Raw genomic sequence first — 113,929 nt, 5'->3', positions numbered from 1 at the left:
CGTGGAAAACGACTAGGTGTGTTGGGGATTTCCTTCAAACCCCATACGAATGATATCCGTGATGCGCCATTTCTCACTTTGCTGCGATTATGTTACCTGTATGGGATTGAGGTGCAAACCTATGATCCTGTCGTCCAACCCGCCACAATAGAAGGAGTGTGCCAGATGGACACGGCTTATGAGGCAGCTGCAGGTGCCCATGCGATTATTATCATGACCGAATGGCCGCAATTCGCGGAATTGGACTGGGTTCTCATGGCCCAGCTTATGTATCAGCCGATCTTACTTGATGGCCGCAATGTCTTATCCGAAGAGGTTATTTCGAGGTTAATGGCAGTAGAAAATGTCATCTATATCCCTGTGGGAAGACCGATGGAACAAACAACTCTTACGCTGAAGCGCGATACCTCTACGCTTCGCCATATTTACGGAACGTAGATCCCTTACGCCGCACCATTGTCCCACTCGCAGTGTTCCTCATTGAAGAATTCAACTTACTCCGTCCTAATGGAGCGGTCAATCCGAGAAAAACCGGCACACAAGGACTTGAACGAAATCGTTGTGTGCCGGTTCTTTTTACTTCTTGGCACCAGGATAAATAAATCTGATTGCACGAGGGAAATTAGCATTAAAATAGCTATGTAAATGCAAGCCTTCGGGATCTGTTTCTAAACGAATACAATCCCTTCCGCCTGGGATTTTCTGAGATAATAGGTCGTACGCTTTCCTTGTATTGGGTACCGTGAATTGCTGAATTATCGTTCTTCCTACTCCTTCTTGTTCCCCTACATACATATAGATCCGCATATCGGATTGTGTGAAGGCGTGCTGTTCAACGAAATCCATGATATTTTCATACCATAGTGAGGAGGACATGAGAGCAAATCTGCCGAAAAATTCAGGCTTTTGAAATGCTGCGTATAGTGAAATTAATCCCCCGAAGGAAGCGCCAGTTATACCTGTTTGAGCTGCATATTCTATGATCCGATAGCGCGCTCTTACATAGGGCATGATTCCCTCCGTAACCATGTTCAAGTACACATCACCTTCACCATCATAAAAACCACCGTCATTCATAAGATTATCCGCTCTCCAAGGCGTGTATTCTCGATTGTGCTCCAGCGGTTCAATTCCAATAAAAATGACTTCTTCCGTCACACCACTAGCAAAATCAGCTTCAAGTGCAGACATCGAATCCACAAAAAGATAGTTTCCATCTTGTACAATGACAGAAGGAAATCGACTTGATTCTTCCTTGCTGTAGGATGGTGGTGTATAAACATAGATCGTGCGATTTGCGAATGCTAACGTGTCCAAAGCTCCTTGCAACTTGATCATCTCCAATGGTGATTCATCAACCTGTTTTATCATTGATAATCATTATCATTAGATGTATGGTAGCATAGGAATGCTTTTCTGTAAATCTTAGGAATCAAATGTATTAAGTTTCTCTTTCAAATATCGAAACAACTGTTTGCTCGCATAACTTAATGGAGCCGATTTGTAAATGAACCCCGTCAACATATCAATGGATGTCCCTCTCACTGGAAGTGCCTTTGTCCCACGAGGGATCGGGTTTAGTACAATCTCTGGTACTAGTGCAAAGCCAAATCCACTTTCCACATAGGTTTTCAATGCTGTCATGCTGCCAATCTCCATCGTATCGATCGCCACATGCCCTAACTCTTGAAGAATCATTTCCAGCTTTTTACGATATGGACATGTTGCTGACGTTATCAAAAGGCGATGTCCTAGAAATAGACTCGGTTCAAGTTCTTCATACTGGCTAAGCGGATGATCTTCAGGCAATAAAGCAACAAATTTCTCCGCAAACAGTGGTTGAAAAAAAAGATCAGTTCGGAGCCGAACAGCACGCGAAGTCGAGATTACCTTGCTGGATGGACTCAACCAAAGCTGTTGTGCTAGCAATTTCAAGCGAAACACGGATTCGCGGATACATCGTCATGAACTCTTTTAACAATTGCGGTAATCGATAACTAGCTGTTGGCTCGGTCAACCCAACTCGCACGTTCCCAACTTCACCTGATTGCAGATCCGTTACATTCGCATGCAACCTCTCCATCCGCTTAACAATTTCCAAACTTTCCTCGTAAAATAGTCGGCCTGCTTCCGTTAATCGAATTTTCTTCCCGCGTTCTATGAGTTGAATGCCTAAATCAACTTCTAACTTTTGAATTTGCATCGTCACCGTCGATTGGGCATAGTTCATTTCCACTGCCGCTTGATGAAAACTGCCGTGTTTCACGATCATATGTAAAGTTTTTAGTGTTTTAATATCCATGTTGATCCCCACTCCATTAGTTCAATATATTTGAATTCAACATTCAATAACTTCAATTATACAGAACATAAATCAACCTTTACAATGAACGTATAGGAATAATACAGCATTAAGGAGGAGATTTGCATGCAATTAACTAATAAAGTAGCACTCGTTACAGGGGGCGGTACTGGCATTGGAAGAGCGGTCAGCTTCGCATTAGCTAAGCGAGGGGCTGCGGTTGCAGTGAACTATTCACGCTCAAAAGAGGATGCTGAGGAAACAGCTCAAAGGATTATAGAAGAAGGTGGACGTGCGATTGCCATACAAGCTGATGTCTCCAATAACAACGAAGTCAGCGAGATGGTACGATCTATTGAACACCTTTTGGGATACGTAGAAGTATTGGTCAATAATGCGAGTATTACACATCATATTCCTCTTCCTGATCTTGACGCTGTAACCGAAGACATCTGGGATGTATTGTTCGACGTGAATGTGAAAGGGATGTTTTACTGTGCAAGAGCCGTTGCGCCTATGATGAAAACAAGCGGACAAGGGGCGATTGTCAATGTGGGAAGTATTGCGGGTTTAACGGGAATTGGCTCTTCTCTGCCCTATGCGATATCCAAGTCGGCTGTCCATGGGTTAACCAAATCACTAGCACGCGCGCTAGCACCACATATTAGAGTTAACTGCGTCGCACCGGGAGCAGTGGCCACTCGTTGGTGGGCTGGAAGAGAAGAACAGATGCAGAAGCTAGCCCCTAACTTGCTGCTGAAGCAAATTTCAATACCCGAAGACATCGCTCAGTTTATATGTGCGGCTCTAGAACAGGAAGCCATGACTGGACAAATCATCACCGTTGATAGTGGTCAGACGTTGTAAATACAGCAAAAAAAACGTTCTTCGTCACATTGACGAGAACGTTTTTTCCTGTATCAATTCAAATAGCTGTTAATGCCAAGTGGTCGATCTGTTTCTTGACCTCCAACCAATTCGCAGCTCGATATACATATTCATTTGCAATGCTCAGATTATACGGCTGATCGAATAAGATAACGGGCTTCTGAGACGATGCTAACTCCTCGGCATAATGTGGAGCATCATCAATCAGTATATCGATTCCATAGTTCATACATGCTTGAAGCTTATCTTCAACTAATAAAATATGATGATAATCAATCTGATACTTCTCAAGCCAAGCCATCGTGACATTCTGAAATTGTTGCGGCCTAGCCGTTACGATTGTAATCTGATGTTGGTTAAATAATTCTTGTAATATCTCTACTGCCATCGGAAAAGGTACGGAGTTCCAATGGATGTCATGTCCGAAGCTATAATAGACTTCATCCCGTTTGGCTTTATCCCAACCATATAATCGGTATAAATAAAAATCATTGACATCCTTATGGGTTAGTTCCAACCCGGAAACTTTATTATAACAATGTAAATAAGCTGAAGTAGCATCTAGTACGGTGTTATCCAAATCTATGCCAATGTGCATCGCGTTTCATATCCCCTCTTACAATAGTTACCAATGTTTTTCCAAAGCTTCTTCATTATTATCCAACTTTTGGATATTGGAGATACAATTGGGGAAAATAATAAAGAATACATCTGTCCTAAAAAGGAGTTACATGAATTGCATTACTTGAATGAAATACTTTGGGCAGCTTCGTGTTTTGTAGTCATTACATCACTGTTAATTTTCAGTTTACCAAAACATCGATCCCGTGAGGCTTGGCTTGTTTTCTTGTTATATCAAATGATACTGTGGGGAGTTGGAACCGTTTTATTCTATAACCGCGGTTTGATAACCAGTCCCGTTCATCCTTTTCCACACGCAATTCAAGCATATTTTCTAGATGCTTACCTTTATTATCCAGCCATTGCTGTTATTTATTACTTCTTATGTGAAAGAGTCCATGCACGAATTCCTGTACTCATCACGACAATTACGTTCGCGATTCTGTATACGACAGTGGATTACGCTGAAACTCAACTAACAAAATTTAAGCAATATGAGTCCTGGATGACATCGATATACGTTTTCGTTGTTTCCATGGTTTGTTTATTAATAACACGGTGGTTTACAAGACTTTTTTTCAACATTGCCCAAGAGGGAGACCCGAATATTGAAACTTAACATGAACTCATTCATTGAAACAGGGGCATGGTGTATAGCGATTTCATTACTAATTTTTGCTTGTTTTATAAACTGGAGAAAGGCAACCGTAAGTTTTATATTTATACAACTACTAACCTGGCCCTTAGGAATATTTGCCGTTGAGTACGGCGCCCTAATGTACCCAGTAAGATTCTTCTCGAAATTAATGAGCACGAGCTTTACTTACGAGTTCATAGCACTCCCTGCTATAGGAACTATTTATTGCATGTATTTCCCTCAGGAGCAAAGGATGTTGGTGAAAGCACTTTATATCGTTGCCTTCCCAACGGCTTTAACTCTAGCAGAGGTAATTCTTTTAAAATACACTGATTTAATTCGTTACATTCACTGGAGCTGGTACTTGTCTTGGCTTACAATAGGAATCACTCTTCATCTTAACTACTTGTTCTTTAGGTGGTTTTTCAAAAAAGAAAACGCACACAATAGCGGGGGCATTCATAATTGAGCTACCGAGAGATATCTTTAGTTCTTTCCACTTCTACAATCCAATTTTGATAACAGCAATCTCTGGCGAGCAAGCAATGCGAATCGGAATCCGTGAGGTTCCCAGACCTCGATTGATATAGAAATGCTTTCTCTTATCGATACGCTTGAGCCCAACGTGATAGTTTTTATAAGCTCCAATCGTACGACCAAACAGTCTAATTTGCCCCCCATGTGTATGTCCTACGAGCAATAAATCAAATGGAATGTTGTGCTGAAGCGAAGTTTCAATAATACTCGGAGAATGAGCTAACATGATAATCACATCGTAGCTTTGTAGTTCTTCAACACGCATAGTCAACCGCTCTTTGCCAGATATCGAATTATCAAATCCGTATACAAGCCATTTCTTGCCACCATGGTTAATCGGAAATGCACGATTGGATAACACAGTAATATGTGCATCCTCAATCGTTTTCAGAATCGCTTCATAGTCTTGATCCGAATTTAGTTGGAACCGGGATTGGACTCCCCCATAACGTTCATGATTACCTGGCACAAAAAATAAATGATCACACTTTATTAAACGAAGTTCTTTCAGAACTTTGTCCAATTGCTCTTTGGTTGACGCTAAATCACCTGTAACCATAACAAGATCAGGGTTAATGATATTCACCATTTTGCTCAAGGAGCCATTGATGAAATGGGTTTGATCATGTAGGTCAGAAATTTGCACAACGGTGACTTTCTTACTAGATGGATCACCTAGCTGTATATGTGAAACCTTCACCCAATAGGTGCTATATACGATACATAGGGCAACAAGTACTACAATAACAACAATTCCGATAATCACCATCACACCGCATTAGACTCCCTTCATGAAGGTTATTTCTGCAAATATACAACTTTTTCAAAGTAAATTCTACTTTCACAGGACAACAACAACTTTCATGTCCCGCTTGAATGAGAAAAACCGCGCGAAGCGCGGTACCCTGTGTGTATTTTTCAATCCTTGTCGTCTTCATCAACATTTGAAATGTATAGTTCACAATGCTGCGTGATCCCGTGGAGAGAAAAAGCCAGCTGCGGCAGCAACTGGCTTTCATTCAAGATTTTAAAAACACGGTTTTGATATCCGTGTAGAACTCAATAGCTGCTTGACCTTGCTCTCGTGAGCCCGAGCTCGACATTTTCATGCCACCGAAAGGAGCTTGCAGCTCCACTCCAGCGCTTTCAGCATTGATGCGCACAAGGCCAGCGTCGATATCCTGTATGAAGGAGAGCATCTTCGAGAAGTCTCTTGTAAAAATCGATGCGCTTAATCCGAATTTCACATCATTTGCAATTTGAATCGCTTCCTCGAAGGAATCCACTTTTATCAAGACAAGAACAGGTCCGAAAATCTCTTCCTGCGCGATGGTCATCGAACTTGTAATATGTTCAAATACTGTGGGAGCAATGTAGTAGCCTGCATCTAGAGTCTCATCTTGCACTTTACCACCGCCACAAAGTAAGGTCCCACCCTCTTCGATTCCTTTGGCAATATAGGTTAGTACCGTATGATATTGCTTTTCGCTTGCGCATGGCCCCATCCATGTTGCCGCCTCCATGCCAGGGCCAACACGGATTTCCTCAATTCGCTGAAGCAGCTTCATTTTGAACGACTCATAGACTTCGCTTTGTATAATCACTCGACTGGTAGCTGTGCATTTCTGCCCCGTTGAACGTAAGCCGCCACTTACCGTTGCCTCAACAGCGAGGTCTAGATCCGCATCGTTGACGACGATGATTGGGTTTTTACCGCCCATCTCAAGCTGATACTTCGCCCCCTTCGCCAGTGCGCTCTGACCCACTATTTTCCCAATACGATCCGATCCTGTAAAGGTAATCCCGTGGATGTCCGGATGATCTGCAATTGCTTGACCAATCACATCTCCTTGACCAGTCACCATATTTACTACACCTGCTGGAATTCCAGCTTCTTGGAAGCATTCCATGACTAAGGCTGCTGTTACTGCGGTTTCCTGAGCAGGTTTGAATACAATCGTATTCCCGAAAATTAATGCGGGAGCGATTTTCCAAATCGGAATAGCTACGGGGAAATTCCAAGGTGTAATCACACCAACAACGCCTAAGGGTACGCGGGTAGTAAACATTAAAGCTGTACTGTCCGTTGAAGGAATTACGTCACCTGTTTTCCGCATGCCCTCGCCAGCATAATAGCGTAGAATTGCGATGCCCCTTGCCGTTTCACCTTTGGCCTCAGGGAATGTTTTTCCCATTTCAAGCGTCATCATTTCGGCAATTTCATCTAATCGGCTCTCAAGCATATCCGCAACCTTATACAGATAATCACCACGAGCTGATCCCGATAATTTCCGCCAACCTAATTTTGCAGCTTTAGCTGCGGCAACGGCTTCATTCACATCTGCAAGTGACGATTTCTGCACATACCCCACGATCTCATGCCGGTTCGCTGGGTTGATACTTCCCTCCACCTCGCCACTAGAAGAGGCCAGCCACACCCCGTTGATATAATTCAAATATGTTTTAATTTTCCCCATATTAATCTCTCCCGCCTCTAAACTCCGTTAATGCCGCCAAAAGAGCTTTTACATACCCAATTGCATAGGCCCAGCCAACCCAATTCATCTTGGTTTCAGCGCTTCGATACGGTGCACGATCCATTTCGAGTGAAGTGATATGATCTGGGTTTATACAGCCGTTATACCCAACCTTATGAAGCTCAAGCAATATTTTCGCCATATTCATATGACCATCGTCCAGCATCGCCTCTTCGAACGCACCGGCCGTTGCTAGACTACCTCGCACATTGCGGAAATGAACAAGAAAGATTTTATCCTTGCGTCCATACTGATAAATTTCATCAAGAACAAGCGGTGTTCCGCCTGCTTCTCCACGTGTGCCGACACAATAGACGAGGCCAACGTTTCTGCTGGGGAAACTATCTAACACCCGATTCAAGCCAAGCCCACCGAACGGGGTATTATGGTAGGGAGTGTCGGAAGGATGTACAGCTAATTTCATCTCATACTCTTCCGCAAGTGGGACTAGTTTCCCGAAAACTAAATCAAAGCGCTTCCACCACGCATTCAATTGTTCCACGGTTGGGGGTTGTTTGTCCGGATTGCGTTTCAGAGACTCCCCGCGAACTAGTGCACCGCCTCGGTGTACAGCTGTATATTCCTCTGCCATATAAGGAAATACATCGCCTGCAAAACGCTGACGAACGAGTGTAATCCCTGCTTCGCCGAAGGTTTTGATCGCGTTGCTAACGTGCTCTAATTGGATCTCTGAGCCTGGCTCTTCCAACATAAAGTTAGTCGACATATCAGGCAGCGTCACCCGATTTATTTCCATCCCATGGGAGCGAACTCTACGTTTTAGTTGTAAAAGTTTATCAAGTTCCGGAAACCCCTGCTCACGAACACCTGGGAAGGAACCTCCTTGCGTAAAATCAATACAATCAACCCCGAGTTGACACATTTGTCTCAAATCGCTATCAGACAATTCACATGTGGGAACTTGAATGGATACCTTCATCATGCTTTTTTCCTCCTAACCGTTATTGGCAACCGCGACCAGGTCTAAACTTCGTTTAATAATGGATTCCAATCGTACATAATGCTCGCGTTCCACTTGAACTAGCGGAGTTCGAACTTCAAGACCAACCGGCAATCCTACAATGTTCATGCCCGCTTTAATCAATGAAACTGCATATCCTTTGCGCAATTGACGAATACGGTGGATCGGTAATATGACTTCTTGATAAATGGAACTGACCGTCGCCTGATCTCCAGCAAGCAAGCTAGTATAGAAAGCTCTTGATACCTGTGGTATGTAATTCGAAATAGCGGATGAGTAGGATAAATAGCCTAGTGCCGAGTAAGCTGGCATCGTTAATTCAGCAAGCGGCATCCCATTCATCCACTGTAACCTCGAACCGATCGATTGTACGAATTCAATGTTGAGCTCAAAATTGCCTAAACCGTCCTTGAAACCAATGACGTTAGGTATGTTAGCCAATTTTTCTAATGTGCTTAAGGTAAAAATAGCGTTATCACGTTGATAAATAATGACGGGTAAGTTGGTGCTCTGTGCCAACGTCCGATAGTAGTTAAACAAGCCCTCCTGCTCGGGAATAATCAAATAAGGCGGAAGCAACAATAAACCATCTGCACCATGCTTTTCTGCCAGCTGGACGCGTTCCACCGCTTCTCTAATATTACCTCCAGCCCCTGCGAATACAGGCACTTTGCCTGCAACAGTCGCAACGCCAACAGTAACGACTCGCTCATATTCTTTGATTTCCAAGGATTGATATTCGCCTGAACCCGCGCAAACAAAGACGGAATCCAAACCATTTTCCACTAAAAAGTTAACATTAGCTTGTAACGCCTTCTCATCTACTTGCTCCTGAAGATCAAATGGTGTTACCGGAAAGCCCATGATGCCTGCGAGTGAAATGTTCACATGATTACCCACTTCTAACAGCCCCTTTTCAACTTCATACGTGCCTATGAATGTAAGTATAGAAAATGGAGGCGTTTTCGTCTTTGTAAAAACATGCCGCTTTTTTTCAAAAAATCCATGCTATAATGATCTTCAGTCTACTTGAAAGGAGCCCTCATGCGTGTTGAATCCATCCATTTACTCGCGTAGTAACCTGTATCTCAACCAAAACCTGGTTCAGCTGCAAGGTGCCTCCGCCTCTATATTCGTTCATTACTGGGGTGCGAAACCGCAGCATAAGGGCAATCGTCCGCATACACATTCCTTTTTTGAAATCTGCTATGTCGTCGAGGGAGAAGGCCACTATTTTCACGATGGTATCACCTATCCGCTTAGGCCAGGAACCCTTTATTGCTCGAAGCCTGAGAGTCGTCATTCCATCCAGAGCGATGGGGGCATGTTGTTGTTATTTGTTGCTCTAGAGCCGGTCGCGTCCGAGTCTAGTGAAGCTTTTATGCAGGATTTTAGCCTGTTGTGCGCTTATCCGCATCTTTTTATTCCAAATGCTGAGGGGACATCTCCTATGCTCATATGGCAGGCACTGCTCATCCAAGCTTCGGAGACAGGGGATCGCTACAAGGAAACGATTGAACAACTCGCGTATACACTGGTCATCAGCTGTATTTCCTTGTTTCTGCAGCATTGCCGCTCAGGTGTTACGGCTTCGACAACGTATGACAGGGAGCTTCAAGGCACGCTTAAGAAGGTCAAAGCCTATATCCAGGACCATCTTTCTCATAAAATGGCACTTAGTGACGTGGCGCAAAGCCTCCACTTATCTGAACGGCAGCTCTCCCGACTCATCTCGGATGAATTAGGACAAACCTTCCCGTCCATCGTCAAGACGGAAAGAATCAAAAGAGCCGCCTATCTACTCGGCTACACAGACATCCCATTGAAACAAATCGCCGAGGATACCGGCTTTGAAAGCATTCATTACTTCACCCAGGTATTCACCCGAGAAATGGGAACGCCCCCCAGTCACTTCCGTAAAAACTGTCTGAATTCCGAGGCAGTCGACGCTTGGATTCATACCTATCTCGCGCAGGTTGCAACGCGATATCAGAAGAATAGAATAGTGCAGGCGAGCGAAGGTAGTAGTTTAGAGTAGCATTATGCTTGCGGGGGACGGATGAAAACTCCCCCACCTTCCCTTTGAATAACTGTCCGTCTTCGAACAGCTTCATTTCTTTCTCCAACAATTCTGCGTGGAAGTTAGCAGTGAAGAAAGACTCGTCCCGCACCATTTCCCAAGGTTCAAGAAATACACGATTGCGTCGAAAGTAAGCAACAACCAATTCACAGGATGATGAGTCTAATTGAACGAGGGACATGCGATTTGTATTTCGTATGACTTTCATTTAAATGTTCCTTACCATGTAAAGTTAGGAAATATGAGCGTAAGGAGCCTTGTCCGAAACAAGATTTAAGCGGATGCCATGTTCCAGATACGCTTTCAATCCGCATAATACGATCGTAAATCCTTCGGTTGAATTTAGGGCTTGTTTGACTTTTTCATCAGCACTTCCCGTGAAACCCGAGTCAGTAATTGTTACAAAGGTTTCGTTTTCTGCTTGCTCAGCGAAGGTCCACTCGACCAAGGTTCCCCAATCCAGCAAAATTCGCTTGTTAACCTCAATTTCTTTGACCTCAACATCAGCAGTTGCCCCATACACGGCCCAATGCCATTGCACATGTGATCCAACCTCTAACCTGCCACTGCCCTGGGTAAACCAAAATTTCGATGTAATTTCAGGATCGATAAATGCTTCAAACACCTCTTGTACTGGTTTTCGAATCAGCATTTCTACTTTAACCTTCGGTTCTTGTACCTGCTCCGTCATCTTCCATGCCTCCCTTACTTTCCTATTTACGACTATCATAGCATAGGGAGATGACCAACCAAAAATAAAAGCAGTTCCCACAGAATCATTCTCTGTGAGAAACTGCTTTAACTCCTTACCAATCCAACTAATTAAACAAAATGATGGCCACAGGACGAACAGAATTTGGTATCTGCCGCAACGGTTTTACCACAGGTACATTCTTTTTCATTCCGAACCTCGGCAATCTTCTGCTCAAGCTCGCTTATCTCTTGATTGATTTGAGCAATACCTTGGCAATATTCCGAAACATTAGCTTCTACTTGCGTGTAATCACCCGAAAGATAGGATGTGTAAACCGATTCACCGATAACTTTGTAAATTTTATCAATTTCTCTTTCTTTCAATGAAACTTGCGTCTTGAATTTCGTTATTTCCACGGTTTGTTGTGCTTTTTTCGCCGCTTCTGATGCCCCTTGCTTCACTTTATCAAAAAAAGACATGCGCCTTCCACTCCCCAGCCCTTAAGTTATTCACTTCTTAACGAATCATATGCGAAAATGTCGGAAAGTAATACTTGAATAACAGCGTATCTTAGGTTCAATTGTACTACTTTTTTCAAAATTTTACAGTCTGTCCTACGCCATGCGTCGGAGAAATGGTCGAATATTTCGACCATCTCCTTGTATTCCGCGACTTCTACCTGCTTAATTCAAATCTTTCGCTTTATGCGGTTTGCTATAATGACTTACTCCACCAGAGCCGACGAGCACCTTCCCGCCTCGATCAAAAGTGATCAGTTTTCTTAACCCCGTGGTTAGTAAAACGATTATCTTTGCGTTGTTCTTAGTAGCTGTATACACAACGTATCCACTGCTCGACACACTTGTCTTCCAATTGTTATCGAATTCTGATCGAGCAACGCGATTCGAGTAGACTTGATTCTCCAATTTGGCAGTTTGTACTTTTTTCATCTAACATTCCCCCTTTACTTATTCTAGTTTCCCTATTATTTTATTCCATAATGCTAATTTGGTTTGGATACTAATAAAACAAGCAGAAAAAACCGCTCAAGTTTACGTAACCTTGAACGGTTCTGTCCCCGCTATACTCTTCCCCTCACGGAACTCGGAAGGAGTCCGGTTCGTGATCGTTTTGAACACCCGATTAAAATGTCTAATATTCGTAAATCCGGTAGAATCCGAGATGACTTGAATCTTTTCATCGGAATATAGCAGAAGTGACTTAGCCTTCTCAATCCGTTTCTCCGTTAGGAAGTCTATGAAAGACTGCCCTTGTTTGCTTTTGAACAAGGAGCTGAGATAGGACGGGCTGAGATAAACAATATCGGCCATCGTATTTAACGTGATAGATTCGGCATAATGCTCCTCTACGTAACGAACAACAATTTCGACGGGGCTTGTCACGATCTTTTTCTGACGGTTCACAATACAAACAGTAAGATCACCAAGCAGCTTCTGACATCGCTCAATTAATTCTTTACTGGACGAATAGGAGTAAATATCCACCAATACCTGCTTCACATCCGTGTTCTGCAGCCATTGCTTTACTACGGCTAAATTCACGGCCAACTCGTAGAAATGCAGCAGCATTTTGCAAATTTGTTGATGAATAATCTCAGGATCCTTCCATTGCTGGCATAGTTTCATCACATAAAGACTTGCTTGCTGCTGTACATTTGCCAAGTCACCCTCCTGGACGAACTGATTCAAGGAATGCCAGTCAGCAGCGTGCCAATCGTGCTTTTCCATTTTCATCTCGGCAACAATCTCGTTTGACAGCAAGCGATCCCCGCCAATAACTAGTCGATAAAGCAGCGCTAAACCAGCCTCTTTATAAGATTTGGAAATATATTCCAAGTCTTTAGCCGGACTACCTAACCCGAAGGTAAGGGTAAAATTGGATTGCACCCGAATTTCCTTCCGTATCCGATTCGTCAGACGCTCTATGTCGGTGTTAATAGACGCAACATCCTCATGATTAATCAAGGCAACAACTTCTGTCTCATGATGAATGAACACATATCCTTGGAAGCTCACATCGAGGCTCTCTTGTATAAATTGCTGAATATATATCGAAAATAAAGATGGATTCAACTGATAATAACGCTCATCGGTCACCGAATCACGATCCAACTTGGCAATTAGACAGGATATATAAGCATGCGGGAATTGAATGCCCACATTTTCAAGGAGCTCCTCCTCACCATGGTGAACATTTCCCGTGAGTAGACCTGCTAACATATGCTGACGCATCCCATTTTGAACTTGTTGATCCAAGCCATTCGATTTATTGGTTTTTTTCTCCGTTAGCCATTCATCCTGCAACTTCGCAAGCAACGCATACAGCTCTTCCCGCTGAAAAGGTTTCATCAGGTAGTCCTTAGCGCCCAAACGCAAGGATTCACGCGCATACTGGAAATCGTTATAACCGCTCATCACCACACAAGAAATATGCGGATACCGCTCTTTCACAATATATTGAAGTTGAATTCCGTCAATCCTGGGCATTTTGATATCCGTAATGATTAAGTCGGGCTGAAGCTCTTCAATCTTATCTAAAGCTTCTGCCCCATCCGTTGCTTCATCGATGACGCTCCACTCACTTTGCATGTCTGTAATCATCAAACGTATCCCTTTGCGGAAAATCGTTTCATCATCCACGATCAAAATACTAGGCATCCATGTTCCTCCTCTCGTGATGACCTTCAATCAGTGGTAAAGTTAATGTAATCGTCGTTCCTTGCTTCAAATTGCTCTCGATTCTCACCCCATACTGATTCCCATAGCGCAGGGCAATTCTACGATGAACATTCATTAAGCCAGTACCGCCAGTGCCCTCATCCGTTGTTGTCATCTGGAACTTTCGATCAAGCAAGCTCTGTAAATGCACTGCACTCATGCCAGCGCCGTCATCTTGGATTTGGATCAACATTTGGTTATCTTGCCTCTTCCCAATCAGGCTGATCGTCCCATAGCCATTCCCTTTATCAATGCCATGTACAATAGCGTTCTCAACGATGGGCTGTAAAATAAAGCGAATAACCGAATAGCTCAGCAATTCTGGTTCAATGCGAACATGGAACTTTATTTTATCCTCAAAACGAATTTGTTGAATCGCCATATAGCCCGTCACATGCTCGATTTCCATATGGAGAGGAACTTGGCTCTGATGACTATTAATACTGTAGCGTAAAAGTTTACTAAGATGATTCGTCATTTTCACAACTTCTTTATTACCTTGAATTTCAGCATACATACTAATCGAACCTAAAGTGTTATATAAAAAATGGGGGTTAATTTGGCTCTGGAGTGCCGATATTTGGGCATTTTTCTCCCTGATCTCCGACTCGTATAGTCGATAACCCAGATCACTGAGCTTTGAAACCATGATATTAAAGGATTGACTTAACTGACCAATCTCATCACGACTATGAATCGGAATAGACACGGCTAAATCACCTATTACAACTTTTTTCATGAGATTCCGCAATTCACTGATCGGATTCGTTATCCGAAGGGCAAATAAAGTAAAGATAATGATGGCTAACAGCAAACACGCCGCTCCAATGCCAATAATATAATTTCTCACATAAATTGTATCTTGTAACAAAACTGCAAGCGGAACCATCTCAATCATCGTCCAACCCGTTAATGGTGACGTATAGTAGGACACTAGCTCTGAATCGTTATCTTGTTTATAGACGACAGTCCCCGCGCCTTTAAATTGCTTGATTTGCTCCGCATCCGGGCCGTTTACCATGCTTTTATAAATCATCGAGCCTTCATTATCCACGATCATAATATTCTTCTTATCATTAGAGATCGCTTCAATCTTATTTCGAATGATATTTTTGTCCACATCAAGCACGAGATAAGCTAGAACAGCACCGGTATCTACACTTCGAATTCTTCTGGCAAAAGAATATACTTGATTCGTAATACCCATCCCATTTTTATTAAATGTTCCGAGATAAACCATTTTACCTGTCTGTGAAACTTTGTCGTACCAGACTTCATTCTTCACTTCGCGTGGTAAGTAATTGGCTTGTTCTTCTGACATCGCGGTATATGTATTACCGCCTCTCGTACGAAAAAGCGTCAACCCAGAAATGTCCACACGTCCATTGGCAAAAACGCGTTTTGCAAAATCCTCAATTGTTACGCGATCATTAAACGAAAGAGAAGCACTCGTCTGCTCACCAACCTCCAAATACCTTATGATTTGTGGCGATTGATAAGGTAATAATGTCAACAAATTAAGCTCATTTAAGTACGTATCGATATTAGCGGTCAGTTCCTTCACCACGTCCATCTGATATTTCCCTGTATTATTCTGAATCGATTCCGAATAGCTCGTAAACGTTAAATAACTGGCAATACCCAGTGGTACCGCTATAAAAACAGCACTGAGCGCAATCAGCTTCATCGCGATTGGCCAATCTTTGATTAATTTCAGCTTATTTCGCAATCGCATTTTGCTGGATTTGAAGATTTGTATTAATGATCTTTTGCGCATTGTGCAGCACCTCTTGTGGCGTGATTTGGCCCGCCATCATCTTCTCAAACTCACGCACGATCTCATCGTTAATCGTTCCCTGCCGCGGTTGATTCGGGAAATATTTCACATCATCAGCTGCACTGGCATAGTCCGGACGGTATTTCAACTTTTGAAACTCTTCAGACGCGACAGCTTTCTTCACAGCCGGGATATGTCCTGCCTTCGCCCAGCTAGCCCCATGAGCAGCTACCCAATTCGCGAATTTAAGCGCAGCGAGCTGCTTTTGTTTATCGGGCTTTTCATGATAGGGAAGTGAAAAGGTATGAGAATCTCCCCACGCCGCAGGATGATCGTAGATTTGTGGTATTTTGGTTACACCGAAATGTAAATCTGTCGCTTGCTCGAACGTTCCTGTTCCCCAAACCCCAGAAATTAACGTCGCTGCTGAACCTTTCACAAAGGTTTGAATCTGATCATTAATATTAGGCAAAATGAGCTTCTTCGTATATAAAGAATTGACGAATTCCAATGATTTCAGAGCAGAAGGATTGTCTATCGCAGCTGCTTTGCCATCGTCGGTGTAGAATCGACCGCCATCCTCGTTCATTTGATGATAGAAAGAATACCAAATCCAGAAGGAGTCAATTCGCACATTGGGTTCAGCTAAAGGTGTCACATTCGACGGCACACTAGCTCGGATTTTCTCCAGGAACTCTAAGTACCCTGCTTCTCCGCTCGCCATAATTGGTTTGTCTTTCTCGTCTAGGAGGTCCGCGAGTCTCAGCCAATCCTTGTTGTAGTACATGACTTCCAAGTGCGTATCCAGCGGGATACCTAGATGCTTATTGTCAGCTACTGTGCTTTGTAGAATCGTCGGGTTAAAATCATCCCAATGGACGCCAGCTTCAATCGCTAACGTATTCAAATCCGTCAGGAAACCTGCAGGTGCGTACTGCGAATACTTGGCCGAGTGAACGATTGCAATATCCGGCGCCTCTTCAGTAACAATCGCCGTGGACAGCTTGGTGTAGTAATCACCCGAGTTGTTATTGATTTGCTCTATTTTCACATGATCCAGATTCTCATTATTGTATTGCTGAATGAGCTCGGCCATAAACTGCCCATCTCCACCGCTGAATGGCGTCCAAAAAGTAATCCTTAGCTTACTCGCCGTAGGCTCATCGAGCATCGGATCCGATTTCGAATCGCAACCTAATGCACACGTGCTCAACAGGAGAAGAATACATAAAGCTTTTGCTGCTTGCTTACCTAGTCGTTGTCTACCGCTCAAATGAATCCCCTCCCTGCCTTCGAACTATGCCTTCATTATACAAACTTAAGCAGAAGCAAGCCAATGACCTATTTCCGTTAGTCATGGACATATTTTTGGATTTCTAGATGAAAAGAAGCTGAAAATGCCCCGAAAGGGGATTTCAGCTTCTTTATCGTGTGGGGCTGCGGCAATTCTCGGCCGTGCGGCGACTTTAGCGCCCCAGAAGGGCGCTATCTCTTCGCTGGCGCGGCTATCCTTGGCCGCGCGACGACTTTAGCGCCCCAATAGGGCGCTATTCCTTCGCTGACGCGGCAATCCTTGGCCGCGTGGCTACTTTAGCGCCCCAGAAGGGCGCTATTCCTTCACTGGCGCGGCAATTCTCGGCCGCGCGGCGACTTTAGCGCCCCAAAAGGGCGCTATCTCTTCGCTGGCGCGGCAATTCTCGGCCGCGCGATGGCTTTAGCGCCCAAAAAGGGCGCTATTCCTTCGCTGGCGCGGCAATCCACGGCCGCGCGACCACTTTAGCGCCCAAAAAGGGCGCTATCTCTTCGCTGGCGCGGCAATTCTCGGCCGCGCGACCACTTTAGCGCCCAAAAAGGGCGCTATCTCTTCGCTGGCGCGGCAATTCTCGGCCGCGCGGTCACTTTAGCGCCCCAAAAGGGCGCTATCTCTTCGCTGGCGCGGCAATTCTCGGCCGCGCGACCACTTTAGCGCCCAAAAAGGGCGCTATTCCTTCGCTGGCGCGGCAATTCTCGGCCGCGCACGACTTTAGCGCCCCAATAGGGCGCTATTCCTTCGCTGGCGCGGCTATCCTTGGCCGCGCGACCACTTTAGCGCCCCAAAAGGGCGCTATCTCTTCGCTGCCGCGGCTATCCTTGGCCGCGCGACCACTTTAGCGCCCAAAAAGGGCGCTATCTCTTCGCTGTCGCGGCAATTCTCGGCCGCGCACGACTTTAGCGCCCCAATAGGGCGCTATTCCTTCGCTGGCGCGGCTATTCTCGGCCGCGCGACCACTTTAGCGCCCCAAAAGGGCGCTATCTCTTCGCTGCCGCGGCTATCTTTGGCCGCGCGACCTCTTTAGCGCCCCAAAAGGGCGCTATTCCTTCGCTGGCGCGGCAATTCTCGGCCGCGCACGACTTTAGCGCCCCAATAGGGCGCTATCCCTTCGCTGACGCGGCATTCCTCGGCCGCGTGGCCACTTTAGCGCCCCAGAAGGGCGCTATCTCTTCGCTGGCGCGGCTATTCTCGGCCGCGCGACCACTTTAGCGCCCAAAAAGGGCGCTATCTCTTCGCTGCCGCGGCAATCCACGGCCGCGCGACGGCTTTAGCGCCCCAAAAGGGCGCTATTCCCTCACCCCGCGGCTATTCCCCGCTAGGCACCGGAATCGGCACGCCCTCCGCAATCGGCGTACCAAAGTTCGGTGTCCCATCCTTATTCCACTGGAATGGCTGCATTCGCACGTTGCGATTCCAGCCGGAGCCTTGTGTTTTCGCAGCGTGATACACAATCCAGTCCTCTTTGCCATCCACCGACTTCGTGAAGGAATTATGACCAGGTCCATATACTTGATCCGTCTTAGAAAATACGGCCTTCTCACCCTTCTTCCATGCAGTCGGATTGAGCACATCACTACTCATCTCCGTACTCAGGATGCCAAGACAATAGTCGTCCGTCCAGCTGCCGCTAGCCGAATAAATCACATGAATGCGATCACCATGCAGCAAAACCTGCGGTCCCTCATTGATCGTTGGATTACCGACCAATTCCCAATCGTACGTTGGACGTGAAATTTCAACAGGCTTGCCACTAATCGTATACGGATTGCTCATTGGCGCGATGTAGAGATGCTGGCTTACATTGACAGCGCCTTCCCAACCCGACCAAATGAAATAGAGCGATCCATCCTTTTTCTGCAGCGTAGTCCCGTCAATCGCCCAACGGCCAGCTGTGTCCATCATTCCTTTATCAACGTAAGCCCCTAGCGGATCATCCGTCACGGATTCTAACGCGAACATACGATGATTCTCATTCTTACCGTCATCAGCGGCATAGTAGATGTACCATTTTCCACTAATAAAATGTAATTCAGGTGCCCAAATATTGGACGTATTCGGTCCGGAAACAGGTGGGAACCAGACGTCTTTATACTCAGCTTCCGCTAACCCCGTCAGCGTCTTAGACTTCCACACGCGAATTGAATTTCCCGTTGTGTGTGTGTAATAGTAGATCCCATCTTTGGTCGTGACCCAAGGATCTGCTCCATTATCCATAATCGGATTAGTGAATGTTTTTACTTCCTTGATTGGTGAACCGGCAATTTCTGTTTCTTTCACTTTGGTCTCCGTGGCTCCCTTCGTACACCCTGCTGCTAGCATCATACATATCATGATCATACATAATTTCCACATGAAAAGCTTCACCTCTACCTATTCCCTATTGCTTAACCCCTGTTGCGGTAATCGATTGAATGAACTGTCGTTGACCAATGAGGAAAATAATTAAAGTTGGTATCGTAGATAACGTTGCAAGTGCCATTAATTTCCCATAGGATTGCACGAAGCTTCCTGTCGCCATAACCGCCACACCAGCCGTTAGCGTACGCATTTCGAGATCAGTCACCGTAAAGAATGGCCATACATAGTCATTAAATACACCCATAAATGTGAAAATCGCTAATGTTGTTACAATAGAAATGGATGAAGGCATCAATACAGACGTAAATACTTGCCATTTATTGGCCCCGTCAATTCGTGCTGCTTCAATAATTTCATTTGGGAATGATTGGAAGAATTGAATTAACATAAACACGCCGAGCGCTCCACCTGAGTAAGGCAAAATAAGCACATAATACGTATTAATCAGATTAAAATTACTGAAATTCAAATATTGCGGAAGAAAGGAAATGATGCCTGGCACCATCATCGATCCAACGAATAGGGCGAATAGCGTTCTTTTAAAAGGAACATCTAACTTCGCTAACGCGTATGCAGCCATGGCATCCAGTATAATGACTAGGAATGTCGCAGCAAAACCTACGAAAAAGGAGTTGAACATCCAACGGAAAATGGGAACCTCCACAGCACCACCAACAAAAATGGTATGGAAATTGTCCCATGTAAATTCTTGTGGAAATAAATGAAATACCGGTGACATGACTTCTATATCGGTCTTGAAGGAATTGGAAAACATCCATAAGATCGGCAATATGAAAATGATTCCTAGTACGGAAGCAAGCAGCACATAAAAGATTTTCAGTGATTTCAACGTCCTCTACTCCTTCCTGCTCGTGACTTTGAATTGAATAATAGACACAATCATGATCGTTAAACCCATCAGAATCGCCATAGCTGAAGCAGAACCGATTTCTCTAGCCGTGTAGGCTGTTTGCAAAATCCCCATTAAAAGCACCTTCGTCTCATCCCCTGCATTACTCATCAGATTAGGCTGCGCGAAGATGTTGTAAGAAGCAATTGTCGAGGTGATCAGAACGAAAATAAGCACCGGTCTAATGAATGGAAGTGTAATACTCTTCAGTCTGTCCCAACCGTTGGCACCATCTATTTTGGCTGCTTCATAGAGATCTTCAGGTACGCCATTGAGTGCATTGACGAAAATAATCATGTTGAAGCCGATCGTCCACCATAGTGTTGCGATAACTAGAGCAAACCACACGAAAGGCGTATCCAACAACCAGGGGACGGGATCGAACTCTCGAATACCCACTTTTGCAAGGAGAAGATTGATGAATCCACCTGTAACGTCGAACATCCGCTTCCAAATAACAGCCATGACCGTAGCAGAAACGGCATATGGGATGAAATATATGGAACGGAATAAGGAACGTAATTTCGCTGGAAGTGCATTCAATAATAAGGCAAATCCGAGTCCTACAATGACTAAAAATGGAACTGAAAACACAACGAATTTCAAGGTGGCTTTCATTCCGATGAAGAATAAGTCGTTCTCCTGGGTTCCATTCGTAAATATGTTCCGGTAATTGTCAAAGCCCACGAACGGATGCACAGGATCTAGCAGGTTGTATTGCTTCAAGCTAATGATGAACCCATATATAATGGGAATCAGCGTAAAGGCTAAGAAAGCAATCAGATAAGGTAATATGAATAAGCTTGATGTCAGCTTTGATTTCCAATGTGATGGGGTAGGCAACTGATTTCCTCCTCTGCTTTAAAAGGGAAGACGGGTACTGGGTACCCGCCTTTCCATGATGATGTGCTATGATTACTTCTTCATGGCAGCTGTTGATTTGGCTGCAGCATCATCTAGTGCAGCTTTTGGATCTTTTTTGCCTTGAAGAGCGTTTGCAAGCTCGCTCCAAATACTGTCAGAAATCGGACCCCAATTTAATACTTTTGGTGCAAATTTCACATACTCAAATTCCTTCGCTACTTCAGTTTGTTGTTGCGTCATCGCTTGGAAAGCTGCGCTATCACGTACGACTTTGGAAGCTACAGCTTGACCGGACTCAGCCCAATCAATGGAATTCGCATTCACATATTTTAAGAAATCGCCTACACCAGCAAGGATATTCGCATCTGTTGTTCCTTTTGGAATTACGAAGTTATGTGACCCGCCGAACACAGCTTGTTTCACAGTACCCAATTGTGGAACAGGTGCTACACCATAATTAATTTTCGCTTTATCGAAGGCATCCTTCGACCATGGACCATTGAAGTGCATCGCGCTTTTTCCTTGTTGGAACAAGTTGAAATCGCCATCTGCTGCAACCGTAGGAGGTGAAACCTTCATCGTAGTCAGGCTTCTCATGAAGGTAACCGCTTCTACACCCGCAGGTGAGTTGTACGCAATGTTGCCTTTATCGTCTAAGAAATCGCCGCCATTTTGGAACAATACCGTCGGGAACAAGAAATTCTGGATCCAGAAGGTTGGCATTGCAGCTCCCCAAATACCTTTGGAAGCATCTGTTAACTTGACTGCTGCATCAACGAACTCTTGACGATTCGTAGGAACCTTCGTAATACCGGCAGCTTTAAACAAATCTTTATTGTAATACATAACTAATGGGTGGATATCAAGCGGAATGCTGTACCAGTTATTGTCCTTCGTCGAATATTCCACTGTTGCTGGAGGGAAGTTGCTTTTCTCAACGCCAACAGCTTTGGCAATGGCATCTAGTGGTTGCAGCTGATCCTTAGCAATGTACGTTGGTGTTTGGTCAAGATGCATAATCGCGACATCCGGTACACCTTTTTTCGTAGCAATCGCAGTATCGAGCAGCTTATAGTAGTCACCATTCGGTTGAATCGTCATTTTTACCGTATATTTATCTTGTGATTTATTATAGTTATCCACGATTTTCTTCATGAAAGGACCATCATTCCCCGAGAAAGGATTCCAGAAGTTAACGGTAACTTTCTCTCCACTCTTCGCTGGCTCAGGCGCTTTCGTTGCCGTTGCGGCTTGTGTTGCTGCTGGTGAAACCGCAGCCGGAGAAGTTTCTGCCGTTTTTGTAGACGAACATCCTGCCAGAACTAAAGCCATCGACAAACCTGCTGCACCCATCATCTGTAAGCTTTTCATTTTTCCCATCGTCGTTAACTCCCTTCAATTTTAAACACATCATTTGTGCTTGCTTATTCAACTGAATTTGTGTCAAAATTGTAGTGAGCTGTGAATTTCGGGCAGAAATTCATTCTCACTACCGAGAGCGATTCTAAGGAGTTCCCACGCCAATGGACCTTAGATCGCTCTTTCCTTTGCTTTCCATCCCCGTACCTTCATCTTTTGGTTTCTCCACTTGCCAATTCGGATAACTGCGCCCTCCTCCACTCGTCTAAGTTAACCACAATTTAACTATACTGATTTCTAGAAAACGTTACCATGACGATATTCATGAACCATTGGACATATTTTCAGGAATCCCATTTTCTGTCGTCTCTTAATTTGAATCCCTATATTGCACGTGAAATGACATCCGTTATAAAATGGCTATTAACTAAGGATGACAATGGACTTCGGAAAGAGGGGCGTGTGCACCAATGATTTTTATGAAGAAATATGTCAAGAAACACTGGAAACTTTTTCTAGTTGCTGTGTTTTTCGTCATGCTGGAAGCGCTTGCGGATTTACTACAACCAACGATTATGTCCCACATTTTGGACGTTGGCGTTGCGGAAAAACGACTTGATTATGTGCTTCGCATGGGCGGTTTGATGCTTATTATCACTGCATTTGGCGCCGTTTCAGCCTCTATTCGGAATATCGTAGCCAGCCATGTTTCGCAGAAATTCGGTACAGAGCTTCGAGCCGATTTATTTGAAAAGATACAATCACTTTCTTTCTCCAATATTGAGCGATTCGAACGTGCCTCATTAATTACACGCCTAACGAATGATGTGACACAGGTGCAGAATTTTGTGAATGGTCTCATGCGCATTTTTGTTAAAGCACCTCTCCTATGTATTGGTAGTCTAATTATGGCAGTCAGGCTCAACATGTATCTCTCCGTTGTGTTACTTATCGTGGTTCCGCTCGTTGGCGTGCTTGTGGCATTGAACTTGAAGGTCGGTTTTGCCAGGTACGTGAACGTGCAGAAAGCGCTGGACAACGTCAACCGGGTCATTCGGGAATATTTGTCCGGCATTCGTGTCGTGAAAGCTTTTAATCGGTTTGATCATGAAGCTGGGAAGTTTCAGAAAGCCAATACCGATTATCAGGACAAGTCGATCCAGGTAACAAGATTACTGGCGATCTTTAACCCTTCCATCCTGCTCACTGTCAATTTTGGGATTGTTGCCGTTCTTTGGCTAGGTGCTTGGCGGGTAAATCAGCATCAAATGCAAGTAGGTCATATTGTAGCGTTCGTCAATTATATGACACAAATTTTGTTTGCTCTACTGACGATTTCAATGGTATTTAATATGTTCGTTCGGGCCAAAGCCTCAGCCACTCGGATCGGTGAAGTTTTTAATCAGATCAATGAAATGACTTGGGATGATAGTGCTGCCCTACCTGTTCATCGTCCTGGAGGCCGCATTGACTTCAAGGATGTTACATTTGCCTATGATGGAGCTGTTGGTGATCCTATTTTGAAGCATATTAACTTGACATGCCTTCCAGGAGAAACAATCGGTATCATTGGCTCCACAGGGTCTGGGAAAAGCAGCCTTGTAAGTCTCGTTCCCCGCTTCTATGATCCGAGCTCCGGCTCGATCCGTGTGGATGGTGTAGATATTCGAGAGTTGGACCCTTCCAAATTACGGGATCGCATTGCCATCGTGCCTCAGAACACCATTCTGTTCAGCGGCACCATTGAAGAGAATTTGCGTTGGGGACATGAGCTAGCTACACGTGAAGAAATTGAACAAGCCGCTACTATGGCAGAAGCGGATAGCTTTATTGCTGCATTCCCCGAAGGCTATGAAACTAGGCTGGGTCAAAAAGGCGTGAACTTGTCCGGCGGACAGAAACAGCGGCTATCCATAGCTCGTGCACTTATTCGTAAACCTGACATTCTAATTCTCGATGATTGCACTAGCGCATTAGATACCGCGACGGAGACTAAAATCAAAAAATCACTCAAGGAATTTGCCACAGGAGTTACTTGTTTGATCATTGCACAGCGGATTACCTCCGTCATGGATGCGGATAAAATCGTCGTCATGGATGATGGTGAAATCGTGGGCATCGGAACACATGACATGTTAATGACGAATTGTCGTATTTATATGGAAATATGTCAATCTCAATTCGGAAAGGAGCTGCCGCATGTCAACGCCGAATGAAAGCTCGCGTCAACAAGCCCCTGACGTACCGATGATCACCGGACCATTGGGTCGCGGCGGGCGTGCACCTAAGGTAAAGCCCAGAAATTTTAAAAACACCTTACGCCGCCTATGGTCCTATATGGGTACAGAACGAAAGTGGTTGACCATCGTCTTTCTGTTTATTCTAGCTGACGCTGCCTTAACCTTAGCTGGCCCCTATCTCATTGGTGTCGCTGTTGATGCCATGGCTGGGGGACAAGTTGATTATAGGGTTCTCGATGTGGTGATGATTGTTCTGATTGCCTCTTACATTGCTGACGGCGGACTTACTTTTATGCAGAGCTGGGTCATGGCGGGACTCGCACAACGTGTCGTGAGGAGACTTCGACAAACGATGTTTGCGAAGCTGCAAAAGCTGCCCCTTGCTTATTTCGACGGACGCACCCATGGTGATGTCATGAGCCGACTGTCGAACGATATCGACAATGTAAGCAACTCGATTTCGCAAGCAACAACACAGCTAATGACAGGTTCAATAGCGATTGTCGGCTCCTTCATCATGATGCTCATTCTAAGTCCCACCTTAACGTTAGCTACCCTTATTACGGTTCCATTAGTGTTCTTGCTGGCCAAAACAATCACCAAACGTACCAGCGTGTTATTCAAAGAGCAACAGGCACAGCTTGGCAAGCTGAACGGTCATATTGAAGAAACGATATCCGGTCTACTTGTCGTTAAAGCCTTTAATCGTGAGCAGAAAGCGATCCATGAGTTCAACAGCGTAAATGGCCAATTGTATGAGGTTGGGTTAAAAGCGCAAATTTGGTCCGGTTTTCTAATGCCTATCCTTGGTGTCATCAACAATATCGGATTCTCATCCGTTGCAATCGTTGGCGGTGTGTTAGCTGTCAAAGGTCATATTACAGTCGGAGTTATTGCAAGCTTTCTGAGCTATTCGCGCCAGTTCGTTAGACCGCTTAATGAGATTGCGAACACCTATAATGTGCTGCAATCTGGTGTTGCAGGGGCAGAACGTGCTTTTGAAGTGCTAGATGAAAAGGAAGAAGCAGCGGATGAACCAGGAGCAGTTGATCTGGTGAAGCCTATTGGTCACGTTACCTTCCAAGACGTAACCTTCGGATATCGGCCGGATCGACCGATTATTAAACAGGTTAGCTTTGAGACAGCGGCGGGCAGCAGCTTAGCGCTGGTAGGACCTACTGGTGCAGGCAAGACGACAATCGTAAATCTCGTGACTCGGTTCTACGATGCGACAAGCGGTACGATCTTAATTGACGGTCGAGATATCAAAACGTATACTCGCAGTTCGCTTCGCCGCAGTTTTGGCATTGTGCTGCAGGATACTTATTTATTCTCCGGCACGATTAAGGAAAACATCAAATACGGCAACCCTGAAGCGACAGATGCCGAGGTGGTCGCAGCTGCCCAATTGGCGAATGCCGACACCTTCATTAGTCGTCTGCCCAAGCGCTACGATACGCCTCTCTCGGAGAATGGCGGTAATTTAAGTCAAGGCCAGCGGCAATTGCTTGCGATCGCTCGCGTTATTCTAGCCGACCCATCGATTCTCATCCTTGATGAGGCAACAAGCAGTATTGATACGCGGACAGAGCTTCATATTCAAGAAGCACTTCTCTCCATCATGAAGGGGCGCACAAGCTTCATCATTGCTCATCGTCTGAATACGATCCGGAATGCGGATACGATCATGGTCATCGATCAAGGTGAGATCGCCGAGCAAGGGAATCACCACACATTAATGGGCCAAAAAGGGACGTATTCTCGAATGTTTTCTAATCAATTCGTGCAATCTAGCCATACATCCGAATAATCAGCATGAAGAGGCTGTCTCGTTAGAGACAGCCTCTTTGTAGAAAGGGAATCAGGATACACTATTTACGGATAAATGTCGTTTTATTCCTTCTCATTCAATCTCCTCGCCATCAAATCCTCATCATAATACTGACCATTGAATTTCAAAGCGTTTCGCTCCACACCATAAACGATGAATCCAAGTGATTCATATAGTTTCTTCGCCGCTTCATTCGTTGACATGACAGCTAGATTAATTTGCTCAACACCGTCGATTTCAGCAGCTTTCCGAATAAGTTCACTCAGTAGCTTTTTCCCCAACCCTTGACCACGCCCATCCTGAGCAACATACATCGCATAAACATTGCCTTTATGAGCTGTCTTCAGACTGCTCTCCCTCACAAAAGAGACAGATCCAATCAGCGCACCACTTTCATCCACTGCTCCAAGTACAAACGTATCCTTCTTCGGTTTAATACGCTCAGCTACCATATCCAACGTAAATTGAACTTCCCGCTCATACGTCGATCCAAATGCTTCTGGATTATTCTGCAGAGCGCTTAATCTTAATTCATGATAGATCTTTGCATCTTGTTCATCTAGAACTCGAATATACAACGGCTTCTCCTCCAATAAGGTCATGTTATTCCGTAAAATGCCAGAGCACCCCCGCGGGGTCGATTAGATGAATGGCACGTTTTCCATAGGGCTGCATCATTGGTTGCAATTCTACGTTATGATAATTTTGCAAATGAAATTCCGTTTCGTCAACTTTGAAAATGGCACCCTGATGATTTCCATATATGTTTTCAAATCCGAGATCGGTATAAAACTGTACAGCAAGAGCGAAATCCTCACCAGATGGAACAAATGGACGTAATTGGTGAGCTCTCATGTAAATAACTCCTTTTAGCTGGATTCGTGGTTATTTAGAATCAATTACACATCACATTCGATGCCAGCTCCATGACTTCCTGCATGACACATCCAACCTCCGAAGAGTCCAGTTACAAAGAATTTCGTTATACGCGTAAAGCCGGATTCCTGCAATAACCCTTCGATTTGCTCCTCAGGCATGAAGGATATTTTCATAATCCCTGTATTCACCATCTCGTTGACCGTGGAAGGCGATCTCCCCGCATCCAACCAGAAGCTTCTCCAAACATGCAGTCTGTCCTTTAGTTCGGAACTCTCGCGATCTCCGTACGCAGTTACAAGTACAAATGGAGCTCCTGGTTTTAATCGCGCATGAATGCTCTTAAGCAGTTCCAGCTTTTCTTGGACATTGTCGATGAAATGCAGAACCAAAATGCAGCTTGCTGCATCGAATACCGCATCAGCTTCCGACACAACGTTTATCGTTCCATGAAAGAGATTAACGCGATCGGACAATCCCAGTTGATTTGTTTTATACTTTGCAATCTTAAGCATTTCTTCTGAAATGTCCACGCCTGTGAATGTCCATGCAGGATTAGCCGGTCCCCAAGCGGATAGTTCATTTCCTCCTCCTGCTCCGATGACTAACACCGAAGCCCCTTCACCACTTAGTTCCGCTCGGAAATAGGATTGCACCATCCCAAATAACGCGTCATACGACGGTATCGAGATTCGAGCGTTGGTTTCATAATGATGAGCCATTTCTGAATTATGAGTAAAGTTATCGTTCATATAAGGCATTCTCCATTCATACTACTCCTATTTACTGCAAACTCGCCTTTTCCCAATTCTCCATGAGCAATTCACTGTTTATTGCGATACCTGCTAATGCGCCTAACGAGGCAGCCATAATAAGTTGTTGCATCTCTGAAGCGGCATCTCCAGCACTATAGATCCCAGGAACATTCGTCTTTCCTAGATTATCAACAACAACGGTCCCTAACTCCGTCATCTCACAACCTACGGTTTGCGGCAAATCAGATCCGATTACAAGCTTCGGGCCAAAGAAAATCCCCGTACAAGGAAGCTGGGTTCCGTCCACTAGCTCGACATGTTGAACCTGGCCCTCGTTCGAAACAATCGTACGAATAGGTGCATCATAGACCGGTACGTTATGTTGATGAAGTTCCTCACGCTCAGCATCTGACAAGCCGTCCCATCCATTCGTGCAAATGGTGAAGCGACTCGTCCAACCTGAGATCACTTTCGCGAAGTGAAACGCCTTGGCTCCATTCACAATGACCACGAGTGACTGATCCCTCAACTCCCAACCATCACAATATGGACATACGAAAGCGCTCTTGCCATACACCTCAGCCAAACCGTTAATATCCAAAGGAGCATCTTTTTTACCTATTGCAAAAAGCACCTTCTTCCCTTGGTATCTCAACCCCTGCGCTGTTGAAATATGAAAATCCCCATCGCTTCCTGTTAAGGATACAGACGTATCGGACGCAAAATCGACTGATGGATATGCGCGAATCTGTTCGATTGCAATCCGCCGAAACTCGCTTGGCTTGATCCCATCTCGTGTAAGAAAACCATGCGATTCACGTGTAACCTGATTACGAGGTTGCCCCTCATCTATGAGCAGCACATTCTTTCTAGCTCTACCTAGTACTAAAGCAGCATTAAGACCTGCAGGGCCTCCACCGATAATCACACAATCATAGTTCATCGTCATTTTCATTATTTACATTCTCTCCCTTATTTTTATTAGAGACTTAATAGACTCTCAATATCCTTAATATACTTAAAAAAAGGACGGATCTATTCCGTCTCCCCCGGCTTAACCAAATCCGCAATTTTCTTATTACCCAAATATTGTTCCAACTGTCGTTCAGCATCCATAACAACTTGTTGAATCTGACATTCACTCCCGTGATTAAAGCTGCATTCGAATAGCGAAGCGGTTCCTTCAATAGCACGAATAATATCAAGAAAGGAGATGTCCTGTTGATTATGCTTGATGCGATATCCACCGTTAGCTCCTGGTGAGGACTGAATCAATCCTGCTTTGACAAGCTTCGTCATCAATTTAGACAAATACGTCTGTGAAACGTTTAGCTTCTCAGCAAGTACTTGCACACCAACAGGTTTATCAGGCCCGGAGTGTACCAGATAGAGCATCGCATGAAGGGCATAATCGGTTGCCTGTGAGTACTTCATTTCATCTTCACACCTTAATTAAGGACTTTATGAGTCTATAATAGCGTTAATTCAAAGGAATTGCAAGCGCTCATGTAGTTTGAAAGTAACCCTTTATCTAATACCCATATCGAGCAAGTAACTCGGGAATATCCGATTGCAAAATGACTTTCGTATAATTGGTTCAATTTCGTAATCTCCATATATAGAATCCGTAACGATCAAGTCAAAAACTCCTTATGAACGTTTTGAAATTGTAAACTGCGCTACCGCAAACTTATAAAAAGCGAAAGCATCCTCACCACAGGAGAACCCGGCTTGCGCTAATTTATCACTGCCGCCGCCTTTGCCGTTGTAGCTTCCTAGATGAGCTTTGAAGAAGGCACCGCAGGCTTGTGCATATTGGCCGCTGTGTGCAAAAACGACTTTACTCTCAGAAGTACTCAGAAACAAGATTGGCAAATCTGTCTTTGAAGCAACCTTCATTGCTAAATTCTGCATGTCTTTCAATGATTTATCCTCGAACTGTTGAGCAATGACATCCTGACTTTCTACCAACAACTCCTGCGCCAAGTACTCATCTAGTTTCTCTTTAAGCCCGGTTAACTCAGTTTGAACAAGCTTATGCTCATGCTCCCACTTCGCAATGCGATCCATAATTTCATCTTTGCCCGTATTGAATTTGCCAGATAATGCCCCTAGAATTCTCACATTCTCGTTAAATTCAACTAACGCTCGAAAACCACAGAGGAAATATAATCGGGTATTCCCCTTTTGCTTCTCCGTTTTCACAATCTTAATGATCCCGATTTCGCCCGTTGACAAAACATGCGTACCTCCGCAAGCGTTAACCTCTACGCATTTGATCTCAACAATCCGAATGTCCTTCGTCACCTTAGGTTGTTTGACAAGCGGCAGCTGCGCTAACTCCTCTGGCGTTACGTAATAGCTGCTGATCGCGCGATTCTCGTAAATCTTGCGGTTTACCTCTGTCTCTATCGCTGCCAACTTCAGCGGATCCAAATCGAGCGTCTCCACATCAATGGTGCAGTAATCCGTCCCCATATGAAAACTCACGGTATTGGCCCCATACAGATCGCGGCATACGGCTGAAAGTAAATGCTGACCACTATGTTGCTGCATATGATCGAATCGGAGTTGCCAGTCTACTTTGCAAGTCGCGTTCATTCCTTCTGGCATGCGTTCTAGCTTATGTAGGACTTCGTCCTCCTCCAGTAGCACATCTAGGACAGGAATACCGTTGATTTCACCGGCATCACATGGTTGTCCACCTCCGTGCGGATAAAACGCAGTCTCCTCCAATAGGACATAGATTCCATCCTCGCGTACGCTCTTTTCAAGGATCGTAGTTTGCCATTCCTGCTGATAAGCAGAATCGTAATATAGCTTATGCGTCATGATGTTCGTTTTCCTCTCCGTTTATCTGAATCTAAGTCTATGGATAAATCTTTTCCCCATTTTCAAGCATCCCAATAAACTCTTGGATCCGCTTCACACGTGTTTCTGGCTTCTTAGCCGTATGAATTCGGAACGTGATGGCATATTTATTTTGCCGATCCAGTGTATCATAGAAGGCCTTCGCTTCACTATTCCTCTCCAATTGCAGGGCAAAATCCTCTGGGATCGTGGCATGACTTTGCGGTTCATAAGCTTTCTCCCATTGCCCATTCTTCTTAGCAGCCTCAATCGCCTTCATGCCGGAAGGTTTCATTCGTCCATTTGCAATCAGCGTCTCTGCCTTATCTTTATTTACTTTGGACCAAATACTCCTGACACCGCGAGGTGTAAACCGTTGAAGCCAAATCTGCTCGTCCGCCTTTTCTTTCTGGCTATCAATCCACCCATAACATAACGCACTCTCCAGCGCCTGATCATAAGAAACCGTTTGGATACGAGCACCTTTCTTGGCGATTTGCAATCGTATGCCAGGAGATGTGCTGTGATTTATCGCAAGCCACTGTTCAAAAGCTAGTTGATCTTCGAAATGCAGCTGTGGTAATTCGTTTTTAGTACTCAAAGTTTCGCCCCCTAGTTGTTCAATCATAACCTCGACCACAATGATCCCTTTTTCGTATCGAGCTTCCTTCTTCACATTCAGCTAAGTTTTTCTTTTCATAAATACACCATACAAATAGACTCCAACAAAATAAAGCGGAAAGAGAATAAGCCCCAATCCCGTAATCGTTATAATCTGAAACATTTTATTCTCATCAACATCGTTATATTTGTTAAAACCATAGAACATCCAAATCAGCCAAATGGTCACCAACACATAACCAAATCTATACGCTTTCATTATACCGTCATCTCATCCTCTTCACCTAGAAATCCCAAGATTTCAAGCGCCATTCTCAAAATTCCCCGATTATTTTCATAACCGTTCAGATTGTGTTCAGCCCAAACGTCCGCCGCGTTGTGCCACTTGACTCCCCGAATTTCCTCTGTTTGAGCTTTGAGTTCATCACTGAGCGCTTCGACCAAATAATAATGTGTTTCCTTCTCAACTTGTCCATGTTCCGTGTGCTCGAACTGATAATAATTGATTATCAAAGGCTGAATGATCTTGCCATCAATATTGGTCTCTTCTTTAATTTCCCGAAGCGCTGCCTGTTCAATCGTCTCCCCAGCCTCCATGCGACCTTTCGCAAAAGCCAGTTTCCGGTAGCGATCCTCGATTAGCAAAATTTGAAAATCATCGCCATTTTGTCGGTAAACGACACCGCCTGCTGAGATTTCTTTTTTCATTTGTGCAATTACCTCCAATCGAACGAAGCTCATCTCTTCTATTTTACAAATAGTGCCAACAAAAAAGCAACCAAAGCGGTTAGCTTTAGTTGCTCGGAATCCATTATTTCGTTTCTTGCAGCCATAAAATGCTTGTAACACCGCGCGGATAATACTTACTTCCTGTAATTTCACCAGAAATAATTTGATCACTCCAGCTCCAGATAGACAAGGTTGGGTGCGTCAACCAAGCTACATGGGCTGCGTCCGCTGCAGCTCCCGTTTCATCCCAAGCCAAATTCAGGATTTCACGTGCTACGAATTGGCACAAATATATTTTGCTTAACCAGGAGTTATTACTCGTCGAGGAAAGCTTCCAGCCACCATCTGCGAATAGGCACGTGCCTTCAACAAGCACTACATCTAGATGTTTTTTCAATGCTTCGATATAAAAGCCGTAACGACCATTGGCATCTAACGCAGACTTGTTACCTGTGAAGTAAGGAAATACTAAGCCTTCGATCGCTGGAATGATTTTGGAATCATTGCCTTCACCAACTACAGCTGGTATGTAACCTTCAGCAGTGACGAACGACGTTACTGTTTGTGCACTCTTCATAGCCTGCTCACTTGCAATCAGAGCTAGATCTTCTCTGCCATTTTGAGCAAAAATAGTTTCCATCGCCACATAAGCCGCCCAACATTTACCCGCCATATAAATATTATTACGGGATTGTCCCAACGAGACATCTAAACTGTCATACGTCGTGATTTCTGCTCCGCCCATCGTACGCGTGCTATCTAATGACATGATCCCATTGCGCAGTTCTGGATTCGGGTGATCGCGATGGAGCATACTCGTTAAACATTTTTCGAAAATCGTAAGATTCGCTTGCAGCCACGCCTGATCATCGGTATGTGCCACATAGGTTGCTCCGCATAATGTCCAATTCACCAACTGCTCGTGTGTCATATGCGAGAAGCAATCGTCCAAACCATATAGCTCATAAGCCGAGTAACCTGGTCGAGAAAGTGTATTCGCTACACCCATATCATGCGTAAACGAAATTCCACCCGGGTACTCCGTAGGATCATCTGGGAAACTAACCATGTCCTCATAGCTATACCGTTTCACGAACATATCTAGTTCATTCCGAACCGTCCAAGGATTCACTGCCAGCTCATAGAATAATTGATCAACTGTCAAATCGAACGTGTTCATCATCCGATATTCGCCTTCATTCACAATCCAGAATGGCTCATCATCCATATCCAAAAGCTGCGTATTTCCATTATAGCTGCGGATTGCGTGGGCAAGCATAAACTTCTGATCAGCCGACAAGCGAGAATTTGCGATGTTAGCGTCTGAACTTTGAGCTAGTGCTGTTAACTTATCGAAATTGCCTAAAGCGTACTCAGCTACAGCTTCAATATTCTTGAATAAACGAGCGTACGTATAGGAAGCATCACGACCCGCAGTTACTATACCTCCACGATAGAAACAAATTGCGAATTCATACGAGCGTTTTTCACCAGGGGGTGTGTCTGCGAATAAAGCTCCGACGGTACCAAGTCCGAAGGTCAAGTTTTCTACAATTTTCATTTTCAAAATATCTTCGATGCTAAAATAGAGACCTGAACGTACTTCAGGATCTTTGGAAACGATCCCCGTAATTCGGCCTTGACCTATCCCCGCGGCGCCATCCATCGTATCATCCAACCTACGCATTGCGCTGTAAGGATCTGATCCTTGATAACCGAAGAAAACTCTTCTAGATGCCGTACCTTTCGTATTGTCGACAGTTATCTTAGCAAGAATGGCAGGGACGAGCGCTAAACGTAACTCTTCATCACTCGCTGTCGTTGGATCAGGTACAGACTGTGCAGGAGAAATAAGACTGAATTCCAAATCGCCAGCTTTCCACGTATCTGTGCTGACATTGAATTCTCGTTGAATCTCTTCTTGTGCAAAAGGGAACACCGTTTTCTTTTTCTTCGGCTTTGGATCCGGATTTTCGATATCATATCGAAGGCTTTCGTCCTCACTAACATACTCGAAGAAAGGCAATGCGTCATAAGTGCCGCCTTGGATCGTTTCTAGCCCAATATATATATTTTGCTTTGGCGGACGCGCCTGTTCGAGATCAAAACCTCCGCTTTTGCCTGGAAATCCAAGAGTAAAGCTTGCAAATGCGCCAATAGGCGAATGGTGTGCGTTGAAAAATCGATTCTTCATATCAAGATGTTGCTCCTCTCAGTCATTTGCCCTTATTATACAATGTACGAAACCCTGAACCCATGGGCAATACGATCTTTCATTTGGACAAAAGAAACATTTGATTTCACACTATTTAAGTGAGATAGTAATCGTATCAGACACATCATAACCTTTGCCAAAGGAGTCATTAGATATGAAAGTCTTTCAACAAGAATCCTTACCCGCTGGTCTCGACAATGTCGTTTATGGCGGTATGCTGCCTGATGTTCAGGCATCCTTCAGGATTTTTGCGGCACATCTTCGCAAGGTTAACGCGCAGTGGTCATTCCCCGAGCATCAACATCCGATGTTTGAGCTGAATCTTGTCATAGACGGCTCCCAGCGTATGCGTGTTGGGGACAAGCAGTTTGTACAAAAACAAGGCGATTTGGTCTGGATACTACCGAATGACGTACATGCAAGCTTAGGGGCAGTCGATGGCCATATGATGGAGTACGTGTGTGTACATTTAGAGGTAACTGATCCTTGGTTTCGTCAGCAAATAAGTCAAATTGGGCAAATCGTTCACCCGTCTGGCAGCAAAATGGAGAGCTTACTCCGCCCCATTCTTATGGATCTCGCACAAATAGCCAGAGAGAATACCTCCAGCGGATTAAATCTGAAGCTACAGACGATGCATGCTTCATTTCGTATATTCACCGCTTTAAGCGAGGTACTACTCGATGAGGCTGTGGTTTCTAATCAGCAAACAGGAGATTCTGGCTTAGCTGCACAACTAGCCCAATTAATTGAGCACCAAGCATCTACGACAGTCAAAGGACAGGAACCTTTCCGAATAACGCACATCGCCAAGCAGCTCGGTTATAGCCCTGCACATTGTAATCGGGTTTTTCACAAAGCTTATGGGGTCTCGCCACGGCATTACTTAAGCACAGTGAAACTACGTCAAGCCAAGCTCATGCTCATGGACCCCTCTCATTCTATCGAACATATCGCCGAACAACTGGGATACAAGGATTTGTCTCAATTCAGTAAACAATTCAAACGATGGACGAATTTATCTCCAACCGCCTATAGACATCTTTCTTGGTGAAAATACGTTAGGGTTTTTCTGAAGATAGCATAAGTCTTTAAACCATCCTCTGTCCTATACTCATAGATATGTCTTTGGACTATGGATGAGGAGCAATGGCAATGAAATTACTTGGATATAAATCCTTATGGGAGTGGGATGGATTGTGGGCGGGGAAATTAGAGCAAATCGCAGAGGCCGGTTATTACGGTGTCGAGTAAACACGCCCCCTTCCGAGGCTAAGCAGTATCGTCAGTTTCGAAAGGATTTGGACGACATGAACTTGTCGTTCATCGCACAAGTGGTGACGCGGGGCACGGATCACATGCAATCTTTCCGTGAACAGGTGCTTCGCGCAGCGGAACTGCAACCTGCTCTGATCAATTCGCACAGCGCTGCTGATCGTATGCCTGCTGACGAGCAGTTGCGTTTTTTTGAAGCCGCGCTGCGTCTAGAGCAAGAGATCGGGATTCCGATCGCGCATGAAACGCATCGCGGGAGGGCTTTTTTCACGCCGTGGCAAACGGCCGCCGTGTTGAAGCAGCTGCCGGAGCTCACTATTGGCGCCGATTTCAGCCACTGGTGCGCAGCCTGTGAAAGCATGCCGAGTCTGGAGGATGAGGATGTCCAGCTAAGCTTAGCGCGCGCCATCCATATTCACGGGCGCGTCGGCTACCCGGAAGGCCCGCAGGTGTCGGACCCCAGGGCACCTGAATTTGCTGCGCATGTGGAAACCTTCATCGGCTTATGGTTGACGATCTGTCAACACCGATTCGATGCCGGAGCGGATACGATGACCTTCACACCAGAATTCGGACCACCCCCGTATTTACAGGTGCTTCCACTCACACAACAACCCGTGGCGGACTTGTGGGATGTGAATTTGTGGATGTTTCAGACGTTTAAACAGCGATTCGAAGCCAAGTTTCTAATTGAAAGGGAGCCGATGAGGTAGAGACACCTCATGGCTTCCTTTTACTGTTTCCATTTTAATGACCTACAAAATCTTGCTAATAAGGGAACTAGGGTAGGCAATTGCGGCTCCCCGTGTTAGTTTGCCTGCTACTTTGAATGATCGTTGTAACCAAATCGTCTATCGTTCCTATGATTTGATGTACCTCCGGCAGCTGATAAAACGTACTCGTTGTTTCAATATCATTGAACGCATCGTTAGCAGAATACATAATAATTGTCTTCCCTGCTCCTAAAGCAAGTCCCAACTCGACATGGCTTCCCTTTCCCGCTGGCAGCATCATGATGAATAGCTCTGCACGCAACACAGCATCTTTCTCTTTGGCACCGATCGCCGCGAGCTCTTGAAGTGAATCGATACCTGTATGCGTCGTCCAATCGTACGTTTGCTTATATCCCGCTATCTTCAACTCCTGCGCGACAACTCGAACATTGTCGATGTTTTTGAAACTGGAGGCAAGATAGAAATTCAAATAAATGCCCTCCCTTCTTTTCTTTGCTCTCGTTCAGCTACAATCTTCAATTGTTCATTCCGATAATTCAAAAATCGCATCATATATCTTCGTAGAATAACCCTTTCAACTATCCATCCGAGCCAGCCTAGTGGGGCCTCAAAGCTTAATGTATCTTTCATCAAGGTTCTATGTCCTAAATCAATAAATTCATGTTCATGCCTCATACTTTTGAATGTCCCCTGCAACATTTCATCAACAAAGCGGTAAGGTCGAACATAATTCGAAATGAGTGAAGTGTGTTTTTGCCTAATTAAGAAATGTCTCGCCTCAAACGTAACTGTTTCCCCTACTCTAATCATGCCAGTTGTTGTTCCAGCTATCGCTCGTTCCTTGGTATGAGGCCACACAGTTTGCGTATGTATCTCAATATTCGTTGCCATGTCAAAACAAACAGTAATCGAAGCTTCAATTTCTATTTCTGTGAATATCGTAATCACTGGAGCACCTCTTCATATTCACTATAATCATTTTGATTTTTTAGTTCACAAACGTTTCTTTAATTCTCTTAGATTTCAGAAAATACAAGATCCAAACCACACTTACCAATCCGAAAAACATAGATACATAATACGAATTCGGCATCACATGATAACGAAAGATCACGTCTGAAAGTGAAATCAACCTTATCAAAATACAAAAAAGTTCATATCCTATGATGATCTTTGGAGTTACATTCGCCTTAGTTATAAGTAAGTAAAAAATCAGAGCAGAGGTGAATAATTTAACAATAGTTCCGATATTAATTATGATTAGCATCGAATTCCATTCTTTAAATTCACTCATAAATTGACCAAATACGTTTATCGTTCCCATCCCATATAAAGCGGCGCTTACTAACAGCGTCAATACATAAATGAGTAACCATCCGCCGATTGGTTTTGGGTAGTTTTCTTCCCCTGATTTAGTCATCCTGTCATCTCCACCATTTTCTAATTAAATTCATACATATATAACTTCTGTTAAATCACAGAGCTTCGGTTCTCTCCATCTTTTCAACACTCAATTCGACATTTACAACCTATCTCCTTCGACTTAAACAAAAAAGACAGCCTCCCCAAGGGAGACTGCCACGTTCCACGATTTTCACTTAGTTACTAATAAATTCCTGAACCCACTCACCGTTATAATAGGCGACGCCTATTTGAGTGAAGTTCGGGCTTAAAATGTTCTGACGGTGACCTGAACTGTTCATCCAAGCCGTCATAACGGCTTCAGGTGTTTGTTGACCTTTCGCGATGTTTTCACCTGCATAGGAATAATGAATGCCATAAGAGCTCATCATATCAAAAGGTGACCCGTACGTAGGCGAAGTATGATCGAAATATCCCTTATTGTACATATCTTTCGCTTTATCCAGCGCCATCGCGGTAAGTGCGCTATTGCTGGTCAAAGGCTTCAATCCAGCCTTCGTTCGTTCCTGGTTTACTAAGGTAACCACTTGGCTTGCAAAAGTGGATTGCGTCGGTGCTGGCGTAACCTGCGGTTTAGTCACAACAGTTGTACCCGTGCTTCCAGGAATGTTAAGCTTCATCCCCGACCAAATCACGTTCGGATTGGCTACTTGTGGATTCGCTTTGATCAGCGAAGTAAGGCTGACGCCATATTTTTTAGAGATTAACCACATCGTATCGTTGCCTGCTACCGTATGAGTTCCCGTTGCAGCCCATACTGCGTTGGCACCCATAAGGACACTTAAACCTAATGCACCTGTAACGATTAGCTTTTTGTAACGCTTCAAATTATACCTCTCCTTTTTGCGGCCTGCGAGGTTAGCTGTCGGATTCGGATCAAAGAGTAATCACCCGGCCGCGCGAAACGCGACTTCACCCCATAGATTGGTTCCCCCGTGCTTCAAAAAAGCTTCGGCCTTCTAAGTTTTGGACCCAGAATGGATCTCAACGATTGTAACATGGGAAATCAGTGAGATCATGACTCAAAATTTACCAACTCAAATCGGATCTAGATAAATAGGTCATCTAGTTCCCCGATTCTGGTATAACAAAGCTAAACGTCTGACCAATCGAGTCATCCTTACAACCATCCAGTGAATAAGAAATTCCCCGTTCCACTTTCGCTGAGCTCATACGTGTACATTCCGTTCTCAGTCTCTTGCCATCCCCATGTTTATCTGCTTTATTATTATACGTGTAGGAAAGCTTATCTTCGTTGTACGCCAAATCATAATAAATAGGATCCCCTTCAATTGTCATTTGCGTTATCCGAATTTGACTCTTCGTCTGGCCTTCCACGTTCTTCAAAAATTGATTGAACCGATCTACATTGATGATTCTTCCGTGTATATTAATGACGTCTCCTTTCGCAGTCGCTTTATCGACGTCGTATTTCTCATTTGAACATGAACTTAGGACGAGTATACTTATAAGTAAGACAATGCCACGTTTTATCACCTTCAAGTCCCCCTAACCGTTCATCTACTTATTTGACGTTAGAAAAACTGGAAATGTTGTGCAATTCAGCAAAAAAACTTGAAATCTCAAGCTTGTCATCGTATGTTCCTATTTTAAAACTTGCCTACAGATAGCGCTTGGTATTCCCACAACACATGCTGTACTTCTTGACATCGTTCCTCATGACATTGGATAATAACAGCCAGCTCCGGTAATCTTTCCTTTTTTCGAATGACGTGTTTAAATACCTTGATTTGTAATACTCGCGTCGTACAATACCCTGTAATAAATCCGCAAATTGCGAAAATGATTCCCCAAATAATAGGCCCCCAATATAGTATGAAGCCCAAACTAACTCCAATCACCGTTAAACCGGTAGATGTCGCCATACCTACCTCAAACGCCAGCGATTTTTTATTCGGATTCGAGTTGTAATTATGATCTGATATTTCCATATAATTATCCATCATTACGGTCATGATTTCATTGCGAGGTAGACCCATCTGTTCCAATACAGCTAGTGCTTCCTCCACTTCTATTGAGTGCTCAAAAGTACTAATGATCAACATACGGGTCATTCTCCTTTTCAAACAGACGTAATGGGAAATGTGGATACTTTTCAGCGAAATATTGCTTCTGCTCGATTTTAAAAAGCCGATTATGATCTTGCGCTGTCATATAGGCGTCATACATAGCGCCACCGAGTACAGATGGCATAAATAAAAGCCAATGTGGGCTTAGTAGTGCTGTCGATTTGGACAATTTACCAATCATCAGATAGAGGATGGCTTCATGTGATCGCGACATGGTCATATAAATAAACCACCAGAATACCCCATAGAATCCTAATGCGATACGGTTATTGTACAGTTGGCCGAGTCCAGGGAAAATAAAGGAACAGACCATAGCAGCACTAGGTCTTTTAAAACTAATATTCGTAATCGTCCAAGGCTTAAGTAGATTAGACACCACCCTCGCACCTTCCAATTTCGCTAGATGGTACTGCTTATTCGCATCGCTCGCTTTGATATAACTATCCCATATCGCGAATAGGTATACGATGGCGTAGGCAAATGCCCATCTGGGTTCGACGACTTGCTTAGCTAATTCAAATTGCCCCGTGAAAGAGTAGTAGATCGCTTCATTGATTCTTGCAAATGTATTGATGGCCACTTCCCATGCTGACAGCAAAAATCCGCGAATAAATTGATGAAGTAAGAAATGACCGAATCCTGGGAAGGATGCTGACCACCACGCTATAATCTTCGGATCCTGCCAGCGCAGACTACTTAATCCGTCCTGGCTTAATAAAGCTTGCGGTCTCCGTGGGGACTGGTCTTGGAAAGAGCTCAAGTTCGATTGATTCTCCTTATCGAATGGTTTTTTTGATCAATCCAATGCTGTTTCATCTTTGACATATTTCCCATGCATGTAGCAACCATTGTCGCTTTCATCAAGATGTATATTTAACAAATATGCCCAAAATATCCTTCATTTAATACTAATTTGATAAAGCACGAAGAGCCATCCAACTTGTTAGTATAGAAATCATGGTATACTAGATCTTATTGTTTCCGTTATCCCTATAGAAAAGTAAGGAGTGATGACATATGTTTAAAACAGAAGTACGGATTGCATTAGGCACGAATAATCATGCCAAGCGAGATGCCGTGGTGTCTGCTACTGGCGTGGAGCCGATTTGTCATGCTGTTCCTTCCGGTGTATCTGACCAGCCTTTGACAGAAGATGAAACCATTCTTGGAGCGATCACGCGTGCCAAAAATGTACTTATAGCAGTTCCGGATGCAGATTTCGGTCTCGGACTCGAAGGCGGGCTCACTTATGACAGCATCCATACGCAGCAATGGTATCTCTTCTCTGTTTGTGCAGCTTGGGACGGGAAACAGCTTTACGTTGGCAAAGGGCTTTATTTCCCAATCCCTCATGAAATTGGCGAGAGATTATTACAAGGCGGAACTGAGTTGCGCCACATCATAGATGAACTGGGCAGCACAGTCGGAAGCAATCACAAAGAAGGTGCTTATGGCTTATTTACGAATGGTCGAATTACCCGAAGCGATGTTTTTCGGGATGCGGTCATTGCAGCGCTGACTCCTTTTCATTCCGCATTGTATAAGTAACATATGATTAATGGGACAAAGAAAAGAAGGCCGCCTACAAGTAGATGTATCTACTTGCAGGTGCCTTCTTTCTATTGCTTATATAGGGGGGCAATGCGGTCAATCCGATTCGTCCATATGCCACCTGAATATGATGCCGGAAGCCGCTCCAAATCCTGCGGCGTATCAAACCCAGTTGAAAACTCCGAGCCATTTCCACCAACAACAATTACTCTGGTATCCACTTTATCCATTCGATTTAAAAATTTGTTCGGCCATCCCCACAACAGCGGAGCCAATTTGTCCGGAATATGAATCTGTATATGTTCACATGCAGCAGGTATAATGCCTGTCCATCCATAAGCGAGGTACGGGAGCAGGCAGCTTTTCATCGAATCAACAGAAATGACGCGCATATCTGGCAGCTTTTCTTTCACAATTGATACGGGTAAATTCCCGCCATATATGGTCAATTGGCCCCTCCGTTCCGGTGAGAGCTTTGCTAGTATCTCTACCAATAAGTTGCCCTCGTTGGGATCATTTGTTTTAATATGAATGAGGAGCAATTTGTCCGAAAACTGCGTGAGAACTTCATGTAAAGAGGGCATTAATCCAATGCCTTTCCCTCGAAAAGGGTAGGACTTCCCATTGTCAGCCGTGTAGCCGTAGCCAATATCTACCTTTTTTAATTCAGCCATTGTGTAGTCCTTTGACTGCCCTTTGACATTCGTCCGACAGTCTAGGGTCCAATCATGAAATACGGCAAATTGCTCATCTTTGGTTATATGAATATCGAGTTCAACCTCATCGGCACCTGCGTCAAATGCAGCTTGCATGGAAGGGATTGTATTCTCCAGATATGGATGTTCCGGTTCAAAGATTCGTTCCGCTGTACAGGTATCGTTCTCCAAATTCTCAGTGTGGAACGTTTGCGCCAGACCTCGATGGGCCATGAGAAATGGATCACTACGCCGTTCTTTGGCAAGCAATGAGGTGTTATTCATATAGATAAAAACAATGAGAACAAGCAAAGCCCAGACTAGTTTTCTTGTGAAAAGTTTTCTTGATCGTTTCATAAGTCCTCCGTTTTGATCATGTCCGCTCTAGAGCCTTCTTCAAGTTCATCAACTAAACTATGGATTGTGAGCAAAGCACTAGTCCGTTTGGCCACAAGTAATTCGACTGTTTGATCGATATGAAAGTGTTTATATTCTTCGGCTTTTACACGCACTTTCAATAATTTCCCATTCGGTTTTCGAATATGAATCCGGAATTCTTCGATAAATTCTACTTTAGCCTTTAGTTTCTCTGCGTCATTTTGGACGAGATCTATGCAAATAATGAGCGCTAGGATGAGAAAACCACCAAGACAAACACTGAAAACAACTACAAAACCAACAGGTAGATTGGCACTAATATTGACAATAAGTTGGATCACACATATGAAAATAAACAAAGCAGCGACTACCATCTGAGACGTTAATGATCGTTCGTATAGCTTCACCATTATCCCCTCCATAACTAAGGTATTCGTTAAAGCTGTCCTATTCCCTTTTTATGCTTGAGATGGAACAATCAATTCAATCAATAAAAGCCCGCAAGAGCTTCATCAGCACTAGCGGGCAACTATCAAATTATTAATTTTAGCGAGCTTTCCTTTTTCGCTTATGAAATACAAACCAAGCGACTCCGATCGTTCCTGCCGCGAGCACAGCGCTAAACAAGAGAATGTAACTAAAGTGAAATAATTGCAACGGATCCCCTCCTTTGTCGATCACCCTTTTCCTTTCTTCTACATGTAGGATGAGTCACACGAAGTTAAAATATCCTCTATAACAGAAAAAGACCCGTGCGTCGCACGGATCCTCACTTAAATCTTTTTAACAAATTCAGACTTTAACTTCATCGCCCCGAAATCATCGATTTTACAATCAATATCATGATCGCCTTCGACTAAGCGTATGTTCTTCACTTTAGTGCCAATTTTGATAACGGATGAAGTCCCTTTGACTTTCAAATCTTTGATGACCGTAACAGAATCACCATCTTGCAGCACATTACCGTTCGCATCTTTGACCACTTTCACATCATCGCCGTTCTCATCCTCGCTTAAAGATGTTGACCACTCATGCGCGCACTCCGGGCACACCAGTAAACTTCCATCTTCATACGTATAGGCAGATTGGCATTTCGGGCAGTTAGGCAACTCTTCCATGTTGTCAATTCCTCCATTCAATAGTGCTAATAGTGCCACAATCATTGAGAAATGACAAGGCATGGTTTGCCTTTATTATCTGATATCCACCATAGGAAGAGCCCGTTTCTTCGCCCTTAATGCCAAATAACAAGCCGTCAGAATCGCCCCTGATGTTCCGCAAATAATGTCTGTCATCGTATCAAGCAGGCTTCCATTCTGAGAATTCAGCCCGAAGAGGTGATCCGTCGCGAACTCATATATCTCCCAAACTCCCGCCATCGCGATGGAAAAGAATAAGCATAGCCACACCGCGATGTTCGATGTAGATGAACCAGCCCCTTCTTGCGGATCAGCCGCTTTACTATAAACTAATAAACCAATGAAACATAGAATTACGCCAGAGAACAGATGCTCGATTTTATCCAAATATGGGATGACACCATAGTAGCCGAATTCGTTCGCGAGGAACATCGTGACAAAAATAAACATCAGCACACAGAAACGCAGCGATGTAAACATCGTCGTCTTCGTCCATTTGACAACGAGTCGAATGAGCTGGAGTACGGCCACAATGAGCACCGCTTGAAACATTTTCGCCCCGTTACCCTTCACGAGAAAGTAAACAAAGCAACCTCCTGCCAAAACATACATCGCCAGCTCAAATAGATCATTCCACCGATCTTTGCCCTTCATTTGGTTCATCTCCCTGTTGCATGATGAGTAAAGGAAGCACCTTTTTCCTGTATTTTGCCAATTACATAACTATACTATGCCTATTTAAGAACGAAGTGAATGTTCGTTTATACTCCAAAAAAATCCCGCCTAACCGATTTTCATCGAATGGCGGGTTCATTGCTGACTATTTTTTGTCTGCAAGCCATGTAGATAACGAACTAATTTCATCATCGGATAGCTTTCCTTTAAAACCAGGCATTGCACCCTTCCCGTTCGTAATAAGCGCGGTGAGCTGTTCCTTTGAGTGCTTTCCGCCAACCTTCTGAAGATTGGGCCCGACTAAGCCCTCCAAATTGGCGCCATGACAACTGACACAATTGGCCTTAAACACCGTCTGCGCATCAGCTTTGGTTGTTGTTCCGGTACTTGCTGATGCAGTTGGCGCTGTTGTTGTGCCTGCACTTGGACTAGGTGTGGTTTCACTCTTTCCACAGGCCGATAAAGCTCCAGCAAGTAAAAGAGTGAGGACTACTATCTTTCTGTTCATGCGTATGCTTCTCCTCACATTCCTAGATTCATAACCATGTATAGAAATCGAAAACCTACCTCTACATTGCCCCCATTTCCATATTTTCATGCAAGTCATGCATAGGAAATACGTTAACAGATCAACATATCCATAACTACCCAGAAGTACATATAATTCCATGGAGGTATGACAATTGGCTGACAAAAACACACATCAACATACGCCCGATCACTCACGTCGCCGTTTTCTCAAATACACCGGAACTGCCATAGGTGGCGTCGTGGTGGGTGGCGTTATCGGAAGTGCAGTATCTGGAGGGTTTAAGAAAGATGCCACCCAGACCTCTCCAACGCCTACGATAAGCCCGAAACCACAACAAGTCACGGCTGATTACAATCAAGCACCAATGTTCTTCAATCAATCTCAACTGCAAATCGCCGAAGCCGCAGCTGAGCGTATCTTTCCTAAGGACGACAGTGGACCTGGAGCGGCAGAGCTTGGCGTTGCTTTTTACATTGACCATCAGCTAGCAAGCCCCTGGGGGGTGAATGCCCGCACTTATCGGATGGGTCCGTTTGTGAAAGGAGAAGTCACTCAAGGAGATTACCTCAGCATTCTACGCCATGAACTCATTACCATGGGACTACATAGCCTTGAAGAAACGGCCAAAACGAAGTACACGAAAGGCTTTGTGGACATTAAACCTGAGGAACAAGATGCGATTCTAACCTCCATGGAAAAAGGTGAAATCAGCGTCGTAAACGGGATAACAGGTAAAACGTTTTTCAACCAATTTCGCGTACTCGTTATGGAAGGTGTGTACTCCGATCCGTTATACGGCGGGAATAAGAATATGGCTGGCTGGAAAATGCGTAAGTACCCAGGCAACCAGATGACATACACGAACATGATTGAGAAAGATCAATTCGTCGTCATGGAACCTCGCAGCTTGCATGATCATTTCGTTCATTAAGGTCCATATCTCACGAAGGAAGGAATACACTTATGGCTACTAAAATGCCGAAAGTCCCCGTTGTCATTGTAGGTATGGGATGGGTCGGGGGAATTATCGCCGCAGAATTAACGAAACAAGGTGTCAAGGTTGTTGGCTTAGAGCGCGGAAAGCCGCGTAGCACAGCAGATTACTACATGGTACATGATGAACTGCGTTACGCTTCTCGTTATGATCTCATGCAGGATTTATCCAAAGAAACCGTCACCTTCCGCAATACGGAGAAAATGGCCGCTGTACCAATGCGGGAGTACGGCTCTTTCCTACTTGGGGAAGGTCTAGGCGGTGCGAGTGTGCATTGGAATGGACAAACACTTAGGTTCCTCCCGTACGACTTCGAGATTTACAGTAAAACGGTTGAACGTTATGGAAAGCAGAAAATTCCTGAAGGCATGACAATTCAGGATTGGGGCATCACTTATGACACGTTAGAGCCCTATTTCGATAAATTCGAGAAATTGGCTGGTATTTCTGGTGAAGCTGAGCAGAATCCACTTGTAGGCAAGCGTTCTGCTCCTTTCCCGACCAAACCCATGGTGAAAACGCCAATTTTGAAATTGTTCGAGGATGCAACCAAAAAACTCGGCTACCATCCCTATATGATGCCTTCGGCAAACTTGTCGGAACAATATACGAACCCTGACGGCATTACGCGTGCAGCCTGCCAATATTGTGGCTATTGTGAACGTTTTGGTTGCGAATACGGGGCAAAAGCGGATGTGATCGTGACCGCTCTCCCTGTTGCACAGAAATCCGGCAATTTCGAGCTGCGCTCATACTCCAACGTAATTCAAGTGCTGAATGACGGCAAAAAAGCGAGCGGAGTTGTGTATGTGAACACCGTTACGGGTGAGCAATTCGAGCAGCCGGCGGATGTCGTCATCATGGCCAGCTATGTATTTAACAACATTAAACTTTTGCTCACATCCAAATTGGGTAAACCCTACGATCCAGCCTCAGGTAAGGGGGTTATCGGTAAAAATTACTGCTACCAAACGAACGGCGGGAGTGCGACAGGCTTTTTCGATGAAAAGCAGTTCAACTTGTACGCGGGGGCTGGTTCCCTCGGCATGGAAATTCCTGATTTCAATGGCGATAATTTCGACCACACGAATCTGAATTTCATCCATGGCGCTGGTATTCGGATTTCGCAAACCGGCCAACGTCCAATTGCAACAAACTCCGTTCCCAAAGGTACACCTGGTTGGGGGAAAGATTTCAAACAGAAGTCGCTGAAATATGCGAATAGTGTTCTGTCGGTTTCACCGCAGGGCAGCAGCTTGCCATGGAAACATCACTATGTGGATTTGGATCCGACATATAAGGATGCCTATGGCTTGCCACTGCCTCGGATCACCTTCGATTTTGAAGAGCAGGATCGACAAATGATCAAATTCGTTTCTGGTAAAGCGGCAGAAATTATGAAAGAAATGAACCCAACGACCATCGGGTCTTCGGATACGTTAGCAGCGTACAATATTGTTCCGTATCAATCGACCCACAATACTGGCGGTGTCATTATGGGGGCAGATCCCTCCACCTCTGCGGTTAACTCGTATTTGCAAATGTGGGATGCCGAAAATGTGTTCGTCGTAGGCGCATCCGCATTCGCTCATAACAGTGGCTACAATCCGACAGGTACGGTTGGCGCACTAGCTTACCGCGCCGTGGACGGCATTGCGAAATATTTGAAACAAGGTGGAATTGTCGTTTAATGCGGGTAGCCCACGTGTCTCATGATAAAGGAGGAATGATATGGAGCAAGAAGATTGGATCTTACATTTAACAGAGGTTCGCAAGCGATTGCTCATTGTATTCGCCTGGTTCATCGTCACGCTGTGTGTGGGCTTGTACCTCTCGTCCGATATCCTTCTGTATTTGAAATCACAACCATTGATTGGAGAAATCAAGTGGAATGTATTTTCGTTTACAGATGGGCTAATGATTTATATGAAATGTGCGTTTCTGTTCGCCTCTTTATTTACGGTGCCCGTCGTGCTCTACCAAGCATGGGTGTTCGTGAAGCCAGGTCTAACTGAAACCGAATCCAGGAACGCGCTTCCTTACATACCAGTCGCTTTTGCGTTATTCATCATCGGTGTGTCCTTCAGTTATTGGGTCGTATTCCCGATGATGATGCGCTTTATGATCCGAATGAATCAATCGATTGGCGCAGTAGAGACGTATGGAATTGATCGATATTTTGCATTCTTGTTTCAAATTGTCATTCCGATGGCGATCGCGTTTGAGCTGCCTGTGGTTCTCCTGTTTTTAACGAAAATCGGGCTCTTAACGCCTCAGATTCTGAAAATGTCCAGGAAATATGCCTATATCGCGCTCACCATCACCGGCTCGTGCATCTCGCCGCCTGATATGATTTCACACTTATCGGTCACGGTACCGCTAATTCTCCTGTTTGAAATCAGCGTATTGGTTGCCGGCTGGCAATGGAGAGCTATGCAACGCGTTGCGAAATTGAATTTAATTGAAGATTGAAAAGAAAAAAAAGAACAGAAAAGAACAGAACAGAAAAGAGGATGAACGCAATGTTCAACAATATTGGAGTATCCGGATTAATATTAATTCTGGCCATCGCATTAATTGTCTTCGGTCCTTCCAAGCTGCCACAGCTTGGCCGTGCATTCGGGGATACCCTTCGTGAGTTCCGTAACTCAACTCGGAATATCATGGACGATGGTGAACATGACCATTTGATCGAAAATGAAGGCAAGAAGCCTCTTTAGAGAGGCACACTACTGGCGCTGAAATCAGGCTGGATTTGAAGCTGAAACCAAGCTGCGCACTGCTTACTTCGATCATTAGTGATGTTTTTCATCACTAATGGTGCCGAATTCATGCTCCGCACTGCTTACTTCGGTCATTAGTGATGTTTTTCATCACTAATGAGGCTGAAATCAAGCTGCGCACTGCTTACTTCAGTCATTAGTGATGTTTTTCATCACTAATGAGGCTGAAATCAAGCTGCGCACTGCTTACTTCGATCATTAGTAATGTTTTTCATCACTATGAACGCTGAAATCTGGCTGAGCCCAGATTTATCCATCTGCAACGATGCTTTTCATCACAACAGCGAAAAGCCGTCACTCAAGGTCAAACTTGTGTGACGGCTCTTTCTTTATTCACACACACTTGCCAGTTCAATAAAGTACTGCAACTGTTCGGCGGGACGCACCCTTACAGACTTAGTAGAGACTCTCCGCGATCAAAATGCTCGTATCGGTATATTGAATCTCATGGTCGGGCTTCTTCCCAGTAAAAATTAGATCGTACAATATTCTCAGGGACCGGTAGCCTTGCTGCATCGGATTTTGCATAATGGTAAAATCAATCAAACCCTCCCGCAATCCCTGCTCAACTTCAGGAATCAAATCATTGCACACGATGCGGAGCTGACCTCCTTTGCCTGCCATTTTCACCGCATCCATGCAAGCACCTGCATGTCCAATTGATAAATAGAGGCCATCTAAATCAGGATAAGTCTTTAATGCACTCTCCATTTTCCGAAACGTATCCTCATAGCGATCATAACCCTCAATCACATCAACAACTTCGATCTCACTGTGAGCTAAATGCGCTTTAAAGTGCTGATATCTCATCCGTTGGGCATGAAATTTCAAATTGGATACGACAACTAGCACCTTGGCTTTGCCTTTGAAAATTCGAGACATGAGACCTGCAGCAATTTCACCGCTTTTCCCCAGATCCTGACCTACAAAACAGCTCCGCCTCGAGTTCTCAACATCGGAATTAAATGTAACCACTGGAATACCTTGTTCAACCGCCTTATTTATGCTTGCTCGGTTAACTTCATCATCAATAGATGAGAATAGAATGCCGCTTGCTCCACTCGCAATCAACGTCTGAATGGCTCTCGCTCCATCATCTGGCAGTTGATTATTGATATACACATATTCTAAGCGAATACCTAGCCCCTTTAGCTCATCTTCTGCAGCGTGAATACCTTTGCGGATGTCATCAAAGAATGATATTTCTTTCGGAGGCATCACAATACCTATTTGAATCGGTTTTCTATTGTAAGCAAGTGCCTTCGCAGCTACATTGGGCACATACTGAAGTTCCTCAGCGATCGTAAGAATACGTTGTCTGATTTCTGGCTTTACGCCTGATCTACCATTCAGCACACGATCAACTGTACCTCTGGACACACCAGCTTGCAGGGCAATCTCCCGAATTGTAACGCTCATATGGTTCTCCATTCATAAGGAATTGTGCGCGGGCACGTTACAAGTATGATTGAAATGAAGCTCGATATCAAGTCCGCGCATGCGTTCCTTATGTTTTTTCGTACACTTAGACCAATTGAATATACACCTTTCCTGCTTCAACCTTCGTTGCATAGGTGCTCAGTTTCTTACAAACGGGAACTCGCTTCGCTTCTCCTGTCGTGATATCGAATCGACCGTTATGCTTGGGACATTCAATGAGGTTTCCCATGACAAGACCTTTGGACAGATGAATTTTCTCATGTGTACAATAACCGTCTGATGCGAAAAATTGCCCCTGTGCGTTCCGATAAATAGCAAACGTCGCGTCTCCGTGATCAAATCGAATAACATCTTCCTCTTCTAACTCATCGGTTGCGCATACTTCAATCCATTCGTTCATCATGATGGTTGTCTCCTTAGCGTAGATTGTTCTTCTTCGCGGCTGCCGCCAAAATAATAAGGTTGAGCGGTTACGGGTAACGGCTTCACAACCACGTAGGAAGGATCATTTTTTTGTAACCGAAGCGCTGTAACGACTTCTTTCAATGCCGCCCATAAGCTCGTACGTGGAGCTGGGCAGTCAGCCAACATCTCTTGATGCAGCCTTGGTAACGCATGGTATGGCACCATTGGAAACATATGATGTTCGGTATGATAGTTCATGTTCCAGTACAAAAATCGAAAGATCGGATTCATTCGAATCGTACGTGAATTCAACCGATGATCCAATACATCCTCATAAAGTCCAAGGTGCTGTGTCATTCCAAAAAGAAGTACGAACAGATTGCCATAAAAGGATGGCAAGAAAATAAACATAGCTGGAAGCAGGCTCCCCGTGTATACACATGCCGCCACAACGGCAAAAATAATCAGCATATAGATGCGTGCTTCTCGAAATACTTTCGGAAATTCCGAAGCAGGAATATAATCCTTCTCTTGTGTCTCCAATCGACCTATTGTGTGTAGAACAAATCGCTTGATTTCGATCGGACCACCATATAAATGAAATATTTGCATGACGATGATTTTCCAGATTGGAGGTCTCTCCGTCAAAATTTCAGGGTCTCTGCCAACAATAATGGTATCCGTATGATGCCGTGCGTGGCTCCAACGCCATGGTGTAGCTGAACGCAAAACGAAAAACGACGCAATCTGATATACCACATCGTTCATCCATGGTGTCTTAAATGCTGTACCATGGCCGCATTCATGCCATCTTGAGTCGCCAGGTGATGCGTAGATCACCCCGTAGACGAAAAAAGCGGGAACAGCCCACCAAGTCCCCCATGACAAATAGGCCAAGTAGCCGAATATCAGCAAGGCACTAAACCAAATTAGGGTATCCCGGATCGCAGGACCATCCTTACGTTTCATTAATTCCTTCATTTTAGAGCGGGGAATGGGGCTGGCATACCATTCTGCACTTGCTAACCCGCGTTCTTGCGCTCTAGTGCTTTCTTGGCCCGTAATACTGTAATCTCTTTTCTGAACAACAATGGCCACATCAACGCCTCCTTTTTGAATGAAACGGATTGGAATTTAGAATTTCGTGCTCGGGCACGCAAACTCCCAAAAAATATAGCCTCTATGGCTATATACGAATTACTTTCACGTTCTATTCCAATTTCGTGCTCGGGCACAATTTCATTCTAAAACATCCTCCCCCATTTTTCAAGTAGAAAAAAAGCCATGAATAGGGAATTTCCCCTCCATGACTCTGAATCGAACACTATTACATACACCCTGGAAACATGCCTGTCGAAATGGCTATACGGTTCCATGAATTAATCGTATTGATCGCCATAATTAATGTAACAAACTCACGCTCATCGAAATGTTTGCGAACACGATCAAACAACTCTTGTGGAACACCGGCAGCCGAAATCGTCGTAACTGCCTCTGTTAGTTCCAACACTGCTCGTTCCTTCTCGGAATAGATGGGTGCTTCACGCCAAGCACTCAACAAGTAGATGCGTTGCTCCGTCTCCCCCATTTTGCGAAGATCACGTGTATGCATATCTAGACAAAATGCACATCCATTGATTTGAGACGTTCGAATCTTAATAAACTCATATAGGGTTTCATCTAATCCGCTTTCTTTCACAAATCCTTCTAACTTCATCATTGTTTGGTAAGCCGCAGGGTTTACCTTACCGTGTTGAATTCGAACTTCCATATGAAATCTCCTCCACATACCTCTAATTTTGTTTCTTCGCTTATAAGACAAATGAGGCTGTAGTTTTGTGACATTACAGATCAGAATATATTTGGTTTAATTTATCGGGATTTCGGATCACATAGACATGGTTTGATTGTTGCCTGCTCGAAGCAAGCTCAAACAAGATCACCATCAAAGGCAATTGATCCTTCACAAGCATCAGCCCGGATTGGCCATTGAACTGCATAGTCAACCAGTCTCCCTCCAGTGCACCTTTGGCTTGAACACCTTCGAAAAATGCTGCGATTCGCTCTTTCCCGTAGATCGGATGAATAGCAGCGCGAGCCTTCCCACCACCATCGGATACCATTACCGCATCTTCCATTAACAGTTGTACAAAATCTTGAAAATCTCCCGAACCCACTGCGTGTAGAAACTTCTTGACCAGTGGCTCTGTCTCGCCTAATGATCGCTCATCTTCTTCGTCAGAAGTTTCATTGATTTTACTCTTGGCGCGGCTATAAATTTTGCGACAATTCGCTTCCGTTTTCTGAAGCATATCCGCAACCTCTTCATACTCGTAACCAAGCACTTCTCTTAACACGAAGACCGCTCGCTCTACTGCGGACAGCTCTTGCAGTAAAACTAAAAACGCATACGAAATCGTTTCATCTTGGACAAGACTTCCCATCGGATCTTCGCGGGATGACGTCACTTGAGGCTCAGGAAGCCATGTGCCTATGTACGTTTCTCTTTGTTTGCTAGCTGAATTCAAGTAATTCAAGCAGCGATTCGTGACCATTTTGACTAGATACGATTTCAAATTAGTTACATGCCCGGTGTCTGTCTTCTGCAGTGTAATAAACATGTCTTGCAGCATATCTTCTGCATCGGAAACAGAGCCTAACATGCGATACGCAACAGAGAATAAAAGCTGTTTGTATGTCAGATAGACGGTTTCCAACTCCATTGGATGAAGCTCCTTTCCCCTTTGTAGTGTAACCGCAGGGGGCTAACACATACATATCATGAGTATATTCCCATCGGGATCCTTGAAATTAAACCAGTGTCCATGTTCGATACCTGTAACTAGCTCGACGTTCTTCTCCTGCATATAAGCATAAGCAGCCTCGATATCTTTCGTATTCAGATGAAAAGCTGGTACTTTGAAAAGATGTTCTTCAGCAAATATTTTACTATCTAGAACAATGCTAGTCCCCTTCATTGGCAAGACATATAAATGTCCATGCAAAATCTCACCATCTTGGGGAACACCAAGCAGCTCACAATACCAATCACGTGCTTTAACAATGTCTCGAACAGGAATAAATACGGTACCAATTTCGTTGAGAATCGGGGGCATATTAGGTATCTCCTTTTATTTTTCTAACGACATAAGTCATGCAATCCGTCTTCAAATCAATCTGTCTATCATTACGCTCTATGTTAAAAGATAATTGCTTAACTGTCGTAAATAAAATGTCCCATCCTTCATATTGTTTGTTCAAAATGTCCGTCAAGTGGTCTGTCGTGAGATTAAGTTCGATAAGAGGCACTAATTCCTCACCTGTTAGCTTATCAATTTCTTGTAGATTCGAATTCACGATCAAACAATTAATCCCATTAACTTTCGTACCAAGTGCAATTTTATCCAGAACCTGTTCGAATGTTTGCTCAGAGTCAACATGCTCAAGCGAAGATACAGCGACGATATAGTCAAAGGTATCCTCCGCAATTTCATAATCTCCAATGTCGGAGAGGTGAGTTTCAATGTGACCATGAACACCGAATCGATCACTGTAAGCCAGCAACTTGGAAAGCGCGGATTGCATAATGTCAACACAGACAACTTTACCTCCTCTGTGTTTCAATACTTCCGCTATTGGTATACTATTTCGCCCAACACCACTACCAAGATCCAAAACAATTACATCGTCATATGCGTCAAAATAGGATAATGTATCCATAACCGTTTTCACTGGTTTTGACAGCCATGAGCCTTCTTCAAATAACTTATAGTTTTCGTAACAGGCATCATGATATTTTCTTTCTTCTTCCCTTATCTTCGTTATCCGCGAGTACTCCATCAATCACAACCATCCAAATGCGCAATACAATTGTATTGTAAGCATTCCCAACGGCTATCGTTGTGGCGGATTTTCGTCACAGAAGTGTTATGTAAATGTTCCTCGATATCTTCATGTGGGATCAAATCCATTAAAGTAAGACTAAGTAAGGCACCATGACTGACGATTAACACCTTCTGATTCGGATGTCTCTCAAGTACTTCTTGGATGAAACTCACACCGCGAGCCGCAATTTGTTGATGTGTTTCGACCCCTAAATCCAATTGCGACCAGTCTTCCCCCCATTTTGCCACACGTTCCTCGATCGTTGTTCCTTCAATCTGACCACAATACATCTCTCTTAATCGCTGATCCGTTTTCACTTCCATTTGCTTCACATTTCCAATACATGCCGCTGTTTCTATAGCTCGACCCAGATCACTCGCATAAATGTAATCCCAGTCTTCATCCTTCATTCGCTGGGATAGTAATTCGGCTTGTTTGCGCCCAAGTTCATTGAGTGGAATATCCGTTTGTCCTTGTATGCGCCGTTCGGTGTTCCAATCTGTTAACCCGTGCCGTATAAGTCCAATCACTGTCATGCTAATTCATCCTCCATATAAAAGATCTAGTACCGTGTCTTTTAAGTATACTTTTTCTTAACGTCTTAACTAATAATAAATACTTTTTTTACTATTCCATACATATTTCCATTTCCCTGCCTTTCGTCAAAAATGAAAAAAATAGCTGGAAAATTCCCAGCTATTTCTCATTTCCACCTATAGAAATTGTTCCACGCCATTCTCGGCAGACCGATACACAGCCTCAAGCGCGGCTATGACACCTCGCGCATATTCAGGTGGACAACTCGTTTCACTTTTCGCCTCAATCGCGATCAACAGATCCTTATATTGCAGCTCGAATGGCGTATCCATCGGAGGCACATCAACCTGTTCATAAGCTCCGCCACGACTGATCCACAAGCTAGCTCCCGTAACCAGCTTCAACATCCCTAATGTTCCAATAATCTCGGTTTCATTCCGCGTAGCCCCTGGATAGCCGGACTGTGAAATCGACGCGGGCAGCCCTGAGGCTAGCTCCATATAGATGATGCCGCTTCCTTCAACATTTCCTCGTTTGCCATGATGACTCACTGAGGCGCTCACTTTGCGGACCGAACTGTCCATCAACCACTGAATCTTATCGATGGAATGTGTGCCTAGATTGGCAAGTATGCCCCCGCCAGATTTATCTTTTTCCAGAAACCACTGCGGTCTTGTATCTCTATAGTAATTCAGATGCCTGACATCATTGATCATGACAATTTCACCTAATTCGCCGCTTTCAATGATCCGCTTCGCAAGAATATTCTCCGCTATATAATGCTGTGTATGACCAATTAAGATGCGAATACCCGCTTTGTTGGCGGCTTCTATAATATCATCACATTCTGCAACGTTCAGAGCCATCGGCTTCTCCAGCATCAAATGACACCCATGCTCAGCAGCGAAAATAGCTGTTTCTCTATGTAAAAAATGTGGCAATGCAATGACCACGACGTCTGGTCGTTCTTGCCGAATGAGTTCTTGATAATCACTGTAGGCAGCAATACCATAGGTATCTGCAATAGCTTGAGCTCTCTCTAATTGAATATCCGCAACAGCACAAGCTGCAAATCCGTCCGTGCTACGAATCGCGTCGAAATGCTGACCAGCAATTGCCCCCGCGCCTAAAACAGCTACCTTCAAATCTGCTTTGATCATCGTTGTAATCCTCTCCTTCAACTCCTACGCTTATCCATCTATAGATTCACTGTAAGCCCTGTTTCCCGACTCTCATTAGCCGCTTCCATAAAACGAATGATTTGCAATGTCTCTTCCTCATCGATATCAGGAGTTCCATCAACAAACATCGTCATAATTTTCTCCAAAAGGCTCGCATAATAAGGCTTCGGATGTTTGTTCACATCAACAAATTGCGTATGTGATTCGCGATGTAGAAGTGCACCAAATTGCCCGTTGCCCTTTCGATTGCCACGAATAGTGCCAATAACACCATTGTCCCATACGCCAGTTATCAGATCATGATCTTCAGTTGTAGCAGCAGTCACGTGCAAGCAACCCTTGCCAAGTACTCTAAAAAGCATTTCTACCGTATGCACACCATACCAAAACAATCCTGGCTGTGTCGATTGCAAAGCCATTGGACCGTAGCAGTCCATCCCGATAATACCACTACTAGTCTCTGAATCTTCTAAGGCAATCGTCAGTTCCTCTGCATATCTTAACGAAGAACAACTCATAATTGGAATGTTATGCTCCTGAGCCAAGGCCATTATTTCACGAGCTTCGGCAGACGAAACCGTCATAGGCTTATCAATAAATATGGGACGGCGATACGACGATACATGGCGGAACTGCTCCAAATGAATGCGACCATCCACCGATGTCATCAGTATGCCATCGCAATTCGCTGCTACTTCTTCCGCTGAATCAACGATTTCCACACCTGCATCGCGAAGCTGCGCAGTGAATCCTTCAATACGAGAATAACTCATTTCAAAATCCGGTGAACCACCCGGATAAGCAATGGTGACCTTACCTCCAGCAACATGAAAAGGATGATCCTTATTGTTTAACATTTGTGTAAATACAGGCGCATGTGAGGAATCAATGCCAATGATACCAATTCGAAATGTAGACTGATTCATAAATGGAACAACCTCCAAGCAAGTTTAAATTAATTTGAACTTTCATGTGTGATCCGCTTGATTGAAAATCCCTTCATACTCATCATAATGAAATTACACATAAGAGACAAGTCTTTAAATAGTCTATATAATACCCTCACTTGAAGACTTTACATAAATGAGAAAAAGCTTCCCTCTTGGGAAGCTTTACCTTGTAACTCATGGAGCACAATACCAACCTCAACCTATAAACTGTGTTAGGACATAATTAAAGCGATCTCTTTCCTCCCAAAATGCACCATGTCCGCTGTAATGAAACGGAATTAGCTGCGAATTCGGAATCCGTTTATTCATTTCCACCGCTTGTTGGTAAGGAATCACTTTGTCATGTATGCCGTGTACAATTAAGGTAGGTGCTTCAATTCGACCAAGATCAGCTGCCACATTCTCATCTCTCAGCAATCGAATGACTGCCGCTGTTGACCAACTAGCTGCTTCCAAGCCCATTTGAAAGAACCAATCTGAGAATCGTCCCGTTATATATTGGAAAAAGAACGAATCCGTTACATTTTGCAGCATATTTGCACGATCGTTGGCATTCTCTTGCAAGAACTTAGCTGCGGTTTCGTTCGTAAAGCCCGTTGGTGCAGCTGCATCAATCAGCACAAGTTTCGCTACACCTTGGCCATGATGTCTGGCCATATAACGGATTGCGATAGCACCGCCTGTTGAATGTCCAGCAAGTGAAATGCCTTCCAGCTTCAAGGACTGGATCACCACATGCAGGTCATCTGCAAGCCGATCGTACGTATAGCCATCCATCGGTTTATCCGATTGGCCGAATCCACGCCAGTCCACACCAATACAGCGATACCCTAGACCTGGCAGCACATTGAATTGATACTCAAATTGTGTATGTGACAAAGGCCATCCATGAATGAATAGGATGGTCTTCGTCCCTTTTGGATTGACATCTTCGATAAACAATTTCACACCATTTTCCACTTGAACATAGTATCCCACGCTTGACGCCTCCGTTATGGAAATCACTTCTGTCCATTACGATATTCAACTAGGCAAATATCGGTGTCAATGGGCTTAGCCTTGTGGTGAATTATTCAGTTTTTTGATGGTTCGTGTAGACCCCAATGACAGAAAGAAGCGCAGCAACACCATTGGCAATGGCATTCGCTGTCTCATCTGTAATGATATCCATGCCAAATGCATCCAAAATTAATTTGGCTGCACCTAACAAACCTAATGCTAACGTGTAATAGTTGATTGTTTTCATATCTCTCACCACCCATCTGATAGAGGATGCTATATGCTATGTGAGAGAGTACGAGCCTGCACTAACCGAATAAAAGGTGGTAAACGTACAAAAAAATGCCACTATCCTCAACGGATAGCAGCATTGCTCCCTATTATTTCGTTCCGCTAACTTCAGCTTTCACGACATACTTCGAAGATACATAGGTCTCCGCTTTTGCCTCCGTCATGACTTGTGCATACATTTTGTCAGGTTGCGGCTCAGTCAACGAATACTTCACAATGGCTTGACCACCGGGCTCAAACTGGATGCTGTCAATGTTAATCCCATAGCCAGGATTCGGCTTGACACCTCTGGAAAGTGTCACTTTGTTCACATCATCGTTCACTTTCTCAACCGATACCGTGACTTCTTCTACTTGTGGTGGTTTCTGCACATGCGTCTCTAGCATACGAATGGCGTTATACAGCCAAGTCGCAGCTTCTCCTCTAGTAAGCTCGCTCTTGGGATGGAAATTACCGTCCCCATCGAGAGTTGTGATTTTGTATAACAATAATCTCTGAATGGTGCCTTGATAGTCTACAGTAAGCTGATCTTCATCTTGGATTTGGATAAACATTTTCACCAGTGGAAATTGTCCCTTGGTTTCGAGCGCTTTAACCAATAGATTTCCGAATTGTTCACGTGTGATCGTTGCATTCGGATTCACATCCTTCGGGATGTCCAGGTTGTGGTAATGCGCAATGATGAACGCATCTGCATACCAAGCATCATTCGGAATGTTCGAATAGCTATCAGATGCTAGTGGTTGCTTAATGAATCGCAAATGATCCAAGTTAAGGTCCAAGCCTTTGACGATCATTTGGACACTTTGTGCATAGCTGATTTTACCTCTTGGAACAAAATGCTCGTTATCAAAACCACTCACAATACCTCGATCTTTCAGAGCTAGAACTGCTGTTGCTTGTCCTTCTTCTAAGTCTGAGAAAGCGTATGCGGAACCAAAGGTCAAACTACTGCCCAGCAAAACAGTTAAACTTAATGCTGCTATTTTTTTCATGCGAGTGCTCCTCTCAATTGAAATTGGTATTTAGCACCATACAAGTAATGGATACTTTCCTAACGTCAGGAGCACCGATATTGTTGCAGCTTCAGCCATTTTGTTAACGCATTGAAAACAATAGCTCCCGTAAAGCAATTGCTTCTTCATGCGCAGGGGATTGCGAAATTGTACGTTCTACATACCGTCTGGCCGCATCATCTTGTCCCAGCTCGTAGTAGCATACCGCCATCTCATAGAGAACAGTCGCATCATTGTCCAGATTCGGCTGTGTACGTTCAAAATACGGGATTGCTTCCTGATACATGTCCATTTGATACAATAGAATTCCACAAGCTAGCGCAACATCCGTGTTACCATCCATTGGATAATAATGTGCCCACATGTGATCAATTCCTTGCTGAAGCGCGCTCCATTCATGATCCATACTATCTGGAATCAGCTCAATCAGACGTTTGGTACAGGGCAGTAAAAACTGTGTATCGTAGCCGCTCAAGCGCCATAAGGCCAAAAGCTGCGGCATCGTCTTCTGCTCCACCTGTGTATCAAAAGCTTCCTTTAGATTAAAGAAATCATCAGGACCAAATCGTTCCACAAACCTATCATAAGCTAATCTGGTGAGTCCATACTGGTTAGGTTCAGAAAGATTGAGCATACAACCGATGTTTAAGTACGTATAGGGATGCTTCGTGAACAAAGCCTGTCCACCCTGAGCTTCGCAAATATAGCTAATCGCATGATAATTGGCCGTTAATGAAATACTGCCGTGATGAATGAGCTTAGGAGGTTCGTTATATTCCCAGCTTTCTAAGCGATGATCTCCTTTATCAGCGGTTAGCAGCAGGAAACCCTCCCGCGATAATGCTTTCAAACGATTTAAACATGCCAAGCCTACTTCAGGCATAAGAACATGAGAATCTGAAATATGCTGACGATACACATGTAATAGCTCACGGTATGGATATGACTCGTCATCATATCTGTTTTCCCTTTGATAGTGATAGCTCCCTACCACCTCTTTCAACTGCTGAGAAACACTCAGTTCATGAGCCCTGTCCGGAAATTGTAATGAAATTTGGCAATCATACACCTGATGATCTTCAATATAAATTAATTCCTGTGGCAGGCTGTCAAAAAAATAATTCGCCATAATAACTAACGGCTGCGTAAGATCACCAGATACAATGCGTTCGCCGGCATGTTGCAAATAAATTTCACTATGATGTACCGCATCAAATTTCGCAAAATCCAACACACCTTGCTCCACATATGGCCTTAAGCAGGTATGTTGCCTCCAGAACGCTATGTTCTTCTCTGCCAAATCGCTCATCACATATCGAAACGGCGGGAGCAGGATTCTAGCCTGTTGCGTTAGTTTCGTTAACTCCTGCAACACATAAAACGCGAATTGACCTGAACCCGCTCCTAGTTCTAGGATCATCACGGAAGCTGTCAGCTGGCCAATTCTAGCTCTATCCTGCAAGAAACCAAATACCGTTTCCGCATAAGAAATGGCCATCACCCGATTACTTGTTATGTACTGTGGCACATCTCCGCTCTGCCAAGCTGTAATACCCTGTTCCTCGTAATACGCCCGTTGCAGTTCCCAGATTGGTGCTTCACTAAACCTATACATCTTGTGCTCCCTATGTGTCATTCTGTGATCCGTTTCCCTTCCAATTCAATTTCCAATCGCACAAACGTCATCTGGGCATATAGTAAGATATCACTACGCGAGAGGAAGACCACAATGACTTATCCCAATGAGAATTACCAGAATCCTGGCCCATCATGGCCACACCCTTATCCATCCAATCCCATGCCCACTAACTGGCCCTATATGCCAACTCCTTGGATCCAAGAGAATGATTCCTCCTACCGTGCCAAAGAGCAGCCCCTTACTTTCGTCCTTGTCCATGGCTCTTGGGCGGATACCAGCTTCTGGGCCGGTATAGCTTCAGAGTTAAGCAAAAAAGGTCATACCGTCTACGTCCCTGAATTCCCAGGACATGGCGCTGACCCGAATAAAAATGTGACGCATGCGATGATGTCCAAATCGATCGCCGATTTCATTATTTCTCATAACCTGCATAATATTATTCTAGTTGCGCACAGCTTTGGAGGTACTTTGATCCAAAAAGTAGCAGAACTCGTTCCTGATCGCTTGAAGCGACTCGTATTTCTGAACGCCTTCGTCCTCAAAGACGGCGGAATGGCCGCAGATGAGTTCCCTCCTCACATCACAGAGCAATTCAAACAGCTCGTTGCGAGTTCCAAAAACAACACGCTTACGCTGCCTTTCGAACTATTTAGAGAAACATTTACCAATCTGGCAACGCTCGAGCAAGCCAAACGCATTTATAGCAAAGCTTCACCAGAGCCAGCTGGTCCGTTATTTGAAAAGTTAGATTTGAAGAAATTTTACAGCCTTCCGATCCCCAAAAGCTACGTATACATCATGGAAGACAATGTGATTCCATTCGGTGATCCGAACTATGGCTGGCATCCGCATATGTCAAGTCGACTGGGCATCTTCCGCTTCCTGCAACTCCATGGCGATCATATGACAACTCCGCAATATGAGCCCAAGCTTGTTGCCAGCAAGTTATATGAAGCGGCCCGAGATTAACTCGAACCTATGAAGAAGAGCAAGCGGGTGCACCAGCTTTGGGATTAACTTTCAACCAATTCAAGATATCATCTAACGTTCGCACGGGTACGATAAGTAAGTCACCAGCACCTTTCCTCGCTTCAGCTTCATTAGACACAGGAACGAAAAACACATCCGCATTCGTACGGCTCACGGTGTAGGCTTTCTGCACGAGCCCACCGACAGGACCAACGGAGCCATCGGGCTCAATAGTCCCTGTCCCGGCAACGTGATGACCATACGTCACACCGCAGGGTGTTAGCTGGTCTATTAGTGTTAAGGCCAGCATCGCTCCATGTGACGGTCCACCTTCATGCAACAAATAGGTATGATAAGTCACAAGCTCAGGGATATCGTAGCGGAGTTCATTCGCAATCATAATACCGATGGAAGCACGGGCTGGATCGTCTGTACTGGCACGTGTAGCTACCATCAACTCGACTTTCGCTTTATTCCGTATGACCGATAGTCGGATGGATTCCCCAGGTTTGATTCCCTGCATCCGCTCGCTGAGCTCCTGAGTCATGGTAATCGGCTGTCCATTCAGCGCTGTAATGACATCGCTTGGTTGAAGCACCTCAGCGGCTTTCGTATTTTGCAAAACGGCCGTAATCCGAACACCATCCGCTAGGATGCCTTTGCCTATCCCCACTTTATGGAAGGCAATCGCGCTTCCCGCGGCGTTCGCGTCTTCCTTCATTGTACGAACTTCCTGATTATATTCGCCAAGCGACATCCCTAACGATTCGATCTTCTCAAACGTGTAATCTTTAAAAAGCTTCGCATACAACCAGTCCATTGGAAATGCCGGCCGTTCGAAAATAAGAACTCCCGAAATATCGCCATGTTTAGAGCCACTTTCAGCTTGCGCATATCGATTCATATTGAGCGTAATACCCGGATAGGTTACCAAATAGGAAGTTGGCCACAGCATCAACGCCAAGAGACCGAGTGTCACACCAAAAAAGAGTACACTTTGGCGTGGCACTTTGCGTTTCTTCCTTTCGTCTAGGATCATATCCGTTGCGATTAGAAGCAGACTAAGGATCATTGCAGAAGCAGAGAACTCTAGCTTTTTGGGCATGGTAACTACAATAACAGCACTTAGTAAACAAACAAAACAGATGAGGCCACGAAATACTTTCATGCTCCGTGTTTGCGATTGTACAAGGTGCAGAAGTGCAGCCACCATCCAGATCAAAGGAACAATTGCAATCGCATAAATCAGCCCATCAATCAGATCTATCCAGTAAAAGCGTGTCCCCCATCTTAACGGATCTGGCAACCAAACTAGCTCTCCAATCATGATTAACAGTAGGATAATGCCAATTCCCCACACATACAGCTTGTGCCAAAGTACCATCGCACACATCCTTTTTACAAACAAAAACTATTGTTACAACGCGATGCTTAACTGCTGGACAACCTCATCATACGAGAGCTTCCCGCCGAAAATATCAAGAGCACTGCCTACCGTAATATCTAATTTCCCTTGGGAAAGCTGTCTAAATAACGCCAAATCCTCAAATGATCTAGCACCGCCAGCATAGGTAGTTGGAATAGTGACCCACTCTGCCAAAGAACTTACCAGACTCTCTTGGATCCCACTCTGCTTCCCTTCCACATCAACCGCATGTATCAGAAATTCATCGCAATACTGTTCAAAGAATCGTATAGTCTCTTGATTCAATTCCACATCACTTAACTGTTTCCATTGATTCGTTGCTACATACCACTTGCCATCTTTTTCTTTGCAGCTAAGATCAATAACTAATTTCTCTTTGCCAATCGCTTCAACGATCCGTGTCAGATTATCCATATTCAGCTGTCCATCGCGAAAAATATAAGACGTTACAATCACGTGTGAGGCCCCTTGCTCCAAATAAAAGCTAGCGTTCTCCGCATGTATGCCTCCACCGATTTGCAGTCCCCCAGGATACGCAGCAAGTGCTTTAATCGCTTCTTCCTGATTCCCATCGCCAAGCATAATAACATGCCCGCCGGTTAAACGATCTCTTTTGAACATTTCCGCATAATAAGTTGAGTCGTGCGAAGATACGAAATTCTCAACTACTGCCTGCCCCACGCCACCTAGGGTTTCACCGACAATTTGTTTCACTTTACCGTTATGTAGATCAATACATGGTCTGAATTTCATTATGTTATGTTCCCCTTTGACATTCGTAGTACTTGAACGATTACCATACATTATAACATAAAATAGCCGCTTGAACCGGAAACGAGTGCGATGCATGCTACGTATAGTGGCGGGTGGCGTCAATGGCCTTGCGCACATTTTTTGTGCGCTAGCCTACGGTGGCCGGCGGTTCCTTTGGCCTTGCGCACTTTTTTTGTGCGCTAGCGTACGGTAGCCRGCGGCTCCWTTGGCCTTGCGCACTTTTTTTGTGCGCTAGCCTACGGTGRCCRGCGGCTCCTTTGGCCTTGCGCACTTTTTTTGTGCGCTAGCCTACGGTGRCCRGCGGCTCCTTTGGCCTTGCGCACTTTTTTTGTGCGCAAATCCAGCCGTGGGCAGTGCCTGCAAGCCTGCCACACTTCATTGAATTTTATTCTTTATAAATTACACAAAAAAGCCCTCCAAGGAGGGCTGATCTCTCTGATCCATCTTATCACTGAATCTCTCTGATCCATCTTACCACTGAATCCATCTGATCTCTGATCCATCTGATCTCACTTCTTATCGAAGCCTTCTTCTTCCAAATACTCTTGGACTTCTTCATACGTTTCAAAGGCGCAATCGAGGTTTTCCCCGGCGTAGATATACCATAAATCTTCCACAAAAGTTACGCTCAACGTGTTGCCATCTTCATCTACCCAAATCCAAATCTCTTCTTGAGGGTCTTGGACTTCCTCGACCTTCGAAACCTTGGGACTACCGCTACGAGTTAAAGACTGAATCGACTTCATAATAATCTTACGAAGCTCGTCTTCACTATAATCCCGAATGTTAATTAAACCTTTGGCATCCACCGTACAACCTGGGATGTATTCGGCATACACGAATCCATTTCCATTCGGGTGAAGATGATAAAGAACTGTTGTCTTCTCATAGTCACTTTCTAAATAATGAAAATTAATTCGCCCCAGTGAAACATCCTTACGCTGCAGTTCAGGGAAGGATGCTGCTATTGCTAACTTCTCGTCTAAACTAAGCATACAAGCCCCCGCAACTTAATCAATCACTTGAATTTTAAACACGTTCTCGAGCTTACCGTCCGCTCTCTTCTTCAGAGGAACTTTAATATCTCTCCCGAGCTCTTTGAAAAAAGTCTCAACATCACATTGTACATTTGAAAGAACAACTTTAAATGAACCATCTTGGACGATATTCTGATTTGCTTCAGCAGGTACCGTAATATCAACTGCGTACTTCTTCGTTAACGTGTTAATATAACGACTAAAAATTTCAATGAGCTCCTCATTATTGAAATTTTCGATTACCACTTTGCCCTTGTTTGTAAAATTTAAATGAACGTTCACCTTTAAATGTCCCCTTTTCCTGTACACCCTGTATTTGCTTGTGGGTAAAAGCCTACATCGAACGAATAATGCTTCACTTCTATTTTACTTGTTTATAGGGGTATGAAGCAACACAAAAGCCAAATTCATTTTCTGTACACAAAAAGAAGCAGGTATTTCCCTGCCTCTACGGGTATTGCTTCTATACTAATTATGCCACATTCACCTAAATTCTACCCACAAATGGCATTAAGCTTTTTCCGGAATTCGCCTTATACGTGTCTGCATACGATTAATCGAGACCATTCGAAATTCGCCAAACGTCTGGATACGCTGACGAACAGCTTCGGGAAAGGTTGGATGATACACTTCCAAACGATCGTCAAGCTCGTTGTACCATGGCAATAAATTCATTTTAATGACGAGAACACGTTCACTCACATCCCCACTCCACCTTTTCACGCAGGTTTACTTGCTCAATAAATATTTGGCATAAAGCATCGGTGTTTCATATGTGCGATAAAAAGTCTTGTTCAAATTCAAATGCTTATATTGATATCGCTGGTCGCGGCCATTCACTTCGATTAACCATATTGCACCTTGATGATCAATACCAATATCCATCCCTACATCCGAAATCGAGGGAATTTGCTGACTCAAGCTCTCTGCGATCTGTAGTGCTGCTTTTTCAACCTGTTCCCTTTTTACTACAGGGTCAAAGCCGTTGCTGAGAAATAACTTTTCACAAATTACAGCTTCACCGCCCTTGGCCAAATTCGTGACATGGCGACCATCTGCAGCGACCTTTCCAGCAATCCCTGTAACTCCCCATTGTCCTCTAGCGCCGCGTTGTACCGATACCCTTAAGTCGTAAGGGCGTCCTTCATACATCGAAAGTGGAATCGTTTTTTGAATCAAATAGGATTGGCCATTGACTTTCTCATCTATAAAATCAATCATTTGCTGTTCAACAAGCTGCCTAGGTAATTGATTACTCCACCAGACTTGCCATGTTCGATCTGGCATCGCAGTAACTTTTATAATTCCTTTTCCCACAGAACTATTCGTTGGCTTGACAAAAAAGGAATCCTCTCGGTGAATCGCTTTAATCAAATTTTCACGTGAATACTTCATGGTATGTGGAAGAAATTCAGAGCTATTCGCACTCGCGCGTAACAATCGATGAATATGAAGCTTATCATGTCTATTTTGACCATTGAAAACGTGGCTTATCTTAGCTATCGCTTTTAATTTCTGCTGCGAAGTCGGGGAGAGAGTCATGGCACGATTGTGAATCACCTTCGGGATCGGCAGGCGTTTCAGCGTATACTTCTTACTCTCATAACTCAAGCCAAGCGCTGACTTCGAGTTAACATGCTTTAAGCACGTGTAGAAAGGGATCAACCCTAGCTCAACTGCTGCTTGATTATAGTAGTCAATATGTTCATATCCGGTTTGTTTTCGAAGGATGCCGAGATAAGTTTTACGATCTAGGAGAATGCCAATCACACTGCTCACAGTTTCACCTCTCCTACTTGGGTTCATCTTATTAATGTATGCACTATTGGCCTAATTGGTCCAAATTCACGATAGGAAATCCCGATAACAGGTTTCGTACACATCGGAGTTTGACTCATTCGAGATGAAGTGCTACAATTCAAGCAAATTTGGATTCATATTGTCTGGAGGGGATGGTTGTGAACCCTTTAACACGCAAATGCTGTTGGACAATCATGGTCTGGCTGATTCTCGGACTTTTCGTCTTCCCATTAACACCCCCCATATCCAATCACGCTGCAGCCGATACCGATGTTCTCATTTCAGCCAACACCACTCAGGTCTTGACTAGTCAACAGCAATCGCCTAATAAGGAATTCATTCACGTTTACGAAAATAAAATTCAACTGCATGATCAGTTTCACAAGCACTATGAAATGACCGTTTTTGTTGTATTCATCGTTTTTTTGACACATTTAATCTGGAAAAAGCTGAAAGTTATCTTACTTGCTTTCCTCAAATTCACCTCACGTTATACGGGCCTTATTCCTTCTTACTCATAAGTAACGAAAATGAATGATTGAGGAAAAGAGGAACTTTCATGGCTAATTCACTGGCACAAGCTCAAGCTCATACTCATGCACAACATCAAAAATTAACAAGATTGAAATTTGCACGCAGAATCTTTTTTATGATCATCGGTGCCGCTCTCGTTTCCATCGGATTAGAAATTTTCTTAGTTCCAAATCATATTATCGATGGTGGCATAGTAGGGATTTCCATCATTGCATCTCATTTATCTGGCTTCCCTCTCGGTATATTTCTCGTTCTGCTCAACCTGCCTTTCGTCTTACTCGGATATAAACAAATTGGCAAAACCTTTGCTATCTCAACCACCTTCTCTGTTATTATCATGTCGATTGGCACATCTTTACTTCACCCTGTTAAAGCCATCACCATGGATCCTTTGTTAGCAGCTGTATTCGGTGGGATTATCCTTGGGATTGGCGTCGGGCTCGTTATTCGATCAGGAGGATCGTTAGACGGCACTGAAATTGTAGCTATTTTATTTAGTAAAAAGACAGCCTTCTCGGTAGGCGAAATTGTTATGTTCTTCAACTTGTTTATTCTTGCCAGTGCAGGCTTTGTATTCGGTTGGGATCGTGCGATGTATTCTCTGATTGCCTATTTTATTGCTTATAAAATGATTGATATCACGATTGAAGGTCTTGATCAATCCAAATCCGTTTGGATTATTAGCGATGAATACGAGAAAATCGGGGATTCGATTACGAATCGGTTAGGTCGAGGCGTCACGTACCTCAAAGGCGAAGGTGCCTTTACGGGTGATGATAAAAAGGTCATCTTCAGCGTCATTACACGACTCGAAGAAGCGAAGCTCAAATCCATTGTCGACGACTTGGATCCAAAAGCCTTTCTTGCCATCGGGAATATCCATGATGTTAAAGGTGGACGATTCAAGAAGAAAGATATTCATTAATCGCCGCTTGGAGTGGGGTTTACCGCTCGTTCGAGCTTCTAAATTAGGCAATAACTGGATTACTTACAGCTAATTTCACTCCTATCTTGCGAAAATCACACATAACTGGATTTCATGTATCTAATTGGCCTCGATTCACTCACAAGTGTCGAATTTGGCAAAATTAGCTGTATGAAATCCATCTATCGTGTGTTTTCGGCCGGACGGCGTGAAATTAGCTGTATTTTTTCCATTTAGTTGGATAGGCGAAGCTTAAAATTGATGCTACATACAGAAAAGCCAACAATCCCACACGTCGTGTGAATTGTTGGCTTTTTGAGTACCTAATACCATTGCCATTGTCGCGGCAATCGGACTCCGCCCGGCGGCCACAACCTCGGCAAGTGGCTCACCCGCTCCGTCCCACAGAGCCGTGCCCTGCTCGCCCGTCACGCGCCAGCCCGCCTCCCAGGAGGTCTGTGCACCTTCCGCGCATCAGGAGCCGCGGTAGCCGTACACAGAGCCTTCTGACATCTCGTAGATGCAGAACCAATTGCATCGAATTGAATCAACTTACCAAAAGTGCGGATGTTCGCGTCATACCGGCGATTTTGCATAATCTATCATGTCACAGCTCTATTTAATCTTGTCGAGCTAATACAATTAAATTCAGTCTTCTGAAAGCGCATACGAGCTTGCAGTTAACAAAAAATCCGAAATAAATCAAAAATAAAATGCATTGCCTCTTCCTCATCTTTTCCTCTCGTAAGCAAACGCAGCGTTGTGCCTGCTTTAATCGGAACTAACAGCATGCCCAAGACACTTTTCACGTCAACTTTATGGTGCTTATCATCAAACTGAAAGTCGAGTGTGATATCCGAAATAAAATGAGATGATTTCGTAGAAATACCTGATAAATCGCTTCGCTCTAAATCCTTCGTAACCATAAATTCGTGTACGCGCATGCCTCTCGACTTCCTTTCCATGACATTTGGAGGTTTGTGATTTCTCATTATGTGTGGTATTATACAAAGATATTTGTGAAAAGTGAAGTGTTGAATATGACGAATTTTGATAGTTTAGTAGTTTTATATAAAAAAAACAGCCCAATCCCCCGACCTTAGGTCGAGGGATTTTTTTTCCTTCGGGAAACACTTCTGTAGGAGGTCATCATTCATGCACGTCAACAACAAGTCATCCGTCTGGGCCATCTGGCTCTCCCTCATCAGTAACATTTTATTAACGTTTATCAAAATTATTATTGGTCTCATTTTTAACAGCGAAGTACTTCTAGCAGACGGAGTTCATAACGCAGGAGACATCATTGCAACCATTGCCGCACTTAGCGCTATGCGTATTTCCAAGCTCCCCGCGGATGAAGATCATCCCTATGGCCATGGAAAAGCCGAAGTTCTGGGATCGGGCTTTGTTGCTTTCATTCTTGTGGTAGCAGCCATGTATATCGGGTACCACGCGGTTACAGCGCTATTCCACGAGCCAAGTGCGCCTAGCCTCATTGCTTTAATCGCTTCTGCGGTTTCTGTTGTATGGAAATATCTTCTTTATATATACACCATCCGGATCGGGCGCAGTACCAATAGTAAAAGCTTGATTGCAACTGCACATGATCATTTAGCCGATGTGTATGCCTCACTTGCTGCTGTTATAGGTATTGGTTTGGCTTTCATAGGTAAAGCTTATGACATTCACTGGTTAGCCTATGGCGATGCAGCCGCTGGGGTCATTGTATCCCTCTTAGTTCTGAAGTTAGGCATTGAAATGGCCAAAGAATCCTTCGATATCCTCATGGAAAAAACCGTCGATCAACACATGCTTTCGCAATACACTGCGTTGATCGAAGCGGTTCCTGGCGTGAAACGTATTGATCGTGTACGTGCAAGAGAGCACGGTCATTATATTCTGGTAGATGCGCGAATTTCCGTACCAGGAGAGCTTACGATTCAACAAGGGCACGACATCTCACGTGCCATCAAGAAATCCATTATGGATCACCATAGTGACGTAGATGAGGTACTTATACACTTGAATCCGTGGTATGACAAATAATCTCGCTATTCGAGGATGAACGCGCGGGAGCAATTCGAGGTTATTGCTTTGCCGCAATTTCTGAAATGATTTGCTCCATAATTTCCGAAAGCGATCTAATTCCTAGATCACCCTCTCCCCGTTTTCTGATGGAGACTCCGCGGGAGATTTGTTCTTTTTCACCAAGAATGAGCATGTACTTGACTTTGTCTAACTGGGCTTCGCGGATTTTATAGCCTAATTTCTCTGCACGTGCATCCATTTCCACGCGTATCCCTGCCTCTTCAAGCGATTTCTTCACTTGGAAGGCATAATCCAAATAGTGATCTGAAACTGGCAGCAATTTAACTTGAACAGGTGCTAACCACAACGGGAAAGCTCCAGCAAAATGCTCTGTTAAAATCCCGATAAAGCGATCAATAGATCCATATACAGCTCGATGAATCACGACTGGCCGATGCTTGAGACTGTCATCCCCGATATAAGTTAAATCGAATTTCTCTGGCATTTGGAAATCCAATTGAATCGTTCCGCACTGCCAGCTCCGCTTCAGCGCATCAAGGATGTGAAAATCTATTTTGGGCCCGTAGAAAGCGCCATCCCCTTCATTAATGCGGTACGCGATCCCTCTTTTATCCAAGACATTCTTCAACGATTGTTCCGCTTGATCCCAGAGTTCACTCGAACCCATATAATCAACCGGTCGTGTTGACAGCTCGATTCGATACTGAAAGCCAAACACTTGATATACATGCGAGATCAGCTCAATGACCCGACCGATTTCATCCTCAATTTGTTCTGGCAACACGAAGAGATGGGCATCATCCTGACAAAAAGTACGCACGCGCATCATCCCATTCAGAGCACCTGAATATTCATGACGATGCACCTGACCAAATTCCGCAAGGCGAATCGGCAATTCCCTGTAGGAGTGTAAGCTATTTTTATAGATCAGCATGTGACCTGGGCAATTCATCGGTTTAAGCGCGCACTTCGTTTCGTCTACATGCGTGAAGTACATATTGTCTTTATAATGATCCCAGTGTCCCGATTCCTCCCAAATGCGATTATTCATCATCAGAGGTGTACGCACTTCGTCATATTCTCTCAGGCGCTGTAACTCTCGAGCGAAATTCTCAAGCTCATTCCGCAGGATCATCCCCTTCGGCAAATAAAAAGGCATGCCCGGCGCTTCTTCCGAGAACATAAAGAGTTCAAGCTCTTTGCCAAGCTTACGATGATCACGTTGCTTCGCTTCTTCGAGCCTATGCAGATGTTCATCAAGCTGTGCTTTCTTCAGAAATGCAGTGCCATAAATCCTTTGCAGCATGGGGTTCTTCGCATCACCTCGCCAGTACGCCCCTGCTACATGGAGCAGTTTAAAAGCTTTAATTCTTCCTGTCGAAGGAATATGAGGCCCTCGGCAGAGGTCGAAGAATTCACCTTGGTCATAGATCGAAATCAACACGTCTTCCGGCAGATCTCGGATAAGCTCAAGTTTATAGGACTCATTCAACTTCGCAAAAATGTCCAATGCTTCTTCTCGGCTGACAACTCGCCGTACAATCGGCAAGTTTTCTTGTATAATTTTACCCATCTCATCTTCGATTGCTCGCAAATCATCACTTGATAATGGTTTATCAATATCGATATCATAATAGAAACCATCTTCGATGACCGGCCCTATTCCCAGCTTAATGGCCTGAAAACCATAGATGCGTTTAAGCGCTTGAGCTAGTACATGTGCTGTGCTGTGTCGATAAATCGCTAACCCTTCTTCACTTTCCCAAGTGACGATTTCAATGTGGCCATCCGCATCAACTTGTTGCTGTAAATCAACCAATTGTCCTTTCATTTTGCCAGCAATAGCTTGCTTCCTCAGTCCCACACTAATCGATTCAGCAACTTGTTCAATTGTCGTACCTTGTTCGTACCTCCTACTTGTTCCATCTGGCAAAATCACTTGAATATCCATGCCTTCTTACCTCCCTTTCCTTGTAGTTGTGAACGCAAAAAAACGCATCTCGCCCAGAAAGGGACGAGTGCGTTCAGCTCGTGGTTCCACCCTAATTCGACTTGCCTAGCGCAAGTCCTTATTAGTATCCGTTATCGGGGATAAGACGGTGTCACTTACTTCCATGCTTCAATTCCCATAGGTTCAGCGTCACAGCTACAAAGGGGTAATTTTCAACCGGCAACAGGAGAAGATTTCAGCTAGTACTTCTCTCTCTGGGCAGTTCGTGAAGAAAATCATGTCTTTGATCATAACTTCGTATGTGATTATGGAATTCATATTACCTACTACAGCAGGTCAACGTCAAGGGGCATTCGAGGATAAAATAACTATACCCATTCTCTCCTAGACATACTGTACGACCGTGAACATGCCACCTGTTGGCTTCGTCATATTATTCGAGGTATGATACGGCACATGACATTGAAGCGACCAGAACACCGTCCATACGATTCGGCGCATCAATTACTTCCGATCGAAGAATTGGAGGTAAGCGCCGTAGCCTTCCTTCTTCATGTCAGCCAGTGGAATGAATCGCAAAGAAGCCGAATTGATGCAATAACGAAGACCATTTGGACCTGGACCATCATTAAAAACATGACCCAAATGCGAATCCCCCTCTGTGCTCCGCACTTCTGTACGCACCATGAAATGACTCGTATCTGTTACTTCTTTCACATGTCCTTCGAATAATGGCTTGGTGAAACTTGGCCAGCCGCAGCCTGAGTCGAATTTATCATAAGAGGTAAATAAGGGCTCGCCTGAGACGATATCCACGTAGAGACCTATTTCTTTGTAATCGTGGAACTCATTCTGGAAGGGACGCTCTGTTGCATTGTTTTGCGTAACTTCGTATTGCAAAGGGGTAAGTGATTTCTTGCGCTCTTCTTTATCCTTCGCTGTGTTCCAAAATTGTGAGATATAAGCGTCGCGACCTGAGCCTTTGCGGTAGGCTTTGTAGTGAAGCGGATTTTTGTGATGATAATCCTGATGATACTCTTCCCCTGGATAAAAGGCTTCCGCATCTATTCGCTCGATTTCCGTCACGATGGGGCGATCGAATCGACCGCTGTCCTGCAGCGCTTGTTTGGATGCCTCTGCTTTAGCGAGCTGCTCGTCGCTATGGGCAAATATCGCCGTCCGATAAGAGGATCCCCGATCATGAAATTGTCCGCCAGCATCGGTCGGATCAATTTGACGCCAAAATGTATCAAGCAATTTATCGTAAGGGTACAATTCAGGGTCAAATGTAATTTGCACAGCTTCCGCATGCCCTGTCGTTTCAGAACAAACCTCTTTATATGTCGGATTGGTCGTGTGCCCGCCAATATATCCGGAAACAACTGAAATAATGCCTGGCAGTGACTCGAAAGGCGTCACCATACACCAGAAACAACCTCCTGCAAACGTCGCTTTATCTAAATGAACTCCATGGATTGAATCTGTCATGTTTATCTCCACCTCTTTCTCAAAGTATTCTCTTATCATACCAAAAGTTAGCGGTATAACCAAAAAACACCGTCCAATGATATGAACGGTGCTCATTAATGCGCTAATGTATGTATCCTACAGGTTGTTGAAAATATCTGTAAGCACAGGTACAATTTGTGATTTACGTGAAACAACGCCTTTAAGTAAGGCTTTGTTATCAACAAGAGAAACGTTGTAAGCTTTCTCAACTGCGTCTGCTTTACGTCCAAGAGCAAGACCTACGGAGTCATTGTTCAGAATGTCCGTAACAACGAACAAGAACAAGTCTAGGTTTTTCTCTGCAATAATCGCTCCAAGCGCTGCTTCGATTTCTGCTTGCCCAGAAAGTACATCGTTCACATCAACCGCATTGACTTGTGCGATCTCTGCTTTGTAGCCCCCTAATTGGAATTCTTTGGCATCCAAAGAAATCAATTGCGCTACAGTTTTGTCGCTAAGATCCGCACCTGCTTTAAGCATGTTCAGACCATAAACTTCAGCGTCTACACCAGCGATTGCAGCTAGCTCACGAGCAGCCGCAACATCTTGCTCAGTGCACGTTGGAGATTTGAATAGTAAGGAATCAGAAATGATGGCAGAAAGCATCAAACCAGCGATATCAGCATCGATGGAAACACCGTTTTCTTTGTACAATTTATTTAAAATCGTTGCTGTGCAACCAACTGGCTCCGCGCGGTAGTAAAGCGGGTGACTCGTCTCGAAGTTAGCAATACGGTGGTGGTCAATAACTTCCACAACACGTACTTGATCGATGTCGCTAGCGCTTTGTTGGCGCTCAACGTGGTCAACCAAGATGACATTGGCTGCTTCGTTAGCAACGGTTTGAACTTCACGTGGAGAAGCTACTTTAAAAGTATCAAGTGCGAATTGCGTTTCACCGTTAACGGAACCTAGGCGAACCGCTTCTACTTCTTGACCTAATTTTGTTTTCAGTGCTGCATAAGCAATTGCGGATGTGATTGAATCCGTGTCTGGGTTTTTATGACCGAAAATAAGTGTTTTTGACATTGTACGACTCCTTAAACGACACATTTTAGTGAGAGTGGCTATCATCTCTATATACGATTATACTCAAAAATTTGGGTAAATCCACTATTAAACTTGGCGTGTTCCTAAATCCACTAGTAGACTGTCAAAATACTAAATTGAATCTCGCCTACTGTGGCGTCGGTTTGGTTAATTGCTGCACCCACTCTTCGAATGGTTGTTGGCTGTCTACGACGATGCGATGCAGCTCTAGCGGAGATTGATCTGACGAAGCCCAACCTGGGTGCGTGGTGAAGGCATACGAAAAGTTTGCCTTGCGTAAAACCCTTAAAGTCGTACGGTTGTAATCACCGTACGGATAAGCGAAGGTATTCGCTGGTTTCCCCAGCTCTTGCTCGATCTCGGCGCGCGCAGCGTGTATCTCCTCTCGCTGCGCTTTCTTGCTGAGCTTGGGCAGATGCGGGTGCGTCACCGTGTGTGACGCAATATCCCAGCCTGCTCCGCTCAGCTCCTTCACCTGCGGCCAGGTAAGGTACCCTGGCGTATTGATGAGACCCGTCGACACGTACAGCGTCGCCGGGAAGTTGTGTTGCTGGAGGATAGGCAACGCCACCTCCGCATTATTGGCATAGGCGTCATCGAACGTGAGCAGCACGGGGTGAGCCGGTGACGGCATCTTGTGTGAGAGGACGCTGGCGAACTCGTCCAGCGTCAACGGGGTGTAGTGATGCGCGGCCAAATAGTCCATTTGGCGCGCGAACGTATCGGGGTGGAGCACGTACGTGTTCCCCGGGGCCACCCCGATGCTGTGGTAGTTCAGCACGGGGATGGCCACCCCGTGCTTGGCCGCCGCTGGCGTGGCGAAGCACGCCAGGAGGAGTGCCGCGAGCAGCAAGGCTGCGCGCTGCGGCGGCAAGAGCCATAAGCGCAATCTCTTGGTATTCTTGGTATTCATGTTCCAAAGGTTCATCTTGGGTCGCCTGCCTCTACTGAACACGCATGTCCATTGATTGAACTGACTGATCTCCTAAGCCTCCCCTATCGACTCGTCGAATATGCAAAAAATCCCAAGTACATTAGCTACTTATCTAAGTCGGTTTTTTCGACTTACACAGCCGCTGCTCGGCGTCCGGAGCAGCAACCTATTTCCCCGCTTCGGCTTCCCCCGCCAACTGAATCAACTTATTCACCGTTTCCCAATTTCGCGTGGTAGCTGATACCCCTAGCTTCTTCTCAATGAAGTTGTTACTGAATTTGGAGTCGCCGTAGTTTTTCCGGATGAGCAGGTACACGGTTAAACCCTTAACGTGGTACTCGTCTACTTCACTTTGCGCTGCATCTAGCTTAGCAAGTGCCACTTCTGTTGGCGCTTGCGATAAGAATGTGACGTATCGCTGCTCATTCTCATCCACACGCGGATAAGGAGTGTCCTGTACCACCTCTTGCAGCTCCGCAGGTGTGCGAATAATAACGGGGATATCAAACGTCAGCTGCTCCTTCAACTCATGAACGATCCGATCTCGAAGGATCGCAATATCTACCTCCGCAGCATCAAAAATCACATTTCCACTCTGAATATAAGTACTTACATTTGTGAAATCCATCGATTCGAACAGCTGTCTCAGCCTGTCCATTTTAATAATTTTCTGACCACTCACATTGATTCCACGCAACATAGCGACGTACCGAGCCATAGAATTCCCTCCCTAATCACTCATTCTACATATCAATTCCCCACAACTTACCCTACCTCGTTTGCCTGCATACGAGCCATACAGCCTGCGATATATACAGCTACGCCATTCTCATCATTACTCACGACAATTTCATCCGCCAGTTGCACAATTTCTGGATGCGCATTAGCCACAGCAATTTTACGACCTGCTTCAAGGAACATACCGGTATCGTTCAAATTATCACCAAATACCGTCACATCATCGGACGTACATCCAACGAGCTCCGCCCATAACCGCAGACCCATCTGCTTATTGGCTTCCGGATGACTGAATTCAAGGAAATAATGACCAGCAATGTAATTATCCTTCATCAAATGTACATGGACCTCTGATCCCATGACTTCCTGAACCGCTGTTTTCAAAGGGAGAAGCTCCTCCACCAACCCGATGTACGTCAGAATTAACGTTCGTAATGCTGCCGTACTGCACACCTCATCGACCTCTTGAAATCTCGGATCATTCGGCCGACTAGCCCTAAATTGAAGATCCCCCGAACGAACCAACTTTTCATGATGTACCCGCTCGTTATCCTGATCATCGAGTGCAAACAGCAGCGGTGTGATCCCAAAACTTTTGCCCAATTGAATAATCGTATTACTCAGCTCACAATCCAACCAACGCCCGCCAAGGACCCGCTTCTCTACAGGATCAAACAACATCGCCCCATTATATAATACAAGTGGATATCGCCACGGTATTGCCGAAACGACTGCCTGCGAGCTCTGATAACTACGTGCAGTTGCGTAACTAATGACCATTCCCCGCTCAAGCGCTGAAGTTATGACACTTATCGTATAGTCCGATGGCTTCGCATGAGAGTTCAACAAAGTTCCGTCCAAGTCGGTTAAGAAATAGTTTATATTCATCCGATTTTTTTCTCAAAGCATAGACTGCTCTTGCTTCCTATGTATTCTCCAAAGCAAGCGATAGGGTAATATCCACATTTGGTATAGAACGCTACGGCTTCAGGTTGGGCTTCGCCAGCTTCCAATCGAATCGTATGATGACCAAGTCTCAAAGCCTCTTTTTCCAAAAATGCAAGTAAATCCGTCGCTATTCCCTGTTTGCGATACGTCGAGTCAACGAAGAAACGCTTCAACTCCGTATAATCCTGATTAATCGGACGTAAAGCACCACAACCAACCGGAATCCCTTCCAATAGCGCAATCGCAAATGTTATCTGCTCAATAGAAGGATCGTCAAAATCAACAAAATAAATCTCCTCTATGGGGTATCTAGCCATTAAATCTTGATCCAACTTCGCAATTAAGTCATGTAAAATAGGATCTGAATGTTGAACGAATTTAATTTCTAAGCTCACAAATAATCCTCCATGTTCCATGTTTAACTGTCTTCTTCCTTGCTCATAATTGTTTTCATTTTTATTCAAGCATTATATCATAAACGCATGGAAAATTTGCCTATGCCTCATTTCTCCCGCTCATTTTCAAAAGTTAACAATATGATCTATACTAAGGTCAATTATTCCAAAACAGAAAGGATACGGATCACATGGCGCACCTGCCTGCAGCGACGAACTATGAAATCGCACAAGTGTGTTTACTCGCCGGTAAAATCATGCTGGAAAACGGCGGCGAAACCTATCGGGTTGAAGATACGATGACCCATGTGGCCGAAGCCTTTGGTATTCCTAATTCTCATAGCTTTGTCACGCCTACTGGCATCATTTTCTCGATTGATGGGCCTGAGCAGACGACCCGCCTCATTCGCATTTCTTCGCGATCAACGGATTTGCGGAAAGTAACTGTCGTGAATGCTATTTCTCGCAGAATCAGTCAAGGTGAATTATCACCTTCAGCGGCGTATCAGGAGCTTGAGGCGCTCAGTACCGATACGCGCAGATATCCCGCTTGGCTGCAGGCCTCGGCCGCTGCAGTTGCGAGTGGTTGTTTTCTCATCATGTTTCAAGGTACATGGTCCGATTTCTTCCCCGCTTTCCTTGCTGGTGGAGTGGGTACGATCTCGGTGACTTTTCTCCATCGTTTAGTTCCGATTAAATTTTTCTCGGAATTTCTCGCATCATTAATTATTGGACTTATTGCCTATTTAACAGTCATAACAGGACTCGGCCATAATCTGGATAAGATTATCATTGGCTCTGTCATGCCGCTCGTACCTGGGCTGCTAATCACCAATGCTGTGCGTGATTTGATGGCCGGCCATTTCGTATCTGGCGTGTCCAAAGGCGCGGAAGCCTTCTTGACCGCATTCGCCATCGGCGCTGGAATAGCATTTGTCTTAACATTTTATCCAGGGAAGGGGTTCTAGTATGGATATGTTGGAGCAGCTCGTAACAAGCTTCATTGCGACGTCCGCTTTCGGCATCATATTCAATGTCCCTCGAAGAACGCTTGTACAATGCGGGTTTGTAGGGATGATTGGTTGGATGCTCTATTTCTCTTTTCAAAAAGCGTATCTGGATCCCATCTTGGCTACACTTATTGCGTCCTTTGTTGTCACGATTATTTCTCAATTTTTCGCGAAAATATATAAAACACCCGTCATCGTTTTCAGTGTCTCCGGGATCATCCCCTTAGTCCCTGGTGGACTAGCCTATGACGCCATGCGCAATGTCGTACAAAATCATTACGACGTCGCTGTGCAGCTCGCTGCGAAAGCTTTTCTACTTTCTGGAGCAATCGCCATTGGACTGGTGTTCTCAGAAGTCATAAACGTGTTGTTGAGACGAACTCGAGCCTAATTCATATAAAAATGAATAAGACTCTATTGTTTAATAGTTTATTCCTATAGGTCTATGTGATTTATGTCTTGGATTTTTTACCAACAGCCCTTTACACTTAGGGTATCAAACAATTATGCCAAGGATTGGAAATGGAGCTGAAGATACATGACTGACAATGACAACCATAATATTTTAACGAAATTCGATGAAATTGCTCAAAAGTACGACAGCCAACGCAGAAAGTTGATTCCTTGCTTCGATGATTTTTACAACACGGCCGCTTCTTTGGTCCAATTAGACCAACAAACACCGCGAATTCTTGATTTAGGGGCAGGGACGGGACTTTTCTCCTCCTATATGCTGCGATCGTACCCGCATGCACGGTTAACCTTGATTGATCTGTCGACGGGGATGCTTGATATAGCCAAAGAAAGATTTGCTGATGCTGGAGCTTCGGAAGTGACTTACCAAGTTGGGGATTATTCGTCCTTTGAGGATGGGGAGCCTTATGATGCCATTATCTCCTCCCTCTCCATTCATCATTTGGAAGATGAGGCTAAACAAGCACTGTATGCACGCATTTTCCACTTATTGAAACCAGGTGGGGTGTTCGTAAATGCGGATCAAGTCTTAGGAAAGACTCCCTTCCTTGATGGCTTATACCGTTCGGATTGGGTCGCTAAAATAGAAGCCACAGATCTATCTCCAGAAGCGCTACAAGCCGCCTACGAGCGTACGAAGCTGGACAGAATGGCTCCACTAGATACGCAGCTTGGCTGGCTTAGCGACTCCGGGTTTACGGATGTGGACTGCGTTTACAAATCCTATAATTTTGTCGTGATGTTTGCTAGAAAGCTTTAATAAGTTTCACTAAGCTTTACCAGATCGTCGGTTTGGATACCATGAACCACATCATTGCAAGCGTAATGATCACATACAAGATCAAAGCTTTACGCAGCTTGTTTACAAGTAAATTACGATCTTCATGCGGAGCTTTGAGTTGGCGCAACAGTGGAGAGAAGGCACGTGCAATGAAGTAAAGCGAAGCGACCATAATCAGGACTGTTGCGACAATCCAGGAGGTTTTCCAACTCCAAGCCGTAATCCATGTTAGAAGAATACCAGTGGCGACCAACACATGTCCTGCATGCTTCGTCAGTCGAACGGTAATCCGAAAAGGCTCTAAGTAATCAGACAGCGACTCGAATGGTGCTCTACGGATAAGGGCTAATAAAGGAAATAGTACGAAATAAGGACCGATGCTTAACACAACGCTGAAAATATGTATATAAAGCATGATAATATACCAAGACAAGTTGATCATCCATTCTGTCAATAATGTGAATAAACCGTGTGAATCCAATGATCCACACGGTTCTTTGTCTTATTCGGCTTTTTTGAATTCGTGTACCCAGACTTTCATCTGTGGCAGCCAAGGCATACCAGGATGCATGGCAAGAATACTGTCGCGATACTCATCAACGGTTTCGTGACCTTCTTGTTTCGCATGCTCAGCTGTAAGTTCACCCAATGCTTGTTGGTACACGTTGGTTACCGTAAAGGATGTGCCTTGCAAATCCATGGTTTCACCAATATCCGCATAACGACCATTGCGACGACAAGCCGTCTTTTGGCCAGCAAGCACTTTGCTTACTTCTGCTTCTTTCGTAACTAGTCGATCAATGGAACACGTTTTTGGTGGTAATGTCTCATTTACATTCGTTTCACTCATGTTGTTCCCTCCTTTTGCCAGTTTTCATTATAGCGAATCCGTTTCGCTTTGTCGAACTGACCAATTCCTTTAGATCCACATCAGAAGCAGAAATTACTCCCTCAAAGCTTCCTTCAGCTTCGTTGACATACTCTCCATGAAACCCGACGCAGGTGGCTTAATACCGCGCAGACGCGCGATTTCCGCCTTTAATCTCTCATTTTCAGAATACAATGCCTCAACTTTGGCGATCATCTGATCTCGATCTAAGTGATCCCACTTCCCCATCCTTACCCCTCCTAGACTCAAAAACACCCCCTCCTCGCAAATCGATCATCCCATCGGATTCTCTCGATGCATCAAAGGGGGTGGTTCCTATTGCTAATTATTTAACGATTATTTCGTGATTTTGATCGCATATAGTCTTGCGGTTTCTTCCCAAACTTCACCTGGTTCTAAGGAGACAAGTCCAATTTGATCGGCAGGTAGATCCATATTCGGCGCATTAACCAAATTCATTTGAGGTTCAGGGCAGAAGAAGCCTTCTGTTTTGCCATTGTTCCAGATCATCCATTGCTTATAGGAAGTCCCTACATCATAAACAAGTTTGATGCCTTCACGCGCATCAGTCAGTGCCATGAAGTTACGGCTATTTTGCGGTACACTCGTATAATGATTATCCATACCTTCAAAGAATGGCGATAGACCGCCAACTTTCATTTTCTCTTCATCTGCAGAAAGTGCTTGGTACTCGCCAGTTGGCAGCATACGCTCGTTCAACGCCCAACGCTCACCGATCGTCATTTGGAACGTGTAATCGGAAGGCTGGCTGTTGACGGCAAAAGGTGCGTTAATCGTTGTATGGAACGCCAACAAGCAAGGCATCGCTTCATTGCCTTCATTATGTACGGAAATCTGTTGATGCAAACCTTGCTCATTCAAGGTATAGATCAAGCGGATTGTAAAGTCAAAAGGTAAGAATTCATGAACGGAATGTCCCTCACGCACTCGCAAAGCTAATGCGACACGACTTTCATTGGCATCACTGCTGAAATTCTCAACAGCCCATGGAATATTGTGTACAAATCCGTGCAGATGATTACCTGTCTTAGGCTCATTGACTGGGAATTGGAATACGTTCCCTTTCCAAGGGAATTTGCCATCCTCATAACGGTTCGGCGGGAATAGCACAGGAATTCCATGAACGATCGGACGTTCTTTAAACGCTTCCATCTCCTCTAGTGCTGGCTCGCGCAAGAAACGGTATTCTTTCTCTATATCACGGAATGCAATCAGATTTGCACCAACATCTGGCAAAACTACCGCTTCATAACGCCCAGCTTGCAGCCAAATCGCTTGTTCTCCGTTGTACGTTCCTTCATATGCTTTGGTCGACATCTCTACATTCTCCTCCTAAATAACTGCTTGTCTTCTGTCCAATATGTGGATGGACACATTAAATTCACTTTAGCCCATGTGAGCAAAAAAAGTCAATGGACGTAAAAAATTAGTGTCGCTTCATCTTTGTATGAAACGACGTTAATGTGTCAAATAGTTGCTATTCAACTAATTTGCTCATCAGCAGTCTAATCTTCGTATCCGTATCAGATCCGATAGATGGCGTATATACACTGCATCTTAGATCCGTTCTTCCTTGCACCTGCAAGGTCGTTAGATCGAACAACATTTTCCCCACCTTGGCATGTCGAAATTCAATGAAAACTTCAGGGGCAGTGCTGACATCACTCTCGTTCCAAAAGACACGAAAATCCTTGCTCCTCTCACTCAGTTCCTCAATAAACTCGCTATACCAGTTGTCTCCCACATATTGACCATAATAGGAACGAAACATCGACAAGAAGCCTTTAGCGAAGTCGCTCCAATTCACAGCCAGTGATTTCAATTCTTTCCGGGTAAAAAGCAGCCATATCATATTCCGCTCCCCCTCTGGCAGTTTAGCAAAGTCAAGAAAGACTGCCGCAGCCGCTTGATTCCAACCAACAATGTGACATCGGCGATCCGAAACAATCGTGGGGCAATCATGAAGCTCAGTTAATATCCGATTCAAAGCCGGACTTATCGTCGGTATTTGATCAACAAAGCTCGCTGGCGCTGGTTGTTCCAACGCTAAACTGAACAAATATTGACGCTCATCCTCATTCAATTGTAAGGCAAATGCAATGCGATCAAGTACTTGTACGGACATTTTGATATCTCTTCCTTGTTCCAGCCATGTATACCAAGTCGTACTTACACCAGCAATCGTTGCGACTTCTTCTCGGCGCAAACCCGGCGTCCGACGCCTGCTTCCGCCTAACAGACCAACTTCATGCGGCTGGATACGTGACCGATGTGCCGTTAGAAAGTTAGATAATTCTTGAAGCCTCTCCTTCGTGTTCATGCTTGTGTTTCCTCCTCAGCCTAGTATCATAGAAGCAATTATACCAGTATAAACGATAACTTGTAATAGGATAAACAGTGTGACATTCTAATAAAAAAAAGGAGGACGACACGATGAAACGGGTAGTTATAACAGGAATGGGAGTTATTTCGCCGATAGGAAATAATGTGGATACATTCTGGGGGAATTTGACGACAGGGCAATCTGGTATTTCTAAAATAGAGCATTTCGACACATCGGATTACAAAGCGAACTTCGCTGGCGTTGTGCGGGATTTCGATGCCGAAGCCGCCGTTGGACGTCGGGAGGTTCGACGTATGGATCGCTACTGCCAGTTCGCCGTTGCGGCAGCTAAACAAGCCCTCGATGACGCTAATCTCGTGATAGATGCCTCCAACGAAGAACGTATTGGCGTCTATATCGGCTCTGGCATTGGCGGCATCCAAACAATCTTAGACAACTATAGAACGCTGCTGGCTCGAGGGCCAAGCCGAGTCAGTCCGACTGTTGTTCCGATGATGATTGCCAACATGGCGGCTGCACAGGTTAGCATTTTGTACGGCGCCAAAGGGCCTACCCTGGCTCCCGTTACCGCCTGCGCAACGGGAAATAACGCCATTGGCGAGGCCTTCAAGCTCATCCAGCGCGGAGGCGCAGATGCCGTTATTGCCGGCGGCGCCGAAGCGACGGTCACCGACCTCGCGCTCGCAGGCTTCGGCAATGCAACCGCGTTGTCGACGCGCTGCGACGCGCCGGAGCAGGCGAGCCGCCCGTTCGACGCGCAGCGCGACGGGTTCGTCGCCGCCGAAGGCGCCGGCGTCTTGGTCTTAGAGTCGCTCGAGCATGCGGAGCGACGCGGGGCTCGGATCCATGCCGAGATCGTCGGCTATGGATCCACCTCGGACGCCTACCACATCGTGGCGACCGATCCTGAGGGCTCGGGGGCTTACCGAGCCATGCGCGAAGCGCTGGTTGATGCGAGGATCGACGCATCGGAGATCAGCACCATCAACGCGCACGCGACGAGCACCGTCGCGGGTGATCTCTCGGAGACGCTCGCGATCAAGCGTCTGCTTGGCCGCAGCGCTTACGATGTGCCGATCAGCGCCAACAAATCCATGATCGGCCACATGCTTGGCGCCGCCGGCGGTGTCGAGGCCGTTGCCCTGATCAAAACCTTACAAGACAGCCTCATCCCTCCGACTATCAACTTGGATAATCCCGATCCACAGTGTGATCTTGATTATGTGCCACATGTGGCGAGGTGCGCTGAGCTAAGGTATGGGTTATCAAGCTCATTTGGTTTTGGCGGGCATAATGCCGTGTTGATATTGAAACGGTTTGAGTGAAGCGTGGTAACGGCACATCTCTTCACTGTTCTGCAAAGCGGAGAATGACAATTTTCAAATAATGTCAGTTGTTAGATGTTATTTCGCTGGGTGGCGTAACGATAGTAACTAACCTGAGAGCATCACATCACTATTCTGCAAAGTCAAGAATGACAATTTTCAAATAATGTCAGTTGATATTTGTAATTTGGCAGTTCTGAAAAAGGTTGTATCCCCCTAACGCACATCACATCATTGTTTCAACTATGAAAAGTGACAAAATTCAATTAATGTCATTTGTAAGAGGTAACATGACTAATACTTCTGTTTAATAATTCGGCCAAGTTGTTACCGGTAAATATCACCAACCGCTAACCACGACAAAAACCCGCGCAATAAGCGCGGGTTTACGTGTGTTAACTTTCTGAGTGTGGGGATGACTTATTTCGCTAATGTTTCTCTTGCTGCGTTCACGAGTAAATCGAAATGCTCGTCTTCTTCTAACAATTCTTCAACAGCCTCAATATCCTCTTCTTTGCCGGATTCACGTAGGAAGTGAAGGGCGTAGCTCCAGTCGTTCTTGCCTCTTGTACTTTGGAGTGTGATTTCGTACGGAATCTCATGACCTTCGACTTTGAATTCCACATGCCCGAGGTAGCCATCTTCTTTGCTGTGTTCCATACTTGCTTTTAAAATTTCAATCATATTCAACATCCTTTTCGAGTGTTTGCAGCCATGTCCAAATCGCGTTCATGGTAGTTTGTAAATTGGACACATTTTCCCATAGATAGGGATTGTGATCTCTAAAATAATCAGCATGACTCCCGATAATTGGGAGCATGAGCTGGTGAATCGGCGCATGTTTCACACGGTTCCAGCCGTAAATGCCAAATCGTGTTCGACTCCACCCACCCCATGTTCCAAGCCTTGGAATGGGATCGCGTGATTGATTCTGCGGATTCATAGCATGTACGTACAACACTTTGTTTTTTAATGATGCTGGAATTGCACATCTCGGCGATCCAATTTGGATGACAGCAAGGATGTTCTGCCCATCAAGAGCACATTCCTCCGCCGCCATTATCGAGGCCACCGCACCAGCGCTATGTCCGATAAATATGAGCTTTTGACCGTGCCCCCTAGTCGATTCCACGAGCTCGCGCAAGCTTTTGCCGCCATATACAGATTTCTTACGATGCGCATTATGCCACATATCACGTATGATTTCGGTCAGCTGCCCATGTTTCGTTCGGTCCCAATCACCGTATGGAAAGTGAACATGAACACGCACACGTCTGCCTGCTTGCTCATATCGCGAAACAAGTTTTGAAGCAAAGTCATCTAAGAAGTTAGACGCGGTTGCAAATCCAGCTGAAACATAGATAGCAATGTCTGTGGTATCAGCGTGAATGTTCATGACTTGCTCCGTTCCTTTCTAAGTTAAATGGGGTCAGGTTCTAGGTTTTGCACGGTTCGTCGGGATCGCTGCCATGGGATCATCAGGCCAGTAGTGCTTGGGGTAGCGGCCTTTTAGATCTTTTTTCACTTCGAAGTAGGCTTCACGCCAAAAGCTAGCCAAATCCTTCGTCACTTGCATCGGACGGTGTGCTGGCGACAGCAAGTGCAAAGTGATAGGTACCCTTCCTTTGGCAATTCGAGGCGTGTCTGCTAATCCAAACATCTCTTGCAAACGTACAGATAGCGTCGGTGATTCCATGTTGCTATAGTCAACTGGGATTCGTGACCCACTCGGCACTTGAATGTGTGTAGGCGCCCATTCGTCTAACGAACGTCGCTGCTCCCATGTTAGCATTTCTTCTAATAGGCTTGTCAAGTTAAGGCGGCTCAAAGCTCCTTTACTTTTCAGTCCATACAGATGCGGACCTGCCCATTCTTCAATGGTTTCCAGCAGTGTTTCATCACGAAGATCAGGCCAATTGTCCGTAAAACGGTATAGAAAGATGCTGCGTTCTTGAAGTTGACGTGCCGTTCGGGTCCAAGGTAGGATTTCTAAGGATTCTGATCGTATCCCTGCAAGTAAGGCCTGTAATACGAGATCTGGATCGGGTTCGTGAAGCGGCTTATCTTTGAGTGTGAGCGAACCAAGCTGCCACCGTTCTCTCGCTCGCACTGACCCCACCTCACGATCCCACTCTACAACCTGTTCCTTGCGGATGTGAGTTTCAAAAGCGGTGAACACCTGCTCCTCTTCGAGTGGAGCAGCAAGATAGATGCGGCTCTCGACCCCGTTATCGTCCAGCTCTGCTGCGACGATATATCGCTCGTTCGAGAGCGGCTGCAGCTCCGGCAGCACGGCCCCGCGGCCGTTCGCGAGCGTAAACCGCCCCGCCGACCGTCGCTGCGCGACACGGTCGGGGAAAGCGAAGGCGAGCAGCAGCCCGCTCGCCTCTGCAGGGCTCACGCTCGGCCGGATGCCGAGCGACTGCATCAAGACCTTTGCCTCCGCCGTTATACGGCGGCAAAGGTCAAGGTCCACCCCCTCGCGCGCGTCGCCACGCAGCGCGCGCCAGAGCTCTTCGATGCGGCTGCGCACATCCGCATCCCGACTAGCGGCGCGCATGAAATCGCGCTCGCTGAGCATGACCGCGAGCTCGCACGCCAGTGCGCCGAGCTCGAGCGGGATGGCTTGCAGCACCATGTGCGCAAGCCGCGGGTGCAGGCCTAACGCCGCGACACGCTTGCCGTGCGGCGTTAGGCCTCCGTCCTCGTGCAGCGTGCCTAGCTGCACGAGCAGTTCCCGCGCCTGCTGATAGGCTGCAGCAGGCGGTGGATCTAGCCAGACCAGCGCAGCGGGGTCTGGCGCGCCCCAGGCGGCAAGCTCCAGCGCCAGCGGAGCGAGATCAGCTTCGCGGATCTCGGGCGTTGAGCTCGGCGGGAGCTGCCGGTGCTCGGTCTCGGTCCACAGGCGGTAACACACGCCTGGACCGAGACGCCCTGCTCGGCCTCTGCGTTGATCGGCAGAGGCAACGGAAACTGGCACTGTCGTCAGACGGGTCATGCCGGTGCGAGGCGAGAACCGCGGCACACGCATGAGGCCGCTGTCGATCACAACCGTGATCCCCTCGACTGTCAGGCTGGTCTCGGCGATCGAGGTGGCCAGCACGATTTTGCGATGGCCAGGCGTGCGGACAGCCGCCAGCGCTTGGTCTTGTGCTTCTATAGAGAGATTCGCATACAGCGGTGCGATCTCCACTGTGGGTCCTAATCGCAATGCCGCAAGTCCATTGGCGACACGATGGATTTCCGCCGCACCTGGCAGAAATACGAGTAGACTGCCAGCGTGCTCACGTAATGCTTGCCCAATGCTTGCGACTATTGCAGGTTCTATTCTCCCTACTACTTTCTGTTGGAGATAGTGAGTTGCAACGGGATACGTTCGGCCCTCACTCTCAATAATCGGCGCATCATCTAGAAGTGCAGAAATCTCTTTTGCTTCCAGAGTTGCGGACATCAGCAAGATTCTTAAGTCTTCCCGAAGTAATAGTTGTGATTGACGACAGAGAGCAAGCCCAATATCTGCATGCAGGCTGCGCTCATGAAACTCATCAAATATGACGATGCCAACCCCATCCAAGGCAGGATCCTGCTGCAGCATACGGGTTAGAACGCCTTCCGTGATAACTTCAATCCGAGTTTTCGGTCCAACACGTGTATCATTTTTCACCCGATAACCAATCGTCTGACCGACTTCCTCACCTAACAGCTTAGCCATGAAACGTGCTGCTGCGCGGGCTGCAAGTCTTCTTGGCTCGAGCATGAGGATCTTTTGGCCTTGCAGCCACGCCGCCTCCAATAAAGCTAATGGAACCTGCGTTGTTTTGCCCGCCCCAGGCTGCGCGACTACGATTGCACAGGTTCGTTCTTGTAAGGTATGTACGAGTTGTGGAAGTATTGCTTTTATAGGTAACACGTTCATGGGGATCACTCCGAGCTATCTATCTTATTAATGCCATTACATGTTCATGCAATGAATGAAAAATCACGATTTGTTCATCTGTTTTCTATGTGCAAACCTGTTCCTTGGCTTTTCTATCGTGTATACTAGAAGACAATCTAGTCACTAAAGGAGAACTTTAACATGAATGTACATGAAGCGATTTCCAAACATTCGAATGCACAGCATTTGCATCTCGTTCGATTTGCTGAGCTTGATGCGCAGCGTGAGCACGCCATTGATGCGGCTGTCGATCTGTGCAAACGCGGGCTGCCATTTAACGTTGATGCCATCAACGCGGTTACGGCCCAAATTATCGCCCATGCCCAAAAAGGTATTTCTCCACTCCGTTCCCTTGTTACTGAGGATATGGTTCGTGATTACGTAAACAAAGGGTAAGGAGATACATTTCCATGGGTGTACTAACTTTTATTTCAATGCTTATCATGGGATCTGCCTTCAGCGCAGGATTTTTGCTCTTGTTTAAGCAAAAAATTGCATGGGGAATCACCTGCATCGGCCTCTCCATCGTATGTTACATCGCGTATGTCTACGTTGCGAATGCTTATTTCGTCTAAAGATACTACGCACGAGAACCGATCAGATCAACTGATCGGTTCTTTTCCGTTCCTATCTGCAGGTCTTCATATATGGCTTCAGTGTTAACATCCTCACTTCCAACCATGTTCCCCCATCTTTTGAAAAAGCAGCTCAAAATATTCCGTTGGATGAGGAACCACTTCCTTTAACGAAATCTGCCGTATGACATCTTTGTACTCGCCGTTACTTCCTCTTTTGATCCCATTTGCCGTAATCTCCACCCGTTCACCGCTAACAAGTTGTTTAAAATCCGAAACAGTCACAGCGAATAGTCCAGTCACCTCATCGGGTTGGAGTTCATAGCTCCGCAGCGGTTGATTGCAGTGGTAAAGGAAGACATGACAGAACTCACGATCAATCAGCGTGTCCGAAATCACATCTTCCTCCGCATAGACACCGCAGGGAATTAAGTCCTCGAATGAAACGGAGAGCCCTAGCTCTTCCTCTAACTCCCTTGTCCCTTCTTCGACAGTTTCACCAGCAGCTAGATGCCCTGCACAGGAGATATCCAATAAATCTGGGAACAGATCTTTGTCAGGATGCCTTAACTGAAGCAGAAGCTTCGGTACATCCTCTTCCAAGCTGACGATCCAGCATTGGAAGGTCTGGTGCCATAGTCCCTTGGCATGAACCTCGGAGCGAGGCGCCACGCCGAGCCAATTCCTTTTCGCATCAAACACATCAAAATGCTCTTCCGACTTCTTCATAACGTTTTCCCACTCCAATCAGGCTCTTACACGAGTCAATGGACATTATCTCCGAGTAAGTTTGGTTACTTTCATCGCATAGAGATCGTCCTCTAGTACTGTCATTCGGTCTCTAACGCCTTTAATTGCATCCTCGATCGCTAGGTTATAAATAGGGGCCGTCAGTTGTTGAAGCATGTAGTCAATCAATTGCTCTGCTGCAATTTGACCTACGGTTACCCCGAGCTCGACATCTAAATGTTCCTGCAAATCACTAATGATGGCGTCTTTTTCATCCTTGGGTAATTTCAACACTTTCATCTAGACGTCCCTCCTATTATTCGAAAATTTGAAAATCGATTTCCTGAAAGGAGCTAACTTCTTTCATCCAACGCTCAGCCACATACTGGGTATGTACGGGGTGATTATTATAAGCCTCATAAGCGGCTTGATTTGCAAAAACCATAGAGAAACCATAGTCGTAATCCGCTTTAACACTTACTTGGCGCAACACTTCAAATTGCTCAACACCAGGTATGGTTGTTAGCTCTTCGGCGCTGATCTTCAGGAATTGCTCGGCATTTGCGTTGTTCTTACCCCCATGCAACTTGAAAACGACCATATGTTTAATGTTTGATGTGTTCATTTGTATTTCTCTCCTTTTCCATGCCATCTTCGCTTATTATAGCGGATTTTGCCGTAAGGAACTATATGCACTCACACTCCTAATCCACTCTGTCTAAAAAAGGGAATAAAATCCTTCTCTTTAGAACACATTAACCACGTACTGTAAATCAGAAGAAAAGGAAGTGCTCCTATGGTGGAAAATAAGAAACATGAAGGCAACTATACAGGTACTACGAACATGAATGCGGAGAATCAAGATATGGCTTTCGTCAATGATACGTTGGAAAACGCGCCAAGCACATCTTCTATCAATCTTGCCAAAGACGATATTAGTGAAGAAAATGAAGAAGAGCAGCTAAACCAAAAATAATCGGCTTCTTACGTTAGAGCAGTCCATCCATGCCCTCTTTAGGAGCAGGTGGCTGCTCTATTTTTCGTTAATTCGACTTATTTGCAAAGGTATTCAAACTTGGCATCTCCTACCTCGTGCGCTACTATAGACTAAGAAGCATGTATTGGAGGAGGTAGTTACGTTGGAACAAGTCATTGTTATTGGTGCGGGTCCTTGCGGATTATCGGCAGCTGTTGCCTTAGGGCGCGCTGGTCTGTCGCCATTACTTATAGAGAAAAGCTGTATCGTGAATGCCATTTATTTATACCCTACGTATTTACAATTTTTCAGTACACCGGAATTGCTAGAGATTGGCGGTTACTCTTTTACGACCCCGCATGATAAACCTTACCGCCAAGAGGCGCTGGTTTACTATCGTGAAGTCGCTCGCCGTGAGCAGCTGCGCATTCGATCTTATGAAGAAGCTATTCGAATTGAGCAAGTAGAAACTGGTTTCAAGGTTCATACGTCCGATCAATTTGGCAATAAAGCTACTTATGATACGCTTAAAGTCGTTGTCGCTACTGGATATTTCGATCATCCCAACTTGCTGGGTATTCCTGGGGAAGACCTTCCGAAAACGACGCATTACTACAAAGAAGCGCATCCATATGCCGGAGCGAAGGTTGCGATCATCGGCGGTAACAATTCAGCAGTCGATGCTGCCATGGATTTGCTCCGCGTTGGTGCTGATGTGACAGTCGTCTATCGAGGGAAAGATTTCTCTGCCAATATCAAACCCTGGGTCCGCCCCTTATTTGAAAGCATGGTGAACAAAGGGCGCATCCGAATGTGGTTCGACGCTCAGGTTGAACGAATAGACGAACATATCGTTTATGTGCGAAAAGGAAGCGAACACGTCACTCTGGAGAATGACTTCGTACTTGCCCTAACCGGCTTTCGGCCGGATCGGTTCCTGCTTACGGATATTGGCGTTCAGTTTCATGAAGAAACGAACGCACCGTTGGTCAACCCAGAGACCATGGAAACGAACATTCCTGGCTTATATGTCGCAGGTGTCGTCGCTTCTTCCAAATATGATGCGAACGAGATCTTCATCGAAACAGGCCGTTTGCACGGACTTTCCATTACCGAACATATCGTTAACGGGCAGAGCCATCAATCTTAGAGATTGGCGGCTTTTTTCATGTCAATTCTATGAAAATATTTCCTTTTTTTCATAGTTCCCTCTTCCATTACGAACACTTGTTTGCTATAATGAAAACAAGAACAAATGTTCTAAATAGATGAGGAGGTTGTTAACATGATGAACCCCAGTCACAATTTCCGTTTTATCGAGAGAGATTATTGGTATCAGAAGGCATTGTGTGACACTGACCATCTTTTACCTGCACAGATCGATGACATGCTTGATGAAGCGCACACCTACTATGCCGATTACACGTTCAAGTTTTATGATGATGGATCGGTGACAATCATAGATAATGACACGAACAACCGCATTAAACCAAAGGAACTTACAGGCGCTGTTTATGATTTCTACATCCGCAAACGGATTTATATGATCAAAGCTAATTTAATAGAGAAACAACTCCAACATGCCAATTGAAGTACAATAAGGCCATCTGATTCGGACAATTCGTCCTTCAGATGGCCTTATGTATTACTTCTTGTTATTCGTTGTGATAACGGAAGCAAGCTTGGCTGTGATCATTCACCATGCCCACTGCCTGCATGTACGCATAACAAATCGTTGAACCGACGAATTTGAAACCGCGTTTCTTCAAGTCTTTGCTCATACGATCTGATATGTCCGTACTGGCAGGCAATTGACGACTGTCTTCCCAATTATTCTTAATGGTCTCGCCGCCTACGAAGCTCCATATGTACGAATCAAACGTGCCGAATTCTTGTTGAACTTTCAGAAAGGATTTCGCGTTCTGAACAACGGAAGCTATTTTCAAACGATTGCGCACGATGCCGGGATTTTGGAGTAAATCCTGCAGCTTCGCCTCATCATAATTCACTATAACGTGCGGATCAAAGCCATCGAAAGCTTCCCGATAGTTATCTCGCTTCTTCAAAATCGTATACCAGCTTAAACCAGCTTGAGCGCCTTCCAAATTCAGCATCTCAAACAAGACGCGATCATCATGCACGGGAACTCCCCACTCATGGTCATGGTAATCTTGATATAAAGGGTCTTCGTTAACCCAACCGCATCGGATTGTCATGTTATTCTTCCACCTCATCCAAATATCGAACATGTGTTCTATTTCATTATAGATCCAATACGAACACTTGTCCAGTTGGATTTATTCGCGGCCTCATGACAACTGATAAAAGCGACAGGTGTTTTGGAGTAAAATTGCTGCCGTATCTTGTACGGATTTCCCCTTCAAATCAGCGATTTGACCAATTACTTCGTGAATCATACGCGGATGTGTCTCTTCACAAGCAAACGGCCCTTCAAATGGCCAAGGCCCGTCTGTCTCCACCATCATAAGCTCCAAGGGATATTTTCGAACAAGCGTTCTTATTTCATCTTCATAGAGAACATCTGGCGTAATTGATATGACATAACCAGCTTCAATCATTCGTTCGACTGTCTGACTAGGTCCTTTAAACCAATGAAAATGCGCTCGTTTAAGCCCATATTTGGCTAGAAGGTCACATACAATCTCCGCATCCTCATATACGGCATGAAGCACAACAGGCTTGTCCCACTGGGCAGCAAGCTGCAAGAAGCGCTCCAGCAGTTGAATATAAGGAGCTACGTCAAACGCCTTACCCGCCTCTTCCACTTCGTGTCGACTGTAATATGGAAGTCCAATTTCACCGACTGCGACCATTTCACTTACGTGTTCACTCATCCAACCGATTAATGTCTCCACCTGTGTTTCTGTGGGTAACTCTTGCTCTGGATGAAACCCGTAAGCCGCAAATATGCGATCTGGCGCAAGAGACTTCAATTGTTGCGTTGCTTTGCAGGAATCCAGATGTCTGGATACCACGATCAAGGCCTGCACCTGTGAAGCTTCCAGATCTGCAATAATTGACTTCGCTGACGCTTCGTTATACATATCGAGATGAATATGCGCATCAATGGCTGACATTGTTTGTTTTCTCCCGTCGCAAAAGTCCTTGAATATGCTGTCTTAATGCTACAAACTCCTGTTCCTGCATAACAGCTTCCTGACGCGGTCTTGCAAATGGTACTTTCAACTCTTCCAAGATACATGCAGGCTTATTGGAAAGGACATAGATACGATCAGACAGATAGAGTGCTTCCTCGATACTATGTGTCACAAATAGTATAGATCGTTTATTTTGCTCCCAAATGTCTAAGAGCCAAGCCTGCATTTCCAACCGCGTTAACGCATCTAAGGAGCCAAATGGTTCATCTAAGCACATAAGCTCCTGTGGACTTAACAAAGCTCGTAGAAACGATACACGCTGCTGCATCCCGCCTGATAACACATGTGGAAGTTCCCTTTCATAGCCGTCTAAACCAACTTTGGGCAGCCATTCTCTGGCTTTGTCGATCGCCGAAGCGCGCGACTCCCCTGCCACTTCCTGCCCAAGTGCCACATTTTCCTCAATGGAGCGCCATGGAAACAATGCCGGTTGTTGTGGCATGTAAGAAATAAGTCCCTTTTTACCCGTCACCTTCTCACCATCTAGCCAAACTTCGCCAGATGTCGGCTGCACGAGTCCACCAATGATATGAAATAAAGTACTCTTACCGCTGCCAGAAGGTCCAATAATGGAAACGAATTCACCTTGCTCGACATGAAGATGTATATCGGCAAGCACAGAAACTAGCCCTTTCTTATTTGGAAAGACATGGTGAATCCCCGTAAGCATTAATTTGCTCATAGTCACAGCTCCTCCCCTCTTACGAAGAACGTTTGACGTTCCAACGAATGATGAGCTTCTCAAGCCCTGCGATTAGCCAGAAAAAGAGTAAACTCAGAATCACGATGATCCCGATCGCCACAAATTCCCGATCCGCACGGAAGGCTGATTTTTGTAGGATCATATAATAGCCAAGCCCCACATTTCCGCCTAACCATTCGGCAATAACAGCCCCCATCACACTGTAGGTCGCTGATATTTTGAGTCCCGTGAACAGAAATGGCAGTGCGTGAGGCAGCTCTAATTTATAGAAAATTTGGCGTTTCGATGCACCAATCATTTGCATGTAGTTGTACATGCTGCGATCCGTCTGCATAAAGCCATCTAGCGTTGACATCGTCACTGGGAAGAAACAGACAAGTGAAATCAATATAAGTTTAGGTAAAAGGCCGAAACCAAATAAAATAATCAACAGCGGACCCAGTGCGATGACAGGGATATTTTGAGATAAGATTAACAGCGGATAGAAACCTGCCTTAACGAATGGAAGCCTATGTAATAAACTGGCAACAAGTACACCACCGATGGCTCCCACACTAAAACCAATGCACATCAAACGCACAGTAGCCCACATATGCATCCACACACGCGGCATATCTGTGGTACCGTCTCGCCATATTTTGAGCGGGCTCGGAAGCAGCCAATCTGCCGTTCCACCCCAAGTGACAGCAAGCTGCCAAATAAACAACAGAAGGATGACTACCACAAGTGGCGGCCATCCTCCTTTGATCCAGCGAAGGATGTTCATTATCTGTACTTCTCCGTTAACTTGTCCATCGAAGCTCCCGATGGATTGAAGTAAATTTTCACCTGAGAAATGACGTTCGGGCTACCCATGTCAATCATCGCCGTATTCATATCTTGAATAATGAGAAGGAGTTGATCCAACTCACCCTCCATCGTCGTTTCAAGCGGAGATACGAAATATTTGACACCTGACTTTGCAATGACTTCGATTGCACGGTCTACATAAGGAATGACGTCTTCGCCATTCACTGTTTTCGGTATAATTTGAATACTAACAAGTGCATTTGCCATGATTGGAATTTACCTCTTTTCGGACTTGGAATTATATCTCACTTGCCTGGTAAAAATGTATTCGTAAAGGCCGCATCTACATCTAGCTTTTTCTCTAAAAGCTTGTGATCCAGCATCCACGTGGCGTAATTTTCCCACACGGATTTCTTTTGCTCACCCCAACGCGCAGCATCATCCTGATAGCGTGGGCTTAACCATTTTTGACTAGCAACAACCAGCTTAGGATCCAGATCTGGGACTGCTTTAATCAAAATATTCGCCGCATCTTCCGGTTTCGATATGGCGAATTGATACCCTTTGGAAGCAGCAGCTACGAACGCCTTCACGATTTCCGGATTCGATGAGATCATCTTCTCATTTGTCGCCAATACCGGTGTATAATAATCCAGTTTATCCGAATACTTGTTCAAATAAATCATGTTGAGCGGCTCACCACGCAGTTCTGCATCTACGCCTGTCCAAGCATAGTAAATCCATGCAAAATCAATATCGCGTTTGACTGCTGTAAAATAATCCGCATCGCCGATATTAACCATTTTCACTTTCGTCGCATCCGCCTTCTCCGATTGCATCAAAGATTCAATCATCGCACTTTCCGAAGGGGCACCCCAACCGCCATATGATTTGTTCTCAAAATCCTTCGGTGTTCGGATATTCTTCGCGACTGGTGAAGCAAAGCCAGATGTATTATGTTGAATAACTGCAGCAATCGAGACTAACGGCACTCCTTGAATACGGCCTTGCGTAATGCTTTCTTGATAGCTCACACCAAACTCCGCTGCACCAGAAGCGATCATCGTATCCGCCCCGCCTTCGCCGGGCGCTATGATTTGCACATTCAAGCCCTCTTGCTCAAAAAAACCTTGTTCCTTTGCGACATATAGCCCCGTGTGATTCGTATTTGGCGTCCAGTCTAGGACAACCTTTACGTCGGTTAGCTTCTTGGTGCCATCTGTCGGTTGAGCCGATTTTCCTGTGTCGTTGCCGCAGCCTGCCATTAAGACTGTAAAACCAATGAGTACTACTGGTGCTATTTTGTTCCATTTCATGTTCTTCTTTCCCCTCTCTGTGTCTCTTGTTGCAACCATAAGAAAAAGCCCCCGTTATCCGGGAGCGCCAGTGCATTTCTATCAGATCTCTACGCTGGCATTACCCAGGAGTTAATAGATATCAAAAAGCCGCAAAAGACAAATGGTCTCTCGCGGCGTATACGTTGACATTCGCACACTATTGGTAGTGTACAATCATTCTCTGCACTAGCATTATCTAGATCAGATCGAACGGTCAGCGGTATATCCCGCACTCTCAGCCTGACTACTCAAGCTCCCGGAAGGTTGCTATTCAATTTACATTAATATACCCCTAGTTAAATAAATAAGCAAGTTATCCCTGTTCACTGTTGTCTGGGTATACTTTCCATATTCAGATGCATAATAAGGGTGAAGAATTTTAGGGTAAGGAGCTGCTCCAAATTTCCACAACATATTCACACTATTTTGAAGGATATAATTAGATCCAATGATTTGATACAATCTGTTCACATGATCCAGGATACACGTATTCATTTCACATATTGCAATGCCATTGTAGACCAGAAAATCCTTCAACATGAAGTGCTTCACCGAATTCAAATTGCACCAACACAGATTACTAATCTACTTGAGTTACAACAACTCATTCCACTTGAGAAGATCAGCTTATCATCCAATTTGGAGGAGATTTCACAAAGTTTGATTAAAGGCTCGATTTATATTCAGTTGGAACCTGATTTCAATGAAGGGCTTTTAGTTGTATATATGGATGGTATTTGCAACCCCCAACATGTAAACACGGTTAGACAAAGACTCTTAGAGCTTAATTTTGACGTGATATTTGATAGTTCTATTCTCGACCAAGTCCTAGCAGATAACGCAAATTCACCCTTCCCATTATTCATGTCTTCGGAACGTGTGGACAGGACCGAATTCAACCTATTAAATGGTCAAGTGGCTCTACTAAGCAACGGCTCCCCTTATGTGATCTCGGGACCTACCACCGTATTCGATTTTTTCATCTCACCAGAAGATTATTATTCACCTTGGGTTTTAGGTTCCTTTTTCCGATGTATACGATATTTCGGAGTTGCCTTTTCCATACTTGCTTCTCCCGTCTATGTTGCGGTGCTAACCTTTCATTATTCCGTTATCCCGCAATCACTTCTAACCCCGAATATTGAATCTAGAGCTAACGTCCCTTTTGCACCGATCTTCGAAGTCTTACTGTTGGAATTAACGGTAGAGTTATTACGTGAAGCAGGGGCTAGATTGCCAACCAAAGTCAGACAAACTCTGGGAATTGTAGGCGGTATCGTACTAGGTGAAGCAGCCGTGCAAGCAGGTCTCACCAGCAACATATTAATTATCATTGTGTCTCTTTCTGCGCTATCATCTTTTGCCACACCTATTTTCAAAATGTCTAACACGATTCGTTTTTTGAGATTTCCACTCATGTGCTTGGCTGCTGCTTGGGGTGGTTTAGGCGTAATTATGGGGTTGGTCATTCTTTTAGGCCATTTGTTGCGATTAAAATCCTTGGGTACCCCCTACATCGTTCCCATGTTCCCTTTTCGTTTCCGCGAATTCAACTCCTCTATAGATCGTTAGTTGGGGTTGGTACTTTAAGTTTTCAACATTTCATTTTTGAATCTGCTGGAAACGATGCTTGGATAACTGTTCTACTTATGGGAATGAGTTTGCACGTCATCATCTGGATGATATTTAAGATGCTTGGCAATCCAGCCAAAGATGATAGACTTACATCGCATCTTACTTGGTAAATACGTAGGGAATATTATTTCACTCGTTATGGTCGGGTACTATTTCATTATGGCTCTAACGTTATTTCGCAGCTATATCGAGATACTCCAAGTTTGGATGTTCCAACACTTCGCACTTGGATTATGGCTCTCATAATCATAGGTATTGTCTTTTACATCGTTTCCGGAGGATTCCGGGTTTTAGCTGGCTATTGTTTTTTCGGTGTTATTTTCTCTACAGCGCTGCCACTGTTCATGTACTTCAATATCAAATATGGGCACCTCACAAATCTATTGCCAGTGTGGAAATATACGAGTAAAGACTTGCTCACGTCAATGAAATACGAAGGTATCATGTTTATGGGATTCGAAACGATACTAATCTACTTCCCTTTTTAAAACTACCTAAAAAAACTTAAAGTGGGCACAATCAGCTGTACTCTTGACTACTCTCAAGTACACCATTTTAACGATAATAACACTCATGTATTATAGCCAAGGACTAATGATGCACACGTACTGGCCAACTTTGGTGATGATAAAAGTACTTGAATTTTCTCTTATCGCAAGAGTTGAATTCATTTTCATAAGTATTTGGCTCTTTATTATCATCCCTTCACTTTGTATCTCGATTTGGAGCTGTACCCGAATTATCAAAAGGGTCACCACGCTTAAACCGACCTACTCACTTACAATTACACTGATAGTACTCTATGTAACCTCACTTCCCATTAACGATCGCGTTAAGATCAACTGGTTAGGCAAACATGTTGCTGAAATTGGCTTTTATTTTATTTACGCTTATATCCCGTTACTCTTTATTCTTTATCTGTTTCGTCGAAAGACCTTTCAGCATTGATTGTAGATAGCACAAATACCACCTCCCATGATAGGAAAGTGGTTTTATCTACGCTTCATATGCAACTATAGATCTGCTATTTTTCAAGACTCAACTGCCACGTTACACCAAAGCGGTCGCCTACCCAACCGAATCTTTCGCTAAAAGGATAAGCATCTAAGCCCATATAGACTTTGCCATCTTGTGATAAGGCTTCGAATACGCGATTAATTTCTTCGACCGTATCACACGTCACAAACAAGGATATCGATGGTGTAAAGGTAAATGCGTGCTTAACCGGACTATCACTGCACATCAATTGTTGCCCATGAATAGAAAAGGTCGCATTTACAACACTTCCTTCAGGTCCAGGTCCTTCAGGGCCATAGCGCTGAATTCTGACGATCTCCGATTGATCAAATATCGAGGTATAGAAATTCATTGCTTCCTCTGCCTGACCCTCAAACATCAAAAATGGCTTAACCTTCGGCTTCCCTTCATTCACTACTTACAACCCCCTAGTGTAGTAACCAATCTTTTAACTGTGGTCCAAGTCTCTTCGCATCTTCATAACCTAGCTCATGTAACTTCTCAAGTTTGCGCGGGTCCTTCTCCATCCGTCCAACTTCCACTTTGGTTGAAGGTCGGATAATGATTGCACTTCCATCCACTTCCATGCGCGAAATTGTTTCTAAAGTGTTATTGTAAATTTCGCTGCGATTCACAAGCACATCCACTAGACCCTTATATTTCGGATAAAAGCTCTTCGCTAACCAGCGTTGCTTGAACGGCCGTTTGCGGTAGCCTAGCTCCTTCGTTAATACAATGATGTGCTTTTTGTTGCCATCTGCAACTGATTTCTGAACGGGAATCGGATCGACCAACCCACCATCGAATAAGGTTCTCCCTTCAAACTGGATCGGCGTAGCTACAAAAGGCAACGAGCTCGAAGCTTGAACGATAGGCATCGTTTGTTGCTGAAGCTGATGCTTCGTGAAATAAATTGGCTCCCCTGTATGCGCATCTGTTGTACCTATTGCAAATTGCTGTGAAGAGGCATAGAACGTGTCATAGTCAAATGGCACAAGCCTATTCGGCAGCTCATTAAAAATAAAATCCATACCAAATATGCTTTTACTGCGCAATAAATTTCGATAACTTAGATATCGATGATCTGCAACATAGTCAATCGTTACTTTCTTATTCCGCCCAGGTTGTTTAGAAATGTAAGAAACGGCATTGCACGCTCCTGCTGAAACACCCACCACATAGGGGAAATATAAATCCTGCTCCATAAAGTATTCCAAGACTCCCGCGGTGTATACCCCTCGCATACCTCCGCCTTCCAGTACGAGTCCAATCCCTTCCATGGTGACACCTTCTTTCTGTCTGTCTCAAGCCCCTTTCTAGCATACAGGAATTGTAAATTAAAAGAAATGGGCTTCCCTCTTCGAAAATGAGACGAAGACGAAGATTTCCTCCTACTTTCTAAGACAAATTAGGGGAAATCCCAGTTCAACCGTATTTTTGCCGAAATATAACGTGAACGTCAACTATTCGAAAATCGAATCCTGTGGTTCATGTTCATGAAATTGCCAAAAACCCTTGCTCCGAAGAACAAGGGTTTACAAGCTTTTGAAACAATTAAGATTTGTTTTTACTAATGTTATTCAGGCTTGGAGGAAACTCAGCTGCATTCTGCTCCTTTAGCGTCTGTGCTTCTTCTGTGAAGTGCGCAGCATTTTGTTGGTTATTTTTTTTATCAGGTCGATTAACTTTAGGCATTTCTTTCACCTCCATCATCTCAACCGTAGTATGAGAAGGTGATCCTTATCTTATCCCATGAAACAAATTCCCTTAAGGTAATTAACGATTTTCTTTATATAATTCCTTGATAACCATAAATTCGTCCAGGTTGTTTAGGAAGAGATCCACAATGGCAGGGTCAAAATGCTTACCTCGTTCAGATTTCAATAAATCCAATACGCGATCTAATTCCCATGCCTTCTTATATACCCGATCGCTGCACAGCGCATCGAATACGTCTGCTAAAGCTGTTATCCGGCCATAAATGTGAATGTTTTCTCCACTTAGCCCTTGTGGATAACCGGTTCCGTCGAATCGTTCATGATGCTGATGAGCAATAATCGCCGCGGCGTGCAGCACCTTTTTATTCGAATGCTTGAGCATTTCATAACCTAAATTAGAATGTGTTTTCATGATTTCAAATTCATCTGTAGTTAAGGAGCCTGGTTTATTGAGTATGGCATCTGGAATCCCCACTTTGCCTACATCGTGCATCGGTGTTGCTAGTCGAATCGTTTCAGCTTCCTGTTCAGACAAGCCATATTTCAGAGCTAACAGTCGTGAATATTCGGCCACGCGCTTCACGTGATGCCCCGTTTCCTGTGAACGTGTTTCTGTGATCTCACCCATGGTATAAATGATTTCCTGTTGCGTGCTCTCAAGCTCGTTGTTTAAATATATATTCTCGAAAGCAACCGAAACGTTCGCACAATAAATATCCACCAGGTAATGTTCCCATTCGCTCAGCGCATTAAAACCGTTCATATAAATTACGTTTTCCATTCCCATCTTACTCTGAAAATAGATGATGAAGCGATCCGCAGCAAAGCTGCTTTTACGTGTATGGAATGCCAATTCAATTTCCTTCAGAACCTCTGTGGGAACCACATCCCGTGCTCTCGCATCTTGATTCGCTGCATAATCGCCGCTTGCTGCGAGAATGTAGATGTCCTCGATCCCCTTCGTCACTGCGAAACTGCAGTGTATGGCATTCTTATGTAAATTAACGATGGAGGTCATTTGAGTAAGTACGCCTGAAGCAAATTTCTTCATGGACTGTAATTCAAACAAGGTCGCCGATGACTTAATAATTTCTTCCAGGCCAACTCTACTTTTCTCAATCGTTTTAATATCACGGAAAGAGCGCAGCGCCGTGACTACCGTAGTAAACAATTTCTGCGACGTTAACTCCGTCTTTTCTTTATAATCATTAATGTCATAATCCATGATTACCGTTCGCTCAGGGGCTTGTCCTGGCTGGCCAGTCCGCAAAATAATACGTACAGCTTGATTATTCAATTCTTCGCGAATGTATTTAACAATTTGCAAACCCGCATCCTCGTATTCCATAACAACATCTAATAAGATAAGGGCGGTTTGCGGCTGTTCTTTCAAAAGTTGCTTCGCTTCAAAAGCAGAGAATGCACTATGAAACTCCAATTTCCTTCCAGCAAATTCGAAATCCTGCAACACCATTTTCGTTACTTGGTGTATTTGCTTCTCATCATCGACAATAAGTACGATCCACGGGTCTTGTTCCACAGTCCTTAGATTTGCTGCACCATCATCTTCCTCAGCAGCAAAAAGAAGCTCATCCTGATCGACAGATTCCACTATATTTGTCATATCTCAGCTTCCTCCTCTTTGGGGATTGTAATTGCAAATAAACTTCCCTGTCCTCGTACGCTTGAACATTGAATCGTTCCATTTAAGGATTCTTTTACAAGATTATAAACAATATTCATTCCTAAGCCTGTCCCGCCTTGTCCGCGGCTGGTTGTGAAGAATGGATCAAATATATGATCCAACACTTCCTCAGACATCCCTTTTCCATCGTCAGAGTAGGCAATCAAGACGTGATCGGGGTAGTCTAGAACTCGGATACTTAAGTACCCTTCATCTTCCGAATCGTAAGCATGATTCAGTGAGTTCATAACTAAATTTGTAATGATTTGAGATAATGCACCAGGGTAGGTATACAAATGGAGCTGCTCATCGCAGTAAACGTCCAGTTGAATATGTGTTTTCTTGAGTGCTGGCTTCAAACTTGCAATAATCCCCTGCACATATTCTTTGAAAAGGAAGGTTCGCTTCATCTCTACACTTTGATCCACAGAAATTTGTTTAAAGCTTTTTATTAATGTAGAAGCGCGCTCCAAGTTAGATTGAACCATTACTATACTCTCATGGGATGTGGATAGAAATTGCTCCAAATCGGACTTCTTCATTTTCCCTGCATCATACAACGCTTGGAACTGTTTGGCTTTCTGATCCAAGTAACTTATGGCCGTTACGCCAATGCCAATTGGGGTGTTAATTTCATGCGACACGCCAGCAACCAAATTACCAAGTGCCCCCATTTTCTCCGAATGGACAAGCTGATCTTGCGTAACTTGCAACGTATTCAAAGCCTGCTGCAGCTCTTGGTAGCGTTCATCCAAATTATTGACCATATCATTAAAAGCCTCTGAAACCTCGGCAATTTCGGGAGAAGCCTTGAATTGCAATTTAGGCAGTTCTCCACCTTGTTTCACAATGACAGCTGCTTCCCGCAACCGGCTTAATGGCCGGATAACAATAACTCGCAGAATTAGCCATAATAAAATTGAAAGTATAATTGCGATGCTAAGTCCTACGAACAGAATCAGCTTCGTTCTTTTTTGGAGCAGCAGTTCTTCTTCCGAGGAGTCAAAAATAACCTCAACTGCCCCGACAACAGAGCCATCTTCTTGCAAAGGTGCTGTCAATCGAACGATCGGTTTATCATTCTCTGCAATTGGAATTCGGTCTACAATCGTATTGTCTTGTTTGGGAACAACAATTTTTGATGAATGCAGGGTCGTTCCTATTTCTCTACGATTTGAGGAAGCTAAGACTTTTCCTTGTTTGTCATACAACTTCATATCCAGAACGCGATTATTTTTATACTGAATATAATCAAAAATCTGCTGGATATCTGCAATCGATCTCGATTCTTCATAACGACCGTTGATTGCAATCGTCATACCGCTGATTTGACTTACGTAGGCTTCGCGAATCGATTGATTCAAGCTGATCGTATCGAAGACCATCATTGTCGAAATCATGCCCGCCGTGACAGCTGTGACGAGGAAAACAATCCGTTTTTGCAAGCTTAATTTCTTTTGACGAAAAGACATCAACAACACCTACTTCACATCGAACGTGACTGTTTTACTAACATCGTAAGGCGTGTGGTCGTTATTATGTAAGGAAATCTTCACTTCATGTGATCCTTTACTTAAATGATCCAATACCTTTTGTTTCGTAGTGACAACGATCTTCTCACCCTTATCTAACGAAATGTGAAAATGACCTTCACCTTCCACACGTTGTTGATCATAATGTTCCTTCGAAATCTTCAGATCCGTTGTAAGATCTAAAGTTACGGTATCATCTTTAACAACATAGGCGACCTCTAACGTAGGTGTATAAGTCGTTTTGGATGTTGTCGTCGATTGGGCTTTCCCACAACCGGAAATTACGATTGTTAATGCTGCTAACAAATAAAAACCTTTGAATTTATTCATTTGTCATCCCCCATGAAGATGTTTTTAGTCTATATAAGTCTAAAAAGCTATCCTCTCTAGCTTAAGAATAATCAGTTAATTTGTCTACTTTTATTTTGGTAACATGTGTAAGGCTAACTCTCCTCCTGCAAATAGTTAATTTATTCGAAATTGTCTGACAATTGATGTCGAATCCACATGATAACGCTCACATTTTGCGCTTACCCAGGAAATATTTTCATTTCCCGGATCCGAATTATTTCCCCAATTTTGGTGCAATGTAGTAAAGTCGCTTTTCATAGCTTCTCCCTTGAATTAACCCTAAGGAGGTTTTCCCCCATGACAGGAACCAATCAGCATCAACAGCCGGTTCAGCATGCCATCGACGCAGCTGATCATGCCATTCTTCAAGCACAAGACGCCCAGCACAAGCTGCAAGTCGCCATTACCGAAGCCAATCCGAATGCGATTCAATCCGCTCAAGCGGCGCTTGTTCAAGCAGATCAACAGGTTTCACAAGCTCAAAGGCAATTAGCTGAATTTGCAAACGAACAGTTTGGACAGCAAATCCAACAAACTTTCGAACAATTGAATCAAGCCGCTCAGGATATTGAAGCCAATCAAGAGAAGTTTCATACACCAAAACAGGTTCGATAGCCGTTTTTACCCCTAACGGTAAGATCAAATCTCTCGTAAAAGGAGCTAAGCGCAGAAATTGTGCTTAGTTCCTTTTGTTATTTGTGCTTACAGAGGCAAGATAGGCCAGATTCGTATGCCGCTCCTCGCTATAACGAGGAAATACACCCATACAACAGGGCCCCACCGCCACTTCGACAGCCTTCTTGACTCCATCTTTTCATTTTAGGTGCACATTATGTTAAACTACGTAGGAAGGTTTTTAAGTTATTTGGGGAGGCACTACATACATGCTCGTGATTGGAATTGCCGGAGGTACCGGTTCAGGTAAAACAACAGTAGCTAAATCGATTATTACAAAACTCGGATCCACAAATGTGACTTTAATTTCACAAGATAATTATTATCTTCATCATAGCGGACTGACCTTTGAAGAGCGGGAACGCATCAATTATGATCATCCTCGTGCTTTTGAAAATACATTGCTCCTTCAGCATTTGAATATGTTGAAAAGCGGCCAGCCAGTCGACATTCCTGTCTACGATTTTTCTACGCATGCTCGCTCCCAAGAAACGATCCGCATCGAAGTTAAACCGATTGTGTTGCTGGAAGGCATTCACGTTCTAACGGATGAAGATCTCCGCGGAGCATTAAATATTAAGGTTTTCGTGGATACAGACCCTGATGTCCGTATTCTCCGCCGTTTAACTCGCGACATTAATGAACGCGGCCGCTCCTTACAGTCCGTATTTGACCAATACTTAACGACAGTAAAGCCCATGCATGATGCATTTATCGAGCCTTCTAAGAAATATGCGGACATCATCATTCCAGAAGGTGGCGAGAATCAAATCGGTATCTCACTACTTACGATTTTGACTGAACGCTACATGACGGATCAAGCGGCCAATTATGAAATCGGCTAACATCCATGCAACACCAAAGCCACCTTCCTTGATCAAGGGAAAGTGGCTTTTGTCATACCGTACGCCTTTTGAAAATAAACCCTGAGAGGCCAAACAACAAGTACACAAGGCCAAGAAAGTAGAAAATACTGTACACACTCAAATGGTGAAGTGCCATCCCGCCAACTAAAGGACCGATGATACTCCCCACACTATATTGGATGGAGGCAATGATATTTGCTGTTGGCAGCAAATGACGCGGCAAAATATCTGCCGCATAGGCCAACCCTAGCGAAAAAAAGGATCCTACCATGCCCCCTGCTACGCCTAAACAGATTCCGAGCCCCCATAAGTTCGTCCCAACGAAAGGCACACAGCTGAACGCTAAAGCCCCTACTATGGCTGTCCCCATGAGAATTGGCTTACGACCTACGCGATCACTCCATATTCCGAGCGGCAGCTGCATGATGAGTCCACCAATCCCCGTTACGGGAAGTAAAAGCCCAATCGTAGACTCCGAAATGCCTATCCGAAGGCCATAGAGCGGAAAGTTGCTATTCATCGCTGCTTCCATGTAGCCAAAAAGCAAGGAAGTTATCAGTGGGAACCACGCTAATGAAATGACAGTTGTTGCCCGTTTATGAGCGGCTTCCGCGCGTTCGGCTCGTTCTGGCTTCTCATTTTTGAGCCTCGTTAATAGCAATAGGATTAAGAGAAAGAATGCACTTGTCACCATAAAAGGCACCCAAATCCCCGCCTTAAGCAATATTATGCCTAATGGACCGAGACTAAACCCTACCCCGTATGCCATTCCGTAGAGGGAGATATTACGTCCTCTCTTCTCTTTGGGACTGGAGGCTACTATCCAGAGTTGTGTAGCAAAATGTAAGGCGCTATCGCCAATCCCCACTAAAAGCCGCAGCATAAACCAGAGACCAGCCTGCTGCCAAACCGGAAATAGACAATTGGCAATAATAATTAAGCTCATTCCGATCATTATAACGGGTTTGTAGCCGTAACGCCGAACTGGTTTCTCGATGAAGAACATCGTAGCGAAAATGCCAATATATAGGGCGGCTGCGTTTACACCGTTTGCATCTGTTGATACACCAGAACGATCGAGTAAGATCGTAAGTAAGGGCAAGAGCATCCCTTGACTCATGCCCGCCACAATGATGACCATAATTAATGTGGTTAATTGATAATGGGATCGCAGTAATTTAAACGCCATTCCCGAAATCCACCGTTTCCCATCTCTCGGCACAGTCATTTAGTTTGCCATGAAGGGGAACACGGAACTGCGTAAATATGACGAGTCTTGCTTTTTTTATCCATTCTTTGAAAGATGGGTAGGTAACGAAGAGGTTCGCATAACGATCGCTCATACAAATAAAGTGAGGTCCAGGGGATTTCTCCGTTAAAAAGTTAAGAGAAGTATCAAGCGGTGTATATTTCTTGCGCTTCCCTTCCCATTTGTCCACTTCAATTTGAAGACTAGTATCTACTTCCTCCAGCAGCTGTTCCAGATGCTTCAGACGGGCATAATAGGGCATTTCCGATCGAATATCCATTCTGCGGAGCGTTTCCTCATGCTGTGGATAGAAGATCACACGAACGAATTTCCGTTCTTCTGCCCAAGCGATACAAGCAGTCATTTCGCGCTCTGTCCAGTCTTCGAACGTCTCGAAAACGAGGACTGTTCCCTTGTCTGAATTTGCCGGGGGTTCGTACCCGTAAGGTACTTTGATTTGATCTCGTGCCATAGCTTCCTCCTCTAGTTGATCTTGCATATCATTGGTATGATGGAATTACTTACACATATACCTAGTATACCCCTTCCATCCCCATGAAACCATTGCACAGATTGGATTACAGGTTCACGTTACGCTATAATTTGGGGGTACGTATTTTTTATTAAGGGAGACCTACAGGATGAGAGATCCAAGATTAGTAACTTTTGCCCGAAACATTATTCGGTATTCCGTGAGCCTGCAGCCCGGTGAGAACATATTGATTGAAATGATTGGTGTTAAAGATCCAGAACTTGCGAAATGCTTAATCGAAGAGGTTTATGCAGCTGGAGGGAACCCATTCATTGAATTGCGTGATCCTGCCATTACGCGGAGCTTGCAAATGAAAGGAACACAAGAACAATTCAGCGCCTGGTCTGCTATTGAGCTTGCTCGAATGAAACAAATGGATGCCTATGTAGCTGTTCGCAGTGGAGATAACATCACAGAATCTTCGGATGTACCTGACGAACAAATGAAGCTGTTCCTAAAGTACTTCCAACGTCCAATCTTCGATGAGCGTATTAACAATACCAAATGGGTCGTTATGCGCTACCCGAATCCGTCAATGGCCCAGCTGGCTGGCAAAAGTACAGAAGCTTTCGAGGATTTCTACTTTAACGTCTGCAACCTTGATTACAGTAAAATGGCAAAAGCAATGGAATCCCTCGTTGATTTGATGAAGTGCACGGATCGTGTCCGTTTGGTCGCCAAAGGCACCGATCTCAGCTTCTCGATCAAAGACATTGGCGCTGTCCCTTGCTCAGGACTTCGAAATATCCCGGACGGCGAGGTTTACACGGCACCTGTGAAAAATTCCGTTAATGGTACGATCAGTTACAACACACCGACGATTTACTCGGGCACTTCTTTTGAGAACATTGTCCTTACCTTCGAAAATGGCCGTATTGTGAACGCGACAAGCAACGATTCCAATAAGTTGAATGAGATATTAGATACGGATGACGGCGCACGCTATATCGGTGAGTTCGCGATTGGTGTGAACCCCTACATTCAACATCCGATGAAAGATATCTTATTTGATGAGAAAATTGACGGCAGCATCCATTTCACGCCCGGCCAGGCCTATGAAACTGCGGATAACACCAATCGCTCCTCTGTCCACTGGGACATGGTTTTGATTCAACGTCCTGAGTATGGCGGAGGCGAAATTTATTTCGACGATGTGCTCATTCGCAAAGATGGCCGTTTCGTCATTCCCGAGCTTGAAAAGCTTAATCCTGAGAACTTAATGTAGTTAACGATAGTAATAGGCGACAACGTAAAAAGCAGTTGAGACTTCCGAGCAGATTCACTCGGAAAGCTTCAGCTGCTTTTTAGCCTAACCAATGAAAAATGACATTTCCCGCGGATTCTGAATGTTGAGGCAGGCTCGTTGGGATCAGCTTTGACATTTGGCTCACTTGCCCGTTTAGATTAGGTCCATTTTCACTTGAAAGTATCCGCACCTCAGCTCCTCTAGGTACGAAAGGAAATAGTTGCTGTATGTTGTCATTTGTTAATCGAATACAACCTAAAGACTTCGCTTCTCCAATCGAGCTCTCATCATACGTGCCGTGTAAAGCGATTGAGCCTAGCCCTAAGCCTGCAACACCATAACTCTGACTTGTCTTACCTTTGGGCTGCTGTACCCGCTCTATGACCTTATAAACGCCGTCAGGAGTGCTCCCATCAGCACCGAGTCCAATTTCTTTATCCCATAGCAAGTAAGAGCCGCTAACCAGCTGTAACTGATAGGCACTCTTATTGACTTCGAGATAAACGGGTTCATAGGGAACTGAATCTCCTCCAGCTACATTCGCATAAAACATATGCGCAACATCAGCTGCTTTGGGGTTAAATACCCATCCCCCATCACCCTCAAAGGCTGCATTGATCTCATTCGAACCCGAAACAGCTTCAATCGGGATGAAGCTCAAATAATTTAGCGGATAATCCTGAAGGAGTTCATCTATTCGAGCGGGGGCATGTCCCACATTCTCGCGATAAGATGCCAAAGCAGTTCGAACTAAATTAGCACCAATCGCGCTAAGCGGTTGGTGCTCTTCAAATTCAGCGTTCAGAAATCGGATGTGAACCAACGCGTCTGCCTCTGGCTGATACGTTGCGATAACCATCGCACGCTTCATATCATCCCTATTAGTCAGCAGCATCGTTTTCCCTTGGTCCCTACTATCCTCTGTGACAATCCCGTACAGGAGAATCGTCGCCTTCGGAATTTCCTTGGCCAAAACTAAGGCTTGCGCATGCAGCTTCTTCTCGATTTCTGCATGTGACATCTCGGGTGAGAGGTACAGAATGAAAGGCTTGTCTACCGATACGTAAGTGACTTGCGTACCTGCACTCCACATTTTCATTAGACTAATCGTTCGTGAAATGGCATTGTCTCCAGTAAAGAACAAAACTAAAATGACATTAAGAATTAGAAGTACCAGCAACAACATTTTCATAAATGGGGGTAATACAGGCTTACGTTTCTCGGGAAGTGTCTGTTCTAAATTCGCAACGTGTGTGGCTTGCTGCTGATCAAGAAGGTGAATCGCACGATTTGCAGCAGAATAGAATGGCGAGGGATAGGTTTTGAGCACTTCCTTGTAATGAAACCGTGCCCTCTTCCAATTCCCTTTCTCATAAAATTTCTGCCCAAGATTGAAATGGGCTTCAGGCGAATTCGCATCCAAATAACGAATAACCTTCTCATGGTAAAGTGGATCCGCATGACTAATGAACAAATTCTTGTGCAAATGGACGAGGTGATCATCGAGTTGATTCCGGAATCGTTGGTTTCGTCGGATCATGTGGCTCCTCTCCGTTCATAAATTTAGCTTGTCACACAAGTTGAATGATACATTAAGTATCTCTGATACATAATGTATCATGCGCGAAATAGAAAGACAACCCTTTTTACGACATCCCAATCGACGATCGCCATCAACTGAAAAAAGACGCCCTCAGCCCCTATAATAAGGCAAAGAACGTCTTCTATTTTATGCTATTTATACTTAATGGGCTACTGTGTTATAGGTCATGATCCAGATAGAACCGCCTACGATGGTTACTAGAATTACTAATCCAAATAGCAGCGCCATAATATTCCACCGTGCATTCTCGCCTTCTTTGACATGCATGAAGAAGAACAACTGAACAGCAAATTGGAGAACGGCCATGAGTAAGATTAAAAACAATGTACCTGTTCTTCCAAGCATATCGTTCATTACAACAACAAGTGGAATGATGGTCAAAAGGATCGATAACGCAAAACCGATGATATACGATTTCAATGATCCATGAGATTCATGATTGTTATGAGATTCTGTATGCGGTTTGCTCACTTACATCACCCCCATGAGGTAGACAACCGTAAATACGAAGATCCACACGACGTCCAAGAAATGCCAGTACAAGGAAATGATCGTAACTTTACGTTTTGTTACCGTCGTGATACCGCGGCGTTTCAATTGAAAGATCAATCCAATCATCCAAATAAGACCAACGGAAACGTGTAATCCGTGTGTACCTACCAAAGTGAAGAATGCAGATAAAAAGGCACTTGTGGAGATTGTTGCTCCTTCATGATTAACCATGGTAATGAATTCTGAGAGCTCCAACCCAATGAAAGAAGCCCCTAATAACACGGTTACTATCAACCAGCCGATCAATTGTTTCATGTTCCCTTTATGCATACCAAGCAAAGCTAATCCACTCGTAAAGCTGCTTGTCAGCAAGATGAAGGTTTCTGCGATAATGCCCGGCATTTTGAATAATTCTTCCGGTGTTGGTCCTCCATTCGTATTCTGGTGAAGGACGATATAGGTAGCAAATAATGAACCGAATAAGATAACGTCTGTGATTAGAAATATCCAGAATCCGAACGTTTTGAGCGATTCGTGATCATGTTCATGATCGTGTTCATGACCATGACTACTATGTGCAGCTGTGTGCGCCATTACACCTTCACTCCTTTCCATGCGTCTTCCGTGGCTTTCACTTCATCCGCTGGAATATAGTAATCTGTATCATAACTGAACGAACGAGCTATCATACAGATGGCAACACCGATTAAGGATGGAATCGTGAGCCACATCCAATCCCAGACGAAACCGAAGCCCGCGAAGAACCACAGCGTCGACATGATGAATGGAATCGACGAATTTTTTGGCATATGAATCGGTTCATAGCTGGTTGGTACGGGTTGCTTTTTAACTGTACCTTGTTTCTCTTCCCACCAAGAATCAGCAACATCCGCTTTAGGAAGCACGGCAAAATTGTAGATCGGAGCAGGTGAAGCAATCGACCATTCCAATGTCCGACCATCCCAAGGATCCCCAGACACTTTGTGCTCTTTAATGAATTTAATGGAGTGCGCGATTTGCCAAACTTGGAATAAGAAAGCTATCCCCATTAAGAAGCCGCCGACAGTAGAAACGACGTTTAGCGGTCCCCAGCCCATATCCCAGCTATAAGTGTACGTACGACGAGTCATACCGTCTAATCCAAGGAAATATTGCGGCATGAAACAGACATAGAAGCCAATGTTCCACAACCAGAATGCCCATTTGCCCAAGTGTTCATTGAGCTTAAAGCCGAACATCTTCGGCCACCAGTAATAGAGACCTGCAAAATAACCGAAGGCGACACCGCCGATTAATACTTGATGGAAATGTGCAATCAGGAAGTAACTATTGTGGAACTGGAAATCAGCAGGCGCTACAGATAGCAAGACCCCAGTCATCCCCCCAACAACGAAACATGGAATAAAAGCAATCGTCCATAACATCGGTGTTGTGAAACGAATTTTACCCCTGAACATGGTGAACAACCAGTTAAAGACTTTGGCCCCGGTAGGTATAGCAATTAGCATCGTACTGATGGCGAAGAAGGCATTCACATCTGCGCCAGAACCCATCGTGAAGAAGTGATGTGCCCATGTGAAGAAGGACAATAAGCTGATAATCAGCATGGCGAAGACCATTGATTTGTAGCCGAATAGTTTCTTCTTCGAGAAAGTTGCCACAATTTCCGAGAAAATACCGAATGCGGGCAGAACCACAATATAAACCTCAGGATGCCCCCACATCCATATTAAGTTGATATACATCATCGGATTTCCGCCGCCGTCTAAAGTGAAGAAGTGCGCACCTAAGAAGCGATCTAGGAAAAGGAGAGCAAGTGTAACGGTTAAGATCGGAAATGCAAAAATAATAATTACACAGCTAGAAAAAACGGACCAGGTAAACATCGGCATATTCA

At 44.6% G+C, this 113,929-nt stretch carries 125 protein-coding genes, 5 pseudogenes and 2 riboswitches (2 of these 132 running past the window's edge); of the genes and pseudogenes, 33 read left to right on the top strand and 97 right to left on the bottom strand.

The window, feature by feature from the left end:
- A protein-coding gene (locus tag ASG89_RS25430) for a UDP-glucose dehydrogenase family protein (protein WP_057313799.1) crosses the window boundary here: on the top strand, positions 1 to 438 show its end. Its footprint begins 912 nt before the window's first position; only the last 438 of its 1,350 coding nucleotides appear in the window; its start codon lies off the left edge, out of view; it ends in the stop codon at positions 436 to 438.
- Between the two features lie 138 nt (positions 439 to 576).
- On the opposite strand, the gene ASG89_RS25425 is transcribed toward ASG89_RS25430, so the two are convergent.
- Entirely contained in the window at positions 577 to 1,371 is a 795-nt protein-coding gene (locus ASG89_RS25425; protein ID WP_082593586.1) for an alpha/beta hydrolase, read from the bottom strand.
- A 54-nt stretch (positions 1,372 to 1,425) separates the two neighbouring features.
- Positions 1,426 to 2,272, bottom strand: a pseudogene (locus tag ASG89_RS25420) (LysR family transcriptional regulator).
- A 156-nt stretch (positions 2,273 to 2,428) separates the two neighbouring features.
- Between ASG89_RS25420 and ASG89_RS25415 the strand changes: the two are divergent.
- On the top strand, positions 2,429 to 3,169 hold the full coding sequence (locus ASG89_RS25415) for an SDR family NAD(P)-dependent oxidoreductase (RefSeq protein ID WP_057313797.1): 741 nt from the start codon (positions 2,429 to 2,431) through the stop codon (positions 3,167 to 3,169).
- A gap of 58 nt (positions 3,170 to 3,227) precedes the next feature.
- Here the strand turns inward: ASG89_RS25415 and ASG89_RS25410 are convergent, their stop codons facing one another.
- Positions 3,228 to 3,788, bottom strand: coding sequence for a 5' nucleotidase, NT5C type (locus ASG89_RS25410; RefSeq protein WP_057313796.1), 561 nt, complete (start codon positions 3,786 to 3,788; stop codon positions 3,228 to 3,230).
- A gap of 33 nt (positions 3,789 to 3,821) precedes the next feature.
- Here ASG89_RS25410 and ASG89_RS38720 point away from each other — a divergent pair, with 33 nt between their 5' ends.
- The gene (locus tag ASG89_RS38720) at positions 3,822 to 4,430 is read left to right on the top strand and encodes a CBO0543 family protein (protein ID WP_414813283.1); all 609 of its coding nucleotides are present in this window, start codon (positions 3,822 to 3,824) and stop codon (positions 4,428 to 4,430) included.
- 1 nt (position 4,431) lies between these two features.
- On the top strand, positions 4,432 to 4,917 hold the full coding sequence (locus ASG89_RS38715; protein ID WP_063868148.1) for a CBO0543 family protein: 486 nt from the start codon (positions 4,432 to 4,434) through the stop codon (positions 4,915 to 4,917).
- A gap of 33 nt (positions 4,918 to 4,950) precedes the next feature.
- Here the strand turns inward: ASG89_RS38715 and ASG89_RS25395 are convergent, their stop codons facing one another.
- From ASG89_RS25395 to kdgD, 4 genes are all read right to left on the bottom strand, one after another.
- On the bottom strand, positions 4,951 to 5,754 hold the full coding sequence (locus ASG89_RS25395; protein ID WP_057313793.1) for a metallophosphoesterase: 804 nt from the start codon (positions 5,752 to 5,754) through the stop codon (positions 4,951 to 4,953).
- 250 nt (positions 5,755 to 6,004) lie between these two features.
- Positions 6,005 to 7,462 (bottom strand): alpha-ketoglutaric semialdehyde dehydrogenase GucD, encoded by a 1,458-nt coding sequence (gene gucD / locus ASG89_RS25390; protein ID WP_057313792.1) that lies wholly within the window; start codon positions 7,460 to 7,462, stop codon positions 6,005 to 6,007.
- 1 nt (position 7,463) lies between these two features.
- Positions 7,464 to 8,465 (bottom strand): mannonate dehydratase, encoded by a 1,002-nt coding sequence (locus tag ASG89_RS25385; protein ID WP_057313791.1) that lies wholly within the window; start codon positions 8,463 to 8,465, stop codon positions 7,464 to 7,466.
- A 12-nt stretch (positions 8,466 to 8,477) separates the two neighbouring features.
- Positions 8,478 to 9,404, bottom strand: a complete 927-nt coding sequence (kdgD, locus tag ASG89_RS25380) for a 5-dehydro-4-deoxyglucarate dehydratase (protein WP_235549913.1) — start codon at positions 9,402 to 9,404, stop codon at positions 8,478 to 8,480.
- A 148-nt stretch (positions 9,405 to 9,552) separates the two neighbouring features.
- Here kdgD and ASG89_RS25375 point away from each other — a divergent pair, with 148 nt between their 5' ends.
- On the top strand, positions 9,553 to 10,542 hold the full coding sequence (locus ASG89_RS25375; protein ID WP_057313790.1) for an AraC family transcriptional regulator: 990 nt from the start codon (positions 9,553 to 9,555) through the stop codon (positions 10,540 to 10,542).
- A gap of 274 nt (positions 10,543 to 10,816) precedes the next feature.
- Here ASG89_RS25375 and ASG89_RS25370 read toward each other — a convergent pair whose 3' ends face one another.
- The 10 genes from ASG89_RS25370 to ASG89_RS25325 all read right to left on the bottom strand — a co-directional run bounded on the left by ASG89_RS25370 (position 10,817) and on the right by ASG89_RS25325 (position 22,617).
- Positions 10,817 to 11,275, bottom strand: coding sequence for an SRPBCC family protein (locus ASG89_RS25370; protein ID WP_057313789.1), 459 nt, complete (start codon positions 11,273 to 11,275; stop codon positions 10,817 to 10,819).
- A 131-nt stretch (positions 11,276 to 11,406) separates the two neighbouring features.
- The gene (locus ASG89_RS25365) at positions 11,407 to 11,757 is read right to left on the bottom strand and encodes a hypothetical protein (protein WP_057313788.1); all 351 of its coding nucleotides are present in this window, start codon (positions 11,755 to 11,757) and stop codon (positions 11,407 to 11,409) included.
- Between the two features lie 204 nt (positions 11,758 to 11,961).
- Positions 11,962 to 12,228: a hypothetical protein gene (locus ASG89_RS25360; RefSeq protein ID WP_057313787.1), complete on the bottom strand. Its 267-nt coding sequence runs from the start codon at positions 12,226 to 12,228 to the stop codon at positions 11,962 to 11,964.
- A 102-nt stretch (positions 12,229 to 12,330) separates the two neighbouring features.
- Positions 12,331 to 13,956, bottom strand: coding sequence for a response regulator (locus tag ASG89_RS25355; RefSeq protein ID WP_057313786.1), 1,626 nt, complete (start codon positions 13,954 to 13,956; stop codon positions 12,331 to 12,333).
- Positions 13,949 to 15,793: a sensor histidine kinase gene (locus tag ASG89_RS25350; protein ID WP_157276794.1), complete on the bottom strand. Its 1,845-nt coding sequence runs from the start codon at positions 15,791 to 15,793 to the stop codon at positions 13,949 to 13,951. Before ASG89_RS25350 ends, ASG89_RS25355 begins: the two co-directional genes overlap by 8 nt.
- On the bottom strand, positions 15,735 to 17,066 hold the full coding sequence (locus ASG89_RS25345) for an ABC transporter substrate-binding protein (protein WP_057313785.1): 1,332 nt from the start codon (positions 17,064 to 17,066) through the stop codon (positions 15,735 to 15,737). The genes ASG89_RS25350 and ASG89_RS25345 overlap by 59 nt, the downstream gene beginning before the upstream one ends.
- Positions 17,067 to 18,410: 1,344 nt before the next feature.
- A complete protein-coding gene (locus ASG89_RS25340; protein ID WP_057313784.1) occupies positions 18,411 to 19,457 on the bottom strand; it encodes a family 43 glycosylhydrolase in 1,047 nt (348 codons plus the stop codon).
- Between the two features lie 25 nt (positions 19,458 to 19,482).
- Positions 19,483 to 20,313 (bottom strand): carbohydrate ABC transporter permease, encoded by an 831-nt coding sequence (locus ASG89_RS25335; protein WP_063868128.1) that lies wholly within the window; start codon positions 20,311 to 20,313, stop codon positions 19,483 to 19,485.
- A 6-nt stretch (positions 20,314 to 20,319) separates the two neighbouring features.
- Positions 20,320 to 21,216, bottom strand: coding sequence for a carbohydrate ABC transporter permease (locus tag ASG89_RS25330; protein ID WP_057313783.1), 897 nt, complete (start codon positions 21,214 to 21,216; stop codon positions 20,320 to 20,322).
- A gap of 72 nt (positions 21,217 to 21,288) precedes the next feature.
- On the bottom strand, positions 21,289 to 22,617 hold the full coding sequence (locus ASG89_RS25325; RefSeq protein ID WP_057313782.1) for an ABC transporter substrate-binding protein: 1,329 nt from the start codon (positions 22,615 to 22,617) through the stop codon (positions 21,289 to 21,291).
- 449 nt (positions 22,618 to 23,066) lie between these two features.
- Here ASG89_RS25325 and ASG89_RS25320 point away from each other — a divergent pair, with 449 nt between their 5' ends.
- Positions 23,067 to 24,812 carry an ABC transporter ATP-binding protein gene (locus ASG89_RS25320; RefSeq protein ID WP_057313781.1) on the top strand — a complete coding sequence of 582 codons (1,746 nt, stop codon included), beginning with the start codon at positions 23,067 to 23,069 and terminating at the stop codon, positions 24,810 to 24,812.
- A gap of 31 nt (positions 24,813 to 24,843) precedes the next feature.
- Complete coding sequence (locus tag ASG89_RS25315) at positions 24,844 to 26,646, top strand: ABC transporter ATP-binding protein (RefSeq protein WP_057313861.1); 1,803 nt, start codon at positions 24,844 to 24,846, stop codon at positions 26,644 to 26,646.
- Between the two features lie 83 nt (positions 26,647 to 26,729).
- On the opposite strand, the gene ASG89_RS25310 is transcribed toward ASG89_RS25315, so the two are convergent.
- The 10 genes from ASG89_RS25310 to ASG89_RS25265 form a co-directional block, all read right to left on the bottom strand.
- The gene (locus tag ASG89_RS25310) at positions 26,730 to 27,245 is read right to left on the bottom strand and encodes a GNAT family N-acetyltransferase (protein ID WP_057313860.1); all 516 of its coding nucleotides are present in this window, start codon (positions 27,243 to 27,245) and stop codon (positions 26,730 to 26,732) included.
- 25 nt (positions 27,246 to 27,270) lie between these two features.
- Positions 27,271 to 27,522, bottom strand: a complete 252-nt coding sequence (locus tag ASG89_RS25305) for a hypothetical protein (RefSeq protein WP_057313780.1) — start codon at positions 27,520 to 27,522, stop codon at positions 27,271 to 27,273.
- A 44-nt stretch (positions 27,523 to 27,566) separates the two neighbouring features.
- Positions 27,567 to 28,295, bottom strand: a complete 729-nt coding sequence (locus ASG89_RS25300; RefSeq protein ID WP_057313779.1) for a class I SAM-dependent methyltransferase — start codon at positions 28,293 to 28,295, stop codon at positions 27,567 to 27,569.
- 31 nt (positions 28,296 to 28,326) lie between these two features.
- Complete coding sequence (locus ASG89_RS25295; protein ID WP_057313859.1) at positions 28,327 to 29,247, bottom strand: NAD(P)/FAD-dependent oxidoreductase; 921 nt, start codon at positions 29,245 to 29,247, stop codon at positions 28,327 to 28,329.
- Between the two features lie 86 nt (positions 29,248 to 29,333).
- Positions 29,334 to 29,732 (bottom strand): RrF2 family transcriptional regulator, encoded by a 399-nt coding sequence (locus ASG89_RS25290; RefSeq protein ID WP_057313778.1) that lies wholly within the window; start codon positions 29,730 to 29,732, stop codon positions 29,334 to 29,336.
- Positions 29,733 to 29,948: 216 nt separating this feature from the next.
- Entirely contained in the window at positions 29,949 to 31,130 is a 1,182-nt protein-coding gene (locus ASG89_RS25285) for an alanyl-tRNA editing protein (protein ID WP_057313777.1), read from the bottom strand.
- 37 nt (positions 31,131 to 31,167) lie between these two features.
- A complete protein-coding gene (locus tag ASG89_RS25280; protein ID WP_057313858.1) occupies positions 31,168 to 31,749 on the bottom strand; it encodes a YdeI/OmpD-associated family protein in 582 nt (193 codons plus the stop codon).
- A gap of 81 nt (positions 31,750 to 31,830) precedes the next feature.
- The gene (locus tag ASG89_RS25275; RefSeq protein WP_057313776.1) at positions 31,831 to 32,028 is read right to left on the bottom strand and encodes a hypothetical protein; all 198 of its coding nucleotides are present in this window, start codon (positions 32,026 to 32,028) and stop codon (positions 31,831 to 31,833) included.
- Positions 32,028 to 32,477 carry an NUDIX hydrolase gene (locus ASG89_RS25270; RefSeq protein ID WP_057313775.1) on the bottom strand — a complete coding sequence of 150 codons (450 nt, stop codon included), beginning with the start codon at positions 32,475 to 32,477 and terminating at the stop codon, positions 32,028 to 32,030. The genes ASG89_RS25275 and ASG89_RS25270 overlap by 1 nt, the downstream gene beginning before the upstream one ends.
- 103 nt (positions 32,478 to 32,580) lie before the next feature.
- Positions 32,581 to 34,692, bottom strand: coding sequence for a glycoside hydrolase family 52 protein (locus tag ASG89_RS25265; RefSeq protein ID WP_057313774.1), 2,112 nt, complete (start codon positions 34,690 to 34,692; stop codon positions 32,581 to 32,583).
- A 175-nt stretch (positions 34,693 to 34,867) separates the two neighbouring features.
- On the opposite strand from ASG89_RS25265, the gene ASG89_RS25260 reads away from it, so the two are divergent.
- Both ASG89_RS25260 and ASG89_RS25255 read left to right on the top strand, forming a co-directional pair.
- A complete protein-coding gene (locus tag ASG89_RS25260; RefSeq protein WP_057313773.1) occupies positions 34,868 to 35,767 on the top strand; it encodes a helix-turn-helix domain-containing protein in 900 nt (299 codons plus the stop codon).
- A gap of 256 nt (positions 35,768 to 36,023) precedes the next feature.
- The gene (locus ASG89_RS25255; RefSeq protein WP_235549912.1) at positions 36,024 to 36,701 is read left to right on the top strand and encodes a xylose isomerase; all 678 of its coding nucleotides are present in this window, start codon (positions 36,024 to 36,026) and stop codon (positions 36,699 to 36,701) included.
- A 67-nt stretch (positions 36,702 to 36,768) separates the two neighbouring features.
- On the opposite strand, the gene ASG89_RS25250 is transcribed toward ASG89_RS25255, so the two are convergent.
- The 7 genes from ASG89_RS25250 to ASG89_RS25220 form a co-directional block, all read right to left on the bottom strand.
- The gene (locus ASG89_RS25250) at positions 36,769 to 37,191 is read right to left on the bottom strand and encodes a hypothetical protein (RefSeq protein WP_057313772.1); all 423 of its coding nucleotides are present in this window, start codon (positions 37,189 to 37,191) and stop codon (positions 36,769 to 36,771) included.
- Entirely contained in the window at positions 37,188 to 37,670 is a 483-nt protein-coding gene (locus tag ASG89_RS25245) for an SRPBCC family protein (protein WP_057313771.1), read from the bottom strand. Before ASG89_RS25245 ends, ASG89_RS25250 begins: the two co-directional genes overlap by 4 nt.
- A gap of 40 nt (positions 37,671 to 37,710) precedes the next feature.
- Positions 37,711 to 38,142: a DUF2569 family protein gene (locus ASG89_RS25240; RefSeq protein WP_057313770.1), complete on the bottom strand. Its 432-nt coding sequence runs from the start codon at positions 38,140 to 38,142 to the stop codon at positions 37,711 to 37,713.
- Positions 38,143 to 38,320: 178 nt separating this feature from the next.
- Positions 38,321 to 38,971 carry a CAP domain-containing protein gene (locus tag ASG89_RS25235; protein ID WP_057313769.1) on the bottom strand — a complete coding sequence of 217 codons (651 nt, stop codon included), beginning with the start codon at positions 38,969 to 38,971 and terminating at the stop codon, positions 38,321 to 38,323.
- A gap of 5 nt (positions 38,972 to 38,976) precedes the next feature.
- Positions 38,977 to 39,111: riboswitch (cyclic di-AMP (ydaO/yuaA leader) on the bottom strand.
- Between the two features lie 98 nt (positions 39,112 to 39,209).
- Positions 39,210 to 39,641, bottom strand: coding sequence for a DUF4362 domain-containing protein (locus tag ASG89_RS25230; RefSeq protein WP_057313768.1), 432 nt, complete (start codon positions 39,639 to 39,641; stop codon positions 39,210 to 39,212).
- Positions 39,642 to 39,754: 113 nt separating this feature from the next.
- Positions 39,755 to 40,210: a hypothetical protein gene (locus ASG89_RS25225; protein WP_057313767.1), complete on the bottom strand. Its 456-nt coding sequence runs from the start codon at positions 40,208 to 40,210 to the stop codon at positions 39,755 to 39,757.
- A complete protein-coding gene (locus ASG89_RS25220; protein WP_057313766.1) occupies positions 40,197 to 40,994 on the bottom strand; it encodes a hypothetical protein in 798 nt (265 codons plus the stop codon). The genes ASG89_RS25225 and ASG89_RS25220 overlap by 14 nt, the downstream gene beginning before the upstream one ends.
- Before the next feature lie 257 nt (positions 40,995 to 41,251).
- Here ASG89_RS25220 and ASG89_RS25215 point away from each other — a divergent pair, with 257 nt between their 5' ends.
- Complete coding sequence (locus ASG89_RS25215) at positions 41,252 to 41,782, top strand: DUF84 family protein (protein WP_057313765.1); 531 nt, start codon at positions 41,252 to 41,254, stop codon at positions 41,780 to 41,782.
- Positions 41,783 to 41,853: 71 nt separating this feature from the next.
- Here the strand turns inward: ASG89_RS25215 and ASG89_RS25210 are convergent, their stop codons facing one another.
- The 5 genes from ASG89_RS25210 to ASG89_RS25190 form a co-directional block, all read right to left on the bottom strand.
- Positions 41,854 to 42,837, bottom strand: coding sequence for a glycerophosphodiester phosphodiesterase family protein (locus ASG89_RS25210; protein WP_057313764.1), 984 nt, complete (start codon positions 42,835 to 42,837; stop codon positions 41,854 to 41,856).
- Positions 42,834 to 43,268, bottom strand: coding sequence for a hypothetical protein (locus ASG89_RS25205; protein ID WP_057313763.1), 435 nt, complete (start codon positions 43,266 to 43,268; stop codon positions 42,834 to 42,836). The genes ASG89_RS25210 and ASG89_RS25205 overlap by 4 nt, the downstream gene beginning before the upstream one ends.
- A 363-nt stretch (positions 43,269 to 43,631) precedes the next feature.
- Complete coding sequence (locus ASG89_RS25200; protein ID WP_057313762.1) at positions 43,632 to 43,976, bottom strand: zinc ribbon domain-containing protein YjdM; 345 nt, start codon at positions 43,974 to 43,976, stop codon at positions 43,632 to 43,634.
- A gap of 75 nt (positions 43,977 to 44,051) precedes the next feature.
- Positions 44,052 to 44,651, bottom strand: coding sequence for a hypothetical protein (locus tag ASG89_RS25195; RefSeq protein WP_057313761.1), 600 nt, complete (start codon positions 44,649 to 44,651; stop codon positions 44,052 to 44,054).
- A 166-nt stretch (positions 44,652 to 44,817) separates the two neighbouring features.
- Positions 44,818 to 45,180 (bottom strand): c-type cytochrome, encoded by a 363-nt coding sequence (locus tag ASG89_RS25190; RefSeq protein ID WP_057313760.1) that lies wholly within the window; start codon positions 45,178 to 45,180, stop codon positions 44,818 to 44,820.
- Positions 45,181 to 45,355: 175 nt separating this feature from the next.
- Here ASG89_RS25190 and ASG89_RS25185 point away from each other — a divergent pair, with 175 nt between their 5' ends.
- From ASG89_RS25185 to tatA, 4 genes are read left to right on the top strand one after another with little or no spacing between them, the layout of a single operon-like run.
- Complete coding sequence (locus ASG89_RS25185; protein WP_057313759.1) at positions 45,356 to 46,135, top strand: gluconate 2-dehydrogenase subunit 3 family protein; 780 nt, start codon at positions 45,356 to 45,358, stop codon at positions 46,133 to 46,135.
- Positions 46,136 to 46,167: 32 nt separating this feature from the next.
- Entirely contained in the window at positions 46,168 to 47,889 is a 1,722-nt protein-coding gene (locus ASG89_RS25180; RefSeq protein ID WP_057313758.1) for a GMC family oxidoreductase, read from the top strand.
- Positions 47,890 to 47,929: 40 nt separating this feature from the next.
- On the top strand, positions 47,930 to 48,670 hold the full coding sequence (gene tatC, locus ASG89_RS25175; RefSeq protein WP_057313757.1) for a twin-arginine translocase subunit TatC: 741 nt from the start codon (positions 47,930 to 47,932) through the stop codon (positions 48,668 to 48,670).
- A 50-nt stretch (positions 48,671 to 48,720) separates the two neighbouring features.
- On the top strand, positions 48,721 to 48,918 hold the full coding sequence (tatA, locus tag ASG89_RS25170) for a twin-arginine translocase TatA/TatE family subunit (protein WP_057313756.1): 198 nt from the start codon (positions 48,721 to 48,723) through the stop codon (positions 48,916 to 48,918).
- Positions 48,919 to 49,377: 459 nt separating this feature from the next.
- Here the strand turns inward: tatA and ASG89_RS25165 are convergent, their stop codons facing one another.
- The 14 genes from ASG89_RS25165 to ASG89_RS25105 form a co-directional block, all read right to left on the bottom strand.
- Complete coding sequence (locus ASG89_RS25165) at positions 49,378 to 50,400, bottom strand: LacI family DNA-binding transcriptional regulator (RefSeq protein ID WP_057313755.1); 1,023 nt, start codon at positions 50,398 to 50,400, stop codon at positions 49,378 to 49,380.
- A gap of 106 nt (positions 50,401 to 50,506) precedes the next feature.
- The gene (locus ASG89_RS25160) at positions 50,507 to 50,824 is read right to left on the bottom strand and encodes a MocE family 2Fe-2S type ferredoxin (protein WP_057313754.1); all 318 of its coding nucleotides are present in this window, start codon (positions 50,822 to 50,824) and stop codon (positions 50,507 to 50,509) included.
- Positions 50,821 to 51,924, bottom strand: a complete 1,104-nt coding sequence (locus ASG89_RS25155; protein ID WP_057313753.1) for a fatty acid desaturase family protein — start codon at positions 51,922 to 51,924, stop codon at positions 50,821 to 50,823. The genes ASG89_RS25160 and ASG89_RS25155 overlap by 4 nt, the downstream gene beginning before the upstream one ends.
- Positions 51,925 to 52,153: 229 nt before the next feature.
- Positions 52,154 to 52,597 (bottom strand): carboxymuconolactone decarboxylase family protein, encoded by a 444-nt coding sequence (locus tag ASG89_RS25150; RefSeq protein ID WP_057313752.1) that lies wholly within the window; start codon positions 52,595 to 52,597, stop codon positions 52,154 to 52,156.
- Between the two features lie 73 nt (positions 52,598 to 52,670).
- The gene (locus tag ASG89_RS25145) at positions 52,671 to 53,549 is read right to left on the bottom strand and encodes an RNA polymerase sigma-70 factor (protein ID WP_057313751.1); all 879 of its coding nucleotides are present in this window, start codon (positions 53,547 to 53,549) and stop codon (positions 52,671 to 52,673) included.
- Positions 53,550 to 53,591: 42 nt separating this feature from the next.
- Complete coding sequence (locus ASG89_RS25140; protein WP_057313750.1) at positions 53,592 to 53,942, bottom strand: VOC family protein; 351 nt, start codon at positions 53,940 to 53,942, stop codon at positions 53,592 to 53,594.
- 1 nt (position 53,943) lies between these two features.
- Entirely contained in the window at positions 53,944 to 54,666 is a 723-nt protein-coding gene (locus ASG89_RS25135) for a class I SAM-dependent methyltransferase (protein WP_057313749.1), read from the bottom strand.
- Positions 54,666 to 55,247, bottom strand: coding sequence for a histidine phosphatase family protein (locus ASG89_RS25130; protein ID WP_057313748.1), 582 nt, complete (start codon positions 55,245 to 55,247; stop codon positions 54,666 to 54,668). The genes ASG89_RS25135 and ASG89_RS25130 overlap by 1 nt, the downstream gene beginning before the upstream one ends.
- 177 nt (positions 55,248 to 55,424) lie before the next feature.
- A complete protein-coding gene (locus ASG89_RS25125; protein WP_057313747.1) occupies positions 55,425 to 56,408 on the bottom strand; it encodes a Gfo/Idh/MocA family protein in 984 nt (327 codons plus the stop codon).
- 38 nt (positions 56,409 to 56,446) lie between these two features.
- Positions 56,447 to 57,355 carry a Gfo/Idh/MocA family protein gene (locus tag ASG89_RS25120; protein ID WP_057313746.1) on the bottom strand — a complete coding sequence of 303 codons (909 nt, stop codon included), beginning with the start codon at positions 57,353 to 57,355 and terminating at the stop codon, positions 56,447 to 56,449.
- A gap of 219 nt (positions 57,356 to 57,574) precedes the next feature.
- A complete protein-coding gene (locus ASG89_RS25115; RefSeq protein WP_057313745.1) occupies positions 57,575 to 58,357 on the bottom strand; it encodes an alpha/beta fold hydrolase in 783 nt (260 codons plus the stop codon).
- Between the two features lie 91 nt (positions 58,358 to 58,448).
- A complete protein-coding gene (locus ASG89_RS37210; protein WP_200963533.1) occupies positions 58,449 to 58,625 on the bottom strand; it encodes a hypothetical protein in 177 nt (58 codons plus the stop codon).
- A 133-nt stretch (positions 58,626 to 58,758) separates the two neighbouring features.
- The gene (locus ASG89_RS25110) at positions 58,759 to 59,664 is read right to left on the bottom strand and encodes an S-layer homology domain-containing protein (protein ID WP_057313744.1); all 906 of its coding nucleotides are present in this window, start codon (positions 59,662 to 59,664) and stop codon (positions 58,759 to 58,761) included.
- A gap of 103 nt (positions 59,665 to 59,767) precedes the next feature.
- On the bottom strand, positions 59,768 to 61,300 hold the full coding sequence (locus tag ASG89_RS25105) for a tetratricopeptide repeat protein (RefSeq protein WP_235549911.1): 1,533 nt from the start codon (positions 61,298 to 61,300) through the stop codon (positions 59,768 to 59,770).
- 114 nt (positions 61,301 to 61,414) lie between these two features.
- Here ASG89_RS25105 and ASG89_RS25100 point away from each other — a divergent pair, with 114 nt between their 5' ends.
- Positions 61,415 to 62,293, top strand: a complete 879-nt coding sequence (locus ASG89_RS25100; RefSeq protein WP_235549910.1) for an alpha/beta fold hydrolase — start codon at positions 61,415 to 61,417, stop codon at positions 62,291 to 62,293.
- A 7-nt stretch (positions 62,294 to 62,300) separates the two neighbouring features.
- Here the strand turns inward: ASG89_RS25100 and ASG89_RS25095 are convergent, their stop codons facing one another.
- The 6 genes from ASG89_RS25095 to ASG89_RS25070 all read right to left on the bottom strand — a co-directional run bounded on the left by ASG89_RS25095 (position 62,301) and on the right by ASG89_RS25070 (position 67,309).
- Entirely contained in the window at positions 62,301 to 63,677 is a 1,377-nt protein-coding gene (locus ASG89_RS25095; protein WP_057313742.1) for a PDZ domain-containing protein, read from the bottom strand.
- A 33-nt stretch (positions 63,678 to 63,710) separates the two neighbouring features.
- Entirely contained in the window at positions 63,711 to 64,472 is a 762-nt protein-coding gene (hisA, locus tag ASG89_RS25090; RefSeq protein WP_057313741.1) for a phosphoribosylformimino-5-aminoimidazole carboxamide ribotide isomerase, read from the bottom strand.
- A 530-nt stretch (positions 64,473 to 65,002) separates the two neighbouring features.
- On the bottom strand, positions 65,003 to 65,488 hold the full coding sequence (locus tag ASG89_RS25085) for a hypothetical protein (protein ID WP_057313740.1): 486 nt from the start codon (positions 65,486 to 65,488) through the stop codon (positions 65,003 to 65,005).
- Between the two features lie 15 nt (positions 65,489 to 65,503).
- On the bottom strand, positions 65,504 to 65,812 hold the full coding sequence (locus tag ASG89_RS25080) for a hypothetical protein (protein ID WP_056621264.1): 309 nt from the start codon (positions 65,810 to 65,812) through the stop codon (positions 65,504 to 65,506).
- A gap of 228 nt (positions 65,813 to 66,040) precedes the next feature.
- Positions 66,041 to 66,232, bottom strand: a complete 192-nt coding sequence (locus tag ASG89_RS25075) for a hypothetical protein (protein ID WP_057313739.1) — start codon at positions 66,230 to 66,232, stop codon at positions 66,041 to 66,043.
- Positions 66,233 to 66,259: 27 nt separating this feature from the next.
- Positions 66,260 to 67,309, bottom strand: a complete 1,050-nt coding sequence (locus ASG89_RS25070) for a YheC/YheD family protein (RefSeq protein WP_057313738.1) — start codon at positions 67,307 to 67,309, stop codon at positions 66,260 to 66,262.
- Between the two features lie 179 nt (positions 67,310 to 67,488).
- Between ASG89_RS25070 and ASG89_RS25065 the strand changes: the two genes are divergently transcribed.
- Entirely contained in the window at positions 67,489 to 67,851 is a 363-nt protein-coding gene (locus tag ASG89_RS25065; protein WP_057313737.1) for a hypothetical protein, read from the top strand.
- A gap of 128 nt (positions 67,852 to 67,979) precedes the next feature.
- A complete protein-coding gene (locus ASG89_RS25060) occupies positions 67,980 to 68,789 on the top strand; it encodes a YitT family protein (RefSeq protein ID WP_235549920.1) in 810 nt (269 codons plus the stop codon).
- 363 nt (positions 68,790 to 69,152) lie between these two features.
- Here ASG89_RS25060 and ASG89_RS37875 read toward each other — a convergent pair.
- Both ASG89_RS37875 and ASG89_RS25055 read right to left on the bottom strand, forming a co-directional pair.
- Positions 69,153 to 69,314 (bottom strand): annotated as a pseudogene (locus tag ASG89_RS37875) (gfo/Idh/MocA family oxidoreductase); the annotation flags it as partial.
- Positions 69,315 to 69,469: 155 nt separating this feature from the next.
- Positions 69,470 to 69,733 (bottom strand): HPr family phosphocarrier protein, encoded by a 264-nt coding sequence (locus tag ASG89_RS25055; RefSeq protein ID WP_057313736.1) that lies wholly within the window; start codon positions 69,731 to 69,733, stop codon positions 69,470 to 69,472.
- A gap of 211 nt (positions 69,734 to 69,944) precedes the next feature.
- On the opposite strand from ASG89_RS25055, the gene ASG89_RS25050 reads away from it, so the two are divergent.
- Entirely contained in the window at positions 69,945 to 70,835 is an 891-nt protein-coding gene (locus tag ASG89_RS25050) for a cation diffusion facilitator family transporter (protein WP_057313735.1), read from the top strand.
- A gap of 40 nt (positions 70,836 to 70,875) precedes the next feature.
- On the opposite strand, the gene thrS is transcribed toward ASG89_RS25050, so the two are convergent.
- The 7 genes from thrS to ASG89_RS25015 form a co-directional block, all read right to left on the bottom strand.
- Positions 70,876 to 72,789: a threonine--tRNA ligase gene (gene thrS / locus ASG89_RS25045; protein ID WP_057313734.1), complete on the bottom strand. Its 1,914-nt coding sequence runs from the start codon at positions 72,787 to 72,789 to the stop codon at positions 70,876 to 70,878.
- 504 nt (positions 72,790 to 73,293) lie between these two features.
- Positions 73,294 to 74,277, bottom strand: coding sequence for a peptide-methionine (R)-S-oxide reductase MsrB (msrB, locus tag ASG89_RS25040; RefSeq protein ID WP_057313733.1), 984 nt, complete (start codon positions 74,275 to 74,277; stop codon positions 73,294 to 73,296).
- Positions 74,278 to 74,394: 117 nt separating this feature from the next.
- Positions 74,395 to 75,327, bottom strand: a complete 933-nt coding sequence (locus ASG89_RS25035; protein WP_057313732.1) for a manganese-dependent inorganic pyrophosphatase — start codon at positions 75,325 to 75,327, stop codon at positions 74,395 to 74,397.
- 148 nt (positions 75,328 to 75,475) lie between these two features.
- Complete coding sequence (locus ASG89_RS25030) at positions 75,476 to 76,261, bottom strand: polysaccharide deacetylase family protein (protein ID WP_063868146.1); 786 nt, start codon at positions 76,259 to 76,261, stop codon at positions 75,476 to 75,478.
- 187 nt (positions 76,262 to 76,448) lie between these two features.
- Positions 76,449 to 77,000 carry a DUF1697 domain-containing protein gene (locus ASG89_RS25025; RefSeq protein ID WP_057313730.1) on the bottom strand — a complete coding sequence of 184 codons (552 nt, stop codon included), beginning with the start codon at positions 76,998 to 77,000 and terminating at the stop codon, positions 76,449 to 76,451.
- Between the two features lie 47 nt (positions 77,001 to 77,047).
- On the bottom strand, positions 77,048 to 77,908 hold the full coding sequence (locus ASG89_RS25020; protein WP_057313729.1) for an HAD-IIB family hydrolase: 861 nt from the start codon (positions 77,906 to 77,908) through the stop codon (positions 77,048 to 77,050).
- Entirely contained in the window at positions 77,905 to 78,384 is a 480-nt protein-coding gene (locus ASG89_RS25015) for a GNAT family N-acetyltransferase (protein ID WP_057313728.1), read from the bottom strand. Before ASG89_RS25015 ends, ASG89_RS25020 begins: the two co-directional genes overlap by 4 nt.
- A 170-nt stretch (positions 78,385 to 78,554) precedes the next feature.
- On the opposite strand from ASG89_RS25015, the gene ASG89_RS25010 reads away from it, so the two are divergent.
- From ASG89_RS25010 to ASG89_RS25000, 3 genes are all read left to right on the top strand, one after another.
- The gene (locus ASG89_RS25010) at positions 78,555 to 79,331 is read left to right on the top strand and encodes a threonine/serine exporter family protein (RefSeq protein ID WP_057313727.1); all 777 of its coding nucleotides are present in this window, start codon (positions 78,555 to 78,557) and stop codon (positions 79,329 to 79,331) included.
- Between the two features lies 1 nt (position 79,332).
- On the top strand, positions 79,333 to 79,764 hold the full coding sequence (locus ASG89_RS25005; protein WP_200963531.1) for a threonine/serine exporter family protein: 432 nt from the start codon (positions 79,333 to 79,335) through the stop codon (positions 79,762 to 79,764).
- A 147-nt stretch (positions 79,765 to 79,911) separates the two neighbouring features.
- Complete coding sequence (locus ASG89_RS25000; RefSeq protein ID WP_057313726.1) at positions 79,912 to 80,607, top strand: class I SAM-dependent methyltransferase; 696 nt, start codon at positions 79,912 to 79,914, stop codon at positions 80,605 to 80,607.
- 16 nt (positions 80,608 to 80,623) lie between these two features.
- Here the strand turns inward: ASG89_RS25000 and ASG89_RS24995 are convergent, their stop codons facing one another.
- The 5 genes from ASG89_RS24995 to ASG89_RS24980 all read right to left on the bottom strand — a co-directional run bounded on the left by ASG89_RS24995 (position 80,624) and on the right by ASG89_RS24980 (position 83,858).
- The gene (locus ASG89_RS24995; RefSeq protein WP_057313854.1) at positions 80,624 to 81,070 is read right to left on the bottom strand and encodes a DUF2269 family protein; all 447 of its coding nucleotides are present in this window, start codon (positions 81,068 to 81,070) and stop codon (positions 80,624 to 80,626) included.
- Between the two features lie 60 nt (positions 81,071 to 81,130).
- A complete protein-coding gene (locus ASG89_RS24990) occupies positions 81,131 to 81,478 on the bottom strand; it encodes an ASCH domain-containing protein (protein WP_057313725.1) in 348 nt (115 codons plus the stop codon).
- Between the two features lie 93 nt (positions 81,479 to 81,571).
- Positions 81,572 to 81,745, bottom strand: a complete 174-nt coding sequence (locus ASG89_RS36675) for a hypothetical protein (protein WP_157276793.1) — start codon at positions 81,743 to 81,745, stop codon at positions 81,572 to 81,574.
- A 108-nt stretch (positions 81,746 to 81,853) separates the two neighbouring features.
- The gene (locus ASG89_RS24985; protein ID WP_057313724.1) at positions 81,854 to 82,855 is read right to left on the bottom strand and encodes an aldose 1-epimerase; all 1,002 of its coding nucleotides are present in this window, start codon (positions 82,853 to 82,855) and stop codon (positions 81,854 to 81,856) included.
- A 160-nt stretch (positions 82,856 to 83,015) separates the two neighbouring features.
- A complete protein-coding gene (locus tag ASG89_RS24980; protein WP_057313723.1) occupies positions 83,016 to 83,858 on the bottom strand; it encodes a helix-turn-helix transcriptional regulator in 843 nt (280 codons plus the stop codon).
- 113 nt (positions 83,859 to 83,971) lie between these two features.
- Here ASG89_RS24980 and fabF point away from each other — a divergent pair, with 113 nt between their 5' ends.
- A complete protein-coding gene (fabF, locus tag ASG89_RS24975; protein ID WP_057313722.1) occupies positions 83,972 to 85,207 on the top strand; it encodes a beta-ketoacyl-ACP synthase II in 1,236 nt (411 codons plus the stop codon).
- A 420-nt stretch (positions 85,208 to 85,627) separates the two neighbouring features.
- Here fabF and ASG89_RS24970 read toward each other — a convergent pair whose 3' ends face one another.
- From ASG89_RS24970 to hrpB, 3 genes are read right to left on the bottom strand one after another with little or no spacing between them, the layout of a single operon-like run.
- Complete coding sequence (locus tag ASG89_RS24970) at positions 85,628 to 85,891, bottom strand: hypothetical protein (RefSeq protein WP_057313721.1); 264 nt, start codon at positions 85,889 to 85,891, stop codon at positions 85,628 to 85,630.
- Entirely contained in the window at positions 85,884 to 86,603 is a 720-nt protein-coding gene (locus ASG89_RS24965; RefSeq protein WP_057313720.1) for a lipase family protein, read from the bottom strand. The genes ASG89_RS24970 and ASG89_RS24965 overlap by 8 nt, the downstream gene beginning before the upstream one ends.
- A gap of 33 nt (positions 86,604 to 86,636) precedes the next feature.
- A complete protein-coding gene (gene hrpB / locus ASG89_RS24960; RefSeq protein ID WP_057313719.1) occupies positions 86,637 to 89,123 on the bottom strand; it encodes an ATP-dependent helicase HrpB in 2,487 nt (828 codons plus the stop codon).
- A gap of 162 nt (positions 89,124 to 89,285) precedes the next feature.
- Between hrpB and ASG89_RS24955 the strand changes: the two genes are divergently transcribed.
- A complete protein-coding gene (locus ASG89_RS24955) occupies positions 89,286 to 89,540 on the top strand; it encodes a YpbS family protein (RefSeq protein WP_056621204.1) in 255 nt (84 codons plus the stop codon).
- A 14-nt stretch (positions 89,541 to 89,554) separates the two neighbouring features.
- On the top strand, positions 89,555 to 89,719 hold the full coding sequence (locus ASG89_RS36670) for a hypothetical protein (protein ID WP_157276792.1): 165 nt from the start codon (positions 89,555 to 89,557) through the stop codon (positions 89,717 to 89,719).
- 93 nt (positions 89,720 to 89,812) lie between these two features.
- Here ASG89_RS36670 and ASG89_RS24950 read toward each other — a convergent pair whose 3' ends face one another.
- The 3 genes from ASG89_RS24950 to ASG89_RS24940 are packed head-to-tail and all read right to left on the bottom strand — an operon-like array spanning position 89,813 to position 91,073.
- The gene (locus tag ASG89_RS24950) at positions 89,813 to 90,448 is read right to left on the bottom strand and encodes an NUDIX hydrolase (protein ID WP_057313718.1); all 636 of its coding nucleotides are present in this window, start codon (positions 90,446 to 90,448) and stop codon (positions 89,813 to 89,815) included.
- A gap of 45 nt (positions 90,449 to 90,493) precedes the next feature.
- Entirely contained in the window at positions 90,494 to 90,748 is a 255-nt protein-coding gene (locus ASG89_RS24945; RefSeq protein WP_057313717.1) for a DUF2164 family protein, read from the bottom strand.
- Positions 90,749 to 90,764: 16 nt separating this feature from the next.
- Positions 90,765 to 91,073, bottom strand: coding sequence for a Dabb family protein (locus tag ASG89_RS24940; RefSeq protein WP_057313716.1), 309 nt, complete (start codon positions 91,071 to 91,073; stop codon positions 90,765 to 90,767).
- Between the two features lie 171 nt (positions 91,074 to 91,244).
- Between ASG89_RS24940 and ASG89_RS24935 the strand changes: the two genes are divergently transcribed.
- The 3 genes from ASG89_RS24935 to ASG89_RS24925 all read left to right on the top strand — a co-directional run bounded on the left by ASG89_RS24935 (position 91,245) and on the right by ASG89_RS24925 (position 93,015).
- Positions 91,245 to 91,424, top strand: a complete 180-nt coding sequence (locus ASG89_RS24935; RefSeq protein WP_057313715.1) for a hypothetical protein — start codon at positions 91,245 to 91,247, stop codon at positions 91,422 to 91,424.
- Between the two features lie 163 nt (positions 91,425 to 91,587).
- Positions 91,588 to 92,574, top strand: coding sequence for a YpdA family putative bacillithiol disulfide reductase (locus ASG89_RS24930; protein ID WP_057313714.1), 987 nt, complete (start codon positions 91,588 to 91,590; stop codon positions 92,572 to 92,574).
- A gap of 135 nt (positions 92,575 to 92,709) precedes the next feature.
- Entirely contained in the window at positions 92,710 to 93,015 is a 306-nt protein-coding gene (locus ASG89_RS24925; protein ID WP_235549908.1) for a hypothetical protein, read from the top strand.
- Between the two features lie 64 nt (positions 93,016 to 93,079).
- Here the strand turns inward: ASG89_RS24925 and ASG89_RS24920 are convergent, their stop codons facing one another.
- From ASG89_RS24920 to ASG89_RS24895, 6 genes are all read right to left on the bottom strand, one after another.
- Entirely contained in the window at positions 93,080 to 93,640 is a 561-nt protein-coding gene (locus ASG89_RS24920; protein ID WP_057313713.1) for a DNA-3-methyladenine glycosylase I, read from the bottom strand.
- A 93-nt stretch (positions 93,641 to 93,733) separates the two neighbouring features.
- The gene (locus ASG89_RS24915) at positions 93,734 to 94,522 is read right to left on the bottom strand and encodes a TatD family hydrolase (protein WP_057313712.1); all 789 of its coding nucleotides are present in this window, start codon (positions 94,520 to 94,522) and stop codon (positions 93,734 to 93,736) included.
- The gene (locus ASG89_RS24910; RefSeq protein ID WP_082593573.1) at positions 94,509 to 95,285 is read right to left on the bottom strand and encodes an ABC transporter ATP-binding protein; all 777 of its coding nucleotides are present in this window, start codon (positions 95,283 to 95,285) and stop codon (positions 94,509 to 94,511) included. Before ASG89_RS24910 ends, ASG89_RS24915 begins: the two co-directional genes overlap by 14 nt.
- Before the next feature lie 19 nt (positions 95,286 to 95,304).
- Entirely contained in the window at positions 95,305 to 96,072 is a 768-nt protein-coding gene (locus tag ASG89_RS24905) for an ABC transporter permease (protein ID WP_057313711.1), read from the bottom strand.
- Entirely contained in the window at positions 96,072 to 96,362 is a 291-nt protein-coding gene (locus ASG89_RS24900) for an MTH1187 family thiamine-binding protein (protein WP_056621187.1), read from the bottom strand. The genes ASG89_RS24905 and ASG89_RS24900 overlap by 1 nt, the downstream gene beginning before the upstream one ends.
- 38 nt (positions 96,363 to 96,400) lie before the next feature.
- A complete protein-coding gene (locus ASG89_RS24895) occupies positions 96,401 to 97,411 on the bottom strand; it encodes an ABC transporter substrate-binding protein (RefSeq protein ID WP_057313710.1) in 1,011 nt (336 codons plus the stop codon).
- Between the two features lie 182 nt (positions 97,412 to 97,593).
- Positions 97,594 to 97,702, bottom strand: a riboswitch (TPP riboswitch).
- Positions 97,703 to 97,801: 99 nt separating this feature from the next.
- Between ASG89_RS24895 and ASG89_RS24890 the strand changes: the two are divergent.
- The 3 pseudogenes from ASG89_RS24890 to ASG89_RS38705 form a co-directional block, all read left to right on the top strand.
- Positions 97,802 to 99,001 (top strand): annotated as a pseudogene (locus ASG89_RS24890) (spore germination protein); the annotation flags it as partial.
- Positions 98,923 to 99,555 (top strand): annotated as a pseudogene (locus tag ASG89_RS38710) (GerAB/ArcD/ProY family transporter). The pseudogenes ASG89_RS24890 and ASG89_RS38710, both read left to right, overlap by 79 nt.
- Positions 99,556 to 99,580: 25 nt before the next feature.
- Positions 99,581 to 100,015: pseudogene (locus ASG89_RS38705) on the top strand (GerAB/ArcD/ProY family transporter); the annotation flags it as partial.
- 76 nt (positions 100,016 to 100,091) lie between these two features.
- Here ASG89_RS38705 and ASG89_RS24880 read toward each other — a convergent pair.
- The 6 genes from ASG89_RS24880 to ASG89_RS24860 form a co-directional block, all read right to left on the bottom strand.
- Positions 100,092 to 100,499, bottom strand: coding sequence for a VOC family protein (locus ASG89_RS24880; RefSeq protein WP_082593570.1), 408 nt, complete (start codon positions 100,497 to 100,499; stop codon positions 100,092 to 100,094).
- A 13-nt stretch (positions 100,500 to 100,512) separates the two neighbouring features.
- Positions 100,513 to 101,364, bottom strand: coding sequence for a patatin family protein (locus tag ASG89_RS24875; RefSeq protein ID WP_057313707.1), 852 nt, complete (start codon positions 101,362 to 101,364; stop codon positions 100,513 to 100,515).
- Positions 101,365 to 101,638: 274 nt separating this feature from the next.
- Positions 101,639 to 101,779: a hypothetical protein gene (locus ASG89_RS36660; protein WP_157276789.1), complete on the bottom strand. Its 141-nt coding sequence runs from the start codon at positions 101,777 to 101,779 to the stop codon at positions 101,639 to 101,641.
- A gap of 81 nt (positions 101,780 to 101,860) precedes the next feature.
- Entirely contained in the window at positions 101,861 to 103,426 is a 1,566-nt protein-coding gene (locus tag ASG89_RS24870) for a DUF3369 domain-containing protein (RefSeq protein WP_057313706.1), read from the bottom strand.
- Positions 103,423 to 104,958 (bottom strand): ATP-binding protein, encoded by a 1,536-nt coding sequence (locus tag ASG89_RS24865; protein WP_057313705.1) that lies wholly within the window; start codon positions 104,956 to 104,958, stop codon positions 103,423 to 103,425. Before ASG89_RS24865 ends, ASG89_RS24870 begins: the two co-directional genes overlap by 4 nt.
- A gap of 9 nt (positions 104,959 to 104,967) precedes the next feature.
- Complete coding sequence (locus ASG89_RS24860; RefSeq protein WP_057313704.1) at positions 104,968 to 105,348, bottom strand: hypothetical protein; 381 nt, start codon at positions 105,346 to 105,348, stop codon at positions 104,968 to 104,970.
- Positions 105,349 to 105,666: 318 nt separating this feature from the next.
- Between ASG89_RS24860 and ASG89_RS24855 the strand changes: the two genes are divergently transcribed.
- Positions 105,667 to 105,984: a hypothetical protein gene (locus ASG89_RS24855; protein WP_057313703.1), complete on the top strand. Its 318-nt coding sequence runs from the start codon at positions 105,667 to 105,669 to the stop codon at positions 105,982 to 105,984.
- 269 nt (positions 105,985 to 106,253) lie between these two features.
- A complete protein-coding gene (udk, locus tag ASG89_RS24850; protein WP_057313702.1) occupies positions 106,254 to 106,889 on the top strand; it encodes a uridine kinase in 636 nt (211 codons plus the stop codon).
- A 52-nt stretch (positions 106,890 to 106,941) separates the two neighbouring features.
- On the opposite strand, the gene ASG89_RS24845 is transcribed toward udk, so the two are convergent.
- Both ASG89_RS24845 and ASG89_RS24840 read right to left on the bottom strand, forming a co-directional pair.
- On the bottom strand, positions 106,942 to 108,099 hold the full coding sequence (locus tag ASG89_RS24845) for an MFS transporter (RefSeq protein ID WP_057313701.1): 1,158 nt from the start codon (positions 108,097 to 108,099) through the stop codon (positions 106,942 to 106,944).
- The gene (locus ASG89_RS24840) at positions 108,089 to 108,631 is read right to left on the bottom strand and encodes a hypothetical protein (RefSeq protein ID WP_057313700.1); all 543 of its coding nucleotides are present in this window, start codon (positions 108,629 to 108,631) and stop codon (positions 108,089 to 108,091) included. Before ASG89_RS24840 ends, ASG89_RS24845 begins: the two co-directional genes overlap by 11 nt.
- Positions 108,632 to 108,800: 169 nt before the next feature.
- Between ASG89_RS24840 and ASG89_RS24835 the strand changes: the two genes are divergently transcribed.
- Entirely contained in the window at positions 108,801 to 109,916 is a 1,116-nt protein-coding gene (locus ASG89_RS24835) for an aminopeptidase (protein WP_057313699.1), read from the top strand.
- A gap of 79 nt (positions 109,917 to 109,995) precedes the next feature.
- Here the strand turns inward: ASG89_RS24835 and ASG89_RS24830 are convergent, their stop codons facing one another.
- The 4 genes from ASG89_RS24830 to ASG89_RS24815 form a co-directional block, all read right to left on the bottom strand.
- Positions 109,996 to 111,477, bottom strand: a complete 1,482-nt coding sequence (locus ASG89_RS24830; protein ID WP_057313698.1) for a L,D-transpeptidase family protein — start codon at positions 111,475 to 111,477, stop codon at positions 109,996 to 109,998.
- 204 nt (positions 111,478 to 111,681) lie between these two features.
- Positions 111,682 to 112,011, bottom strand: a complete 330-nt coding sequence (gene cyoD / locus ASG89_RS24825) for a cytochrome o ubiquinol oxidase subunit IV (RefSeq protein ID WP_057313697.1) — start codon at positions 112,009 to 112,011, stop codon at positions 111,682 to 111,684.
- Positions 112,012 to 112,626, bottom strand: coding sequence for a cytochrome o ubiquinol oxidase subunit III (gene cyoC, locus ASG89_RS24820; RefSeq protein ID WP_057313696.1), 615 nt, complete (start codon positions 112,624 to 112,626; stop codon positions 112,012 to 112,014). It abuts the gene before it with no gap.
- Positions 112,626 to 113,929 carry the 3' portion of a cbb3-type cytochrome c oxidase subunit I gene (locus ASG89_RS24815; protein ID WP_057313695.1) on the bottom strand. The gene runs 667 nt beyond the window's last position, so the window shows 1,304 of its 1,971 coding nt (coding positions 668-1,971); the start codon falls outside the window, past its right edge; its stop codon occupies positions 112,626 to 112,628. Before ASG89_RS24815 ends, cyoC begins: the two co-directional genes overlap by 1 nt.

The sequence above is a fragment of the Paenibacillus sp. Soil766 genome, from assembly GCF_001428105.1.
In the GTDB taxonomy this organism is placed as follows: domain Bacteria; phylum Bacillota; class Bacilli; order Paenibacillales; family NBRC-103111; genus Paenibacillus_E.
The sequence above is the reverse complement of the archived record's forward strand: the minus strand, read 5'-3'. Positions and strand labels throughout refer to the sequence as shown.

Excerpts from the sequence above, each read along its gene's own strand:
- ASG89_RS25425 (WP_082593586.1), bottom strand. The coding sequence starts at position 1,371 with ATGATAAAACAGGTTGATGAATCACCATTGGAGATGATCAAGTTGCAA.
- ASG89_RS25415 (WP_057313797.1), top strand. The coding sequence starts at position 2,429 with ATGCAATTAACTAATAAAGTAGCACTCGTTACAGGGGGCGGTACTGGC.
- ASG89_RS25410 (WP_057313796.1), bottom strand. The coding sequence starts at position 3,788 with ATGCACATTGGCATAGATTTGGATAACACCGTACTAGATGCTACTTCA.
- ASG89_RS38720 (WP_414813283.1), top strand. The coding sequence starts at position 3,822 with ATGTTTTTCCAAAGCTTCTTCATTATTATCCAACTTTTGGATATTGGA.
- ASG89_RS38715 (WP_063868148.1), top strand. The coding sequence starts at position 4,432 with ATGAACTCATTCATTGAAACAGGGGCATGGTGTATAGCGATTTCATTA.
- ASG89_RS25395 (WP_057313793.1), bottom strand. The coding sequence starts at position 5,754 with ATGGTGATTATCGGAATTGTTGTTATTGTAGTACTTGTTGCCCTATGT.
- gucD (WP_057313792.1), bottom strand. The coding sequence starts at position 7,462 with ATGGGGAAAATTAAAACATATTTGAATTATATCAACGGGGTGTGGCTG.
- ASG89_RS25385 (WP_057313791.1), bottom strand. The coding sequence starts at position 8,465 with ATGATGAAGGTATCCATTCAAGTTCCCACATGTGAATTGTCTGATAGC.
- ASG89_RS25370 (WP_057313789.1), bottom strand. The coding sequence starts at position 11,275 with ATGACGGAGCAGGTACAAGAACCGAAGGTTAAAGTAGAAATGCTGATT.
- ASG89_RS25365 (WP_057313788.1), bottom strand. The coding sequence starts at position 11,757 with ATGTCTTTTTTTGATAAAGTGAAGCAAGGGGCATCAGAAGCGGCGAAA.
- ASG89_RS25360 (WP_057313787.1), bottom strand. The coding sequence starts at position 12,228 with ATGAAAAAAGTACAAACTGCCAAATTGGAGAATCAAGTCTACTCGAAT.
- ASG89_RS25355 (WP_057313786.1), bottom strand. The coding sequence starts at position 13,956 with ATGCCTAGTATTTTGATCGTGGATGATGAAACGATTTTCCGCAAAGGG.
- ASG89_RS25350 (WP_157276794.1), bottom strand. The coding sequence starts at position 15,793 with ATGCGCAAAAGATCATTAATACAAATCTTCAAATCCAGCAAAATGCGA.
- ASG89_RS25340 (WP_057313784.1), bottom strand. The coding sequence starts at position 19,457 with ATGTGGAAATTATGTATGATCATGATATGTATGATGCTAGCAGCAGGG.
- ASG89_RS25325 (WP_057313782.1), bottom strand. The coding sequence starts at position 22,617 with ATGGGAAAAATGAAAAGCTTACAGATGATGGGTGCAGCAGGTTTGTCG.
- ASG89_RS25320 (WP_057313781.1), top strand. The coding sequence starts at position 23,067 with ATGATTTTTATGAAGAAATATGTCAAGAAACACTGGAAACTTTTTCTA.
- ASG89_RS25315 (WP_057313861.1), top strand. The coding sequence starts at position 24,844 with ATGATCACCGGACCATTGGGTCGCGGCGGGCGTGCACCTAAGGTAAAG.
- ASG89_RS25305 (WP_057313780.1), bottom strand. The coding sequence starts at position 27,522 with ATGAGAGCTCACCAATTACGTCCATTTGTTCCATCTGGTGAGGATTTC.
- ASG89_RS25300 (WP_057313779.1), bottom strand. The coding sequence starts at position 28,295 with ATGAACGATAACTTTACTCATAATTCAGAAATGGCTCATCATTATGAA.
- ASG89_RS25295 (WP_057313859.1), bottom strand. The coding sequence starts at position 29,247 with ATGACGATGAACTATGATTGTGTGATTATCGGTGGAGGCCCTGCAGGT.
- ASG89_RS25290 (WP_057313778.1), bottom strand. The coding sequence starts at position 29,732 with ATGAAGTACTCACAGGCAACCGATTATGCCCTTCATGCGATGCTCTAT.
- ASG89_RS25285 (WP_057313777.1), bottom strand. The coding sequence starts at position 31,130 with ATGACGCATAAGCTATATTACGATTCTGCTTATCAGCAGGAATGGCAA.
- ASG89_RS25275 (WP_057313776.1), bottom strand. The coding sequence starts at position 32,028 with ATGAAAGCGTATAGATTTGGTTATGTGTTGGTGACCATTTGGCTGATT.
- ASG89_RS25270 (WP_057313775.1), bottom strand. The coding sequence starts at position 32,477 with ATGAAAAAAGAAATCTCAGCAGGCGGTGTCGTTTACCGACAAAATGGC.
- ASG89_RS25265 (WP_057313774.1), bottom strand. The coding sequence starts at position 34,692 with ATGAAGAATCGATTTTTCAACGCACACCATTCGCCTATTGGCGCATTT.
- ASG89_RS25260 (WP_057313773.1), top strand. The coding sequence starts at position 34,868 with ATGAAAGTCTTTCAACAAGAATCCTTACCCGCTGGTCTCGACAATGTC.
- ASG89_RS25255 (WP_235549912.1), top strand. The coding sequence starts at position 36,024 with ATGAACTTGTCGTTCATCGCACAAGTGGTGACGCGGGGCACGGATCAC.
- ASG89_RS25240 (WP_057313770.1), bottom strand. The coding sequence starts at position 38,142 with ATGACTAAATCAGGGGAAGAAAACTACCCAAAACCAATCGGCGGATGG.
- ASG89_RS25225 (WP_057313767.1), bottom strand. The coding sequence starts at position 40,210 with ATGTTGATCATTAGTACTTTTGAGCACTCAATAGAAGTGGAGGAAGCA.
- ASG89_RS25215 (WP_057313765.1), top strand. The coding sequence starts at position 41,252 with ATGTTTAAAACAGAAGTACGGATTGCATTAGGCACGAATAATCATGCC.
- ASG89_RS25210 (WP_057313764.1), bottom strand. The coding sequence starts at position 42,837 with ATGAAACGATCAAGAAAACTTTTCACAAGAAAACTAGTCTGGGCTTTG.
- ASG89_RS25205 (WP_057313763.1), bottom strand. The coding sequence starts at position 43,268 with ATGGTGAAGCTATACGAACGATCATTAACGTCTCAGATGGTAGTCGCT.
- ASG89_RS25200 (WP_057313762.1), bottom strand. The coding sequence starts at position 43,976 with ATGGAAGAGTTGCCTAACTGCCCGAAATGCCAATCTGCCTATACGTAT.
- ASG89_RS25195 (WP_057313761.1), bottom strand. The coding sequence starts at position 44,651 with ATGAAGGGCAAAGATCGGTGGAATGATCTATTTGAGCTGGCGATGTAT.
- ASG89_RS25190 (WP_057313760.1), bottom strand. The coding sequence starts at position 45,180 with ATGAACAGAAAGATAGTAGTCCTCACTCTTTTACTTGCTGGAGCTTTA.
- ASG89_RS25180 (WP_057313758.1), top strand. The coding sequence starts at position 46,168 with ATGGCTACTAAAATGCCGAAAGTCCCCGTTGTCATTGTAGGTATGGGA.
- tatC (WP_057313757.1), top strand. The coding sequence starts at position 47,930 with ATGGAGCAAGAAGATTGGATCTTACATTTAACAGAGGTTCGCAAGCGA.
- tatA (WP_057313756.1), top strand. The coding sequence starts at position 48,721 with ATGTTCAACAATATTGGAGTATCCGGATTAATATTAATTCTGGCCATC.
- ASG89_RS25165 (WP_057313755.1), bottom strand. The coding sequence starts at position 50,400 with ATGAGCGTTACAATTCGGGAGATTGCCCTGCAAGCTGGTGTGTCCAGA.
- ASG89_RS25160 (WP_057313754.1), bottom strand. The coding sequence starts at position 50,824 with ATGATGAACGAATGGATTGAAGTATGCGCAACCGATGAGTTAGAAGAG.
- ASG89_RS25150 (WP_057313752.1), bottom strand. The coding sequence starts at position 52,597 with ATGGAAGTTCGAATTCAACACGGTAAGGTAAACCCTGCGGCTTACCAA.
- ASG89_RS25145 (WP_057313751.1), bottom strand. The coding sequence starts at position 53,549 with ATGGAGTTGGAAACCGTCTATCTGACATACAAACAGCTTTTATTCTCT.
- ASG89_RS25140 (WP_057313750.1), bottom strand. The coding sequence starts at position 53,942 with ATGCCCCCGATTCTCAACGAAATTGGTACCGTATTTATTCCTGTTCGA.
- ASG89_RS25135 (WP_057313749.1), bottom strand. The coding sequence starts at position 54,666 with ATGGAGTACTCGCGGATAACGAAGATAAGGGAAGAAGAAAGAAAATAT.
- ASG89_RS25130 (WP_057313748.1), bottom strand. The coding sequence starts at position 55,247 with ATGACAGTGATTGGACTTATACGGCACGGGTTAACAGATTGGAACACC.
- ASG89_RS25125 (WP_057313747.1), bottom strand. The coding sequence starts at position 56,408 with ATGATCAAAGCAGATTTGAAGGTAGCTGTTTTAGGCGCGGGGGCAATT.
- ASG89_RS25120 (WP_057313746.1), bottom strand. The coding sequence starts at position 57,355 with ATGAATCAGTCTACATTTCGAATTGGTATCATTGGCATTGATTCCTCA.
- ASG89_RS37210 (WP_200963533.1), bottom strand. The coding sequence starts at position 58,625 with ATGAAAACAATCAACTATTACACGTTAGCATTAGGTTTGTTAGGTGCA.
- ASG89_RS25110 (WP_057313744.1), bottom strand. The coding sequence starts at position 59,664 with ATGAAAAAAATAGCAGCATTAAGTTTAACTGTTTTGCTGGGCAGTAGT.
- ASG89_RS25105 (WP_235549911.1), bottom strand. The coding sequence starts at position 61,300 with ATGTATAGGTTTAGTGAAGCACCAATCTGGGAACTGCAACGGGCGTAT.
- ASG89_RS25100 (WP_235549910.1), top strand. The coding sequence starts at position 61,415 with ATGACTTATCCCAATGAGAATTACCAGAATCCTGGCCCATCATGGCCA.
- ASG89_RS25095 (WP_057313742.1), bottom strand. The coding sequence starts at position 63,677 with ATGGTACTTTGGCACAAGCTGTATGTGTGGGGAATTGGCATTATCCTA.
- hisA (WP_057313741.1), bottom strand. The coding sequence starts at position 64,472 with ATGAAATTCAGACCATGTATTGATCTACATAACGGTAAAGTGAAACAA.
- ASG89_RS25085 (WP_057313740.1), bottom strand. The coding sequence starts at position 65,488 with ATGCTTAGTTTAGACGAGAAGTTAGCAATAGCAGCATCCTTCCCTGAA.
- ASG89_RS25060 (WP_235549920.1), top strand. The coding sequence starts at position 67,980 with ATGATCATCGGTGCCGCTCTCGTTTCCATCGGATTAGAAATTTTCTTA.
- ASG89_RS25055 (WP_057313736.1), bottom strand. The coding sequence starts at position 69,733 with ATGCGCGTACACGAATTTATGGTTACGAAGGATTTAGAGCGAAGCGAT.
- ASG89_RS25050 (WP_057313735.1), top strand. The coding sequence starts at position 69,945 with ATGCACGTCAACAACAAGTCATCCGTCTGGGCCATCTGGCTCTCCCTC.
- thrS (WP_057313734.1), bottom strand. The coding sequence starts at position 72,789 with ATGGATATTCAAGTGATTTTGCCAGATGGAACAAGTAGGAGGTACGAA.
- msrB (WP_057313733.1), bottom strand. The coding sequence starts at position 74,277 with ATGACAGATTCAATCCATGGAGTTCATTTAGATAAAGCGACGTTTGCA.
- ASG89_RS25035 (WP_057313732.1), bottom strand. The coding sequence starts at position 75,327 with ATGTCAAAAACACTTATTTTCGGTCATAAAAACCCAGACACGGATTCA.
- ASG89_RS25030 (WP_063868146.1), bottom strand. The coding sequence starts at position 76,261 with ATGAATACCAAGAATACCAAGAGATTGCGCTTATGGCTCTTGCCGCCG.
- ASG89_RS25025 (WP_057313730.1), bottom strand. The coding sequence starts at position 77,000 with ATGGCTCGGTACGTCGCTATGTTGCGTGGAATCAATGTGAGTGGTCAG.
- ASG89_RS25020 (WP_057313729.1), bottom strand. The coding sequence starts at position 77,908 with ATGAATATAAACTATTTCTTAACCGACTTGGACGGAACTTTGTTGAAC.
- ASG89_RS25015 (WP_057313728.1), bottom strand. The coding sequence starts at position 78,384 with ATGGAACATGGAGGATTATTTGTGAGCTTAGAAATTAAATTCGTTCAA.
- ASG89_RS25010 (WP_057313727.1), top strand. The coding sequence starts at position 78,555 with ATGGCGCACCTGCCTGCAGCGACGAACTATGAAATCGCACAAGTGTGT.
- ASG89_RS25005 (WP_200963531.1), top strand. The coding sequence starts at position 79,333 with ATGGATATGTTGGAGCAGCTCGTAACAAGCTTCATTGCGACGTCCGCT.
- ASG89_RS25000 (WP_057313726.1), top strand. The coding sequence starts at position 79,912 with ATGACTGACAATGACAACCATAATATTTTAACGAAATTCGATGAAATT.
- ASG89_RS24995 (WP_057313854.1), bottom strand. The coding sequence starts at position 81,070 with ATGATCAACTTGTCTTGGTATATTATCATGCTTTATATACATATTTTC.
- ASG89_RS24990 (WP_057313725.1), bottom strand. The coding sequence starts at position 81,478 with ATGAGTGAAACGAATGTAAATGAGACATTACCACCAAAAACGTGTTCC.
- ASG89_RS36675 (WP_157276793.1), bottom strand. The coding sequence starts at position 81,745 with ATGGGGAAGTGGGATCACTTAGATCGAGATCAGATGATCGCCAAAGTT.
- ASG89_RS24985 (WP_057313724.1), bottom strand. The coding sequence starts at position 82,855 with ATGTCGACCAAAGCATATGAAGGAACGTACAACGGAGAACAAGCGATT.
- ASG89_RS24980 (WP_057313723.1), bottom strand. The coding sequence starts at position 83,858 with ATGAACACGAAGGAGAGGCTTCAAGAATTATCTAACTTTCTAACGGCA.
- fabF (WP_057313722.1), top strand. The coding sequence starts at position 83,972 with ATGAAACGGGTAGTTATAACAGGAATGGGAGTTATTTCGCCGATAGGA.
- ASG89_RS24970 (WP_057313721.1), bottom strand. The coding sequence starts at position 85,891 with ATGATTGAAATTTTAAAAGCAAGTATGGAACACAGCAAAGAAGATGGC.
- ASG89_RS24965 (WP_057313720.1), bottom strand. The coding sequence starts at position 86,603 with ATGAACATTCACGCTGATACCACAGACATTGCTATCTATGTTTCAGCT.
- hrpB (WP_057313719.1), bottom strand. The coding sequence starts at position 89,123 with ATGAACGTGTTACCTATAAAAGCAATACTTCCACAACTCGTACATACC.
- ASG89_RS24955 (WP_056621204.1), top strand. The coding sequence starts at position 89,286 with ATGAATGTACATGAAGCGATTTCCAAACATTCGAATGCACAGCATTTG.
- ASG89_RS36670 (WP_157276792.1), top strand. The coding sequence starts at position 89,555 with ATGGGTGTACTAACTTTTATTTCAATGCTTATCATGGGATCTGCCTTC.
- ASG89_RS24950 (WP_057313718.1), bottom strand. The coding sequence starts at position 90,448 with ATGAAGAAGTCGGAAGAGCATTTTGATGTGTTTGATGCGAAAAGGAAT.
- ASG89_RS24945 (WP_057313717.1), bottom strand. The coding sequence starts at position 90,748 with ATGAAAGTGTTGAAATTACCCAAGGATGAAAAAGACGCCATCATTAGT.
- ASG89_RS24940 (WP_057313716.1), bottom strand. The coding sequence starts at position 91,073 with ATGAACACATCAAACATTAAACATATGGTCGTTTTCAAGTTGCATGGG.
- ASG89_RS24935 (WP_057313715.1), top strand. The coding sequence starts at position 91,245 with ATGGTGGAAAATAAGAAACATGAAGGCAACTATACAGGTACTACGAAC.
- ASG89_RS24925 (WP_235549908.1), top strand. The coding sequence starts at position 92,710 with ATGATGAACCCCAGTCACAATTTCCGTTTTATCGAGAGAGATTATTGG.
- ASG89_RS24920 (WP_057313713.1), bottom strand. The coding sequence starts at position 93,640 with ATGACAATCCGATGCGGTTGGGTTAACGAAGACCCTTTATATCAAGAT.
- ASG89_RS24915 (WP_057313712.1), bottom strand. The coding sequence starts at position 94,522 with ATGTCAGCCATTGATGCGCATATTCATCTCGATATGTATAACGAAGCG.
- ASG89_RS24910 (WP_082593573.1), bottom strand. The coding sequence starts at position 95,285 with ATGAGCAAATTAATGCTTACGGGGATTCACCATGTCTTTCCAAATAAG.
- ASG89_RS24905 (WP_057313711.1), bottom strand. The coding sequence starts at position 96,072 with ATGAACATCCTTCGCTGGATCAAAGGAGGATGGCCGCCACTTGTGGTA.
- ASG89_RS24900 (WP_056621187.1), bottom strand. The coding sequence starts at position 96,362 with ATGGCAAATGCACTTGTTAGTATTCAAATTATACCGAAAACAGTGAAT.
- ASG89_RS24895 (WP_057313710.1), bottom strand. The coding sequence starts at position 97,411 with ATGAAATGGAACAAAATAGCACCAGTAGTACTCATTGGTTTTACAGTC.
- ASG89_RS24875 (WP_057313707.1), bottom strand. The coding sequence starts at position 101,364 with ATGGAAGGGATTGGACTCGTACTGGAAGGCGGAGGTATGCGAGGGGTA.
- ASG89_RS36660 (WP_157276789.1), bottom strand. The coding sequence starts at position 101,779 with ATGCCTAAAGTTAATCGACCTGATAAAAAAAATAACCAACAAAATGCT.
- ASG89_RS24870 (WP_057313706.1), bottom strand. The coding sequence starts at position 103,426 with ATGACAAATATAGTGGAATCTGTCGATCAGGATGAGCTTCTTTTTGCT.
- ASG89_RS24865 (WP_057313705.1), bottom strand. The coding sequence starts at position 104,958 with ATGTCTTTTCGTCAAAAGAAATTAAGCTTGCAAAAACGGATTGTTTTC.
- ASG89_RS24860 (WP_057313704.1), bottom strand. The coding sequence starts at position 105,348 with ATGAATAAATTCAAAGGTTTTTATTTGTTAGCAGCATTAACAATCGTA.
- ASG89_RS24855 (WP_057313703.1), top strand. The coding sequence starts at position 105,667 with ATGACAGGAACCAATCAGCATCAACAGCCGGTTCAGCATGCCATCGAC.
- udk (WP_057313702.1), top strand. The coding sequence starts at position 106,254 with ATGCTCGTGATTGGAATTGCCGGAGGTACCGGTTCAGGTAAAACAACA.
- ASG89_RS24845 (WP_057313701.1), bottom strand. The coding sequence starts at position 108,099 with ATGGCGTTTAAATTACTGCGATCCCATTATCAATTAACCACATTAATT.
- ASG89_RS24840 (WP_057313700.1), bottom strand. The coding sequence starts at position 108,631 with ATGGCACGAGATCAAATCAAAGTACCTTACGGGTACGAACCCCCGGCA.
- ASG89_RS24835 (WP_057313699.1), top strand. The coding sequence starts at position 108,801 with ATGAGAGATCCAAGATTAGTAACTTTTGCCCGAAACATTATTCGGTAT.
- ASG89_RS24830 (WP_057313698.1), bottom strand. The coding sequence starts at position 111,477 with ATGATCCGACGAAACCAACGATTCCGGAATCAACTCGATGATCACCTC.
- cyoC (WP_057313696.1), bottom strand. The coding sequence starts at position 112,626 with ATGGCGCACACAGCTGCACATAGTAGTCATGGTCATGAACACGATCAT.